Here is an 81,689-nt window from a genome sequence, read left to right on the forward strand (position 1 = left end):
TCACCAACACATTTTCCGATTCCTGAAGAACCCCCAGTAATTAATACGACTTTATTATTCATTGAAAATTATAAGATTAAAAATATTGAAATATTAGTTAGAAGTCAAAAATAAGGTATTCTTTAAAAAACAGAAAGATTAAAAGATTTATTTGAAATAAAAACGAAGAGATTTAAAAAAGTCCTTTCCTTAGGAAAGGATTTAGGATAGGAAAAATTCACCAACACATTTTCCGATTCCTGAAGAACCCCCAGTAATTAATACGACTTTATTATTCATTGAAAATTATAAGATTAAAAATATTGAAATATTAGTTAGAAGTCAAAAATAAGGTATTCTTTAAAAAACAGAAAGATTAAAAGATTTATTTGAAATAAAAACGAAGAGATTTAAAAAAGTCCTTTCCTTAGGAAAGGATTTAGGATAGGAAAAATTCACCAACACATTTTCCGATTCCTGAAGAACCCCCAGTAATTAATACGACTTTATTATTCATTGAAAATTATAAGATTAAAAATATTGAAATATTAGTTAGAAGTCAAAAATAAGGTATTCTTTAAAAAACAGAAAGATTAAAAGATTTATTTGAAATAAAAACGAAGAGATTTAAAAAAGTCCTTTCCTTAGGAAAGGATTTAGGATAGGAAAAATTCACCAACACATTTTCCGATTCCTGAAGAACCCCCAGTAATTAATACGACTTTATTATTCATTGAAAATTATAAGATTAAAAATATTGAAATATTAGTTAGAAGTCAAAAATAAGGTATTCTTTAAAAAACAGAAAGATTAAAAGATTTATTTGAAATAAAAACGAAGAGATTTAAAAAAGTCCTTTCCTTAGGAAAGGATTTAGGATAGGAAAAATTCACCAACACATTTTCCGATTCCTGAAGAACCCCCAGTAATTAATACGACTTTATTATTCATTGAAAATTATAAGATTAAAAATATTGAAATATTAGTTAGAAGTCAAAAATAAGGTATTCTTTAAAAAACAGAAAGATTAAAAGATTAAAAGATTTATTTGAAATAAAAAAGAAGAGATTTAAAAAAGTCCTTTCCTTAGGAAAGGATTTAGGATAGGAAAAATAATAAGATTATAAAGTTAATGGGAAGTAAAAACTTTTAACAGTAATTTTTATAAATTTAATTTTGAAAAAGACTTAACAAAAGAGCATAAAAAAAGGCAAGCTACCTACATCACACCGCTACGACCAATTACCTTTGCTGCGTTCCCGCCCTGGAGGATTCAAAGGGAGCTGGTTGTGTAGGACTTGCCCGCGGCAAATTTACAATCATTTTTAGGAAAAACAACCTTTTTTTTTATAAATTTATGTAACTTTTATAAACCGCTGCTTACTAATAAATTAGTAAAAATTAAAAATTAATCTTAACATTTAACATCGTGTACTAAAAGTGTATTTAGTATATTTGTTACTTTAAAAAACTTAATTATGGAAAATCAACAATCATCATCTAAACAAGTAATGCTTAACTATGGTTTAATTTTAGGTATTATATCTGTTTTAATTACAGTTGCAAATTATGCTTTTGGAAATGTTTATGAGCCTCATTGGGGTGTTTCTGTTGCATCAGGAATTGGTACTGTAGCAGTAATTGTTTTAGGACTTAAAGCAATTAAAACTAATAACGGAGGATTTTTAAGCTTAGGTGAATCTCTTAAAACCGGGTTAGGTATTGCCCTAATTTCTGGTTTGGTTTTTTTGATTTATTTTTATGTATTTGTAAACTTTATTGAAGCAGATTATTTTACAAATATGGCTTCATATCAAGAGGCTAAGATGATTGAAATGTATCCAAATATGTCTGATGAAGATTTAGAAAATGCGATAGAAATGTCTAAAAAATTCTCTGGCTTTGGAATGACTTCAGCAATTATACTAATTATGAGCTTATTCTTTGGTTTTGTGGTTTCATTAATTGCAGGTTTAATTATGAAAAAAACAGAAGAAGTAGATTAATACCAATTTATAAATGAATATATCAGTAGTCATTCCACTACTTAACGAAGACGAATCTTTAAACGAATTATACGATTGGATTGTAAAAGTTATGCAATCCAATCGTTATTCTTATGAAATACTTTTTATTGATGATGGCAGTACCGATAACTCGTGGAAAGTTATTGAAAGTCTTTCAAAAAAAGATTCAAATGTAAAAGGAATTCGGTTTCAACGTAATTATGGAAAATCACAGGCTTTAAATGCTGGATTTAAAAAAGTAAAAGGCGATGTAGTAATTACTATGGATGCCGATTTACAAGACAGTCCCGATGAAATTCCTGAATTGTATAACCTTATTGTAAATGAAGGTTTCGACTTAATTTCGGGCTGGAAAAAAAAGCGATACGATTCTAAAATTCGAAAAAATATTCCATCAAAATTATTCAATGCTGCAGCTCGAAAAACCTCAGGTTTAAAATTACACGATTTTAATTGTGGATTAAAAGCTTATAAAAATGAAGTTGTAAAAAGTGTTGATGTTCGTGGCGAAATGCACAGATATATTCCTGTATTGGCTAAAAATGCAGGTTTTAATAAAATTGATGAAAAAATAGTTGAACACCAAGCCCGTAAATACGGTGTTACCAAATTTGGAATCGATCGTTTTATCAACGGTTTTTTAGATTTAATCACCATTTGGTTTTTATCAAAATTTGGAAAAAGACCAATGCATTTATTTGGCTTATTAGGAACTGTAATGTTTGTAATAGGATTTTTATTTGCCTTTTATTTAGGAATTGATAAGTTATTTTTTAACCCAGCAGGGCGTTTAATAACTGAAAGACCTCATTTTTATATTTCGCTTATAACTATGGTAATTGGAACGCAATTCTTTTTAGCAGGATTTTTAGGCGAAATCATTTTAAGAACAAAATCAAAAGAAAAACGATATTCAATTTCAAAAAAAATAAATTTATAACGTTTTAGTTAAAAGGTTTAATTTTATTCATTAAATAACCGTCAATAATATTATTTTTGTAATTATCAAAATTAAAAAACATGAGTATTTTAGAGAAAGCACAATTATGGTTGTCAGATACATTTGATACTGCAACACAACAAGAAATTCAACATTTAATTGACACAGATACTACCCAACTAACCGATCGTTTTTACCAAGATTTAGAATTTGGAACAGGTGGAATGCGTGGTGTTATGGGTGCAGGAACCAACCGTATCAACAAATATACTTTAGGTAGAGCAACACAAGGTTTGGCTAATTACTTAAATCAAACTTTTCCAAATAAACAATTAAAAGTTGCTATTGCTTTTGACTGTCGCCATAACAGTAAATCATTTGCAAAAATTGTTGCCAATGTGCTTTCAGCAAGTAATATCAAAGTTTATTTATTTGAAGATTTACGTGCTACTCCAGAGCTTTCATTTGCTGTAAAATACTTAGGTTGCGACGCTGGTATTGTTTTAACTGCCTCTCACAATCCACCAGAATATAACGGTTATAAAGTGTATTGGAATGATGGTGGGCAAATTGTACCACCTCAAGATGGCGAAATTATCAACGAAGTTGTAAATTTAGATTTTGCTGATATCAATTTCAATGCAAATGAAGATTTAATTGAAGTTATTGGAGAAAAAGTTGACAATGCATTTATTGATGCTTCTGTAAAAAACGGAACTTTCAATACAACTGGAAAAGACAATTTAAAAATTGTTTTCACTTCATTACACGGTACTTCAATAACTGTTATTCCAGAAACATTAAAAAGAGCTGGTTATAATGATGTTCATATTGTTGAAGAACAACGTGAGCCAAATGGTGATTTTCCAACAGTAAAATCTCCAAATCCTGAAGAACCTGCAGCATTAAAAATGGCTACAGAATTGGCAGATAAAATTGGCGCTGATATTTTAATTGGAACAGATCCTGATTGTGATAGATTAGGTATTGCGGTTAGAGATTTAGATGGCAATATGAAATTGTTAAACGGTAACCAAACTATGTGTTTAATGACCAATTTCTTAATTAAAAAATGGAAAGATGCTGGTAAATTAAACGGAAAACAATTTGTTGGTTCTACCATTGTTTCTACCAATTTGGTAAATGAAATTGCAGCAAGCTATGGCGTTGAAACTAAAGTTGGTTTAACTGGTTTTAAATGGATTGCTAAAATGGTTCGCGAAGCCGAAGGTAAACAAGATTTTATTGGTGGTGGCGAAGAAAGTTTTGGATATATGGTAGGTGATTTTGTACGCGATAAAGATGCTGTAACTGCAACACTTTTAGCTTGTGAAATTGCTGCTGATGCAAAAGCAAAAGGAAGTTCTATGTATCAAGAATTATTACAAATTTATGTAGATAATAGTTTGTATAAAGAACATTTAATTTCTTTGGTTAAAAAAGGTATGGATGGTGCTGAGCAAATCAAACAAATGATGGTTGACTTACGTCAAAATCCTGTAACTAAATTAGATGGTTCTTTAGTTATTTATGTTTATGATTATGATGCTTCAACAAAAACAAATTTAATTACAAAAACTGTTGAAAACATTGATATACCAAAATCAAACGTATTAATTTACGAAACTGTTGATGGTACAAAAGTGGCTGCAAGACCTAGTGGTACAGAGCCAAAAATTAAATTTTACTTTAGTGTTCGTGGTAAATTAGACACTATTGAAAATGCTAAAAAAGCAGAAGCAGCATTAGATTCAAAAATTCAACGTATTATTGAAGAAATGCAATTGAAGTAAAATTAAAACTTCTGTGATTATAAAAAAATATGAAATACTTTAAACAAATTTTAGTATATGCAAAACCGTATAAAGTATACGGTTTTTTTAACATTATTAGTAACATTTTCTATGCCTTATTTGGCACTTTAGCATTTGTTTCATTAATGCCTATGCTAAAAGTACTTTTTAAAAGTGCCGACCCAATTAATACGCCTCCAACTTATAATGGCATTTCAAAATTGGGCGATTATATTGAGAATTCAATCAATTATTTTATTACACAAAAAGTAAATAATGAAGGTGAATTAAAAGCTTTGTTATTTATGATTGTAATTATCATAAGCACTTTTTTATTGAAGAATATTTTTGGCTATTTAGCTATGTATTTCATTACTTTTTTAAGAAATGGTGTTTTAAAAGATGTTAGAAATGATTTGTATGAAAAAACAGTTGATCTACCACTAGCCTACTTTTCAGAAAAAAGAAAAGGTGATATTATTGCCCGTATTTCAACTGATGTTTTAGAAATACAACATTCGTTTTTATCTATTTTAGAATTAATTGTTAGAGAACCTTTAACCATTATTTTTACTGTAGTTGCAATGCTGGCTTTAAGTCCGCAATTGACTTTATTTGTATTTATATTTATTCCTATTGCAGGTTTTGTAATTTCATTGGTTGGGAAATCATTGAAAAAAAAATCAGACAGTGTTCAAAGAGAACAAGGTCAGTTTTTATCAATTGTTGAAGAAACTTTGGGAGGTTTACGTGTTATAAAAGGATTTAATGCTGAAGGGTATTTCAATCAAAAATTTCAAGACTCAACTTCAAGATTTTATCATTTTTCAAACAAATTGCTAAATCGTCAAAATCTTGCTTCACCTTTAAGTGAATTTTTAGGAATTGGTGTTATTGCCATTTTATTATGGTATGGAGGCTCATTGGTATTGGTTGACAAAACATTAGCTCCCGATGCTTTTATTGTTTATATGGGACTGGCATACAATATTTTAACACCTGCAAAAGCAATTTCTAAAGCTGTTTACGGTGTTAAAAAAGGAGATGCTGCAGCAGAACGTGTATTGGAAATTTTAAACACCAAATCACCTTTGGCAGACAAAGCAAATGCAACCGTAAAACAAAATGGTTTTACATCAAGTATTACCTTAGAAAATGTTTCTTTTAAATATGAAGATGAATACGTTCTTAAAAACTTTTCATTGGAAATTCCTAAAGGAAAAACAGTTGCTTTTGTTGGTCAGTCTGGTAGTGGAAAATCTACAATAGCCAATTTATTAACTCGTTTTTATGATGTAAATGAAGGTAGTATCAAAATTGATGGCATTGATATTAGAGACATTACAAAAAAATCTCTAAGAGATTTACAGGGGCTTGTTTCACAAGATTCTATTTTATTTAACGACACTATAAAAAATAATATTTTACTAGGTGTAAATGGTAAAACTGATGATGAAATAATTGCTGCTGCAAAAATTGCAAATGCGCACGAGTTTATCAAAGACTTACCAAAAGGTTACAATACAAATATTGGAGATAGTGGTAATAAATTATCTGGCGGACAAAAACAACGTTTAAGTATTGCGCGTGCTGTACTAAAAAATCCTCCAATTATGATTTTAGATGAAGCAACTTCAGCTTTAGATACAGAATCTGAAAGATTGGTTCAGGATGCTTTGGAAAAAATGATGCAAAACAGAACGTCTGTTGTAATAGCTCACAGACTTTCAACTATTCAAAAAGCAGATTTAATTGTAGTACTTCAAAAAGGTAAAATTATAGAACAAGGAACTCATAATGAACTAATTGAAAACAACGATATGTATAAAAAATTAGTTGAAATGCAAACGATTTAGTTAATTACGAATTATCAATTACAAATTATTAATTACGAATTATTAATTGCGAATTATCAATTACGAATTACGAGTTATCAATTACGAATTATCAATTACGTATTACGAGTTATTAATTTTTTATTACAAATTTCAAATATTCCTTATTAAAAATTCATTTTTAAATATTCATTGTTAAATATTGGCTAATAAAATATCAATTAGTATTTTTACCAAAAATATTAGATCAATATGAGTCAAATTATAACTTTTGGAGAAGTTTTAATGCGTTTATCGCCCGAAGGAAACAAAAAATTTATACAAGCCAATTTATTAGAATTTTATTTTGGAGGTACCGAAGTAAATGTTGGAATATCTATTGCCAATTTTGGTGGAGATGTTAAACATATAAGTTGTATTTCTAACGATTTTGTTGGTGATACAGCAATTTCATATTTACGTAAATTTGGTGTTGATACTTCTGCAATTGTTCGCTCTAGCCGTCCGTTAGGTGTTTATTTTTTAGAAGTTGGAGCGGTAATGCGCCCAAGTACAATATCTTATAATAGATCTCATTCATCATTTTCAGAAATAAAACCTTCAATGGTAGATTGGGAAAAATCTTTAGAAGGTGGAGAATGGTTTCATTGGACAGGAATAACACCTGCGTTATGCAAAGGTGGTTACGAAACCCTAAAAGAAGGCCTTATTTTAGCTCGTAAACAAGGAATGACAGTATCTGCTGATCCAACTTACCGAAAAGGATTGTGGCAATATGGCGAAAATGCCAAAGATGTTTTAAATGATTTACTACAATATTCAACTATTTTTATAGGCGGAATTGATGAAATAAACGAAGCTTTAGGTACTAGTTTTGGTTATTCTAATGAAGAATTTATTGAAGCTTGTAAACAGTTAATGATTGCATTCCCTTCTATAGAAAAAGTATTTGATAAAATTAGAACCGCTGTAAACTCTTCGTGGAACAGAATTAGAGCTAGAATGTGGAATGGTATAGAATTTAGAGAAACAGCCGATTTAGATATTACGCATATTATTGATAGAATTGGAACTGGTGATGCTTTTGCTGCAGGATTGATTTATGGACTACAACATTACGACGATGACTTTAAATCTATGGAATTTGCAAGTGCTTCAAGTGCTTTAAAACACACTTATGAAGGTGATGTTAACTTTTCTAGTGTTAATGAAGTTTTAGGCATTTTAGAAGGAAATACTACTGGACGATTTAATAGGTAACCTATTAAATCAGTCCTTTTTTAATCCTAATTTTTGGGCTCTTTTTAGCATAAAAGCATAGGCTTCATCATAGTCATTTGCAATTTCGCCTTCTAAGATAGCTTCTTTTATGGCATCTTTAATTTGACCAATTTCACGACAAGGTTGTAAATTAAATGTTTCCATAATTAATTCTCCAGAAATTGGTGGTTGAAAATTACGAACGTGGTCACGCTCTTCAACTTCTTTAATTTTTTGACGAACAATTTGAAAATTATGATGATAATTTTTAAACTTTTTAGGGTTTTTGGTCGTAATATCTGCTTCACATAAGGTCATTAAACTCTCAATATCTTCACCTGTATCAAAAATTAAACGCCTAACTGCAGAGTCTGTTACATCTGAAGCCAATACAATTGGTCTTGAACTTAAAAATACCATTTTTTGAACAAACTTCATTTTTTCATTCAAAGGCATTCTCATTCTTTTAAACAATTTGTAAACCATTTTAGAACCTACAAATTCGTGTGCGTGAAAGGTCCAACCAATATTTTTATCAAACTTTTTTGTAGGTGCTTTACCAATATCGTGCAATAATGCAGCCCAACGTAACCACAAATCATCTGTATTTTGGGCAATATTATCAACAACTTCTAAAGTATGGTAAAAGTTATCTTTATGCTTCTGCCCTTCTAACTCTTCAACACCTTGTAAGGCTGTTAATTCTGGTAAAAATCGGGATAATAAATTGGTTTGATGTAATAATAAAAAACCAACCGAAGGCACTGGAGATAACATTATTTTATTCAATTCATCAACAATACGTTCACGAGTAATAATATCTATTCGCGCTGCATTTTTAGTAATTGCGTCAAAAGATTGCTTTTCAATGGTAAAATTTAATTGAGAAGCAAACCTAATGGCGCGCATCATACGCAAAGGATCATCAGAATAAGTAATATCTGGATCTAAAGGCGTTCTAATAATTTTAGCTTCCAAATCTGCTATTCCTTCAAAAGGATCTAGCAAAGCGCCATAATTATGAGTATTTAAACTTAAAGCCAAAGCATTGATGGTAAAATCACGCCTGTTTTGATCGTCTTGTAAAGTTCCGCCTTCAACAATAGGATTGCGACTGGTTTCGTTATACGACTCTTTTCTTGCCCCTACAAACTCAATTTCAATATCTTCAAAACGCAACATTGCAGTACCATAAGTTTTAAAAACCTGAACTTTTGTTTTGTTTGGCAATAATTTAGCAACCTCATTTGCCAAATCTATACCACTTCCAACAGCAACAACATCAATGTCTTTTGAAGTTCCTCTTTTTAAAAAATAATCACGCACATAACCTCCAATTACATAGGTTTCAACCTGTAAATTATTAGCTGCTTGTGAAATATAATTGAATATTGGATGCGTTAAAGCATCTTTGTAAAGTTTGTTTTTTGGCATATTTTAACTGCGAAGCACTATTAATTCTCCATTTTCAGCGACTTTTAAAATAGTAGACGACTTTTCATTTATTGCTTCGCGTTGCAAATTTACAACATAGTCTACGCTATCCAAAATAGCTTGGCTAATTTCTTTAAAACTTTTAGGCGTTTCGTCTCCACTTATATTTGCTGAAGTAGAAACAATGGGTTTTCCAAAAGTTGAAATTAACTGTTTACAAAAGTCGTTTTCAGGAATTCTAATAGCTACTGTATTGTCGTTTGCAACTACATTTTTTGCCAATCCAACCGGATTGTTATAAATAATTGAAGTAGGCTTTGTAGTGTTTTTTAAAATTTCTAAAGCACTTTTTGGAATTTCAGGAATGTATTGTTGCAACATTTCTAAACTGGCTACCAAAATAATAAGACTTTTACTTTCTGATCGCTGTTTAATTTTAAAAACTTTATTTACTGCTGCTTCACAAGTAGCATCACATCCAATACCCCAAACAGTGTCTGTTGGGTATAAAATTACTTTTTGTTGCAGTAAATGTGTTAACGACAAATCAATTTCAGATTTCATTTAAAAAAATATATTAATGTTGAAACTTTTCATTTAACCAGTACAAAATATGTTTTAACTTATCTTTTGGACATTGGTCTAAGCTTTGCAAACATAAAAATAATTTATTTTTATTAGTAGTTGATTTTAAAACTTGCATATACCATGACAATGGCTTTTTATAAGATTGAATGTACACCATTTGATAATCGCTTTTTAAAACACAGGTTTTATTTTTAATTTCAATATGATTTGCCAATCCTTGTGGGGTAAATTGATTTGCACTTCTAAACCTATACTTTAAATTTTCTAATTCAATATTTTTATGTGCACTGAAAAAATTCTCAAACGTAGATTTTCTAAGAGGATAAGGCGTATGATGAAATTTATAATATTTTTTAAAACCAACAATTGATGCCCCTAGTTGCTGCGCAATTTTGTGTCCAGCCTTTTTAACTTCTTTTTTCTTTAGAAATATTTTTTTAATTTTTTTATAAAATAAATCGTCATCAAACTTTAACCATTTGCCTCTTAACACAGGAAACTCATCGATAAAAAAATCGGTAGGATTTGTTTTATTTACTAAAAACATATCGTCGTTAAAATACACAAAATGCTCAGCCAAATCAGGGATTTTATACAATTGTGTTTCAATTGGTCTACAATTAAAAGTAGGTAAAAAAGCTTCATAGCCTTTAAAAATAGTTGAATGATCTACAATAATTACCTTTTTATACAAATGTTTTGTACTATCATTATTTAAAAATGAAGGAGTTTGATTGTCTGTAACAATAAAAATATTTCTTATAAAAGATGCGTTTTTTAAAATAGAATCGACTGTAAATTTTATTTCTTCAACTTGATCAAATCGAGTTCTAAAATTTTTGCAAGTTCCTTCTTCATCTGAAATATATGGCGCCATTTTTTTAATATGATTTTCATCTTCACCATCAACCCAAGAAATTACAGCATCAATAGGTTTTGTTATATTAATATTTTCTACCATTTTTGAAATTAATAAACTGTGATTTCATTTTCATTTTCAGGAATTTTTGGCAATACAATTAAATCTCCAATTGATTTATTGTATTCATTTGGAATAAAATCTTTTCTTCCATCTGAAGGATAAAAAGTCATTTCACCAAAAACAGCTTTCCCATCTATCGAATAAAAATCTACTCTTACAAAAGGAAAAGAACCTGCTAACTTTTCAGACAACACCTTCATCTCATCTAAATTAGATGGCTTTTCAACAACACTATCAATACTTTTTTCTATTGAAACATATCTAAAAGGCAACCTTTCAAAATTTAGATCAAAAAAACCTCTTTTATGGTTATTTGCTCTATCCAAATGAACTTCAATAAAACTAGCTTTACCTTCAAAACAATAAAATTTATAATCTATTAATGAGCCTTGCCCAGCTTCTTTCAAATATTTTTCGGCAATCAATCTTGGTTTTACATCTTTATAAGCCCATTCCTGACCAGTTCTAAAATATTGATTTCTGTTTAGCCATTTTTTAAATAGTTTACGTGCTTTTGTTTCAACCAATTTGGTTTTATCACTAACTATCAAATTATAACTACTTGCATGTGTTGCTTTAATTACAAATTGATTTGGTAACTTATCAAAATCTACTTCATTTTCACTTTCATATACACCATATGCTTCATTTAAATATTGAGCACCAATTTTTTCTTCAACATAAGCCCTAACCGCGTATTTATCAACCAATTGATTTAAAATTTTAGGATGATAATAAACTTTAAGCCACTGTATTTTTTGATTAAACTCTGTCGGATTATTTAAATTTAGTTTTTTACCTGTATAATATTCATATAAATAACCAGCATAATCTTTAGGCGGTAAAAATGTCATTTTTTTTAACCACTTTAATTTAAATTTACGAAGATTTGAAAGCATATACGATTTATTTTGGTCAAAGATAAAAATAGTTTAATGTAATCTTAATTCTATAAATAAAAAAAGCTGATAAAGATTTATCAGCTTTTTCATTAATTTTTTTAAATTTTTAAACAGCTACATTGTTTTCACGTAGCGCATCATTTAACGATGTTTTTTTATCGGTACTTTCTTTACGTTTACCAATAATCATTGCACAAGGAACATAAAATTCTCCTGCCGGAAATACTTTTTTGTAACTACCAGGAATCACAACCGAACGAGACGGAACTACACCTTTATATTCAACAGGTTTATCACCAGTAACATCAATAATTTTAGTACTCATAGTCAATACTACGTTTGCGCCTAAAACCGCTTCTTTTTCAACACGTACACCTTCAACAACAATACAACGTGAACCAACAAAAACATTGTCTTCAATAATTACAGGAGCCGCTTGCAAAGGTTCTAAAACACCACCAATACCTACACCGCCACTTAAATGTACATTTTTACCAATTTGAGCACAACTACCAACAGTTGCCCAAGTGTCTACCATGGTACCTTCATCTACATATGCCCCAATATTTACATAACTTGGCATTAAAATAGTACCTGCAGAAATATATGCTCCGTAACGTGCAACTGCATGTGGCACAACACGAATACCTTTTTCTTTATAACCTGTTTTTAACGGAATTTTATCGTGGTACTCAAAAATACCAACTTCCATTGTTTCCATTTTTTGAATAGGAAAATACATTACAACTGCTTTTTTTACCCATTCGTTTACTTGCCAACCACCTTCAATAGGTTCTGCAACACGTAACTTTCCACTATCTAACATTCCAACTACTTCACGAATGGTTTGTTGCGTATTTTCTTCTTGTAAAAGCGCTCTGTTTTCCCAGGCTTTTTCAATAATTTCTCTAATTGCTTCCATACTCATTTAAAAATTCTTTAATAATGCAAATATAAAACTTAAAACCATAATTCATCTAAAATGCCTAAATTTGCACAACTTTATTAATAATGTTAACAATTTGGCACGCATATTAGCTTTAGATTACGGAACAATTAGAACAGGAATTGCTGTTACAGACGAATTGCAAATTATTGCATCTGGACTAACAACTGTTGAAACTAAAAAGATTTTTTCATTTTTAATGGATTATCTAAAAAATGAAAAAGTTGAATTGTTTGTTATTGGTGAGCCTAAACAAATGAACAATAAAGCAAGTGAAAGTGAGCAATTTATAAAACCTTTTATTGAAAAACTACAACTTACTTTTCCCAAAATACCTGTTGTTAGAGTTGATGAGCGCTTTACGTCTAAAATGGCTTTTCAAAGCATGATTGATAGCGGTTTGAAAAAAAAACAACGACAAAACAAAGCTTTGATTGATGAAATTAGCGCTACTATTATTTTACAATCGTATTTACAGCAGAAATAAATACCCATATTTTAGTTTCCACTAATTATTTTGTACTTTTGCAATCCAAAAAAAATAATATGATTTTACCAATTATAGCATATGGTGATCCTGTTTTAAGAAAAGTAGGTGTTGATATAGATAAACAATACCCAAACCTTGATCAATTAATTGAAAACATGAAAGAAACCATGTTTAATGCACAAGGTGTTGGATTGGCTGCTCCACAAATTGGATTGGCTATTAGACTTTTTATTGTTGATGCATCGCCTTTTGGTGAAGATGATGATTTAGATGATGATGAACGTGCTTTTTTAGGTGGATTTAAAAAAATATTTATCAATCCTAAAATTTTAAAAGAAGAAGGTGAAGAGTGGGCTTTTAGTGAAGGTTGCCTTAGTATACCAGATATTAGAGAAGATGTTTTTAGATCTGAAAAAATTACCATCGAATATTTAGATGAAAACTTTGAAAAACATACTGATGTTTTAGATGGTTTAGCAGCAAGAGTTGTACAACACGAATACGATCATATTGAAGGAATTTTATTTACAGATAAAATCTCTTCATTAAAAAAACGATTAATTAAAAAGAAATTAGAAAATATTTCAAAGGGAATTGTAAAAGCTGATTACAGAATGAAATTTCCTTCATTAAAAAGAAGATAAAAATATGGAATTAAAAGATATTGTAGCAATCAACGGTAAACCAGGATTGTTTGAAATTAAAGCACAATCTAAAGGTGGTATTATTGTAGAATCATTGTTAGATGGAAAAAAAGTGCCTGTTACTGCAACCCATAACATTAGTGCTTTAAACGAAATTGCAATTTATACCTACGAAGAAGAAGTTCCGTTGAGAACTATTTTTAAAACAATTGGTGAAAAAGAAAATGGCGCGGTTGCCATTAGCCCAAAAGAAAGCGAAAAAGTTTTAACTTCTTATTTTCGTGAAATTTTACCAAATTTTGATGAAGAACGTGTTTACACTTCAAACATAAAAAAGGTATTACAATGGTATAACTTATTGGCTTCAAAAAACTTTGATTTTACTGCTATTGTAGAAACAGAAGAAGAAACAGAAGAAGCATAATGAATACTAGAGAACAGCAACTGCAAGCATTTGGTCGATTATTAGACGTTATGGATGAGTTGCGTTCTAAATGTCCGTGGGATCAAAAACAAACGTTTCAATCTCTAAGGCATTTAACCATTGAAGAAACGTATGAATTAGGTGACGCCATTCTTAATAACGATTTTGAAGAAATCAAAAAAGAATTAGGAGACCTACTACTTCATATTGTTTTTTATGCAAAAATTGGTTCTGAAACCAACAGTTTTGACATTGGAGATGTTACCACAGCTATTACTGAAAAATTAATTTACCGTCATCCTCATATTTATGGGGATGTACAGGTAAAAGATGAAGAAGAAGTAAAACAAAACTGGGAAAAACTCAAATTAAAAGAAGGAAAAACATCGGTTTTAGAAGGTGTTCCAAAAGGTTTACCAGCTATGGTAAAAGCCAATAGAATTCAAGATAAAGTTGCTGGCGTAGGTTTTGACTGGGAAAAACCTGAGCAGGTTTGGGAAAAAGTTCAGGAAGAATTAAGTGAGTTAAATACTGAAATTGAAAAAGGAAATACCGCTAAAATAGAAGCCGAATTTGGCGATGTTTTATTTTCTATGATCAATTATGCGCGTTTTATTAAAGTTGATCCCGAAAATGCTTTGGAACGTACCAATAAAAAATTCATCAACCGTTTTCAGTATTTAGAAGCCGAAGCTAATAAAGTTGGAAAATCACTTCAAAATATGTCTTTAGAAGAAATGGATGTATTTTGGAATGCTTCTAAAAAGTTTTACAAATAATCTTTAACTTAGCATAGTGCACAATTACTACAACTATGCAAATAAAAGCAAACACACCAACAGCCTATATTGCTCAAATTTCTGAAGATCGCATTCCTTATTTTGAAAAATTAAGAGCAACTATTTTAACAAATTTACCCAAAGGTTTTGAAGAGCAAATGAGCTATGGAATGATTGGGTATGTAGTTCCTAAAAGCAAGTATCCAAATGGCTACCATTGCAATACCAATTTACCGCTCCCTTTTGTTAACATTGCCTCTCAAAAGAATTTTATTGCACTTTATCATCTAGGAATTTACGCCGACAAAAATTTGTACAATTGGTTTGTAAATGAATACTCCAAACACTGTAAATACAAATTAGACATGGGTAAAAGTTGTATTCGTTTTAAAAAACCTGCAGAAATTCCGTTTGAACTTATAGGAGAATTAATGCAAAAGATTTCAATTGAAGATTGGATTGATTTATATGAAAATACAATTAAAAAATAAAAAGCTTTTATGGAAAAAATTTTAATAATTACAGGAGGAAATAAAGGGTTGGGACTTGGTTTGGCAAACCAATATCATAAAAATGGTTATAGAATAATTTCAATTTCTCGTAGTAAAAAAGAAAAATTATACTCAGAAGAACAGTACCATTGCGATTTAAGCCAATCAGAAACTATTGAAGCTACTTTTACTGAAATTTTTTCTCATTTGGATAAAAACAATACTAAAAACATAACCCTAATTAACAATGCCGGAGATTTAGGCAACGTTAATACTATTGAAAATATAAAACCTGAAGAAATAAATTACACAATTACAGTAAATTTAATTGCTCCTTTAATTTTATCTTCACTTTTTATCAAGTTTACCAAAGACTGGCATTGCAAAAAAAACATCTTCAATATTTCTTCGGGCGCAGCCATCAATCCATATGAAGGTTGGTCTACTTATTGCACTTCAAAATCGGGATTAGATATGATGACTAAGGTTATTTCAAAAGAACAAAAAGAAGAAAAAAATGGTGTGAAAATTGTCTCAATATACCCTGGCATTGTAGATACTGAAATGCAAACAAAAGTTAGAAGTTCGCCTAAAGAAAACTTTAAATCAGTTCAAAAATTTATAGATTTTTACGAACATGGCGAATTGACTTCTCCCAAACAGGTTGCTGAAAAAATTTACCATTTAGATGAAAGTGGTGAATTAAAAAACGGAGTGATTTTAGATGTAAGAAATTTCTAATAATATGATTAAAAACAACCATATTAGCTTTCTTTTATGTAACAATGTAGATAAAAATAAATTTATTGAGACGCTGATTTTAACAAATAAATTAGATCAACTTGATTTAAAAAACCTAAAAGGCATCCTTTTTTCTGATATTACTATCAACAAATTAATTGAAGAAGAAGACAAACACGATACCATAAATGTGCCTACTAAAAACAATAGAAAATTTCGCTCACTTTCTTCAGGAGAACAAAAAAAAGCATTTTTACAATATTGTTTAGCGCAAAATTTCGAATATATTATTTTAGACAATCCTTTCGACCATTTAGATAAAAATTATCGCATTGAACTCTCTCAAATTCTTTCTTCTATTGCTAACTCTGTTTTGTTAATTCAACTAACCAATAGAGAAGACGAAATACTGCCTTTTATTTCTAAAAGATTATTGATAAAAGACAATACTTTAACAATTGAAAAATTAGAAAACACACCTATTAAAAAGCTTCAAACAATTAATTTACCCATACCTAATACTTATCAATTGTTTGATTACAAGTTTAATAACATACTTAAATTTGACAATGTTTCTGTAAGTTATGGAGCTCAACAAATTATAAACAACATATCCTGGACTGTAAAAAAAGGTGATTTTTGGCATCTTACAGGCCCTAATGGCTCTGGTAAATCAACACTACTATCACTTATAAATGGCGATAATCCAAAAGCTTATGGACAAAATATTTATCTTTTTAATAAAAAAAAGGGAAGTGGAGAAAGTGTTTGGGAAATTAAAAAACGTATCGGATATTTTAGTACATCTATGACTGAATTATTTGCTAGAAACCACACTTTAGAACAAATGATTTTAGCTGGTTTTTTTGATTCTATAGGTTTATATCAAAAACCAACTAATTTACAACAAAAAATTGTTGAGCAATGGATTGCAATCATTGATTTGTCTGCATTCAAAAAAACACCTTTTATCAAACTTACAATCAGCCAACAAAGAATTGCACTTATTGTAAGAGCAATTGTAAAAAATCCTTTATTGCTAATTTTAGATGAACCTTTTGAAGGTTTGGATGATGAAAATTTAGCTCTGGTAACAACCATTATAAATGCTGTGATTGCCAAAACTAAAATCACGACCATTTATGTTTCACACAGAACAGATCCCAGAATTACACCAACCGCTATTTTTGAATTAACCCCCAGTAAAACCGGATCTACAGGAAAAATTACAAATATTATTTAAATCAAAAAACCGAACCATTTTAACGTGGTTCGGTTTTGTTTTATAATTTATAAACTGAATTTTTAATCTTACTTTTTAGTTGTTTTAACTTTTTTAGTAAGTGTTAACTTTTTTGCATTTGGCACTTTTTGTTTAGTCAATGCAATGTCAATTACCTCTCTCATTTCAGTCACATAATGAAAAGTTAGTCCTTTTAAATAAGAAGCTTTTATTTCTTCAATATCCTTTTGGTTGTCTTTACAAAGTATAATTTCTTTGATATTGGCACGTTTTGCTGCCAATATTTTTTCTTTAATACCTCCAACTGGTAATACTTTTCCTCTCAAAGTAATTTCTCCAGTCATAGCCAATTTAGATTTAACTTTACGCTGAGTAAATACAGACACTAAAGATGTTAACATGGTAATACCCGCACTTGGACCATCTTTAGGAGTTGCACCTTCTGGAACGTGAATATGCACTTTATATTCATCCAATAATTGTTGATCAATTCCAAAATCATCTGCATTTGCTCTAATATATTCCATAGCAATGGTAGCAGACTCTTTCATTACATTTCCTAAATTTCCAGTAATGGACAACCCTTTTCCTTTAGAAATTATAGATTCTATAAATAAAATATCACCACCAACACTTGTCCAAGCCAAGCCAGTTACAACCCCTGCAACATCATTACTTTCGTACTTATCGCGCTCTAAATGAGATGGTCCTAAAACTTTTTCGATAATCTCATTGGTAATTTTCACTTCATAAGCTTCTTCCATTGCAATAGATTTGGCTGCAAAACGCACCATTTTTGCAATTTGTTTTTCCAAGCCTCTTACACCAGATTCACGCGTATAAGCCTCAACAATTTTTTCTAATTGAGGTTTTCCCATTTCCAAATGCTCTTTGGTTAGTCCGTGTTCTTTTAATTGTTTAGGCAATAAGTGACGTCTAGCTATCTCAACCTTTTCTTCAATAGTGTATCCTGAAACGTTGATAATTTCCATTCTATCTCTTAACGCCCAAGGAATTGTTGATAAACTATTGGCTGTTGCAACAAATAATACTTTAGACAAATCGTAATCTAACTCTAAATAATTGTCGTAAAAAGTAGTGTTTTGTTCAGGATCCAATACTTCCAACATTGCAGATGAAGGATCTCCGTTATGACTAGAAGATGCCAATTTATCAATTTCATCCAATACAAAAACAGGATTAGAAGTACCTGCTTTTTTCATATCCTTTATAATTCTACCTGGCATTGCACCAATATATGTTTTTCTATGTCCGCGAATCTCAGCTTCATCTCTAACACCACCCAAAGACATACGCACATATTTTCTACCCAATGCTTCAGCAATAGATTTTCCTAAAGAAGTTTTACCAACACCTGGAGGACCGTACAAACAAATAATAGGCGATTTCATATCTCCTTTTAATTTTAAAACTGCCAAATGTTCAATAATACGTTCTTTCACTTTTTCCAATCCAAAGTGGTCACGATCTAATATTTTTTGAGCGCGTTTTAAGTCAAATTTATCTTTTGAATATTCATTCCAAGGCAACTCTAACAACAAATCTAAATAGTTACGTTGTACAGAATATTCAGCAACTTGTGGATTCATACGTTGTAAACGCCCCAATTCTTTGTCAAATGTATCTTTAACGTGTTTATCCCACTTTTTAGATTTAGCTTTTTCACGCATTTCATCTAACTCTTCATCATACGAAACACCACCCAATTCTTCCTGAATAGTTTTTAACTGCTGATGCAAATAATATTCGCGTTGTTGCTGATCCATATCAGAACGCGTTTTAGACTGAATTACATTTTTCAATTCTAAACGTTGTAACTCAACGTCCATTTTTTTCAATGTTAATAAAGCGCGATCTTTTAAATTTTCAGTTTCTAACAACTCTTGCTTCTCCTCTACTTTTAAATTCATATTAGAAGAAACAAAATTTATCAAAAACGGTTTGCTTTCAATATTACTAATGGCAAAAGAAGCTTCTGAAGGTAAATTCGGATTTTCCTTAATAATTTTAATTGCCATATCTTTTATTGAATCTATAATCGCTTCAAATTCAGGCTCTTTTTCTTCAGAACGATCTTCAACACGTTTTTTTGTAACAGCTTTAATATAAGGTTCTTCCTCTACAAAACTATCAACTTCAAAAGGTTTTTTACCTTGAATAATTACGGTTGTGTTACCATCGGGCATTTTTAACATACGTAAAATACGCGCCACAGTTCCAACTTTATAAATGTCGTTGATCGTAGGATTTTCTACGCCTTCATTTTTTTGCGCTACAACTCCAATAATTTTATTTCCTTTATTGGCTTCTTTTATTAATTGAATAGATTTATCACGCCCAGCTGTAATAGGAATTACAACCCCTGGAAACAAAACCGTATTTCGCAAAGGAAGTATTGGTAAAACATCCGGAATTTCTTCTTTATTGATTTCTTCTTCATCTTCTGGCGTCATTAAAGGTATTAAATCCGCGTCGTCGTCTAAAATATTTTGTAATGACAGATTGTCCATTTTTAAAAATTTTGTTTTACTCATAGTCTATATAGGGTCATTTTGTCATTTAAAATTACTTCAAAAATAAAATTTTAAATGCAAAAATAGTTTATTAATTTGATTACCAAGTGATTAAAATTAACCTATTAGGTAATATTACTTATAAATTTCAATAGTTATGCCAAAAAAAATAATATAACAGTCTTTTTTTAATTAATTTTAATTAAAACTGTAACAGTTTAAAATTATTCATGTCTTTTTAGTAGAAATCAATTTTTGAAACCCATAGATCAACATACAGACCAACTGATTTATAATTGCAAAAAGGGCGATAAAACAGCGCAATTTACAATTTATAAAAACTATTACAAAGCAATGTTTAACACTGCTTACAGAATTGTGAACGATCGTTTTGAAGCCGAAGATATTATGCAAGAATCATTTTTAGCCGCTTTTACAAAAATAGATTCGTTTATTGGAGATGTAACTTTTGGCTCGTGGTTAAAAAGAATAGTGATTAATAAAAGCTTAACTGCTTTGAAAAAAAACAATAAAATGGATGTGGTTTCTTTGGAAAAAGTAACTGTAAAAGAAGTTGAAGATACGTTTGAAGATTATAGCCAAATAAGTGCTTCTGAGATTTTAAATAAAATAACACAACTTAAAAGCAATTATAAAGTTGCGATAACGCTTCATTTAATTGAAGGATTTGACCACGAAGAAATAGCTCAAATTATGGATATTTCAAATGAAAATAGCAGAACAATGATTTCGAGAGCAAAACAAAAATTAAGACAACTTATTAATGATAAATAATGAAAGATCATTTAGAAAATAAATTTAAAACATTAGAAAATCAGTTTGATATTGAAGAGCCTGATTTTGGTCATTTTGATCGGTTTGAAGCAAAACTAAACAATACAAAACCAAAAACCCGCAACAACATAATCAAATTAATTATCACCATTGCAGTTGCAGCATCAGTTGTATTATTTGTTGGAATATGGATTGGAAAAAATCAAAATTCACAAAAAGGAATGCAATTGGCTAGTGTTTCATCTGAAATGAAAGAAACACAAAGCTATTTTGTTACTGTTATTGAAAAAGAATTATATACAATTGACAATGAACGAAATAAAGATACAGAAAAACTAATTTCAGATGGATTAAATCAATTAACCAAACTTGAAATAGCATACAATAAACTTACTTTAGAACTAAAAGAAAGCACTGAAGATAAACGAATTATTTTTGCAATGATTTCAAATTTTCAACAACGAATTGACGTTTTACAAAGTTTATTATTACAAATTGAAACCGTTAAAAAACTAAAAAATCAACACAATGAAAACCATATTTAAAATAGCAATTATTTTCTTTTTAATTCCGTTAGCAATTTCAGCTACTGAAAGAAAAGGGAAATTCACCAAAAAAAAGGTGATTAAAAAAGAATATACCGTAAACAAAGATGCCACTTTAAATGTGACAAACAAATTTGGAAATATTGAGATTGTTACCAATACATCTAACAAAATTGAAATTATTGTAAATATTACAACCAATGGCGATAATGAAGAAAAAGTACAACAACGTTTAAATGAAATTTCTGTTGCTTTTGAATCAGGCTCAAATACAGTTTCTGCGCAAACCATTATTAAAAAAAGTTCCAACTCGTGGAATATGTGGGGCAATAAAAGCAATGTAAATATGGAAATTAATTACATTATTAAAATGCCAGTTACAAACAATGTGAAACTTGAAAACGACTATGGAGCCATTAATTTGGATAAGATTGAAGGAACCGCAACTATTAACTGCGATTATGGTAGTTTAAATATTGGTGAATTGTTAAATAACGACAATAAAATAAACATTGATTACAACAATAAATCGAATATTGAATATATGAAAAATGGCGCTGTTAATGCAGACTACTCTACCATACACATTGAAAAAACGGGCAATATCTTATTAAATGCCGATTACTCTAATATTTCATTTGGAACAATCAATTCTTTAGATTATAACTGTGATTACGGTGATTTAAAAATTGGAACTATCAATAACATTAGTGCTAATTGTGATTATATGAATACTGCTATTGAAAAGTTGACTGGATCTGGTACTTTTAATATAGATTATGGTTCTTTAAAAATCAATGCCTTTGCACAAAATTTTAAACAACTAACTGTCGAATCTTCTTATACCCAAATTAAATTAGGTATAAATACAACAAATTCTTTTAACATTAAAGCTTCCTTAAGTTATGGAAATTTAAAATCTATTGACAATTTTACTTTTAACAAAGAAATTTCAAAAACAGCTTCAAAATATTATGAAGGCTTTTATAATTCACCCAATGCAAATAGCAAAATGGATTTAAACACAAATTATGGAAACATCACATTTACAAATAATTAAACCAAATTTTATGAAAACAATTTCACAATTAATTATTATTGCAACCTTCATTTTTAGCATTGGTTTAAATGCTCAATATAAAAGTATAAAAGCCAATGGAAATATAATTACACAAACAAGAACAGTTGCTAATTTTAGCAAAATAAGTATTTCGGGGTCTTTTGATGTGACATTGACAAAAGGAAATGAAGGTAACATTTCAATAAATGCAAGTGAAAATTTAATGGATATTATTGAAACCAAAGTTGAAAACGGAATTTTAAAAATTAAATTTAAAAATGGCATAAATGTTAAAAATCATAAAACAATTTTTATAACTGTTTTTTATGATACCGTCAACTCAATTTCATTAGGTGGATCGGGAGACATTCATTCATCTAATACTTTAAATGCTAATGATTTAGAGTTGATTTTGTCTGGTTCTGGTGGATTTAATTTAGCAGTTTCCACTACCAATTTAAATATCAATATTTCTGGTTCTGGAAATATGAATATTGCTGGAAAAACAGCTGTATTAACTTGTGCCGTTTCAGGATCTGGGAATATAAAAACAACCGATTTAACTGCTAATATTGTGCATGCTAAAATATCAGGATCAGGAAATATAAAAGTACATGCTGTAAACGAAATTAACGCAAAATCATCGGGTTCTGGTAACATTATTTATACAGGAAACCCAACAATTATCAAATCAAATTCAAGTGGATCAGGGTCAATTCAAAAAAGAGATTAACCAAATCTATTCTTAAAAAAAACGTCCAAACTAATAATTTGGACGTTTTTTTTATTTAAGCTGATTGATAAATTACTTGCTTTTTGATAAGGGAAATTTGGCTCCAAACACCCACATATTTTCAAAAAAAGTAAAATGTTGTGAGGCTGAATCTGTTTTACTTGCAGTTGTTCTAATATCTTGCATATTGATATAGCCTGCTTTAAAATTATATTGAATAAAGAAATATTTATAAAAAGTCAAATCCAAACCAACGTGTGCTGAAAATCCATATCCAGAAACATGAAATTCGTCATAACGTTCATTGCCCAATAACTTGGTGTTTGTTTTTGGATATAAAGCGCCAATACCAATACCTTCGGTTAAATTGATATCAATATGTTTAACAGGAAATCCAATCCAATTATCAACAGTATCAAACCTATTAACTTCAACAGTTACATAGTTTAAACCATCTGTATGCTCAAAAGTTAAAAAATCTTTATCTAAATAAATAGGATCATTATTATAAATACCATTATAAGTACTACCATCGTTAATATTTCCACTAATATTAACCGTTTGGTCGTTTCTCATCACATATTTCATATGGTCAACACCTAAAGCAACATTGTAATGATCGTGAAAAAAATAACCAACTCTAAAATTGGTTTGCGGAATGGTAATTTCATCCAATTTAAAAAAATAAATACCAAAAGGTTTTGGTTTATCTTCGGCTTTTACATCATATAATGTAAAATAATAATCATCACCTTTAAAGGTAATATCCGATTTAGAATAGTTACCTCTGTTCCATCCCCAAAAAATGTACATTCTGCCTTTATTGTGCTTAACATCGTTAAAATTTCTTTTAACAATAGAATCATTTTTCACAGCATCAACCTGTTGAGCATATAAAGCTCCAGTAATTAGCAATACAAATACTATTAAAAACTTTTTCATTTTAATTTATATGCAATTTTTAATTTCTTCAATAAATCTAAGTGCTAAAGCATCGGCTGTTTCTTGTGAAGTACTTTCTGTATAAATTCTGATAATTGGTTCAGTATTCGATTTTCTTAAATGAATCCATTCTGATGCAAAATTAATTTTTACACCATCAATGGTAATTACATCCTCATTTTTATAATTTGAAGCAATGGTTTCTAAAATTTTATCAACATTGATTTGTGGTGTTAACTCAATTTTATTTTTACTCATAAAATAACTTGGGTAACTATCTCTTAAAGCTTTACAAGACATTTTTGAATGTGCCAAATGAGATAAAAATAAAGCTACACCAACCAATGAATCTCTACCATAATGTGACTCAGGATAAATAATTCCGCCATTTCCTTCACCACCAATTACAGCATTTGAAGCTTTCATTAATTCCACAACATTTACTTCACCTACAGCACTTGCCTCATATTTCCCTTGATGTTTTTCAGTAACATCTCTTAAAGCTCTTGAAGACGATAAATTTGAAACGGTGTTTCCTGGCGTTTTACTCAAAACATAATCTGCACAAGCAACAAGTGTATATTCTTCACCAAACATAGAACCATCTTCACTTACCAATGCCAATCTGTCAACATCTGGATCAACTACAATTCCAAAATCTGCTTTTTCTTTAACTACCAATTCTGAAATATCAGTTAAATGCTCTTTTAAAGGCTCTGGATTGTGCGGAAAATGACCATTTGGCTCACAATATAATTTCACACATTCTACACCCAATTCTTCTAACAAAGCTGGTATTACAATACCACCACTTGAATTAACAGCATCAACAACTACTTTAAATTTTGCTTTTTTAATAGCTTCAACATCAACCAAGTTTAATTTTAAAACTTCGTCAATATGTTTTTGCATATAGTTACTTTTTTTATTGTAAGTACCTAAATTATCAACTTCAGCAAAAATATAACTATCATCTTCAGCAATTTTTAAAACTGCCTCACCCGCTTCACCATTTAAAAACTCACCTTTGTTATTCAATAATTTTAAGGCGTTCCATTGTTTTGGATTGTGACTTGCAGTGATAATAATACCTCCATCGGCAGCGTCAAGCGTTACTGCCAACTCTACAGTTGGTGTTGTTGATAAGCCAATATCTGTAACATTGATACCTAAACCTACCAAAGTATTACAAACTAAACTGCTTACCATTTTACCCGAAATTCGGGCATCGCGACCAACAATAACGGTTAAATTTTGTTTTGTTGAATTATTTTTAAGCCACATACCATAAGCTGCAGCAAATTTAACAGCATCTATTGGAGTTAAATTATTACTAACTTCTCCTCCTATTGTACCTCTTATTCCTGAAATTGATTTTATTAAAGCCATTGTTTTATTTTAGACAACAAATATAAATTTAATCGTTGTATTAGCGAAAAAAAAAGCTGTATCAAATGATACAGCTTTTTAATTATAAAAATTTAGGAGTGATTAGTTACCACCTTCCATTTTTTTCTTCAATGCAGCTAAATCGTCATTTAAGTCTCCAAGAGTAATTTTCTCAGCAGTATCAGCTTTTTTCTGAGCTACTTTGATATTTTTCTCTTCTTGAGCTTTAAATATTGAAGTGTGAGAAGCTACAATTCTTCTAAATTCTTTGTTAAATTCAAGAACTTTGAATTCTGCAGTTTCACCTTTCGCTAATTTAGAACCATCTTCTTTAGTTGTAAATCTACTTGGTACAAAAGCTTCAACATTATCTTCAAAAGTAATGATTAAACCTTTATCGCTTTTATCTTTTACAGTACCTGTATGTACAGAATCAATAGCGTAAGTATCTTCATGAACATCCCAAGGATTGTCATTAGTTTGTTTGTGACCTAAGTTTAATTTACGTCCTTCAACATCTAATTCTAATACTTGAACCTCTAATTTATCACCTACAGATGTAAAGTCAGATGGATGTTTAATTTTCTTAGTCCAAGAAAGATCAGAAATGTAAACCAATCCGTCAATTCCTTCTTCTAATTCAACAAAAACACCAAAGTTAGTATAGTTACGTACAATACCAATGTGAGAAGAACCTACAGGGTATTTTTTAGCAATATCAGTCCAAGGATCTGGATGTAATTGTTTAATACCTAAACTCATTTTTCTTTCTTCTCTATCTAAAGTTAAAACTTGAGCTTCAACTTCATCACCTACAGATACGAAATCTTGTGCAGAACGTAAATGTGTTGACCAAGACATTTCAGAAACGTGGATTAAACCTTCAACACCTTGTGCTACTTCAATAAATGCACCATAATCAGCAAGTACAACTACTTTACCTTTTACAGTATCACCAACAGCAATGTTAGCATCTAAAGCTTCCCATGGGTGAGCGTTTAATTGTTTTAAACCTAATTGGATTCTTGTTTTCTCATCATCAAAATCAAGAATTACAACGTTTAATACTTGGTCTAATTCAACCACTTCACTTGGGTGGTTAATTCTTGACCATGATAAATCTGTAATGTGGATTAATCCATCAACACCACCTAAATCAACAAATACACCATAAGAAGTAATGTTTTTAACAACACCTTCTAATACTTGTCCTTTTTCTAATTTACCAATAATTTCTTTCTTTTGAACCTCAATATCTGCTTCAATAAGCGCTTTGTGAGATACAACAACGTTTTTAAATTCTTGGTTGATTTTAACAACTTTGAATTCCATTGTTTTCTCTACGTATTGATCGTAATCTCTAATTGGTTTAACATCAATTTGAGAACCTGGTAAGAATGCTTCAATTCCAAAAACATCTACAATCATACCACCACGAGTTCTACATTTTACAAAACCGTTTACTACTTCACCTGTTTCGTGTGCATTATTTACACGATCCCAAGCTTTAATAACTCTTGCTTTTTTATGTGATAATACCAATTGACCAGTACTATCTTCTCTTTTATCTACTAAAACTTCAACAATATCACCAACTTTTAAGTTAGGATTGTAACGAAATTCGTTTAATGAAATAACTCCTTCTGATTTAGAATTGATATCAATAATTGCTTCACGGTCAGTTTTTCTTACAACTTTTCCGTCAATTACCTCACGTTCTTTAACCAAACCTAAAGTACCATCTAAGGCAGCTTCAAAAGCTTTTAAGTTTTCTTCGTCAATAGCTTCAATACCTTCTTCGTATTTGTGCCAATCAAAACTTTCTAAAAATTGTTCAGGACTTACTTTTGCAACCTCTACAGCTGCTGTTTTTTGCACTTCAGGAGCATTTACTTGCTCTTCAGTATTTTTTGTTTCTTCAGACATGTTTGCTGATGATTAAAATTTGTATCTTATTGTTATTCAGATTTTTAAACGATAACAACTCCAAGAGATTATTTATATAATTATTTATCTATATTCCTTTTTAAATCTGTACTCGTAAAAAGGAGTGCAAATTTACGTATTTATTTTTAATCTAACAAGAAGAAAATGAATGGTTTGTGTAATTTAATATCAAAATTTAAAATGACGTGTTAAAAAGTGCTCATTTTTTTAAAAAACAACTTAACACACTTAATACTAGAAGTTTGAAGTTTATAAAATTGACCTAACATTCAAGTCTAGCCAATTATTAAAAAATTAAAGCTAAATGTAAGTAATATCAACAAAAAACCTCAAATTTTAAATTGTTTTATATGGGTGTTCCCTATCGGTCGGGCTATTCGCTATATCTTTTTTACATTTCCACTGCGTTGCAATATAAAAAAGGATGCCGCTGCTATCCCTAACACAATGCAATCAAAAAAATAACATATTTTAAATCGCTGTAAACTAAAACGTATAAATTTAAGTCACTATTATTTAAAACATGAAAACTGCTACCAGAAACTACTCAATAAAACATTCATTTTTAAAACCTATCAAATATACTTTTTCTTGTGCTCTTGTAAGCGCTGTATACAACCAACGGTAATATTCAACTCCTTCTCCGTTAGGTAAATATGGTTGTTCTATAAAAACAGTTTTCCATTGCCCTCCTTGTGATTTATGACAAGTAACTGCATAAGCAAATTTAATTTGCAACGCATTAAAGTATTGATTGGCTTTTATACCTAACAACTGTTTGTACTTAGATTTTTCATGAGCAAAATCTTTCCCAACTTCATGATACAATCTATTTGATTCTTCATATGTTAAAGAAGGGGATTCTGATGCCAGTGTATCTAATAACAATACCGTTTCAAAAGGCTTTTGATTTGGATAATCAATCATTCTAATGGTAACTTCCGCAAAACGAAAACCATACAACTCCTTTATATTTTTAATTTCCAAAATTTCACAAATATCTCCGTTGGCAATAAAACCAGCATCACTCGAATCTTTAAGCCAAAAATAATTGTTTTTAACAACCATTACATAATCGCCCGTAGAGATTTCATTTTCCTGACCTCGTATTTTACTTCTTATTTGCTGATTGTATTGATTTGCTCTTTTATTAGATCTAACAATAAATGCAGTATCCTCTACACCTATATTATCATAAGCTGAATGAATAGCGTCTTCAATATCATAACCATCAACCAATCTAATCAAATCTGGAAAACCCAATTGAAATTGAAATGTATTTGACCCAATATTGGCTATTATAAATCTTAAATCGGTCGCATTAATAAGTATCCCCGATGCTTCATGCTGACGCATAACCTCACTTAATTCAATTTCAGTAACTACTTTATCGTAGTTAAGTTCTAACTTTTTAGCATCTAATGCCGGACTAATATCTAATTTTACTGGTGGTAGTTGAGCGGTATCACCAATAAAAATAATTTTACAACCAACACCCGAATATACATAAGACATTAAATCATCTAATAAAGAGTTATTCTCAAATAATTTAACTTTATCAGATCCATCAGGTATCATAGACGCCTCATCAACTATAAAAATGGTATTGTTGTGTTTATTAGGCTGTAAAGTAAAATCTACACCACCTGACTTATTTTTTTTTGGAAAATAAATCTTTTTATGAATTGTAAATGCTTGTTTATTAGCATATCCAGAAATAACCTTTGCAGCTCTTCCGGTTGGAGCCAACAAAACAGCCTTTTTACCAATATGCCATAAATTATTTACAACAGTACTAATAGTCGTTGTTTTTCCTGTACCAGCATAACCTTTAATTAAAAACAAACTGTTCTTATTTTTATCGAAAATAAAATCTGTGAGTTTTGTAAGTAATAAATCTTGAGAAATTGTAGGTTCAAAAGGAAACTTTTGGATTAAAATTTTATAAAATTCAGAGGCCGTTTTAATCATATTTTAAAAAAAAACAAATATACAAATTGATTTATGCTTAAAAGTTTTTCTCATTAAAAAAAATTTGTAGATTTGCGTACACACAAAAAATAACATATATAAAATGATAACATTATTAATTATTGTAGCAGGTATAATAGTTACGGGTTTAATAGCATACGGAGTAGTGAATTTCGTTCCAAAAAAATTACATTGGTTAATCTCAGTTGTACTTATTTGTTTAGCAGGACTTTTAATTTACAAAATCAATTTCGAAATAAGAAAACCTATCTTATTTAACAAAGAAAAAGTAGCTAAATATTCAAAAGTAATTGAGCAATTAAAAATGATTCGTGATGCTGAAGTTGCTCACAAAAAAGTAACAGGAAGTTACAATGCTAACGGTGAAGATTTAATAAAATTTATTGACACTGCTAAATACGCATTAACACAAACAAGAAACGTTCCTCAAACAATAAATGTTGGTGGTGGTATTACTAAAGAAATTGAAATTAGAGTTGTTGACACTATTGGTTATGAAGATGTTAGAGCTCAATTTGCAGGTTTAGACTACAAAAACATGATGAATATTCCTGGTACTAACGAAAAATTTAAAATTGAACTAGGAGAAATTGAAAAAGTTGCTGGTTTAAAAGCGCAAGTTTTTGAAGTAAAAGTAGACAAAGCCTTGATATTAGAAGGAATGGACACTAACCTTGTAAAGCAAGAAAAAGAAGCTATTGGAGGTGAAGAAATTAGAGGTGAATATATTAAAATAGGATCTTTAGGCGAAGTTAGTGAAGACGGTAACTGGCCACCATCATATGATAACAAAGATAAAAAAGAAAACTAATAATCAGATAGATTATAAAAATCTAGAAGAAAATCATTTATCCATCCAATTGAGTTTGGATGGATTTTCTTTTTGTATTTATAACAAAGCTGTAGAAGAATTTGGCGCTATTGCTATTTATAAATTTGAAGGTAACACCTTAAGTCCTTTTCAACATTTAGAAATGGTTGAAGAACTTTTTAAAAAGGAAGAGTTGCTAAAAATCAACTATAAATCTGTCAGCGTTTCACACTTTAACAATCTTGTAAGCCAAGTACCTTTGCCTTTTTTTGAAAAAGAAAATTTAGCAGACTATTTACAGTATAGCGTTAAAGTATTAGAAAATGATTATATAACTTACGATCAACTGTATAATTCGGAAATTGTAAATGTGTACATCCCTTTTGTAAACATTAATAATTTTTTTATAGATTGTTATGGTTCATTTGAGTTTAAACATTCTTCAACCATATTTATTGAAAAATTATTACAAGAATTTAAACATGCTACTAAAGATTGTTGCTTTATAAATGTTACTGGAAATAATTTTGAGATTGCAATTTTCACCAATAAAAAACTACAATTATTTAACTGTTTTACCTTTAAAACAAAAGAAGATTTTATCTATTACATCCTTTTTACAGCCGAACAGTTAAATTTAAACCCTGAGGAACTAAAAGTCGTTTTATTAGGAGATATCGAAGAAAAATCAGATCTGTATGCTATTTTATTTCAATACATTAGAAATATTGAGTTTTACAAGCCACAACATTTCTCTTCATTTTTAAAAGAAACCATTTCAGCGCATTCTAACTTTACGCTGCTAAATCAAATATAATGCGCATCATCTCTGGAAAACACAAAAGCAAACGTATTCAAGCTCCTAAAACGTTACCCGTTAGGCCAACAACTGATATGGCAAAGGAAGCTTTGTTTAATATTTTAAATAACTTATATTTTTTAAACGATGTCTCTGTACTAGATTTATTTTCTGGAACTGGAAATATTAGTTACGAATTTGGATCAAGAGGAACCGAAAAAATAACCGCCGTTGATGCACATTTTGGTTGTGTGAAATTTATAAACACTACAGCACAACAATTAGACCTAAATATCAATGCATACAAAAGCGATGTATTTAAATTTTTAGAAAAATGTACTGGTAAATTTGATGTTATTTTTGCAGATCCACCTTATGAATTTGAGCAGGAATTATTTGAAAAAATAATTGCATTGGTATTTGATAACAACCTACTAAACGAAGATGGGCTTTTAATTGTTGAACATTCTAAACATACAAATTTAGATAAAAACCAACACTTAAGTTATCAAAAAAAATATGGTGGAAATATGTTTAGCTTTTTTGAAAATAAATCAGCAGAATTAGAATAAAGATTCTATAATTTTCTTTTCATTAATACCTTCAGCTTCTGCTTTGTAATTTTTTACAATCCTATGCTTTAAAATAGCATACGCAACCGATTGAACATCTTCAATATCTGGTGAATATTTTCCATTTACAGCTGCATTGGCTTTGGCTGCTAAAATTAAATTTTGAGAAGCTCTTGGTCCTGCACCCCAATCTATGTAGTTATTTACAATTTCAGTAGAATGTACAGAATTTGGACGTGTTTTAGACACCAATTTCACTGCGTATTCTATTACATTATCTGCTACGGGAATTCGTCTTACAAGATGCTGAAAATTTGTAATTTCTTCCGCAGATAATAAAGTGTTAATTTGCTGTTTTAAATCGCTTGTGGTGCTTTTTACAACAGCAACTTCGTCGTCAAAACTTGGATAATCCAACTGAATTGAAAACATAAAACGATCTAATTGTGCTTCTGGTAAAGGATATGTTCCTTCCTGTTCAATTGGGTTTTGCGTTGCCAATACAAAAAAAGGTTTAGCCAAAACGTGATGATGACCCGCAACAGTTACAGTACGCTCTTGCATAGCTTCTAACAAGGCTGCTTGCGTTTTAGGTGGCGTACGGTTTATTTCATCGGCTAAAATTATATTGCTAAAAACAGGCCCTTTGATAAATTTAAAATGATTGGTTTCGTCTAAAATTTCACTTCCTAAAATATCTGAAGGCATCAAATCTGGTGTAAACTGAATTCTTTTAAAATCGAGACCTAAAGTCGATGCTATAGTGTGAACCATCAAGGTTTTAGCCAACCCAGGTACTCCAATCAGCAATGAATGACCACCACTAAAAATTGAAAGTAATATAAGATCTACTGCCTTATGCTGTCCAACAATTACTTTTCCAATTTCTTGTTTTAAAGCATCGTATTTCTCGACCAATAATTTTAAAGCAGTAACATCAGACATTTTTTATTTTTCTTTTTTCCAGTTTTTTTCAAAATCACATTCGGTATGCGGACTATTTATTTTAATATAAGTATCCATCAACTTTTCCTGTGCCCATTTATTTATAGTTTCTTCTTTCTTTTTTTGCAATGCCAATTGTTGAATTTTCTCATAATCATCAGAAAAATTAGCTGTGTGAGCATCGATTTTTCCAACAACTTTTATCATTTTAAACATTTTATCTCCACCTCTCACTTCTTCATAAAATGGTTGTGTTATTTCATCGGGTTTTAAACTACTAACACGGTTATACAATTGTGGATCCATACGTGTAAGATCAAATTTTGTATCATTTGTCTCTGGATTCATAATCAACCCTCCACTTGTTTTGTTTTCTTTATCGTCAGAGTATTGTAATACTGCTTCAGCAAAGGTAATTTCACCATTTAATATTTTATCGCGTATTGATTTCAACTCATCTTCAGCTGCTTTCATTTCGGCTGAACTAATTTTAGGCTGAATTAAAATATGACTAACAACACGTTCTTGACCTTTAATTTTATCTACCAAAATAATATGATAACCAAAACTTGATTTAAATGGATCAGAAACTTGACCTTCGTCTAAACTAAACGCAACTTCTTTAAACTCCTTTATAAACCCACTTTGACGTGTAATTGTATATTGCCCTCCAGATCCAGGTCCTTTACTAGACACCGCAGGATCGTCTGAATTTATAATTGCTTTTAACCTAAAACTAAAACCTTCTTCAACTTCTTTTTTAATTTCATTTAATTTGTCAATCACCCTTTCGGTTTCCTCATCAGTAGGCTTCATTGTTTTTACAATTTGAGCTAAAACAATTTCTGTACTAAATTCAGGTAATTCACCATCAACTTCTAAGTTTTTAAAATAAGTTCTTACTTCTTCAGGAGTAACATCAATATTTTCAGTAATTGAAGCGCTTTCTCTACGAATTAACAATTGCTCTTTTTGAATTTCATACAATTCTTTTCTTAAATCGTCTTCATCATTAAAACCATACATAGCAACAACTTTTTCCATAGAACCTAATTGTTGTTTAAAATAATCGATATTACGGTCTACTTCTTCATTTACTTCGGCTTCAGAAACTGCAACACTATCAATAACTGCCATATGAGCAATTAATTTTTGAGTCATTATTTCTTCTAATATTCCACAATTAGAAATCCCAATATCTCCGCCTTCCATTCTCAATTCTAATTCTTTTTTGAATTTATCTATATCCGAATTTAAAACAATATTATCACCAATAACAACAGCAACTCCATCTATTTTAACCTTTAACGGATTGTTATATCTAGCCTCTGAAATCACTTTTGGTGGCGCTTCAACTGTTACAGTATCTGACTTAAAATCTGGCATTGGGCTTCCAATCCCACCTTTTACATAAGTACTATCTGTTTGTGCATTTAATCCTGCAAAACATAATAAAAAGGTTAAAATTAAAGTGTTTTTAAATTTAATATATTTCAAATTGTTGATTATTTCGTGCATCATCTATTAATGTTTCTTCAATATTTCTTAATAATAATAATTTTCTTTGGTGCAAAATCATTTGCTTAATTGTTGGTGCTATATAACTTTTTGGTGCAACCTCATTTCTATTTAACACTTTTTTTACAGCCACCAAATATAAGCTTAATGAGTCTTCTTTTTGAATAAAATTGTCATTTTTTAATAACTCATCTCGACTTACGGTTTTAAACAGAGGAACCTCATTAATAAAATCGCTATATTTAATCCAAACTGTATCATTTAAATGGTGAGATGTTAAAGATAGCTCTTTGGATTTTAACTTTAATAAATCTTCTTTTTTATTAGAATTAAAAAGTTTTATCAACTCCTTTTTATCGTAAACATCTTTCCCTAACTTAATATATTTCAACTTTAGCAGTTCTTCATTTATCTTAAAATTTTGACCATTTTCTTTGTAAAATTTTTCAATATCTTCATCTGTAATTTCAGTATTTAAATACTCTGCAACAACAGCTTCTTTATAGGAATTTATATACAAATCCTGGCGATATTTTTTTACCAGTTCATCAAATTGATCTGCTTTATTTTCTAAATTTAATTGTGCTTTTGCCAATAATAACTGCTGCTTAACCCAATTATTTATATAGTTATTAGTTATTAAAATACTGTCTTGCTGTGAAGTACCACTAGAAACAATTTTTTTCAAATCAGTTTTATACAAATAGGTGTCATTTACACGTGCAACTGCATCTTTAGACTCTTCCTTTATGGTAAAATAGTCACAAGATTGCAATAAAAACAACAAAAATATGATGTATAAAAAAGAATATCTCATTATTTTAAATTTTCTTTAAAAAGACGTTTTTTCTCCCTCTCTACAAATTCAACTTGGTATTTTTGATGCAATCCTTGAACCCATACTTTTTCTAAATAATTTTGATAATCGGAAATTACAAGTCCTTTATTTGTTTCCAAATCTTTATCTAAATACTTGCTATTTTTATTTGATTCATAAAAATTTTGCAATCCAATACTGTCTTTAGATTTATCCCAAACTTGTTTCTCTAACATTGCAAACAATAACAATCCTTCTTCAAACTCTTTGTATGTTGCTGCAAACTCTTTATTTGTAAATTGTATATTTTCTTTGTAATAATTTAAAACATTTTCTTCTTGAAAAGCCTTAAAAGCTACTTCTAAAGTCTGATTATTTCCACTATTAAGATATTTGATAAATTGATTTTGATAAATATCTAAATCCTGAATTTTAAGTAGTTTTTTGTCAAATTTCTCTGGATTTTGCTTCCAATCATCTGTTTTAAATTGATTCAATGCTTCATTATAAACTTCAACATTGTATTCATTAAACAAACGATTAACTACAGATTTCCCTATCAATTTAGAACGCTCATCACTTTCTACCTGTTGTGTTAATTTTGGTTTTAAAACTTCAAAACTCTCTAAAGGATATTTATTTAATAATTTAACAATATGCCAACCATATGCTGTTTGAAATGGTTTAGAAATAGCTCCAACATTTTGTAAAGAAAATGCCACATCGGCAAAATCCTCAATCATTTGTCCGTAATTGAACTTTTTTAAACGCCCTCCATTTGGGGCACTTGAATTGTCTTCTGAAAATTTTTGAGCTAGCATTTCAAAATCAGCAGGATTTTTTAGCACAAGTTGATAAATTGAGTCTACTTTTTTAGAAATTTCTCCTGATTTATTTTTAAACATAATATGAGCCACTTCTACTTCACCCTGAGATTCTTTAATATCGTTTACTTTTACAATATGATAGCCAAATTTTGTTCTAAATGGCATAGACACCTCACCAACCGCTGTTGAATAAGCTGCATTTTCAAAAGGATAAACCATTTGTAAAACCGAGAAATAACCTAGTTTACCTCCGTTTTGAGCTGCAGATGGATCTTGAGAAAATTGTTTTGCAACGACTTCAAAATCTTGTCCATTTACAATTAAGTTTCTAGCTTCAACCAATTTATTATAAGCCGCCAAAGTGTCTGCAGGTTTTGCATCTTCAGCAACAAAAATTAAAATATGACTTGCATCAATTTGAATTTTCATGCGTTCATAAGCTTCTTTTACCAACTTATCAGTAACCTCTTTATCTGCCAAATAAGGTAAAATCAATGAATTTTTGTATTGCTTTAACTCATCTATATAACTTTTAACGGTATCTAAACCAATCTCTTTAGCATTTTTTACTTTCAACTTATAATCTACAAATAATTGTAGGTAATTTTCTATTGTATTGTCTTTTGAATCTGGAACAACATTTAAGTTTTTATTGTAAACTGCTAAAAATTCACTTGAATAATAAGGTTCATTATCTATTGTAAATAAAATTTTATTTGAATTTTGGGAGTTAGCAATTGCCCCTGCAAAAAAGGCAAAAGCTATAATCAATTTTAATTTCATAAAGTGTTTATTTTGCTTTTTAAAAGCGCTAAATTATTTTTTTAGAAAACGCTGCAATTTATTTTTTATTTTCAGCAAAGGGTGTTAAAACTATCACAAAGAAATAATTCCTTCAATTTTTTCGGCAGCACGGTATTTTTCAATAACAGCATCTGCACTATCCATAATTACCTGTATCGATACACTTGTAAACTTTCCTGTTTTAGATACATTTTTATTGATAACCGCACCTCCAAAATCAAATAAATCTTCAATTTGCTGAATAGCTACTTCGCTAGAAGGAACAATAAATTTGAATAAATATTTTGAAGGAAAAGTAGTATCTTGATTTAAATCTGTTTTTAGTTTGTCGTAAAATGCTTTTTTATCGCTCATTGGTATTTATATTTAGATGCATAGACATCAAATTAAACAATTATTTTGTTAATATCAATTAACAAAATTACAAGAATATTTTTAGTTAAATTTATCCAATACCTTATTTTTGTTAAATGCAAAGAAAAATTGTAATCACTGGAGGCCCTGGAACAGGAAAATCTACGGTAATTGAAGCTTTAATAAAACTTGATTTTACCTGTATGCCCGAAATTTCGAGAACCGTAACTTTAAATGCCCGAGACCAGGGTATTGAACAGTTATTTTTAACAAAACCATTGTTATTTAGCGAATTACTACTAGAAGGTCGTATCAATCAGTATCTTGAATCTGAGAAAAAAAACAGTGAACTCGTTTTTTTTGACCGTGGAATTCCAGATGTACACGCTTATTTAAATTATATTAGTGTTGATTTTCCAGATTCATACATTCAAAAAAGTAATTTGTACCGATATGAATTTGTGTTTTTAATGCCTCCTTGGGAAGAAATTTATATAACCGATAATGAGCGTTATGAAAATTTTGAACAGGCTTTAGCCATTCACAATCATTTAGAGCGAACTTATAAAAAATTAAATTATCCAATTATTGAAGTTCCAAAAGGCACTGTTAAAGAACGAACCGATTTTATTTTATCATTTATAAAAAAATGAAAACGCCTTTAGAAATACTTCAAAAATATTGGAAACACTCACAATTTAGAGAACCACAAGAAGCTATTATAAATAGTGTTTTAAACGGCGAAAATTGTATTGTTTTACTACCAACAAGTGGTGGTAAATCTATTTGTTATCAGGTTCCTGCTTTACTTTTAGAAGGTATTTGTATTGTTATTTCTCCTTTAATTGCTCTTATAAAAGACCAAGTTAACAGCTTACAAGAAAAAAATATCAAAGCCATTGCCTTAACTTCACAATTATCACAAGATGAAATTGTGATTGCTTTTGACAATTTGCAATTTGGCGGTATTAAATTCTTGTATTTATCGCCCGAAAAATTACAATCAAAATTTATTCAAGAAAAAATAAAACAATTAAACGTATCATTAATCGCCATTGATGAAGCCCATTGTATATCTGAATGGGGGCACGATTTTAGACCTTCGTATTTAGAATTAAAATTATTAAAAGAACTTCAGCCTAAAGCTAGTGTTATTGCTCTTACAGCAACGGCTACACAAAAAGTGTTAGATGATATTCAGCAAAATTTAGAAATTGAAAATGCTCAAATTTTTAAAAAATCATTTAAACGAAATAATTTAGCTTTTCATATTATAACTACTGAAGATATTTACGGAAAATTGCGTCAGGTTTTAAGTCGGTTTAATGAATCTACCATTGTTTATACCAACAATAGAAAACAAACAAAAGAAGTTTCTAAATTTTTAAACAGAAACGGTTTTAAAAGTAGCTTTTACCACGGTGGCTTATCAAACGATGAAAAAAACAATGCTTTTAATAGTTGGATGCAAGATGAAACACCCATTATGGTTGCTACCAATGCCTTTGGTATGGGAATAGACAAACCCAATGTTAGAGCTGTAATTCATATAAATACACCAAATAGCTTAGAAAATTTTATACAAGAAGCTGGGAGGGCTGGTAGAGACGGTAAAAATTCATATTCGGTATTATTAACCAATAAAGCAAGCTTATTTGAAACCGAAAACAAATTTGTTTCAAACATAGCAACCGTTAAATTTATAAAAACAATTTATTCACATTTAAACCAGTTTTACAGTGTTTCTATTGGAGAAACACCTGTTGAATCGGTAAATTTTTCGCTGCAAGAATTTTGTGTTAAATATCAGTTGAATTTACTACAAACCTACAATGCTCTTAAAATTTTAGAACGCGAAAGCATTATTTTACTTGACGAAAATTATACGCGAAAATCAACCATTCGATTTACTGTTGGTAACCAACAACTATTTAATTTTATTGAAAATACACCTTCTAAAGAAAGTTTAATTCAATTAATTTTAAGAAGTTATGGTGGTGTTTTTGAACATTTTACCGTTATCAATGAATATGTAATTTCAAAAAAACTAAACCTTCGAAAAAAAGAAGTTATAAACCAGTTAAAAGAATTAAATGATCTTGGAATTTTAAACTATGCTTATGCTGATACAACTTCAAAACTTACTTTTTTAGTTATTAGAGAAGATGATTATACCATAAACCGAATTTCAAAAAGCATCAATCAGCAAAATGAATTGAAATTTGAAAAATTAAAATCAGTAATTCAATTTATAGAAAACAACCAGGTTTGCAGAACAACACAGCTACTCTCCTACTTTAACGAACGTACAACCGAACCTTGCGGTAAATGTGATGTTTGCTTGGCTTCAAAAGCTAAAAAAACACCCATAAAAGATATTGTTTTTCAACTTACAGAAGCTTTAAAAAAAGAGCCAATGTCATCGCAACAACTTTCAAATATTTTAAATTTCCCAGAAAATGAAATTTTAAATACCTTAAAAATATTATTAGAGAAAAATAAAATAACAATAACTTCGCAAAATAAATTTAAACTTAATTTATAATGAGAGATTTGAGAATTGTATTTATGGGAACGCCCGATTTTGCTGTTGCTACTTTAGATGCTTTGTTAAAAGCAAAATTTAATGTAGTTGGCGTAATTACTGCACCCGATAAACCTGCAGGAAGAGGACGAAAATTAAATCAGTCTGCCGTTAAAACATACGCTTTAGAACACCAATTAAATATATTACAACCTACCAATTTAAAAAGTGAAGATTTTATTGCTGAATTAAAAGCTTTAAATGCCAATTTACAAATTGTAGTAGCTTTTAGAATGTTACCCAATGTAGTTTGGCAAATGCCCCAATTTGGAACCTTTAATTTACACGCATCACTTTTACCAGATTATAGAGGTGCTGCTCCTATAAATTGGGCTATTATAAATGGTGATACCAAAACTGGTGTCACAACTTTTTTTATTGATGAAAAAATTGATACCGGAAATATTATTTTACAAGAAGAAGTTTTAATTGGCGAAAATGAAACTTTAGGTGAATTACACGATAAATTAATGAATATTGGTAGTAAATTGGTTGTAAAAACAGTACAAGCCATTAAAGAAGGTACTGTTACAACTACAAAACAACCTGAAATTGAAGAAAAAGCTGCTCCTAAAATATTTACTGATACCTGTAAAATTAACTGGAACGATTCTTTAAACAATATTTACAATTTAATTAGAGGTTTAAACCCTTATCCTGCTGCTTGGACAACTTTGATAAATAATAATGAAGAAATTAAATTGAAGATTTTTGATGTAAAAAAGGAAGAAGCAATCCACCAAAACAAAAATGGTAAAATAATTACTTCAAAAAATGAAATTAAAGTTGCAGTTACAAATGGTTACATTATACTTGAAAGTTTACAACTTTCTGGTAAACGAAAAATGGATAGCAAAAGTTTATTAAATGGTTTTAGTTTTAACGAGCAAGCTATTTTACAATAAACCTATATTTTACTAGGCTTACAGGCTTTTTTACAAAAAAAATACAAACGTTATTAACATTTAACCTCTTTTATTAACAAAAGTAACAAGTTTTATGCTAAAAACTTGCACAAACCCTTATTCCGTCTAACTTTGTTAAGCTATTATTAGCGAAATATGTTTAACCAAAATAAATTAAGATTTAAATTATGAACAAATCAGATTTAATTGATGCTATGGCAGCTGATGCTGGCATTTCAAAAGCAGCAGCAAAGTTAGCTTTAGAATCATTAACAGACAATGTAACAAAAACACTTAAAGATGGTGGTAAAGTTGCACTAGTAGGATGGGGAACTTGGTCTATCTCTAAAAGAGCGGCTAGAAGTGGTAGAAACCCTCAAACAGGAAAAACCATTAATATTGAAGCTAAAAATGTAGTTAAATTTAAAGCAGGTGCTGGATTTAGCGATGCTGTAAACTAATACATAAAAGTTTATCTTATTAAAAAGCTTTCTAAAAAAATTAGAGAGCTTTTTTTTGTTCCATATTTTTATTACATTTAATCAAACGCTTTATTTATGCTAAAAATAAAACCCTCAAAAGGAAGGTTGCTAATTGCTGAACCTTCAATATTAAACGACAAATCATTTAATAGGTCTGTTATATTCTTAACAGAACATAATAATGACGGAACAATTGGTTTTATTCTTAACAAACCTTCAGAATTTACAATTGTAGATTTAATTCCAGATATTGATTGTGATTTTGTAATTTACAATGGCGGTCCAGTAGAACAAGAAAACCTATATTTTATTCATAAAATACCCGAATTAATAACAGATAGTGTGCATATAGCTAACAACATTTATTGGGGTGGTAATTTTGAAAAATTAACAGCGTTATTAAATAACAACAAGATTAAAGCAGATGATATTCGTTTTTTTCTAGGATATTCTGGATGGTCACAAGAACAATTAAATACAGAACTCCTTGAATCTAGCTGGGTTGTTATTGAAAATAAATTTGAGAATTTATTTTCTGTAGAAAGTGATGAATTTTGGAAAAATCAATTGCTTAAATTTGGTGGAGAATACCAAATTTGGGCAAATGCACCTGAAGATCCTGCCTTAAACTAATTTTTTAAAAATTCAACTATACGTCTCCCTTATGTAAAAATTGATGTTTAGCTAATAAAACCTCATCAGTTTCAACATTATCTTCATCAGGTACACAACAATCAACAGGACAAACTGCTGCGCATTGTGGCTCGTTAAAAAAACCTTTACACTCTGTGCATTTATCTGTTACAATAAAATAGTATTCGTCATTTAAAGGTTCCTGCAACTCATCAGCATCAATTTTATTACCATTTGGCAAAACCACACCTCCTTCAAGTGAAGTTCCATCACTGTATTTCCAATCTTCAGACGCTTCATATATAGCATTGTTTGGACATTCTGCTTCACAAGCGCCACAATTTATACATTCATCTGTTATTTTTATTGCCATACTATGTATTTAGATTAATTTTGCAGCAAATATAAAATTTTTACGACAATGAAATTAGAGCAACGAAAAGAAGCTTTTGCAAAACTAGGTGTATTTTTTAAACAATTCTCTAATTCAAAAATTGAAAAAACAGACAATTCAGAATTCAACACGCTATTTTTTGATGCTTTTAAAATGCAAATCGAAAGAGCTCAAGAGTTTAACGGATGGTTTACAAAAAACAATGTGCTTACAGCAATTGAAAGTTGGAGCAATGCTTTGAGCATTGATAATTTGAATAAATGGACTTCAAAATACTCTTTTAATGAAAATACCGAACCAAAAACTGTAGCCATTATTATGGCTGGTAACATTCCTTTGGTGGGTTTTCATGATTTGTTGTGTGTGCTTATTACAGGAAATAAAGCCTTGGTAAAACTTTCATCACATGATAAACATTTTTTACCTTTAATAGTTAAATATTTAGAACATTACAATCCTTCATTTAAAAACAGCGTTACTTTTACACAAGAAAAATTAACCAATTTTGACGCCGTTATTGCAACTGGAAGTAACAATACTGCACGTTATTTTGAGCATTATTTTGGAAAATACCCAAATATTATTCGTAAAAACAGAAATTCGGTTGCCATAATTACAGGAAAAGAAACCAATGAAGAACTTGAAGCCTTGGGTGAAGACATTTTTCTATATTTTGGATTGGGTTGTAGAAGTGTTTCAAAATTATTTGTGCCAAAAAATTACAATTTCGATTTACTATTCAATGCCTTATACAAATATAACGACATTATAAATTACAAAAAATACGAAAACAATTACGACTATAATAAAGCCGTTTATTTAATGAGTATGTTTAAAATATTAGAAAATGGATTTGTAATGTTGAAGGAAGACAGTAGTTATAGCTCGCCTATTGCAACTGTATTTTATGAGCATTATGACGATTTTGAAATCTTGACAAAAAAGCTAAAAGCAGAAAGTGAGCAAATTCAATGTATTGCGAGTAACGAAAACGTTGTAGATTTCGTAAAATTCGGCAAAACTCAACATCCAAAATTATGGAATTATGCCGATAATGTCGATACCATTGAATTTTTAACGAAAAGTAGCGATTTTTTTTAATAAATATTTTACTCTTTTTTATATTTTTTTAACGAAATTTGTCAGAAATTTAATTCATATTTTATAAAAATGAAAAAACATAATTTTAGCGCAGGTCCTTGTATTTTACCTCAAGAAGTTTTAGCAAAATCTGCCGAAGCGATACTTAATTTTGATGGTCTTAATTTATCATTAATAGAAATTTCACACAGAAGCAAAGAGTTTATTGCTGTAATGGATAAAGCAGTAAGTTTAGTAAAAGAATTATTAAACCTACCTGAAGGTTACTCCGTATTATTTTTACAAGGTGGTGCAAGTCTAGAATTTTTGATGACACCTTATAATATTATGAAAGTTGGCGGTAAGGCTGGATATTTAGACACAGGTGCTTGGAGTTCTAAAGCTATCAAAGAGGCTAAATTATTAGGTGATGTTGAAGTGTTTGCTTCATCTAAAGATAAAACTTACAACTACATACCTAAAAATTACACTGTACCAAAAGACGTTGACTATATCCACGTAACTAGTAACAACACTATTTATGGTACTCAAATAAAAGATTTCCCAAAAACTGATGCACCTTTAGTTGCTGATATGAGTTCTGATATCTTTTCTCGTCAGTTAGACTTTAGCAAATTCGATATTATTTATGCTGGAGCACAAAAAAATATGGGACCTGCTGGTGCAACACTTGTTGTTGTTAAAGACGAAATTTTAGGAAAAACTGGACGTCAAATTCCTGCAATGTTAGATTATCAATCTCATATCAAAAACGACAGTATGTTTAATACACCTGCTGTTTTCTCTGTATATGTTTCAATGTTAACATTACAATGGTTAAAAGACTTAGGTGGTATTCCAGCTATCGAAAAAATAAATGAAGAAAAAGCTGCTTTATTGTATGCTGAAATTGATAGAAATCCTCATTTTAAAGGTTTTGCTGAAAAAGAAGATCGCTCATTAATGAACGTTACTTTTAACTTAACTAACGAAGCTGACCAAGAAGCATTTGACAAAATTTGGAATGCAGCTGGTATTAGTGGTATAAAAGGTCACAGATCAGTTGGTGGATATAGAGCTAGTATTTACAATGCAATGCCTATTGAAAGTGTTCAAGTACTTATTGATGCAATGCAACAACTTGAAAAACAAAACTAATAACAAAAATATATTATAATGAAAGTATTAGCAAATGACGGTTTAGCCAAAAGTGGTATAGCAGCTCTTGGATTAAATGGTTTTGAAGTGGATTTAACTACTGTTGCACAAGATCAATTGGTAGATTACATAAACAAAAATGAAATTGTTGTATTACTTGTAAGAAGTGCTACACAAGTTAGAAAAGATATTATAGACAATTGCCCTTCTTTAAAAATTATTGGTCGTGGTGGTGTTGGAATGGACAATATTGATGTTGAATATGCTCGCGAAAAAGGCCTAAAAGTAATTAATACACCTGCAGCATCTTCTCACTCTGTTGCAGAGTTGGTTTTTGCTCATTTATTTGGAATGGTTCGTTTCTTACACGATGCAAACCGTAACATGCCTTTAGAAGGTGAATCAAAATTCAATACATTAAAAAAAGCTTATGCTAAAGGTATTGAGCTAAAAGGTAAAACTTTGGGTGTAATTGGTTTTGGTAGAATTGGTCAAGCAACTGCAAAGGTTGCCTTAGGATTAGGAATGAAAGTTATTGCTTTTGACCCATTTTTAGAAAGTGCAGATTTAGAATTAGAGTTTTTTGATGGTCAAAAAGTTTCATTTAACGTTAAAACAATTGCAAAAGACGAAGTTTTAAAACAAGCTGACTTTTTAACTTTACACGTTCCTGCTCAAAAAGAGTACGCTATTTCAACAAAAGAATTTGAAATAATGAAAGACGGCGCTATTTTAGTTAACGCAGCACGTGGTGGTGTAGTTGATGAAGTTGCATTGGTAAAAGCTATTGAAAGTGGTAAAATTGCAAAAGCTGCTTTAGACGTTTTTGAAAAAGAACCAAAACCTGAAGTTCAATTACTAATGAACCCTAACCTATCTTTAACTCCACATATTGGTGCAGCAACTGCTGAAGCACAAGATAGAATTGGAACAGAATTAGCACAACAAATTGTTGAAATATTAAAATAATTTGTAGTACATATATTTAAAAAAAGGCTGTTATTTAACAGCCTTTTTTAGTTTATAATTGTAACTTTGACACATTAGTTATTATAAAAACACAAAACTTAATATGGCAATAATTAAACCTTTTAAAGGACTTCGTCCACCTCAAAATAAAGTTAAAGAAGTTGCATGTTTACCTTACGACGTAATGAATTCTGAAGAAGCTGCAATTATGGCAAAAGATAAACCCGCATCATTATTACGTATAACACGTGCTGAAATTGAATTTGAAAAAGACATTGATGCACACGATGAAAAAGTTTATTTACATGCACGTAAAAACTTCGAAATTTTTCAAGAAAACGGAACTTTAACACAAGATAGTGAGCCTAAATATTATATTTATGCGCAAACTATGAATGGAAAAACACAATACGGAATTGTAGGTGCCGCTTCTTGCCAAGATTATTTAGATGGAAACATTAAAAAACACGAACTTACAAGACCTGATAAAGAAGAAGATCGTAAAGTGCTTTCTCGTATTTTAGAAGCAAACATTGAACCTGTATTTTTTACTTACAGAGCAGTGCCAGAAATTGATGCAATTGTTTCTAACATTGTAACCACTAAAAACCCTGAGTACGACTTTTTTGCTGAAGAAGATGGTTTTGGACATCATTTTTGGGTAATTGAAGATGCTGATACAAATAAAACTTTAGAGCAACTTTTTAAAGAAAAAGTACCTTGTACTTATGTTGCAGATGGGCATCATAGAACTGCTGCTGCTGCAGGAATGGCCGAAGAATTTAGCAAACAAAATCCAAATCATACTGGAAATGAAGATTACAACTTTTTTATGGCAGTTCATTTTCCAGACAACCAATTACAAATTATAGATTACAACCGTGTTGTAAAAGATTTAAATGGTTTAAGTACTGATGCGTTTATTGCTAAAGTTGAAGAAAATTTTACAATTAACCAAGTTTCCGAAGAAATCGTAAAACCAAGTCAATTACATGATTTTTCTATGTATTTAAATGGAAAATGGTACGGACTTACTGCAAAAGAGGGCACTTTTAACGACAATGATCCTATTGGTAGCCTTGACGTTAGCGTTTTATCTAAATGTATTTTAGAGCCTGTTTTAGATATCAAAGATTTAAGAACTTCAACAAGAATTGATTTTGTTGGTGGTATTCGTGGCTTAGGAGAATTATCTAAAAGAGTAAATAGTGGTGAAATGGCTGTTGCATTTGCTTTATTCCCTGTAAGTATGGATCAATTAATGAACATTGCCGATACTGGAAATATTATGCCTCCAAAAGTAACCTGGTTCGAACCTAAATTACGTTCTGGACTGGTAATTAATAAATTAAAATAGTAGTTTGTGTCTATAAAAAACAACCTACATAGCATTTTACAATCATTTCCTGATAACGTTCAGTTAGTTGCTGTTTCAAAAACAAAACCTGCAAGTGATGTTCTTGAAGCTTACAATGCCGGACAACGCATTTTTGGCGAAAATAAAATTCAGGAAATGGTTGAAAAATACGAGCAACTTCCAAAAGATATCCAATGGCATATGATTGGACATTTACAAAGCAATAAGGTAAAATACATGGCTGGTTTTGTAAATTTAATTCATGGGGTTGATAGTTTTAAAACATTGAAAGAAATTAACAAACAAGGCCTTAAAAACAACCGAATTATCAATTGTTTGTTGCAACTTAAAATTGCAAAAGAAGATACCAAATTTGGCTTTTCATTTACAGAAGTAGATCAACTTTTAGAATCAACAGCATTTGAAAGCTTGAAAAATATTCAAATTCTGGGTTTTATGGGAATGGCTACTTTTACAAATGATGAAAATATAGTACGTGAAGAATTTAGATCATTGAAAAATTATTTTGAAGCTTCAAAAAAATACAGTTCTTTCAATTTCAATCCTACACAACTATCTATGGGTATGAGCGACGATTATAAAATTGCAATTGAAGAAGGAAGTACCATGATTAGAATAGGAAGTGCTATATTTGGAAATAGAAATTATATATAATTGTACGCAATACTTGACATAGAGACTACCGGAGGTAAATTCAACGAAGAAGGAATTACAGAAATCGCCATCTATAAATTTGATGGTCATGAAATTGTAGATCAGTTTATTAGTTTGGTAAATCCCGAAAAAGACATTCAACCTTTTGTTATTAATTTAACTGGTATTAACAATGAAATGGTTAAAAATGCACCAAAATTTCACGAAGTTGCAAAACGAATTGTTGAAATTACAACAGATTGCGTTTTAGTTGCTCACAATGCCGATTTTGACAATCGTATTTTAACAACAGAGTTTAGAAGACTTGGTTACAATTATGATCGCAAAACACTTTGTACTGTTGAATTAAGTAAAACATTGATTCCAGAACTTCCTTCTTATAAATTGGGTAATTTATGTAAATCATTAGGCATCCCAATTTCTAGTCGTCACCGTGCTGATGGTGATGCCATTGCAACAGTACTATTGTTTAAATTATTGTTAGCTAAAGACATTCACAAAAATATTATAAAAGAAGCTGTAATTACAGAAAATCCAAGAAAATTAGCTTCTAAATTATTGACTATTCTTGACGAATTGCCGTCTAAAACAGGATTGTTTTATGTTCATAATTGTACTACACAAATAATGTACATTGGCAAAGGCAAAAACATTAGAAAAGCTGTAAATCAATTGTTTTTACGTGCATCAAAAAAAGCGCAAACAATTCAAAAAAATGTTGTTTCCGTGACTTATGAAGAAACTGGTAATGAGCTAATTGCGCAATTAAAATTTAACGAAGAAATAAAAACAAACAAACCAAAATATAATTTTATTGCCAAAGTTAAAGAGGAACCTATTGAATTTAGCAACGATAATTTATTAATCATTGACAGAGGTAGAACCATAGGTGAAAAATCAGTTATATTAATTGAAAATAACGAATTTAAAGGTTATTGCTACACCGATTTTGGTTACCAATTAAGTCACTTAGAAATACTTAGAAAACTTATCTCTCCAATGGATAATTCTATTTCAAACAGAAATATCATTAAAAAATACCTTCAAAAAAACAACATTGAAAAAATAATAAGGTTTTAATTATTTAAAAGCTTTAACTTAGTATTTCATTTAGTGATTCTTAATTTTGATTGAACAAAAAAATAACAAACAGGTAAATTGGAAATCGAGACTTCATGATATTATTTATGAAGCCGACACCAAAGAGGGTAAATTATTTGATATCATTCTAATTATCACCATTATAATTAGTATTGTATTGGTAATGCTTGAAAGTGTGAGCAGTATTGACCAAAAATACCACAACATTTTAAATATTTCTGAATGGATTATCACCATTTTATTTACTATTGAATACATTGCCCGCATTATTTGTATTAAAAAACCAACCTCCTACATATTTAGTTTTTATGGAATTATTGATTTTTTAGCGACCATTCCAAAATACATTTCATTAATTTTTGTGGGTACACACGCCTTAATTGCACTCCGTGCTTTGCGCTTGTTAAGGGTTTTTCGAATTTTAAAATTAGCACGCTATATGGGTGCTTCTATCAATTTGGTTGCAGCACTTAAAGCCAGCCGAATTAAAATATTTGTCTTTCTATTTGCCATTATAGTACTTACCATTATTTTAGGAACTATTATGTATTTGGTTGAAGGACCACAAAATGGATTTACCAGCATTCCGTACAGTATGTACTGGGCAATTGTAACCTTAACTACGGTTGGTTATGGTGATATTTCTCCGCACACACCATTTGGTCAGTTTATTGCAAGTATTGTAATGGTATTGGGTTATGGAATTATTGCGGTTCCTACGGGTATTGTTACTTCCGAGTTAACTAAAGCAGATACAAAAGTTCCTATAAATACCCAACATTGTACTAATTGTGGTTCAGACAAACATTTAGACAATGCCAAATATTGTAATAATTGTGGCGCAAAATTATAATATGAAAAATTATTTAATCACAGTTGTAGGTGCTACCGCAATAGGTAAAACAGCTTTAAGCATAAAATTGGCAAATCATTTTAATGCTGAAATTATCTCGTGCGATTCTCGTCAGTTTTATAAAGAAATGAGTATTGGAACTGCAGTACCTTCTACTGAAGAATTGGCTGCTGCAAAACATCATTTTATTAAAAACCGTTCTATTTTTGAAGATTACAGTGTTGGACAATTTGAAAAAGATGCACTTGCTAAATTAGATGCTCTTTTTTCAAAAAACAATGTAGCGATAATGGTTGGCGGTAGTGGCTTGTATGCCAATGCCGTATTAAATGGTTTAGACTATTTTCCTGATGTTCCTGCGGAAATAAGAGCAAATTTAAATGAAAAATTAACTTCAGAAGGAATCGAAGTTCTTCAAAATGAATTAAAAGAACTTGATATTGAAAGTTACAACACCATTGAAATTGAAAATCCACATCGTTTAATTAGAGCTTTGGAAATTTGTATTGGTACTGGTAAAACTTATGCTGAATTTAAAAACAAACCCAAAGCTGCAAGAAATTTTATACCAATAAAAATTGGTCTTACTGCTGATCGCGAAACTATGTACAATCGTATCAACAAACGAGTTGATATTATGATTAAAGAAGGTTTGCTAGAAGAAGCCAAAAACTTGTATGAATTTAAAAAACTAAACGCATTACAAACAGTTGGTTACCGAGAATTATTCGAGTTTTTTGATGGAAATTGCACCTTAGAATTTGCAATTAATGAAATTAAAAAAAATACAAGAAGATTTGCAAAACGACAAGTAACCTGGAATAAAAAAGATACAGAAATATTGTGGTTTGATTTTGAAAAAAACTTCAATATCATTTCAACAGAAATTGAAAAAATAATTCAAAAATCATCTTAATTAAATTTTCAATCATCTAATTTAGTAACTTAAGGTATAACAATTGATAGTACTTATATAATAAACCCTTAGTAAATATTTCATTAACCAATTCTAAAAAATGAAATTATGAAAACTGCAATAAGTAACAGGTTTAAGCTTCAATTCAGTATATTAACAATCGTGTTTTTAACTACTCTCCTATTTTCTGGCTGTGAATTATTTTTAAATGAAGCTGTGGATTGTATTGCTAAAGTAAAACCAAAATTACCCGATAACAATTTGGCAGAAGGAAAATTAGGTATTGAGTATTTTGAAACCATAACTGCTTCAGCAACAAACCACGTAAACGATGATGATTTTGCATATTATTTTAATATGATAGGCAGACCTCCACGTGGAATTAACTATGTTTTTGACCACCGAAAAATTTATTTTAGTGGCATTCCAACCGAAAAAGGTACTTTTAGTTTTTCTATTGATTTATCTATAGGTGATGGATTGGTTTTTAATGATGATGGCATTTGCTTTAGCGACGATTCTACTTCAAAAATTTATACCATTATTATAAATTAGTATCTTAAGGTTTTTAAAACATTTATAAATTGATATCATTGAAATTATTACATTTGTTGATAATTAAAAAAACTTTAAACATGAAAAAATTATTTACATTCTTACTATTCTCTGGTTTATTTGTTGGTGTTTCTAATACAGTAATGGCACAAGAAGATTATCAAGCGTTAAATTTGGCTATTTCTTTTGGAAATAACACTAAAATAAAAGCCAATTACGAAATTCCTGTTGCAAAAAATATCACTGTAGCCCCAGCTGTAATCATTCCTCTAGATTTTGATTATATTGGACTTGGTGTAAAAGCAGATTATTATTTTGATAGTTTAATGAATTTACCAAAACCTTGGGATATTTGGGCTGGTGTAGATACCAGTTTTAATGTAGGTCAAGACAACGATATTTTTGATATTAATGCGCATGTAGGTGTTGAATATAAATTTAACAGCACTTGGGGTATTTTAGGCGAATTTGGTGGTGGATCTGCTTCATTTGGAGGAATTGGTGTAGGTATACACTTTTAATAAAAAATATTTTATATTGAGGCGCTTTTATTAAGTTAAAAGCGCCTTTTTATTTTAACACATTTACAAAATAGACCTTGAATAAAACCGAACTCAAAGAATTTTTAGATCAAAAAGTAATTCAATATAACAATCCAAATTTTATTGAAAGTGATCCTATTCAAATACCGCATCAGTTTTCAATAAAAGAAGACATTGAAATCGCTGGTTTTTTAACAGCCACAATTGCTTGGGGAAACAGAAAAATGATTATCAAAAATGCTTCTAAAATGGTTGAATTGATGGGCAATTCTCCTTATGATTTTGTAATGAACCACAAAGAGCATCATTTAGACAATTTTGATAGCTTTGTACACAGAACATTTAATGCTTATGATTTTCAGTATTTTATAAAATCACTTCAACATATTTATAAAAATCATCAAGGACTTGAAAATGTTTTCAGCAAAAACACTACAAAAACTTCTATACAACCTGCTATCCATAATTTTAAACAACTTTTTTTTGAAATACCACATTTACAGCGTACTGAAAAACACATCTCAGACCCGCTAAAAGGTTCGGCTGCAAAAAGAATTAATATGTTTTTAAGGTGGATGATTAGAAACGATAAAACAGGGGTTGATTTTGGTATTTGGAAAAGTATCTCGCCAAGTATTTTATCTTGTCCGTTAGATGTACACTCTGGAAACGTTGCACGAAAATTAGGTTTATTAACCCGAAAACAAAATGATGCTAAAGCGCTAAATGAGTTAGATTTAAACTTAAGAAAAATGGACAAAAACGATCCCGTAAAATATGATTTTGCACTTTTTGGATTGGGTGTTTTTGAACAGTTTTAAAATTTATTTTAACATTTTATTATGATTTCTAACTTCAAATTATTTTCAAATGAATAATAAGATTATATTTGTGTAGTAACGTTACCTAATTTTAAAAAACATTTAAATGAAAAAACTTAAAAAATTTCTATTGATTAGCTTGGTATTAGTGGCTACTACCAATTATGCACAAACAAACAAATACGGTATTCGTGCCGGTGTAGGTATTCCAAATTTAAAAAGTACTGATAACAACATTTACAGTAAAGATTATGAATCTGTTACTGGATTTGATGGTAGCTTATTTGCTGATTTTGGTATTACTGAAGAATTTTCTATAAAAGCTGAATTGGGCTTTTTAAGAAAAGGAGGCGAACGCAATGGTTGGCAACCAATACCTGCTGCTTTATTAGTGGATCCTGCTACTGGTGAGCCTTTACAATTACCTCCAGGAGTAGTTCCTTATGCTACATTTGATAACAAGGCTGTATTTTCTTATATAGAAATCCCTGTATTGGCTAAATACGAATGGAGTTTAGGTGAAACATGGGGTGTTTATGTAAACGCTGGTCCTTATATTGATTTTATGATCAACCCTAAACAAAAAACAAAAGGAGAGAGTTCAATTTTCATATACTCTCCAGAAGCTGGTGATTATATTCCGATAACTCCACCTATGTCATTTGAAGCAACAACTGATATTTCAAAAGACCTTGCTACCATTGATTTTGGTGCTATGTATGGTATTGGAGTTACCGCAGCTATTAGCGAGCACAGTGAATTATTATTTGATGTAAGAGGTTCTTATGGTTTTTTACCTTTACAAAATGACAAAGACACTTATGGTACAGTTCATATGGGTAGTTTATCTTTTGCTTTAGGTTATGCATATACTTTTCCTAGTAAAGTTCAAAAAACACCGGTTAAACAATAATTTAACTACTTTTTAAAATATAAATCCGCTAAGAAATTGCTCTTAGCGGATTTTTTTTATTGAATTACCCTAGTCTAAATAATTAGTTAAAGCATTTTTAAACCATTGAATTGATTTAAATAAACATTGAATAAATCATCAAAAAAAAACCTTTTAGAAACAAATCTAAAAGGCTTTTTAATTTTTTATAATTTAAATATTACATCATTGAAGCTGCAATACGTTTATAAACACCACCTTCTAATTTTTCACGAATTGCAGAAAAAGAAGCAATTGTTATTTTTACATCTTCTAAATTGTGAGCTGCTGTAGGAATTAATCTTAATAAAATCAATCCTTTTGGAATTACAGGATACACAACTATTGAACAGAATATAGAGTAGTTTTCGCGTAAATCATGAACCATAGCCATTGCTTCAGGAATTTCACCTTCTAAGAAAACCGGAGTAACACAAGTATTAGTTTTACCAATATTAAATCCATTTTCTTTCAATCCATTTTGAAGTGCATTTACATTTTCCCAAAGTTTGTCTTTTAACTCAGGCATTGTTCTAAGCATATCCAAACGTTTTAAAGCACCTTTAACCATTGGCATTGGTAAAGATTTTGCAAACATTTGTGAACGCATATTGTACTGTAAATATTGAATAATGTCTTTATCTGCCGCAAAAAATGCACCAAATCCTGCCATTGATTTTGCAAAAGTAGCAAAGTAAACATCAATACCATCTTGAACACCTTGCTCAAAACCAGCACCTCTACCACCTTCTCCTAAAGTACCAAAACCGTGCGCATCATCAACTAAAAATCTAAAATTGTATTTTTCTTTTAATGCAACAATTTCTTTTAATTTTCCTTGTTCTCCACGCATTCCAAATACACCTTCAGAAATCACTAAAATTCCTCCACCTGTTTCTTCTGCAATTTTTGTAGCTCTTTGAAGATTTTTTTCTAAACTTTCAACATCATTGTGTTTGTAAGTAAATCTTTTTCCATGGTGTAATCTAACACCATCAATAATACAAGCGTGAGAATCAACATCATAAACAATTACATCATGTTTTGTAACCAAAGCATCAATAGCTGAAACCATACCTTGGTATCCAAAATTTACCAAATAAGCAGCTTCTTTTTCAACAAACTCAGCACATTCACGCTCTAATTGTTCATGAAAATTTGTATGCCCAGACATCATTCTAGCACCCATAGGATAAGCCATACCATATTCAGCCGCGGCTTCAGCATCTGCTTTTCTTACTTCTGGATGATTTGCCAATCCAAGGTAATCGTTAATACTCCAAGTAATAACTTCCTTACCATTAAATATCATTTTATCAGAAATTTCACCTTCTAATTTTGGAAAAACAAAATAGCCTTCCGCTTGTTTAGCCCATTTTCCTAAAGGACCTTTATCTTTTACTATTCTTTCAAATAAATCTTTCATTATATATTATTTTAAAATATATGTATTTGATAACTACACATACAAGGGTGCAAATTACGTGATTTTTTTTTTGCTATCAAATGTAAATTACACAAAAAAAGAGGTTAAAATAAATTTCAACCTCTTTTTTTTATTTATTATTTTGATAATTATTTGATGTATTCTACAACTTCATGTGCTTGTTTCTGCGAATCAAAAAATCCTTGTTCTTTCATCCAATCATCACAAAATACTTTTTCCATATAACGAGAACCGTGATCTGGCAATACCAACACTACTTTTGAGTTTTCGTTAAAATAACCTTGCTCTGCATATTGCATTGTTGCTTGTACTATTGCACCACTTGTATATCCTGTAAAAAGACCTTCGGTTACAGCTAACTCTCTTGCTCTGTGTGCTGAAGCTTCATCTGTAACTTTTTCAAAAACATCAATCACATTAAAATTGGTTGCAGTAGGAATTAAATTTTTTCCTAAACCTTCAATTCTGTATGGATAAATTTCATTTTGATCAAACTCACCTGTTTCATGAAATTTTTTCAAAATAGATCCAAAAGCATCAACACCTAAAATTTTAATATTGGGATTTTGTTCTTTTAAATATTTACCAATACCTGAAATTGTTCCTCCTGTACCACTTGCAGCAACCAAATGGGTAATTTCACCATTTGTTTGTTTCCATATTTCTGGACCTGTACTATTGTAATGTGCCTGAGCATTTAATTGATTGAAATATTGATTGATGTAAACTGAATTTGCAGTTTCAGCATGCAATCTTTTTGCTACTTCATAATATGATCTAGGATCATCGGCTTTAACGTGTGCAGGGCAAACATAAACTTTTGCCCCCATTGCTTTTAGCATATTAATTTTTCCAGCAGATGCTTTTGAACTTACTGCCAAAATACAATTATAACCTTTAATAATACTTACTAAAGCCAAACTAAAACCTGTATTTCCTGAGGTAGTTTCAATAATTGTACTCCCTTTTTTTAACAATCCAGATTTTTCAGCTTCTTCAATAATATGTAAAGCAATTCTATCTTTCATAGAATGCCCAGGATTAAATCCTTCATATTTTGCATAGAAACTACCAGAAAGATCTTTGGTTATTTTGTTAAGTTTAATTAATGGAGTATTACCTATTAGGTCTAAAATATTGTTACTAATACCAGTATTTTGTATCATTTTTAATAGTTTAATTCAATATCAAATATTTTTAAAAATAATATTTGATTAATTATCTACAACATGCAAATGTAATATTTTTTTTGAAATCACAATGAAACTTCTAAATCAATTAAAAAACTGTAGTCTCTTGCCACTTCTTTTAAGGCCTCAAAACGCCCAGAAGCACCGCCATGACCAGCTTCCATATTAATATGCATAAGTAGTAGATTTGAATCTGTTTTTAACTCTCTTAATTTTGCTACCCATTTTGCAGGTTCAAAATACTGTACTTGAGAATCGTATAAACCTGTTGTAACTAAAATATTAGGATAATTTTGTTGAATTACATTGTCGTATGGAGAATATGATTTCATATACTCATAATATTCCTTTTCATTTGGATTTCCCCATTCATCATATTCACCAGTTGTAAGCGGAATGCTATCGTCTAACATAGTAGTTAAAACATCTACAAAAGGAACAGCTGCTATAATACCATTAAACAAATCTGGTCTTTGATTAATAACGGCACCCATTAATAAACCACCTGCAGAACCTCCATTTGCATACAAATGTTTACTTGAAGTATATTTATTGTCAATTAAAAAATTAGCACAAGCAATAAAATCGGTAAATGTGTTTAATTTTTGAAGTAATTTTCCGTTTTCGTACCATTTTCTCCCTAAATACTCTCCTCCTCTTATGTGCGCTATGGCAAAAATAAAACCTCGGTCTAACAAACTTAAGCGAGTGGTACTAAAACCTGCATCTACAGTAATACCATAAGAACCATAACCATACAATAACAATGCTGTGTTTTCGCTTAACAAAGTGTTTTTATGATAAACAATAGACATTGGAATTTGAGTGCCATCAGTAGCTGTAGCCCATAAACGCTCACTTTTATAATTACATTTATCAAAATTACCACCCAAAACTTCTTGTTCTTTTACAATTGTTTTTAGTTTGGTATCTACATTAAAATCAATTACCGAACTTGGTGTTGTCATAGAATTGTAACCATAACGAACAATATTTGTGTCAAATTCAGGATTGTAATAAACACCTGCCGAATAGGTTTCTTCTCCAAAAGGCAAATAAAAATCTTCCAAACCATCCCAACGTCTAATTCTAATTTGACATAAACCATTTGAACGCTCTTCAACAACTAAAAACTGTTTAAAAATAGAAATATCTTCAATTAAAACATCTTCTCTATGCGAAATCAAATCAATCCAATTTTCTTTAGAAGTATTTGTTTCTGAAGTTTTCATTATTTTGAAATTGGTAGCACCATCTTTATTGGTAAGTATGTAAAAATTATCTTCAAAATGGGCAATTTCATATTCTAAATCGCGCTCTCTTGTTTGAAAAACTTTAAAATCGCCTGTAGGATTATTGGCATCTAAAATTTGATATTCGGTTGAAACCGTGCTACTTGAACCAATTACAATAAATTTACCTGACTTTGTTTTATAAACAAAAGCGTTAAATGTTTCATCTGCTTCGTAAAATACTTCAACATCTGCCTTAGGATCTGTACCTAAAACATGACGAAATATTTTTTCTGAACGTAAAGTAGACACATTATTTTTAGTGTAAAAAATAGTTTTACTGTCACTTGCCCAACAAGAACCTCCTGTGGTATTTATAATTTTTTCAGGATAAATTTCACCTGTTTCCAAATTTTTAAATTGTAAGGTATATTCTCGTCCGCCTGTAGTATCTACTCCAAAAGATGCTATTTTATTGTTTGGACTTATTGATAAACCCGAAAGTTTATAATAATTATATCCTTCGGCCAACTTATTTACATCAAACATTACCTCTTCTTCTGCTTCTAAAGTTTCAAATTTTCGAGCATAAATTGGATATTGATTTCCTTTTTTAAATCGAGTAATGTAGTAATAGTTATTTTTTTTATAAGGTACAGATTCGTCATCTTCCTTAATACGCGCCTTCATTTCTTCAAATAAATCATCCTTAAACTGCTTTGTATGTGCAGTTTTTTCATTGTAATAATCATTCTCAGCATTTAAATAGGCTATTACTTTGGGATTTTCCTTGTCGTTTAACCAGTAATAATTATCTATTCTTACATCACCATGAATTTCTAATTTCTTTGCGATCTTTTCAGCTCTTGGCGCTTTTACTCCACTTACAATCATACATTTATTTTATTGGGCAAAAATAGTATATTTGCCATTGCAACTTGTTAAAATATATTAAAATGTTTGGAGATTTAGCTGGAATGATGGGCAAATTAAAAGAAGCTCAGGCAAAAATTGAAGCCACAAAATTACGTTTAAACAGTATTTTTATTGATGGTGATGCTGGAAACGGAATGGTAAAAGTTACTGTTACTGCCAATAGTAAAGTAACAAATATTTCTATTGATGATAGTTTAACCGATAAGGAAGAAATTGAAGATTACCTTATAATTGCTCTAAATACTGCCTTGGAAAAAGCAAAAAACATCAACGAATTAGAGCTTGCCAATGCTGCCAAAGACGGGATGCCAAATATTCCTGGAATGGATCTGTTTGGGAAATAAATATTTGATATTGATATTAGATATTTGAAGTTTGATATTTGAGGTTTGAGGTTTATAGATTATCATGTCTATTTATTTCGAAATAACACCTTCGAACTTTAGACTTTTGATTTTTGACTTCAGGACTTTTGACTTTTGACTTTAGACTTAAAACTTTTGACATTCAAACCTACTCTATCCAATTTTTAAAGTCTTTTACACGTTCTCGACTAACAATTATTTCGGTTGCTGAAAACGAGTTTAAAATCAACTTTAAACGACTATTACTGTACGATATAATATCTTTTATGGCGTTGATATTTACTAAAAATGTTCTGTTGGCTCTAAAAAACAATGCTGGATCTAGTTTTTCTTCCAATTGTTCTAAAGTTTCTTCGAGCAAATAGCTTCTATTGTCTATTGTATGTATGTTAGTTGCCTTGTTTTCACTATAAAAACATTCAATAGCTTCTACTGAAATCATTTTTAAATGCTGTCCTATTTTTACTGTAAAACGCTTTTTATAGCTTTTTTCAGAAGGCGCAACCAATTTTTTAATCTGTTCTATATTAAAATTAATTTTTGCTGAAGTTTGCAATTTATTGTATTGATCAATGGCATTTTGAAGTTCATCACTATCAATTGGTTTTAACAAATAATCTACACTATTTAACTTAAATGCCTTTAAAGCATATTCGTCATAAGCAGTGGTAAAAATAATGGCACTTTTGACATCAACTTCTTCAAAAATTTCAAAAGACAAACCATCAGATAGTTGAATATCTAAAAATAACAAATCGGGGTGTTCGTTGTTATAAAACCAATTTACCGATTCTTCAACGGAGTGTAACATCGCAATTGGTTCTATACCAAATTCGTTTAACATTCTGCTCAATCTTCGAGCAGCAGGTTTTTCGTCTTCAATAATTACTACTTTCATTTTTAGTATTTAATAGTTGTACTTTTTGACTTTTTACTTTTTACTTTTTACTTTTTACTTTTTGACTAAATATCACTCCCAAAATTCTTTTTTATCTTTGTTCATAATTTCTTTAATTTTACGTTCTTCCCAATCTTTCCCTAATAAAAACTGCATTCCGAATACATTAAACGCATGAAAAACAATTCCTATTCCCCAAAATATTAAGGTATTGTACGATTGCCATTCCCAAAATATTTTCCATCCACCATAAGAAACTGCGCTTGAAATTAACAAAAAAGCATTTACGATAACAAAAACAGTTAAATGAACATAAAAACCTTTGATAGACTTTACCCGTTTTTTGGCTCTGATATATTTTTGCTCTTCTAAACTTGAATTTTCCATCTTCTTAAAATTTACGATTGTTATCTTTTTCCATTATTTCTTTAATTTTTCGTTCCTCCCAATCTTTTCCAAAAATTAAGTTATTTCCAAACACTCCAAAACCGTGAAATACAACACCTATACCCCAACCCATCATTGGCCACCAAGCCCAATAATACCCAGGCGATGTCATATAATTTATAAAAAACAAAAAAGGAATTACCAAGCAATAAGCTGTTAAATTGGCATAAAACCCTTTGATATTTTCTACTCTTTTCTTTGCTCTAAGATATTTTTCTTCTTCTGTATAATTTGTTTTCATTTTTTTTATCGTTTTAGCTACTGGCTTATGCCTTTAGCTGGTTGCTTAATATATTTGTTATAAAATTATCGCTTCGACTTCGCTTAGAAATCAGTATAATTTGACTTTCGGCTTTTGACTTTCAAACTATATTTAATTACTCCCAATATTGTTTTTTATCTTCATTCATATATTCCTGAATTTTGCGTTCTTCCCAATCTCTTCCTAAAAACGGATTGTAAGCAAAGGCCTTAAATGCTCCAAAAACCAATCCAATTCCCCAACCTACAATTGGAAACCAAAACCAACGAAATTGTGGTACGTAGGTTAAATTAATATAAATTAAAAAAGGTATTACAATACAATAGGCTATTAAACTTGAATAAAAACCTTTGATATGTTCTACTTGTTCTACTGCTCTTAAATATTTACTGTTTTCTAAATTTTCTGATGTTTTCATAATCGTTGTTTTTTGAGTTAATAATGGTAATTTCACCATAAAACTATCTGCATTTTTTTCGACTGACACCTTTTTTAAGGTAATTAAATCATATCTGTCTATAATATTTTTCAATCCTACTTTGGTTCCTTGTTCCATAGTAGTTTTAGGGTTGTAATTGTTGGTAATTATTAAATATCCAACTTCTTCAGTTATCACAACTTTTAAAGGATTTTCGGTTGAAACCACATTGTGTTTTACTGTATTTTCTAACAGTAATTGTAACGATAACGGAATTATTTTTAATTCTAAATTGCTCGATTTCTCTGGAATTTCAAAAGTAACAGCATTTTCAAAACGCATTTTAAGCAATTCCATATATGCTTTGGCAAATTGTAATTCTTCATCTAAATCAATCAAATCCTTGTTTTTTTGCTCTAAAACATACCTGTAAACCTTGGCTAATTTGGTTGTAAATACTTCTGCTTGCTTAGGGTTTTCGCCAATTAATGATGTTAAAACATTTAAACTGTTGAATAAAAAATGAGGATCAATCTGACTTTTTAACGACTCGTATTTGGCTGTTTCAGTTTTTGCTACTATTTGTTGTTCTTCTACTTTCTTTTTGGTCATTGCCTTGTAAAAAAAGATCGTATGAAAAATTAAACTAACAATTAAAGTAATTACCAAACCAAACACATAATAATTTGTTGCATAAGGGTCATTAAAAAAATCATCAATTGGCTTATTATAAAGTATCACTATAGTTATAAACCTTAATAGCACCAGGCCTAACATAGTAGCCAAAACAGAACCAATTGCACCAATAATTAAGCGTTTTTTAGCGTGGTCTTTCCAACCCAATTTTTCATTTAAATACTTAAAAAAATAAGCATTAACAACCGTTAAAACAAAAGCATACATAAAATGAATTCCCAATATTTTTACCAATTCTACTGGAGCAATATCAAATCCATTGGTAGTAAGCAATCTCTCTACAATAAATATTGAAAACCCAACTATTATTGAAATTTTTAAAAGGTATTTAAATGCTGTCTTCATTATTTGGAATCTAACTTTTTATCAACTGCAATTTAAAACTTAATTTCGATATCAAGATTTTCATTTTTAACTTCAAATTTTGAAGTTTCAAATTGTGGCGGACCAAAATTCATAACATTATTTGAAGCCCCAAAAGCTTCCTTGGGCATTCCATTCAATTCAAAATCCATTTTACCGTTCTCATTTTCGTCATGAAAACAAACAATCGCATATTCACCTGTTGGTATATTTGTAAATACTACTGTACCTACACCATTTTTAACAGCACTCGACTGCGATTGTAAAGGCTCCATTTTTAAAAAAGAATCTTTGGTATGAATAGAAAATTTAATAGTACCAGCATCAGTTAACGCATTTGGCACAGTTACTTTAATTGTTTGTCCGTTTTCAGTTACTTTTTGTGCTACACTTGTTTGCGCTACCAAATAAGATGTAAATAAAAGTGCAATGGCTATTAGAAATTGTTGCATTTTAAATTGTTTTTAGCGTTTATAATTAATTTTCACACTTCAAAAGTGTAAGAAATTAAACAACTACAAAATTTAAGTTTTCTGAATTGTTGATTTTTTAGGATGAAATGTAATTAGATGATCATTTCCGATTTTCTATTTACATATTTGGTTCACGTTTATCTGATAATCCCTCTAACCTTTTGACTTTGGACTTTGCACTTTTGACTTTTAAACCCAAATAAACTTCAACGCTACGCTGTTACTAAGAATTTTTCAATAAGCTACTTTTCAACCATATAAGTAACCAAAACCTAACATTCGTCATATTTTAATGCTAAATATTTGCTAACTTTATAAGACTTTTTAATATAAACCGCAAATATTATGAAAATATACGATGACAAACACATTAAAAATGTTGCTTTTGTAGGTGCTCACAAAAGTGGAAAAACCACACTTGCAGAAACAATGCTCTTTGAAGCTGGCTTAGTCAGCCGCCGTGGTAGCGTAGAAAACAAAAATACCGTTTCAGACTATCACGAAATTGAACACGAAAGAGAAACTTCCATTTTTGCCACTCCACTTCATACCGAATGGCGCAACTACAAAATAAATATTATAGACACTCCTGGCTTAGACGATTTTATTGGAGAAATCGCCTCAACTATGCGCGTTGCAGACTCAATTGTTACGGTTATTAATGCACAACATGGTGTTGAAATTGGTACAGAAATTATATGGAATTATGTAGATCGTTTTTCAAAACCTACTTTATTTGTAATCAACCAAATCGACAATCCTAATGCCGATTTTGATGAAAGTTTTAAAAGTATTGTTGAATTGGTAGGTAAAAATGCCGTTAAAATTCAATATCCAATTGTAGTAGATGGTGCCCAATGTATTGTTGACGTTTTAAAAATGAAAATGTACAAATTTGGTGCTGAAGGTGGAAAACCTGAAAAATTAGCAATCCCTAAAGATCAAATTGAAATAGCCAACGAACTTCACAATGAATTGGTTGAAAAAGCTGCTGAAAATGATGAAGATTTGATGGAATTGTTTTTTGACAAAGGCACTTTAAATGAAGATGAAATGCGTAAAGGAATTAAAAAAGGGATGTTAAATCACGAATTGTTTCCTGTTTTCTGTATTTCAGCATTAAATGATATGGGAACTGGTAGATTGATGGGCTTTATAGACAATGTTGCGCCTTCTGCTGCCGATTTAAAACCTGAACAAAGTATTGATGGTGAATTGGTTGAATGCAAAATTGATGCACCAACTTCTTTATTTATTTTCAAAACATTGTACGAACCAAATTTAGGTCAGATTAGTTTTTTCAAAGTAAAATCGGGTGAAATTAAGCAAAATGATAAATTAGAAAATTCAAGAAACGACGAAATTGAAATTATCAATCAACTGTATATTATGGATGGTAAAAACCGCCAGCCAGTAGAAAAATTAAGCGCAGGTGATATTGGCGCAACTTTAAAACTAAAATACACCGAAACAAATGACACTTTAAGAACCAAAGGCTCAAATATTACCATTAAGCCAATTGTTTTTCCTGAACCAAGAATAACTAAATGTGTGAATGCTGTTGATAAAAATGATGATGAAAAATTAAACGAAGCACTGAAAAAAATACACAGTCAAGATCCTACGGTAAGCATCAGTTATTCAAAAGAATTAAAACAACAAATTTTAACCTGTCAGGGCGAATTGCATTTAGCAACCATAGACTGGACTCTTGAAAAACTCTACGGTATTAAAGCAACATTTGACCAACCTAAAATTGCATACAGAGAAACCATTCAACGCTCTGCATCAACAAGTTACAAACACAAAAAACAATCAGGTGGTTCTGGTCAGTTTGGAGAGGTACATTTAAAAATTGAACCTTGGTTTGAAGGAATGCCAGAACCTGAAGGCTTTAACATAAGAGGAAAAGAAGAAGTGAATTTAGATTGGGGCGGAAAATTGATTTTTTACAACTGCATAGTTGGTGGTGTTATTGATACTCGCTATTTACCATCAGTATTAAAAGGCTGTTTAGAAGTTATGGAAGAAGGTCCACTAACAGGTTCGTATGCCCGCGACATAAGAGTTATGGTTTACGACGGTAAAATGCACTCTGTAGATTCAAATGATATTTCTTTTAAAATTGCTGCAGCTCACGCTTTTAAAGCTGCATTTTTAGAAGCCAAACCTAAATTATTAGAACCTATTCACGATTTAACTGTTAAAGTTCCTGAAGATTTAATGGGAAATGTAATGACCGATTTACAATCGAGAAGAGCTATAATTTTAGGAATGGATAGCGAAGGAAAATACCAAACAATTAAAGCAAAAGTACCTTTAGCTGAAATGTATAGATACTCAACAAATTTAAGATCTATAACACAAGGTAGAGGTAATTTTAATACCAAATTTGCAAGTTTTGAGTTGGTTCCTAATAACATTCAGGATGAACTAGTAAAAGAAAATAGTTAATTCATAATACTTCAAATTAAAGACTCACCTATTTTTATAAATTTGGTGAGTCTTTTTATTTAACAATTTTTCGTCTTAAATATTTACTTTTTCCAAATTAAATAATGTGCAATCACAAGTTTAATTCTTATATTTGCACTCTTAAATTATTTGTATGAAATTATTGTTAATTACCCTTGTATTGTTAGGAATTGGTGTTGCAGGAATTGCAATAAAACTATGGGCTAAAAAAGGCGGTAAATTTGCAGGTACTTGCGCCAGTCAAAATCCACATTTAAACAAAAATGGAGAGCCTTGTGGCTACTGTGGAAAAACTGCTGACCAATGTGAAAACAGGTAAACTATGCTTGAATATCTATTCATTGCTTTTATAGTAATTTTTTGTATTCAATTTTTTTATAACTTTTTTCTATTCAGTTTTTTTTCTTTTTCAAAACAAAAAACAATTGAAACTTCTTTTACAGAGCCTGTTTCAGTAATTATTTGTGCTAAAAATGAAGCTCAAAATTTAATTGAAAATATACCTTATTTTCTAAAACAAAATTATCCAAATTTTCAACTTGTTTTAATCAACGACAATTCTCACGATGAAACGTTGGATGTTATTGAACAATTTAAACTTGAATTTCCAAATCAAATTAAAATTGTTGATGTAGCTGAAAATGAACAATTTTGGGGAAGTAAAAAATACGCTTTAACCCTAGGAATAAAAGCCGCAAGTTACGAGCATTTACTTTTTACTGACGCCGATTGCAAACCCGTATCTGACAATTGGATTGCTGAAATGGTTTCTCATTTTACTTCAAAAAAACAGTTGATTTTAGGTTATAGTCCTTATAAAAAAATTAAAAAATCTTTACTAAATAAGTTACTTAGGTATGAAACCTTACTAACTGCAATTCAGTATTTTTCGTATGCAAAATTTGGATTACCTTATATGGGAGTAGGTCGCAATATTGCCTATACAAAATCTGAGTTTTTTGCAGCAAAAGGATTTTCAAAACATATGCATGTTAAATCTGGTGACGATGATTTGTTTGTAAACCAAATAGCTACAAAAAAAAATACAAGTTTCTGCACTTCAAAAAACAGTTTTATAGAATCTATTCCAAAATTGACTTTAAAAGATTGGATTGCACAAAAAAGAAGACACATTTCAACAGCAAGCCATTACAAAACAATACATCAATTTTTATTAGGAATGTATTTTGTTTCAAAAGTATCTTTTTGGATAATTGGACTATTGCTTATTTCATTTCAATTTCAATGGCAAATAATAGCAGGTTTATTACTTTTTAAAATCATACTTTTTTATGCTGTTATTTGGTCTTCAGCAAAAAAATTAAATGAAAAAGATTTGATTTTAATTGCACCTTTTTTAGAATTATTTTTGATTTTCATCCAAATGATTATCTTTATAAAAAATCTATTTTCAAAACCCTTACATTGGTAAATAAAGATATTGATATTGCTGATTTAATTGAAAAGGCAAAAAAAAAGGATCAAAAGGCATTTAACACCTTGTTAAATACCTATTGGAGTGATGTTTACAGATTTCAATTTTCAAAAACTGGTGACGAAGATGAAGCTGAAGATATTACCATAAAAACTTTTTCAAAAGCATTTGAAAAAATTAATTTATACAACAACAATTACAATTTCAAAACTTGGTTAATTACAATTTCTAAAAATATATTTTTAGATCATTTAAGAAAACAACGTGCTGAAACTGTTTCAATTAACAAAAAAGAATCTGAAGCTTACAAGATTTTCGACGAATCTCCTTCTGCTGAAGATCAATTAATTATAGATCAAAATTTAGCGCATTTATTACATCATTTAAAAAAATTAAAACCTCAACATCAAGAAATTATCAATCTGCGATATTTTAGAGAAATGAGTTATAAAGAAATGGGCGACTTACTAAATGAACCTATTAGCAATATCAAAGTAAAACTTTTACGCGCTAAAAAATTACTCGCTGAAATTATCAATAAATCTACTGAAAATTGAATGCTACAAAATCAAACTGGTTTAAAAAGTTAGGACCTGGTTTATTGTTTGCCGGTGCTGCAATTGGTGTTTCACATTTAGTACAATCTACTCGTGCGGGTGCCGATTTTGGATTTGGCCTGGTTTGGGCATTGGTTCTTATTCACATTGTTAAATATCCCTTTTTTCAATTTGGACCACGATACGCTACAGCAACTGGCGAAAGTTTATTAGACGGTTACAAAAGGTTAGGAAAAGGAGTACTTATTGCCTACTTTATTTTAAACTTAGCTACTATGTTTACCATTCAGGCAGCGGTAACTATTGTAACTGCTGGTTTGGCTGCTAATTTATTTGGCATAAGCACCAACCCTATTATTTGGAGCGCCATAATTACCTTAATTTGTTTTACTTTACTTTTAATTGGTCGCTATAAATTATTAGACCAGTTAATGAAAATAATCATCATTACACTTACTTTAAGTACTGTTATTGCATTAATTATTTCAGCATTTAGCACTAACAATACTTATAATTTTACGCAAATTTTACCTAAAGGAAGTGTCGAAATTGGCTTTTTAATTGCCTTTTTAGGTTGGATGCCTGCCCCACTCGATGTCTCTATTTGGCAATCGCTTTGGGCAATAGAAAAGCAAAAAGATAAAACAAACCAATACAATACCAAACAAGCTATTTTTGACTTTAATATTGGTTATGCCGGAACCTTGTTTTTAGGAATTTGTTTTGTCGCTCTAGGAGCCATTGTAATGTTTAATTCTGGTGAAACTTTTAGCGGAAGTGCTGTTGTTTTTTCAGAACAATTGATCAATTTATACACTCAAAATTTAGGAACTCAATTTTATATTTTTATTGCAGCTGCTGCTTTTACCACCATGTTTAGCACCACTATTACAACTTTAGATGCATCGCCAAGGTCTATGACCAAAACAGTGGATTTATTAACTAACAAATCTTACAAAAACATGTATTGGTTTTGGCTCACCTTTTTAGCCATAGGAACAATGTTAATTTTAATGTACTTTATGTCTGAAATGGGTGTTTTAATTAAAATAGCAACCATACTTTCATTTTTAACAGCGCCATTTTTTGCAATTATCAATTATGTTTTAATTACAGGAAAACACACACCAAAAAAGTTTCAACCATCTTTAGCACTTAAAATTTTAAGTTGGGTTGGGATATTGTTTCTTATTGGTTTTAGTGCTTGGTTTTTAACTAGTTTATAAATTCTTTGTATTTTTGCAATCAATTTTATAAAAGTTATGTCTGAAGAATCTATTCAATCGCAAGTTAAAGTACAAAAACCTAAGTGGTTACGCGTAAAACTTCCTGTAGGAAAAAAATACACAGAACTAAGAGGTTTAGTAGATAAATACAAATTAAATACCATTTGCACCAGTGGAAGTTGCCCAAATATGGGCGAATGTTGGACAGAAGGTACTGCTACTTTTATGATTTTAGGTAATATTTGTACACGCTCATGCGGATTTTGTGGTGTACAAACAGGAAGACCTGAAAATGTAGATTGGGAAGAACCAGAAAAAGTAGCACGCTCTATCAAGTTAATGAAAATTAAACATGCCGTTATTACATCGGTTGACAGAGATGATATAAAAGATGGTGGTTCAATTATTTGGGTTGAAACCATCAATGCTATACGAAGAGCAAATCCTGAAACAACTTTAGAAACTCTAATTCCAGATTTTCAAGGAAATAAAACAAATATTGACCGAATTTTAGCGGTTGCTCCTGAAGTTATTTCACACAACTTAGAAACTGTTCGCAGATTAACACGCGAAGTTCGTATACAAGCAAAATACGACAGAAGTTTAGAAGTTTTAAAATATATGAAAGACCAAGGACAACGTAGAACCAAATCTGGTATTATGTTAGGTCTTGGTGAAACTGAAGAAGAAGTTTTAGAAACAATGCAAGATTTAGCCAATGCTAAAGTAGATATTTTAACAATTGGACAATATTTACAGCCTAGTAAAAAACACTTACCGGTAAAAGAATTTATTACACCTGAACAGTTTGAAAAATACCGTGAAGCTGGTTTAAAAATGGGATTTAGACATGTTGAAAGTAGCGCTTTGGTTCGTTCTTCATACAAAGCTCAAAAACATTTAGAATAAAAAACCTTTATTAACTTTTAATTAACAAATGTCAATATATTATTGGCATAGCTATTGCATTGTACAATTAGAACAAAGAAGTAGTTAGCTTTGTTTTCATATTAAAAGTTTGGTTAGTTAATAAAAAAGCGCCCCATAAGCGCTTTTTTTTGTGCGACAATGTAAAAAATTTGTTTATTAAAATTCGGCTTTTTTATAAAATACCATTGGTTGTTTGGTTGTAGGATGTATAAATTCTAAGGTATCTGCATGTAAATACAAACGATCCGATTTTTGTCCATACAAATCATCTCCAATAATTGGAATATTTAAGCCTAAAGTATGAGATGAATGAACGCGTAACTGATGTGTTCGTCCAGAAATTGGATAGAAATGTATTTTGGTTTGTCCATTTTTTCGTTCAATAACTTCCCAATTTGTTTCCGCAGGTTTTCCGTGTTCAAAACAAACCAATTGCCTTGGCCTGTCATCTAAATCAACTCGAAGAGGCAAATTAATTGTTCCTTTGTCTTCTTTTACAATGCCATCTAACAAAGCTGTATACCTTTTTTTTACCGTTTTATTGATAAACTGACTTTGTAAATCTTTGTGTGCTTTTTTATTTTTTGCCAAAACCAACAAACCCGAAGTATCCATATCTAACCGATGAATAATAATTGGTCCTGAAATATTTTTAACTTGCTGTTTAATTCGGGTATAAACCGAATCTTGGATATGTATTCCCGGAACCGATAAAAACGCTGCAGGTTTAAAAACCACCATCAATTGTTCATCTTCAAAAATAGTTTCAAGTTCTTTACCAATTGCAGGGTTTTGCAACAAAGGATCGGTATCCATTTCTATTCCAGCCAACATATGCGTTAAAATAGGTTTGCATTTTCCTTGACAAGCTGGATAAAACTGTTGGTGCTTTCTTATTTCTTTATTTGGCGATTGTCCCCACCAAAATTCGGCCATAGCAATGGGCTTTAAATTGTTTAAAAAAGCGTACTGTAAAAGTTTTGGCGCAGCACATTCTCCTGAACCAGCAGGCAAACTTTGCTCAGAACTTTCAATAAATAACTGAGCTAAATTTTTGACTTCTTTTTTTGAATTTAAAAATTGATATTGTTCAAATAAATATTGTTGCAATGCAGCAGATTTTGTTTTACGTTGCTCTTTTAACAATGCTATTTGATTGGTATAAAACAACAATTTTTCTTTGAAGGGCTTTAACATATGCTCCCAATAACGATTTACATTGTTGAAAAAATATTTAGCTTCTAAACTTTCTTTAGCCAAAGAAGCTTCAAAAATAGCGAATGCTTCTGCTGACAATTCAATTTTTGCTTTTTCTCTTCGAAAATTTCTATCTTTTTTAGCTGCTTTTAAAGCTGCTTTTTTCTCCTCAATATCAATTGCTGCTTTCTTTTTCTCCAATTGGTATTGTGCTAATAAAGCTACATAATCCGTATTTTTTTTCAAACACTCTATGTCACTATTGATACTGTTTAAAACAGCTTCCTCTTTTAAAAAATACGAATCTTTTGCAAGCATATCATAAACTGGCGGAACAAACTTTTTATGATTGTTTTTCTCAGCCAACTTACCTGAAACAGCTGCTATATAACCTATTTCATTTTGCTGATTTTGTACCACCAGCACACCAAACATTTTTCCTATAACCAATCCTTTTTTAGAAGAATCTAAGCCAAAATTATGTTCAAAATCGGTTTGTGTTTTTAAATAATTTTGTACTTCACTTGCTGCCAACTTAGACAAAGGATGCGGCTCATAATAAAACGGAAAGGTAAATTTAGCAGGAAGCTCAAACTTGTTTATAGAAGCAGAAAAGTATTGAAAATAGGTTTGCAAAATGATTTGTCTAAAATTATGGGCAAATATACTTTTTTTTGAAATGAAATTTTTGAGATTCAATTCAACAAATTTAGAACGTTTTACATACTTTAATAGCTCAGGGTTTAGGAGCCTTTTTTATTTCTCAAAATTTTGACAATACGGCTATATACAATTTCAGATAAATTCCAGGTGTAACCATCAAAATTAGTTGTATTTACAAATTGAATAACAACGGTATCAATATCTTGATGATATTTAGCAATACTTTGATAACCAGGAATTAAACCTGTATGTTCGTACACATAAATGGAAGAATAGATTTCTTGCTCCCCTTCATTAAATACTGAACCATCATTTAAAGCTCTCAAGAATATACCCACATCTTCAGCAGTTGCTATCATTAAGCCTGAATATTCTGACTTTAAATCATCTTCAATTCCTACGTAATAACCACTCATTACATTGTTTATATCTACTTCATAAAGCGAACCGAATGTATTGTTAAGTTTGAGAGGTCTCAAAATTTCTTCTTTGATATATTGTTGATGACCATAACCAAGTACTTTATCAATAAGATCAGAAATCAATAAATAATTAGTATTTGAATAACCATAATCTTCATCTGGCTTAAAATCGGCAGGTAAATCAAGTGCATATTCAAGTGTTTCTTGTCTGTTTTTAGGTGGATTTTTCCAATAATTAGGATGGTTTACAAAATTTGGAATACCACTACGATGTTGTACCATCATTCGCAAGGTTATTTTGTCTGCATTTTCAATTCGTCCTGATAATTCTGGAAAATAATCAGCGAGTGTTTTATCTAACGATAAACATTTATTATTTACCAATTTAGCAACAGCAACAGCGACATAAAGTTTGGTAATACTGGCAATTTTGAATAGCGATTTTGGATTGGCAGGTATTTTGTTTTTTCGGTCATTCCAACCAGCAGCATAAAACTCAGGTGGGTTGCCTTTTTGATCTACATAAACAATCATTCCATCAAACCCAAGACCAATTGCCTTATTCACTTGTTCTTGAACTGTGTTGGGTAATGGTAAAATCCAAGCTTTTACTAAAATCCAAGGTACAAACGCCAAAGAAGAAATACTTGCAATAATAAATAATATTTTGAGTGTTTTTTTAATTTGCATTTTTGTCATATCATTTCAATAAATAATCAACCAAATTATAAGACAAATCATTCATAATTTTTTCTGCATTAACTTTAAAAATTTGATTCATTTTATTCATTTCTCCGTTTTTATTAAATAGATGTGAAGGGGAAATATTGGCAATAATTTCTCCGTTTTTATCCATAATATCTCCGTTTTCAGCACCCAAATCAAATGTCATTTTAATTTCGCTATCGGTAAAATTAACCGTAAACAAATAAGGTAAATCCGCAATTAGGTCAAAGCCCATAATAGTTCCAAATGTCACATTTTCAGTAAAGTAGTTTATGCCCATATTTTTATCTGGAACATGAGTTATAATAGCTTCATTCTGAATTTGGTAATATGAATTAGCCCAATTAACAGCCTTACTGTAAAGCTCACTTTTACTCAAATTATTGATAGCTACAACAACAGGCTCAATGCCTTTACTTGTAATTTTAAATAAATTTATGGGTGATTTCTCTTCTAATTGAGGTGCACTAATTTTAATAATTTCTCCCGATTTAAATGCTGGTTCAAAATCTACTACAATATTGTTAAAAAATAAACCTTCAATCAATTGTATATCCCGCATATTGATAACTCCCAAAGTTTTTTTTCCTTTCTTTTTGGATGAAATTTTACTGAAATTTTTAATAACCAATTGCTTTCCTGTAAAACTACTGTCTAAATTCTGTTGAGGTAAAGCCTTGGAATCAAAACCTGAATTTTCGGAAAAAAATCCGGCAAGAATATCTTTTGCCAATGGAATATTAGAGTTTTGAGGAGCGTAGATATTTTTAAAATTACCCGTTATTTTGTCGCTACCTTTTCCTAAAAATACAATATCTCCTTGTCTAACAGTAAGCGTATCGAATAAAACGATGGGACCTTCAATTGTTTTTCCAGGAATTTGTCCAAATATAGTACTGCTTAAAATAAACATACCAATTGTCAATATTTTTTTCATATTCTAAATTATTTTAAAAGTACGTTTACAGATTGTTTAAGCATGGCTTTATAGTAAAGTGCTGTAATATAGTAAAAAGAAACAGTGAAGTGATCTATATTTTGGATTTTATAAACTAACTAAAACCAATCTATTGATTTATAACATTTTTGAGCATTGTTATTTTTTATAAACTCAGTAAATATTTTATTTTCAGGAAATTGAATATTATTTTATTTACTGATTTGCGCTAGGGATTGAAGTGGCATCCTTTTTTACAATGCAACGCAGTGGAATTGTAAAAAAGATATAACGGAAAGCCCGACCCTTGGGTAGCGCCCAAATTATTTTAACCCAAAAGTATAAGGAATAATACTAATTATGTTTAACTTTTAATTAACAAGTAACCATATATTAACGGCATAACTATTGCGTTGTACATTTTAGAACAAAGAAGTTGTTAGCTTTGTTTTCATAATAAATGTTTGGTTAGTTAATAAAAAAAGCGCCCAATAAGCGCTTTTTTTTATGATTGTAATTTGAAAGTTTACCAAATACAAGATACCTGATACTAAAAACCTTATTCTACTTTTTCTACGCTAAATAAATAACCGTAAAGCATCCCTACAAAAATAGCTCCACCAACAATGTTACCAAGCGTTGCAGGAATCAAGTTGTTTACAATAAAAGTGTTCCAGGTTATATCTGCACCTTCGAAAATTGCTAAAGGAATAAAATACATATTGGCAATACTGTGCTCAAAACCCATTGCTACAAAGGCCATAACAGGTATCCAAATAGCAAATATTTTACCGGTTGTATCTTTTGCTGCCATACCTTGCCATACTGCCAAACAAACCAACCAGTTGGCTCCTATCCCTTTTAAAAAAGTGACTAAAAAAGTATGACTTGTTTTGCTTGTTGCAATATTTAGAACAGAATTTGAGTAGGGCGCACTGCTAACAATATGCGTTAAATGTGTGATAACATAGGCAACAAAAACGGCTCCTAAAAAATTACCAAAATATACAAGTCCCCAGTTTTTTAGTACGGTATTTAGACTTTGTTTTTTGGTTAAAACATTTGGTATAAAATAAGCATTGTTACCTGTAAAAAGCTCTGCGCCCACTACCACAACCAAAATAAGTCCTAATGGGAAAGCAGCACCAAATAAAAATTTAGCCAAGCCTGGGTTTTCTGCTGCTATGCCAGGAGAACCTCCACCAACAATAATGGCTAATAAACCTCCAAAAGCAATATATGCACCTGCTAAGAAAGCCAATACCAATGTTTTTGATATTTTGTAAGATCCTTTGTTTTGAGCTAGTTTATTTACAATTCCTATAACTTCTGTAGGGGTATTCATGATTTTACTTTTATGTTGCTAATAGCAACATTTTTATGATTAGTTAATTTTTACTTCTTTAAAATATTGCGCTAAAATTTTTGCTGCTTCTTCAATTTCCTCAGGAGTATTTTCACGAGCATCTTTTAGTTGGTATTCCCAACCTAAAGCTTCCCATTTGTGAATTCCTAATTTATGATACGGCTGAATTTCAATTTTTTCGATGGTTTTGTAGTCTTTAAAATGTTCTCCCATTGCGTGTAAAAGTTCTGGCTTATTGGTAATACCAGGAATTAACACGTAACGCAACCACATATTTTTGCCCGATGCTTCTCTATGCGCTGCAAAATTAAAAGTAGTGTCTTTTAAACGCATTCCGGTTAAATATTCATAACCCTCTTCAGTCATATGTTTGATATCTAACATCACCAAATCGGCATAATTATCTAACAATTCTTTCACATGCGAATTTAACATTCGACCGTTTGTATCTACATTGGTATGAATACCTTCTTCTTTTAATCGCTTAAAAAACGGAATCAATTCTTTTGCCTGTAATAAAGGTTCTCCACCAGAAACTGTTACGCCACCATTTTGTCTAAAATAAGGTTTCATGCGAATTGCCATTTTAACCAAATCTTCAATTTCATATTCCATTCCACCCGATGTTTCAATGGTATCTGGATTGTGACAGTATAGGCACTTTAATTTACAACCTTGTAAAAAAATGACCAATCTTATTCCCGGACCATCATGGGTTCCAAAAGATTCAATAGAATGTACACGTAATATGTTTGAAGTAGTTTTGATAAGCGTAGTTTTTAGCATTAAAGTGTCCATAAAAATTAACAAGTTAATTTTTATGGACAGCAATAATACAACTTTAAATTTTATTACATTGATTCGTGGAACGAACGTGTAATTACTTCTATTTGTTGTTCTCTAGTTAAACGTACAAAATTTACAGCATAACCAGAAACACGAATTGTTAATTGAGGATATTCTTCAGGACGTTCCATTGCGTCAATCAATGTTTCTTTATCCAATACATTTACATTTAAGTGATGTGCATTGTTTAAGAAATAACCATCAATAGTTGCTTTTAAGTTATCAATTCTTTCTTGCTCATTAGCGCCCAAAGATTTTGGTACTATTGAGAAAGTATTAGAAATACCATCTTGAGAATCTTCGTAACTAATTTTAGAAACTGAATTTAACGATGCAATTGCTCCGTTTTTATCACGTCCGTGCATTGGATTCGCTCCTGGTGCAAAGGCAATTCCGTGAGCTCTACCATCAGGAGTTGCTCCAGTTTTTTTACCGTAAGAAACATTTGAAGTAATGGTTAATACAGACATTGTTGGTGTTGCATTTTTGTAAACAGGTAGTTTTTTTAACTCATCGTTAAAATCTGCAACTGCCTTTGCTGCAATAGCATCAGCATTGTCGTCATCATTTCCATAACAAGGAAACTCACCTTCAATTTCAAAATCTACTGTTAAACCTTGTTCATTTCTAACTGGTTTTACTTTAGCATATTTAATTGCTGATAATGAATCTGCTACAATTGATAAACCTGCAATACCATAAGCAATATTGATTGTTGGGTTTGTGTCTATTAAAGCCATTTGAGCTTTTTCGTAGTAGTATTTGTCATGCATATAATGAATAATATTCATAGAATCGTTATAAACACGCGCTACTTCTTTCATGGCAATTTTAAAGTTTGCCATTACTTTGTCAAAATCTAAATACTCATCAGTATATTCAGGAACTCCTTTAACAACTTGCGTACCTGTAAATTCACAACGACCACCATTTACAGCTAACAACAACGTTTTAGCCAAATTGGTACGTGCTCCAAAAAACTGAATAGATTTTCCTAATTCTTGGTAAGACACACAACAAGCAATACCGTAATCATCTGATCCACGACTTGCAACCATTAAAGCATCATTTTCAAACTGAATTGATGAAGTATCAATAGCTACTTTTGAACAATATGTTTTAAAATTATCTGGTAAATAATTTGACCATAAAACTGTCATATTAGGTTCTGGAGATGGGCCTAAATTGTACAAAGTATTTAAGAAACGGAAAGAAGTTTTTGTAACTTTTGTTCTTCCATCTTCAAACATACCACCAATAGCTTCTGTTACCCAAGTTGGATCACCTGCAAAAATTTCGTCGTAAGCAGCCATACGTAAATGACGCACCATACGCAATTTCATAACCATTTGATCAATATATTCTTGCGCTTCAACTTCAGTAATAATACCTTTAGCCAAATCTTCTTCAATATAAATATCTAAAAATGTAGAAACATTTCCTAAAGACATTGCAGCACCATCTTGCTCTTTTACTGCAGCTAAATAACCCATATATGTCCACTGAACAGCTTCTTGTGCATTTTCAGCAGGACGAGTTAAATCTAGGTTGTAAATTTTACCTAATTCAACTATTTCTTTTAAAGCTTTTATTTGTTCAGCAACTTCTTCACGTAAACGAATAACAGCATCACTCATTGGACCTGTTATAGCCGCTTTATCAGCTTTTTTAACTTCAATTAATTTATTAACACCGTATAAAGCAATTCTTCTATAATCACCAATTATTCTACCACGTGCATAATTGTCTGGCAATCCTGTTAAAAATCCTAAAGAACGGAATTTTTTTATCTCATCAGTATAAGCATCAAACACACCATCATTATGTGTTTTTACATATTTTGAAAATAAATTTGTTAAATCTTCATTAGGTTGCACCCCATGTTCAGACAAAGCTTTTAAAACAACTTTAAAACCGCCATAAGGTTTCATAGTTCTTTTCAACAATTCATTGGTTTGTAAACCAACAATTACTTCATTTTCCTGATCAATATAACCAGCTTCAAAAGCACTTATTGTTGAAATTGTTTCTGTATCAACAGATCTTACGCCATTTCGTTCTCTTTCTTCTTTAGTAGCTGCTTTACAAATGTTCCATAATTTGTTTGTTTTTTCACTTGGACCTACTAAAAAATCATGATTCCCATGATAAGGAGTTATATTGTTAAATACAAAATCCCTTACATTAATTGTATCTTGCCACACTCCTTTTTTAAAACTTACTTCACTCATATAATTCTATTTTTAATAGTAAATATTTCAATAATTTTAGACCACAAAAATACGACTTAAAAGTGCGAAAACCCTACAAATAAAGACAAAATAGACCTTTATTTTTTGGAATTTTACTAAAACGTTTGAATTGTATGGCTAAGGGGTAGAAAATGTAATTAACCACTTTGAATTAACATAGGTAATATCAAATAAGCATAATTTTCGGTTAATTTTAATCATAAATATTTTGCGTATCATTCAAGAAAAGATCTTAAAAACGACAGAATTTATACTATTTTAAAAAAAACTGATACTATTTAATCAAAATGATAAAAAAGACCTCAAACATACCATCAAAAATTATATTGTTGTTAACAATTAGATACTTGTAAAATCATTTTATATTTTATACTTTGCATTACCGCTTAAATAAAACTTAATGACAAAAGAAATCACAAGATTATTCGACTTTGCTTATTATCAGCTTGAAAATTATAATTTACCAAAAGCTTTTAATACAAAATATCAAGGCAAATGGGTTGCTACTTCAACTAAAGAATTTGTTGATAAAGCCAATGCTATAAGTCGCGGATTGTTAAAACTAGGTGTTAAACCTGGCGATAAAATTGCCGTAATTTCAACTACCAATAGAACGGAGTGGAATATTTTAGATGTTGGTGTTTTGCAAATTGGTGCAATTAATATACCTATTTATCCAACTATTAATGAAGATGATTTTGAATACATTTTTAATCACGCAGAAGTTACACACTGTTTCTTATCGGATAAAGATCTTTTCAAAAAAATAAATTCAATAAAAAATAAAGTACCGACTTTACAAAATATTTACTCCTTTGATATTGTTAAAGGCTGTGAAAACTGGGAAGAAGTTGTTACTTTAGGAGAAGATAAAAGTATACAACCTGAAGTTGAAAAATTAAAAGACAGTGTAAAAACCGATGATTTAGCGACTATTATTTACACATCTGGTACTACTGGTACACCAAAAGGTGTTATGCTTTCGCATAAAAATGTTGTTACAAATGTAATAGACTGTATGCCAAGACTTCCTTTAGAACTTGGAAAAATAACCGCTTTGAGTTTTTTACCTGTATGTCATATTTTTGAACGTATGCTACATTATTTATACCAATTCTCTGGAACTTCACTTTATTTTGCTGAAGGAATGGATAAAATTGGAGAAAATATAAAAGAAGTAAAACCACAGTTTATGTCGGTTGTACCTCGATTGTTAGAAAAAGTGTATGAAGGTATTATTGCCAAAGGCGCTCAACTAACAGGTATTAAACGACTTTTATTTTATTGGGCTTTGGATTTGGGTTTAAAATACGAACCATTTGGTGCTAATGGCTGGTGGTACGAGTTTAAACTCAAAATAGCTAACAAATTAATTTTTAGCAAATGGCGAGAAGCTTTGGGTGGAAATTTAGAAATTATGGTTTCTGGCAGCGCTGCTTTACAACCTAGATTGGCGCGCGTTTTTACTGCTGCTAAAATGACTATTTTAGAAGGTTATGGTCTTACTGAAACCTCTCCTGTAATTTCAGTAAATATGATTAAAAAAGGCATGTTCAAAATTGGAACTATTGGAAAAACAATAGACAATGTTGAAGTGAAAATAGCTGAAGATGGAGAAATTTTAGTTAAAGGACCCAACATTATGCTAGGTTATTATAAAGATGCTGAAAGAACAGCAAGTGTCATGTCTGGCGAATATTTTCATACGGGTGATAAAGGTGAATTTGATGCTGATGGTTTTTTATTAATTACAGGTCGTAAAAAAGAAATTTTCAAAACTTCTGGCGGAAAATATATTTCTCCTGCTTTGCTTGAAAATGAAATGAAACAATCTCGTTTTATTGAACAAATTTTAGTAATTGGTGATGGTCAAAAAATGCCTGCAGCATTGATTCAACCTAATTTTCAATTTTTAAGAGAATGGTCTAAACGCAAACACGAACCCGTTTTAGAAAGCAATGAAGATTTAATTAAAAATCCAATTATATTAAAACGAATTCAAAAAGAAATTGATAAAGGAAATAAAAGTTTTGGTAAATGGGAAACAATCAAAGTTTTTGAATTAACTCCAGATATTTGGAGTGTAGACAACGGACTACTAACACCTACAATGAAACCTAAACGAAAAGAAATTATTGCAAAATACCAACATTTGTATAATAAGATATATGAATTGTAGCCTATTGGTTGTTGATTGTTAGTGAATCAGCCTATAGTTGATTATGGCTTCAGCTACGCTCAGCCAGCATTATAACTTTGAAACTTTTTAAACTTTTAAACTTTTAAACTTAATTATGGCTTCGGCTACGCTCAGCCACCATTACCCTTTGAATATTAACAAAACAAAAAAACTGTCTAAAAAATAGACAGTTTTTTTATGCTCAATACATTCATCTTTCACAAATGTTTTTCTATTTTTGCAATACACGCTAATTTTACTCTATGGAACAATTTATAGTATCGGCCCGCAAATATAGACCTCAAACTTTTGAGGAAGTTATTGGGCAACAAGCAATTACTAACACGCTTGAAAATGCTATAAAAAACAACCATTTGGCACAAGCCTTATTATTTACAGGGCCTCGTGGTGTTGGTAAAACTACTTGTGCGCGAATTTTAGCCAAACAAATCAATCAAACTGCTTCAACAAAACCCGATGAAGATTTTGCTTTTAATATTTTTGAATTAGATGCCGCTTCAAATAACTCGGTTGATGATATTAGAAGTTTAACCGAGCAGGTTCGTATTCCACCGCAAACAGGTAAATACAAAGTATATATTATTGATGAGGTTCACATGCTATCTCAATCGGCTTTCAATGCTTTTTTAAAAACATTGGAAGAACCACCTGCACACGCCATTTTTATTTTAGCAACTACCGAAAAACATAAAATCATTCCAACCATTTTATCGCGTTGTCAAATATTTGATTTTAAACGTATTGGTGTTTTAGATGCTAAAAACTATTTAAAAAAAATAGCTCAAGACGAAAATGTTGAGGCTGAGGATGATGCATTGCATATTATAGCACAAAAAGCTGACGGCGCTATGCGTGACGCCTTGTCTATTTTTGACCGAGTTGTGAGTTTTTCGGGAAATAAATTAACACGTAAAGATGTTACCGAAAATCTAAACGTACTTGATTACGACGAGTATTTTAACACCACCGATTTATTGCTTCAAAATAAAATTCCTGAAGTTTTAATACTTTTCAATACCATTTTAGCAAAAGGATTTGAAGGCCATCATTATATAAGTGGATTGGCATCACATTTTAGAGATTTACTGGTTGCAAAAGATAAAATTACTATTGAATTGTTAGAAGTTGGAGACAACGCAAAAAAGAAATATCTAGTTCAGGCTGAAAAATGCGAACTTTCATTTTTAATGCAAGGTATTGAAATTGCCAACGACTGCGATTTAAAATACAAAACCAGTAAAAATCAGCGATTGCTTGTTGAACTTGCCTTAATGCAAATTGCCTCTATCACATTTGATAGAGAAAAAAAAAATAACAAACCTTACATAATTGCCGCTCTTCACTTTAGAAGTGCTGTTAAAAAAGCAATTAAAAAAACACCTGCTCCAGAACTAAAAAAGGCAGCTATTAAAAAAGAAATTGCTTCAAAAAGTATAGAAACAATTTCAAAACCTGAAGTTAAAATTCCTACATTAAATACGCTTAGCAGACGACCTTCTGGGCTTTCAATTAAAAGTATTGAGCGTAAAAAAGAATTGGAAAATACCGAGGTTGAATTTGAACAAGTCGACGGTTTACCTTCAGATAAATTCACAGAAGCTCAAGCTGTTGAATTATGGGAAAAATATATTGAAAAGTTAATAAATGAAGGTAAAAAAAGTGTAGCATCTATTATGAATGCCAACAGACCAACTGTTAAAGGCCATGAAATTCATTTTGACTTGCCAAACACTTTAATGAAAGACCAGTTGCAAAGGGCAAAAACAAACTTGCTAAAATATTTACGTGAAACTCTTAACAACTTTAAAATTGATATTATTATTGAAGTTAACGAAGAGGAAACGGTTAAATATGCTTATACACCTGAAGAAAAATATCAAAAATTAAAAGAAAAAAATAGCGCTATAGAATTGTTTAAGAGAACTTTTGATTTAGATTTGTAAAAGTCTGTTTATAAAACAGTTTTGTGGATCTAAAAAACCACTTTTAAAAGAGCTTAATTTTAAATTTATCACTAACATGTTAGGATTAAAACTACCAACCGATCCGCGTTGGGTAAATATCGCAGAAAAAAATATTGATGAAATTTTAATAGACCACGCCCATTGCGAATTAAAAGCAGCATCAACAGCCAATTCGCTGATAATGAGCTTTCCAGAATATCCAGATTTGGTTACTGAAATGGTTTCAATTGTAAAAGAAGAAATGAGTCATTTTAAATTGGTTCACGAACGTTTGCTAAAACGAAATGTAACTTTAGGACGCGACAGAAAAGATTTATACGTACACGATTTATTGCGTTTTTTCCCAAAAGGAGGCAGCAGAACAACACAATTAATTCACAGATTGCTATATGCTGCTTTAATTGAAGCACGCAGTTGCGAACGATTTAGATTGCTTTCTGAAAATATTCAGGATCAAGATTTGGCAAAATTTTATAGAGACTTAATGGTTTCAGAAGCAAATCATTATACCTTATTTTTAAACTTTGCACGCAAATTTGGAGATAGAAAAGAAGTCGACGAAAAATGGCATGAATTATTGGTTTATGAAGCTGAATTAATGAAAAACTTAGGCACATCAGAATCTATTCACGGATAGTTTTGATAATTAATAATTAAAAATTGATAATTGACAATTGATAATTGATAATTCGTAATTCATAATTGATAATTCGTAATTGATTATTGAAAACTAGTCGCTGAGCGCAGCCGAAGCGATAATTCGTAATTAAAAATTGACAATTGATAATTGATAATTGATAATTGATAATTGATAATTGATAATTCGTAATTCGTAATTCGTAATTCGTAATTAAAAATTGACAATTGATTATTCGTAATTCATAATTGATTATTGAAAACTGGTCGCTGAGCGTAGCCGAAGCGATAA

At 30.3% G+C, this 81,689-nt stretch carries 76 protein-coding genes and 1 other RNA gene; 46 read left to right on the plus strand and 31 right to left on the minus strand.

Features of this window, described 5'->3' with window-relative positions; all coding sequences use genetic code 11:
- Positions 1-1,184: 1,184 nt before the first annotated feature.
- An RNA gene (gene ffs, locus EC396_RS06455) (signal recognition particle sRNA small type) lies at positions 1,185-1,283 on the minus strand.
- Between the two features lie 174 nt (positions 1,284-1,457).
- On the opposite strand from ffs, the gene EC396_RS06460 reads away from it, so the two are divergent.
- From EC396_RS06460 to EC396_RS06480, 5 genes are all read left to right on the plus strand, one after another.
- On the plus strand, positions 1,458-1,985 hold the full coding sequence (locus tag EC396_RS06460) for a DUF4199 domain-containing protein (protein ID WP_129365889.1): 528 nt from the start codon (positions 1,458-1,460) through the stop codon (positions 1,983-1,985).
- Positions 1,986-1,998: 13 nt separating this feature from the next.
- Positions 1,999-2,946, plus strand: coding sequence for a glycosyltransferase family 2 protein (locus EC396_RS06465; RefSeq protein WP_129365890.1), 948 nt, complete (start codon positions 1,999-2,001; stop codon positions 2,944-2,946).
- 80 nt (positions 2,947-3,026) lie between these two features.
- Positions 3,027-4,739: a phospho-sugar mutase gene (locus EC396_RS06470; protein WP_129365891.1), complete on the plus strand. Its 1,713-nt coding sequence runs from the start codon at positions 3,027-3,029 to the stop codon at positions 4,737-4,739.
- 29 nt (positions 4,740-4,768) lie between these two features.
- On the plus strand, positions 4,769-6,595 hold the full coding sequence (locus tag EC396_RS06475; protein WP_129365892.1) for an ABC transporter ATP-binding protein: 1,827 nt from the start codon (positions 4,769-4,771) through the stop codon (positions 6,593-6,595).
- Positions 6,596-6,826: 231 nt separating this feature from the next.
- Positions 6,827-7,834 (plus strand): sugar kinase, encoded by a 1,008-nt coding sequence (locus EC396_RS06480; RefSeq protein ID WP_129365893.1) that lies wholly within the window; start codon positions 6,827-6,829, stop codon positions 7,832-7,834.
- Between the two features lie 9 nt (positions 7,835-7,843).
- Here EC396_RS06480 and EC396_RS06485 read toward each other — a convergent pair whose 3' ends face one another.
- From EC396_RS06485 to EC396_RS06505, 5 genes are all read right to left on the minus strand, one after another.
- The gene (locus tag EC396_RS06485) at positions 7,844-9,268 is read right to left on the minus strand and encodes a CCA tRNA nucleotidyltransferase (RefSeq protein ID WP_129365894.1); all 1,425 of its coding nucleotides are present in this window, start codon (positions 9,266-9,268) and stop codon (positions 7,844-7,846) included.
- Between the two features lie 3 nt (positions 9,269-9,271).
- A complete protein-coding gene (locus EC396_RS06490) occupies positions 9,272-9,832 on the minus strand; it encodes an L-threonylcarbamoyladenylate synthase (RefSeq protein WP_129365895.1) in 561 nt (186 codons plus the stop codon).
- Between the two features lie 13 nt (positions 9,833-9,845).
- Positions 9,846-10,817, minus strand: coding sequence for a Stealth CR1 domain-containing protein (locus tag EC396_RS06495; RefSeq protein WP_129365896.1), 972 nt, complete (start codon positions 10,815-10,817; stop codon positions 9,846-9,848).
- A gap of 8 nt (positions 10,818-10,825) precedes the next feature.
- Positions 10,826-11,692 carry an ATP-grasp fold amidoligase family protein gene (locus EC396_RS06500; protein WP_129365897.1) on the minus strand — a complete coding sequence of 289 codons (867 nt, stop codon included), beginning with the start codon at positions 11,690-11,692 and terminating at the stop codon, positions 10,826-10,828.
- Between the two features lie 154 nt (positions 11,693-11,846).
- The gene (locus EC396_RS06505) at positions 11,847-12,662 is read right to left on the minus strand and encodes a 2,3,4,5-tetrahydropyridine-2,6-dicarboxylate N-succinyltransferase (protein WP_129365960.1); all 816 of its coding nucleotides are present in this window, start codon (positions 12,660-12,662) and stop codon (positions 11,847-11,849) included.
- 100 nt (positions 12,663-12,762) lie between these two features.
- On the opposite strand from EC396_RS06505, the gene ruvX reads away from it, so the two are divergent.
- From ruvX to EC396_RS06540, 7 genes are read left to right on the plus strand one after another with little or no spacing between them, the layout of a single operon-like run.
- On the plus strand, positions 12,763-13,173 hold the full coding sequence (gene ruvX / locus EC396_RS06510; RefSeq protein WP_129365898.1) for a Holliday junction resolvase RuvX: 411 nt from the start codon (positions 12,763-12,765) through the stop codon (positions 13,171-13,173).
- 59 nt (positions 13,174-13,232) lie between these two features.
- Complete coding sequence (def, locus tag EC396_RS06515) at positions 13,233-13,820, plus strand: peptide deformylase (protein ID WP_129365899.1); 588 nt, start codon at positions 13,233-13,235, stop codon at positions 13,818-13,820.
- 4 nt (positions 13,821-13,824) lie between these two features.
- Entirely contained in the window at positions 13,825-14,244 is a 420-nt protein-coding gene (locus EC396_RS06520; RefSeq protein ID WP_129365900.1) for a DUF5606 domain-containing protein, read from the plus strand.
- Entirely contained in the window at positions 14,244-15,023 is a 780-nt protein-coding gene (mazG, locus tag EC396_RS06525; RefSeq protein WP_129365901.1) for a nucleoside triphosphate pyrophosphohydrolase, read from the plus strand. Before EC396_RS06520 ends, mazG begins: the two co-directional genes overlap by 1 nt.
- Before the next feature lie 35 nt (positions 15,024-15,058).
- A complete protein-coding gene (locus EC396_RS06530; RefSeq protein WP_129365902.1) occupies positions 15,059-15,514 on the plus strand; it encodes a DUF1801 domain-containing protein in 456 nt (151 codons plus the stop codon).
- Positions 15,515-15,523: 9 nt separating this feature from the next.
- A complete protein-coding gene (locus EC396_RS06535) occupies positions 15,524-16,255 on the plus strand; it encodes a (S)-benzoin forming benzil reductase (protein ID WP_129365903.1) in 732 nt (243 codons plus the stop codon).
- A 4-nt stretch (positions 16,256-16,259) separates the two neighbouring features.
- Complete coding sequence (locus EC396_RS06540) at positions 16,260-17,498, plus strand: ATP-binding cassette domain-containing protein (RefSeq protein WP_129365904.1); 1,239 nt, start codon at positions 16,260-16,262, stop codon at positions 17,496-17,498.
- 68 nt (positions 17,499-17,566) lie between these two features.
- Here the strand turns inward: EC396_RS06540 and lon are convergent, their stop codons facing one another.
- Entirely contained in the window at positions 17,567-20,053 is a 2,487-nt protein-coding gene (lon, locus tag EC396_RS06545; protein WP_129365905.1) for an endopeptidase La, read from the minus strand.
- Positions 20,054-20,287: 234 nt separating this feature from the next.
- Here lon and EC396_RS06550 point away from each other — a divergent pair, with 234 nt between their 5' ends.
- Genes EC396_RS06550 through EC396_RS06565 form a run of 4 tightly spaced genes read left to right on the plus strand, consistent with a single transcriptional unit; the run spans position 20,288 to position 23,165 of the window.
- Positions 20,288-20,827 (plus strand): RNA polymerase sigma factor, encoded by a 540-nt coding sequence (locus tag EC396_RS06550; protein ID WP_129365906.1) that lies wholly within the window; start codon positions 20,288-20,290, stop codon positions 20,825-20,827.
- Entirely contained in the window at positions 20,827-21,372 is a 546-nt protein-coding gene (locus tag EC396_RS06555; RefSeq protein ID WP_129365907.1) for a hypothetical protein, read from the plus strand. Before EC396_RS06550 ends, EC396_RS06555 begins: the two co-directional genes overlap by 1 nt.
- Complete coding sequence (locus EC396_RS06560) at positions 21,356-22,432, plus strand: hypothetical protein (protein ID WP_129365908.1); 1,077 nt, start codon at positions 21,356-21,358, stop codon at positions 22,430-22,432. Before EC396_RS06555 ends, EC396_RS06560 begins: the two co-directional genes overlap by 17 nt.
- 10 nt (positions 22,433-22,442) lie before the next feature.
- Positions 22,443-23,165, plus strand: a complete 723-nt coding sequence (locus EC396_RS06565) for a head GIN domain-containing protein (protein WP_164975215.1) — start codon at positions 22,443-22,445, stop codon at positions 23,163-23,165.
- A 72-nt stretch (positions 23,166-23,237) separates the two neighbouring features.
- Here EC396_RS06565 and EC396_RS06570 read toward each other — a convergent pair whose 3' ends face one another.
- The 4 genes from EC396_RS06570 to EC396_RS06585 all read right to left on the minus strand — a co-directional run bounded on the left by EC396_RS06570 (position 23,238) and on the right by EC396_RS06585 (position 29,414).
- Positions 23,238-24,107, minus strand: coding sequence for a hypothetical protein (locus tag EC396_RS06570; RefSeq protein WP_129365910.1), 870 nt, complete (start codon positions 24,105-24,107; stop codon positions 23,238-23,240).
- 6 nt (positions 24,108-24,113) lie between these two features.
- Positions 24,114-25,496 (minus strand): phosphoglucosamine mutase, encoded by a 1,383-nt coding sequence (gene glmM, locus EC396_RS06575; protein ID WP_129365911.1) that lies wholly within the window; start codon positions 25,494-25,496, stop codon positions 24,114-24,116.
- A 102-nt stretch (positions 25,497-25,598) separates the two neighbouring features.
- Complete coding sequence (rpsA, locus tag EC396_RS06580; protein ID WP_129365912.1) at positions 25,599-27,422, minus strand: 30S ribosomal protein S1; 1,824 nt, start codon at positions 27,420-27,422, stop codon at positions 25,599-25,601.
- Positions 27,423-27,986: 564 nt separating this feature from the next.
- The gene (locus EC396_RS06585; protein ID WP_129365913.1) at positions 27,987-29,414 is read right to left on the minus strand and encodes an ATP-dependent RecD-like DNA helicase; all 1,428 of its coding nucleotides are present in this window, start codon (positions 29,412-29,414) and stop codon (positions 27,987-27,989) included.
- Positions 29,415-29,517: 103 nt separating this feature from the next.
- Between EC396_RS06585 and EC396_RS06590 the strand changes: the two genes are divergently transcribed.
- The 3 genes from EC396_RS06590 to rsmD are packed head-to-tail and all read left to right on the plus strand — an operon-like array spanning position 29,518 to position 31,617.
- Entirely contained in the window at positions 29,518-30,246 is a 729-nt protein-coding gene (locus EC396_RS06590) for a hypothetical protein (protein WP_129365914.1), read from the plus strand.
- Complete coding sequence (locus EC396_RS06595) at positions 30,218-31,063, plus strand: DUF3822 family protein (RefSeq protein ID WP_129365915.1); 846 nt, start codon at positions 30,218-30,220, stop codon at positions 31,061-31,063. The genes EC396_RS06590 and EC396_RS06595 overlap by 29 nt, the downstream gene beginning before the upstream one ends.
- Positions 31,063-31,617, plus strand: a complete 555-nt coding sequence (gene rsmD, locus EC396_RS06600; protein ID WP_129365916.1) for a 16S rRNA (guanine(966)-N(2))-methyltransferase RsmD — start codon at positions 31,063-31,065, stop codon at positions 31,615-31,617. Before EC396_RS06595 ends, rsmD begins: the two co-directional genes overlap by 1 nt.
- Here rsmD and EC396_RS06605 read toward each other — a convergent pair.
- The 5 genes from EC396_RS06605 to EC396_RS06625 form a co-directional block, all read right to left on the minus strand.
- Positions 31,609-32,562 (minus strand): MoxR family ATPase, encoded by a 954-nt coding sequence (locus tag EC396_RS06605; protein WP_129365917.1) that lies wholly within the window; start codon positions 32,560-32,562, stop codon positions 31,609-31,611. The genes rsmD and EC396_RS06605 overlap by 9 nt on opposite strands.
- Before the next feature lie 3 nt (positions 32,563-32,565).
- The gene (locus EC396_RS06610) at positions 32,566-34,083 is read right to left on the minus strand and encodes a peptidylprolyl isomerase (protein WP_129365918.1); all 1,518 of its coding nucleotides are present in this window, start codon (positions 34,081-34,083) and stop codon (positions 32,566-32,568) included.
- The gene (locus EC396_RS06615; protein ID WP_129365919.1) at positions 34,046-34,897 is read right to left on the minus strand and encodes a peptidyl-prolyl cis-trans isomerase; all 852 of its coding nucleotides are present in this window, start codon (positions 34,895-34,897) and stop codon (positions 34,046-34,048) included. Before EC396_RS06615 ends, EC396_RS06610 begins: the two co-directional genes overlap by 38 nt.
- Entirely contained in the window at positions 34,897-36,507 is a 1,611-nt protein-coding gene (locus EC396_RS06620; RefSeq protein WP_129365920.1) for a peptidylprolyl isomerase, read from the minus strand. The genes EC396_RS06615 and EC396_RS06620 overlap by 1 nt, the downstream gene beginning before the upstream one ends.
- Before the next feature lie 93 nt (positions 36,508-36,600).
- A complete protein-coding gene (locus tag EC396_RS06625; RefSeq protein ID WP_129365921.1) occupies positions 36,601-36,882 on the minus strand; it encodes a DUF493 family protein in 282 nt (93 codons plus the stop codon).
- A 116-nt stretch (positions 36,883-36,998) separates the two neighbouring features.
- On the opposite strand from EC396_RS06625, the gene EC396_RS06630 reads away from it, so the two are divergent.
- The 5 genes from EC396_RS06630 to EC396_RS06650 all read left to right on the plus strand — a co-directional run bounded on the left by EC396_RS06630 (position 36,999) and on the right by EC396_RS06650 (position 41,486).
- Positions 36,999-37,535: an AAA family ATPase gene (locus tag EC396_RS06630; RefSeq protein ID WP_129365922.1), complete on the plus strand. Its 537-nt coding sequence runs from the start codon at positions 36,999-37,001 to the stop codon at positions 37,533-37,535.
- The gene (locus tag EC396_RS06635) at positions 37,532-39,427 is read left to right on the plus strand and encodes an ATP-dependent DNA helicase RecQ (RefSeq protein WP_129365923.1); all 1,896 of its coding nucleotides are present in this window, start codon (positions 37,532-37,534) and stop codon (positions 39,425-39,427) included. The genes EC396_RS06630 and EC396_RS06635 overlap by 4 nt, the downstream gene beginning before the upstream one ends.
- Positions 39,427-40,371: a methionyl-tRNA formyltransferase gene (fmt, locus tag EC396_RS06640; protein ID WP_205757921.1), complete on the plus strand. Its 945-nt coding sequence runs from the start codon at positions 39,427-39,429 to the stop codon at positions 40,369-40,371. The genes EC396_RS06635 and fmt overlap by 1 nt, the downstream gene beginning before the upstream one ends.
- 188 nt (positions 40,372-40,559) lie before the next feature.
- Positions 40,560-40,832 (plus strand): HU family DNA-binding protein, encoded by a 273-nt coding sequence (locus tag EC396_RS06645; RefSeq protein WP_129365924.1) that lies wholly within the window; start codon positions 40,560-40,562, stop codon positions 40,830-40,832.
- A gap of 96 nt (positions 40,833-40,928) precedes the next feature.
- On the plus strand, positions 40,929-41,486 hold the full coding sequence (locus EC396_RS06650) for a YqgE/AlgH family protein (protein ID WP_129365925.1): 558 nt from the start codon (positions 40,929-40,931) through the stop codon (positions 41,484-41,486).
- A gap of 16 nt (positions 41,487-41,502) precedes the next feature.
- Here the strand turns inward: EC396_RS06650 and EC396_RS06655 are convergent, their stop codons facing one another.
- On the minus strand, positions 41,503-41,859 hold the full coding sequence (locus tag EC396_RS06655) for a 4Fe-4S dicluster domain-containing protein (protein WP_129365926.1): 357 nt from the start codon (positions 41,857-41,859) through the stop codon (positions 41,503-41,505).
- Positions 41,860-41,907: 48 nt separating this feature from the next.
- Here EC396_RS06655 and EC396_RS06660 point away from each other — a divergent pair, with 48 nt between their 5' ends.
- The 12 genes from EC396_RS06660 to EC396_RS06715 all read left to right on the plus strand — a co-directional run bounded on the left by EC396_RS06660 (position 41,908) and on the right by EC396_RS06715 (position 52,820).
- Positions 41,908-42,981, plus strand: a complete 1,074-nt coding sequence (locus EC396_RS06660; RefSeq protein WP_129365927.1) for an acyl-CoA reductase — start codon at positions 41,908-41,910, stop codon at positions 42,979-42,981.
- Between the two features lie 69 nt (positions 42,982-43,050).
- Positions 43,051-44,118, plus strand: coding sequence for a 3-phosphoserine/phosphohydroxythreonine transaminase (gene serC / locus EC396_RS06665; protein WP_129365928.1), 1,068 nt, complete (start codon positions 43,051-43,053; stop codon positions 44,116-44,118).
- An 18-nt stretch (positions 44,119-44,136) separates the two neighbouring features.
- Positions 44,137-45,087 carry a D-2-hydroxyacid dehydrogenase gene (locus tag EC396_RS06670; RefSeq protein ID WP_129365929.1) on the plus strand — a complete coding sequence of 317 codons (951 nt, stop codon included), beginning with the start codon at positions 44,137-44,139 and terminating at the stop codon, positions 45,085-45,087.
- A gap of 103 nt (positions 45,088-45,190) precedes the next feature.
- Entirely contained in the window at positions 45,191-46,444 is a 1,254-nt protein-coding gene (locus EC396_RS06675) for a DUF1015 domain-containing protein (RefSeq protein ID WP_129365930.1), read from the plus strand.
- Positions 46,445-46,450: 6 nt separating this feature from the next.
- Positions 46,451-47,119 (plus strand): YggS family pyridoxal phosphate-dependent enzyme, encoded by a 669-nt coding sequence (locus tag EC396_RS06680; protein ID WP_129365931.1) that lies wholly within the window; start codon positions 46,451-46,453, stop codon positions 47,117-47,119.
- Positions 47,120-48,199, plus strand: a complete 1,080-nt coding sequence (locus tag EC396_RS06685) for an exonuclease domain-containing protein (RefSeq protein WP_129365932.1) — start codon at positions 47,120-47,122, stop codon at positions 48,197-48,199.
- Positions 48,200-48,248: 49 nt separating this feature from the next.
- Entirely contained in the window at positions 48,249-49,073 is an 825-nt protein-coding gene (locus EC396_RS06690; protein ID WP_205757922.1) for an ion transporter, read from the plus strand.
- Positions 49,036-49,989, plus strand: coding sequence for a tRNA (adenosine(37)-N6)-dimethylallyltransferase MiaA (gene miaA / locus EC396_RS06695; protein WP_240665649.1), 954 nt, complete (start codon positions 49,036-49,038; stop codon positions 49,987-49,989). Before EC396_RS06690 ends, miaA begins: the two co-directional genes overlap by 38 nt.
- 108 nt (positions 49,990-50,097) lie before the next feature.
- Complete coding sequence (locus EC396_RS06700; protein ID WP_129365934.1) at positions 50,098-50,544, plus strand: hypothetical protein; 447 nt, start codon at positions 50,098-50,100, stop codon at positions 50,542-50,544.
- A gap of 80 nt (positions 50,545-50,624) precedes the next feature.
- A complete protein-coding gene (locus EC396_RS06705) occupies positions 50,625-51,065 on the plus strand; it encodes a hypothetical protein (protein WP_129365935.1) in 441 nt (146 codons plus the stop codon).
- A gap of 77 nt (positions 51,066-51,142) precedes the next feature.
- A complete protein-coding gene (locus EC396_RS06710; protein WP_129365936.1) occupies positions 51,143-51,907 on the plus strand; it encodes a TIGR02757 family protein in 765 nt (254 codons plus the stop codon).
- 106 nt (positions 51,908-52,013) lie between these two features.
- The gene (locus EC396_RS06715) at positions 52,014-52,820 is read left to right on the plus strand and encodes a porin family protein (protein WP_129365937.1); all 807 of its coding nucleotides are present in this window, start codon (positions 52,014-52,016) and stop codon (positions 52,818-52,820) included.
- Between the two features lie 199 nt (positions 52,821-53,019).
- On the opposite strand, the gene EC396_RS06720 is transcribed toward EC396_RS06715, so the two are convergent.
- The 3 genes from EC396_RS06720 to EC396_RS06730 all read right to left on the minus strand — a co-directional run bounded on the left by EC396_RS06720 (position 53,020) and on the right by EC396_RS06730 (position 57,601).
- Complete coding sequence (locus EC396_RS06720; RefSeq protein WP_129365938.1) at positions 53,020-54,264, minus strand: aminotransferase class I/II-fold pyridoxal phosphate-dependent enzyme; 1,245 nt, start codon at positions 54,262-54,264, stop codon at positions 53,020-53,022.
- Positions 54,265-54,413: 149 nt separating this feature from the next.
- Positions 54,414-55,451, minus strand: a complete 1,038-nt coding sequence (locus EC396_RS06725) for a PLP-dependent cysteine synthase family protein (protein WP_129365939.1) — start codon at positions 55,449-55,451, stop codon at positions 54,414-54,416.
- Positions 55,452-55,540: 89 nt separating this feature from the next.
- Positions 55,541-57,601, minus strand: coding sequence for a S9 family peptidase (locus EC396_RS06730; RefSeq protein WP_129365940.1), 2,061 nt, complete (start codon positions 57,599-57,601; stop codon positions 55,541-55,543).
- A gap of 62 nt (positions 57,602-57,663) precedes the next feature.
- Here EC396_RS06730 and EC396_RS06735 point away from each other — a divergent pair, with 62 nt between their 5' ends.
- The gene (locus EC396_RS06735; RefSeq protein WP_129365941.1) at positions 57,664-57,987 is read left to right on the plus strand and encodes a YbaB/EbfC family nucleoid-associated protein; all 324 of its coding nucleotides are present in this window, start codon (positions 57,664-57,666) and stop codon (positions 57,985-57,987) included.
- Between the two features lie 169 nt (positions 57,988-58,156).
- Here the strand turns inward: EC396_RS06735 and EC396_RS06740 are convergent, their stop codons facing one another.
- The 5 genes from EC396_RS06740 to EC396_RS06760 form a co-directional block, all read right to left on the minus strand.
- Positions 58,157-58,906: a LytTR family DNA-binding domain-containing protein gene (locus EC396_RS06740; protein WP_129365942.1), complete on the minus strand. Its 750-nt coding sequence runs from the start codon at positions 58,904-58,906 to the stop codon at positions 58,157-58,159.
- A 72-nt stretch (positions 58,907-58,978) separates the two neighbouring features.
- On the minus strand, positions 58,979-59,293 hold the full coding sequence (locus tag EC396_RS06745) for a 2TM domain-containing protein (protein WP_129365943.1): 315 nt from the start codon (positions 59,291-59,293) through the stop codon (positions 58,979-58,981).
- A gap of 4 nt (positions 59,294-59,297) precedes the next feature.
- Positions 59,298-59,594, minus strand: a complete 297-nt coding sequence (locus EC396_RS06750; RefSeq protein WP_129365944.1) for a 2TM domain-containing protein — start codon at positions 59,592-59,594, stop codon at positions 59,298-59,300.
- A 136-nt stretch (positions 59,595-59,730) separates the two neighbouring features.
- Positions 59,731-61,074, minus strand: a complete 1,344-nt coding sequence (locus tag EC396_RS06755; RefSeq protein WP_129365945.1) for a 2TM domain-containing protein — start codon at positions 61,072-61,074, stop codon at positions 59,731-59,733.
- A gap of 32 nt (positions 61,075-61,106) precedes the next feature.
- On the minus strand, positions 61,107-61,544 hold the full coding sequence (locus EC396_RS06760; protein ID WP_129365946.1) for a DUF2141 domain-containing protein: 438 nt from the start codon (positions 61,542-61,544) through the stop codon (positions 61,107-61,109).
- A gap of 366 nt (positions 61,545-61,910) precedes the next feature.
- Here EC396_RS06760 and EC396_RS06765 point away from each other — a divergent pair, with 366 nt between their 5' ends.
- From EC396_RS06765 to lipA, 6 genes are all read left to right on the plus strand, one after another.
- Positions 61,911-64,019 (plus strand): translation factor GTPase family protein, encoded by a 2,109-nt coding sequence (locus tag EC396_RS06765; RefSeq protein WP_129365947.1) that lies wholly within the window; start codon positions 61,911-61,913, stop codon positions 64,017-64,019.
- 154 nt (positions 64,020-64,173) lie between these two features.
- Positions 64,174-64,359 (plus strand): membrane or secreted protein, encoded by a 186-nt coding sequence (locus tag EC396_RS06770; protein ID WP_129365948.1) that lies wholly within the window; start codon positions 64,174-64,176, stop codon positions 64,357-64,359.
- A gap of 3 nt (positions 64,360-64,362) precedes the next feature.
- Positions 64,363-65,472, plus strand: a complete 1,110-nt coding sequence (locus EC396_RS06775; RefSeq protein ID WP_129365949.1) for a glycosyltransferase — start codon at positions 64,363-64,365, stop codon at positions 65,470-65,472.
- Positions 65,466-66,032, plus strand: a complete 567-nt coding sequence (locus tag EC396_RS06780) for an RNA polymerase sigma factor (protein WP_240665650.1) — start codon at positions 65,466-65,468, stop codon at positions 66,030-66,032. Before EC396_RS06775 ends, EC396_RS06780 begins: the two co-directional genes overlap by 7 nt.
- A complete protein-coding gene (locus EC396_RS06785; protein ID WP_129365950.1) occupies positions 66,029-67,258 on the plus strand; it encodes an Nramp family divalent metal transporter in 1,230 nt (409 codons plus the stop codon). Before EC396_RS06780 ends, EC396_RS06785 begins: the two co-directional genes overlap by 4 nt.
- Before the next feature lie 36 nt (positions 67,259-67,294).
- Positions 67,295-68,167, plus strand: a complete 873-nt coding sequence (lipA, locus tag EC396_RS06790; protein ID WP_129365951.1) for a lipoyl synthase — start codon at positions 67,295-67,297, stop codon at positions 68,165-68,167.
- Between the two features lie 177 nt (positions 68,168-68,344).
- Here the strand turns inward: lipA and EC396_RS06795 are convergent, their stop codons facing one another.
- The 6 genes from EC396_RS06795 to pflB all read right to left on the minus strand — a co-directional run bounded on the left by EC396_RS06795 (position 68,345) and on the right by pflB (position 76,576).
- Positions 68,345-70,021 (minus strand): RluA family pseudouridine synthase, encoded by a 1,677-nt coding sequence (locus tag EC396_RS06795; protein ID WP_129365952.1) that lies wholly within the window; start codon positions 70,019-70,021, stop codon positions 68,345-68,347.
- Positions 70,022-70,128: 107 nt separating this feature from the next.
- Positions 70,129-71,169, minus strand: coding sequence for a serine hydrolase (locus EC396_RS06800; RefSeq protein ID WP_129365953.1), 1,041 nt, complete (start codon positions 71,167-71,169; stop codon positions 70,129-70,131).
- A gap of 1 nt (position 71,170) precedes the next feature.
- A complete protein-coding gene (locus EC396_RS06805) occupies positions 71,171-72,133 on the minus strand; it encodes a DUF4468 domain-containing protein (RefSeq protein ID WP_129365954.1) in 963 nt (320 codons plus the stop codon).
- Positions 72,134-72,692: 559 nt separating this feature from the next.
- The gene (locus EC396_RS06810; RefSeq protein WP_129365955.1) at positions 72,693-73,478 is read right to left on the minus strand and encodes a formate/nitrite transporter family protein; all 786 of its coding nucleotides are present in this window, start codon (positions 73,476-73,478) and stop codon (positions 72,693-72,695) included.
- A gap of 39 nt (positions 73,479-73,517) precedes the next feature.
- Positions 73,518-74,297, minus strand: a complete 780-nt coding sequence (gene pflA / locus EC396_RS06815; RefSeq protein ID WP_240665651.1) for a pyruvate formate-lyase-activating protein — start codon at positions 74,295-74,297, stop codon at positions 73,518-73,520.
- Positions 74,298-74,350: 53 nt separating this feature from the next.
- Positions 74,351-76,576 carry a formate C-acetyltransferase gene (gene pflB, locus EC396_RS06820; protein WP_129365956.1) on the minus strand — a complete coding sequence of 742 codons (2,226 nt, stop codon included), beginning with the start codon at positions 76,574-76,576 and terminating at the stop codon, positions 74,351-74,353.
- A 421-nt stretch (positions 76,577-76,997) separates the two neighbouring features.
- On the opposite strand from pflB, the gene EC396_RS06825 reads away from it, so the two are divergent.
- The 3 genes from EC396_RS06825 (at position 76,998) to EC396_RS06835 (ending at position 81,398) form a co-directional block, all read left to right on the plus strand.
- The gene (locus EC396_RS06825) at positions 76,998-78,776 is read left to right on the plus strand and encodes a long-chain fatty acid--CoA ligase (RefSeq protein WP_129365957.1); all 1,779 of its coding nucleotides are present in this window, start codon (positions 76,998-77,000) and stop codon (positions 78,774-78,776) included.
- 263 nt (positions 78,777-79,039) lie between these two features.
- Positions 79,040-80,740, plus strand: a complete 1,701-nt coding sequence (gene dnaX, locus EC396_RS06830; protein ID WP_129365958.1) for a DNA polymerase III subunit gamma/tau — start codon at positions 79,040-79,042, stop codon at positions 80,738-80,740.
- 76 nt (positions 80,741-80,816) lie between these two features.
- Positions 80,817-81,398: a tRNA-(ms[2]io[6]A)-hydroxylase gene (locus EC396_RS06835; protein ID WP_129365959.1), complete on the plus strand. Its 582-nt coding sequence runs from the start codon at positions 80,817-80,819 to the stop codon at positions 81,396-81,398.
- Positions 81,399-81,689 lie beyond the last annotated feature (291 nt).

This window comes from Lutibacter sp. HS1-25, from assembly GCF_004121075.1.
Lineage (GTDB): Bacteria > Bacteroidota > Bacteroidia > Flavobacteriales > Flavobacteriaceae > Lutibacter.

Excerpts from the sequence above, each read along its gene's own strand:
- EC396_RS06460 (WP_129365889.1), top strand. The coding sequence starts at position 1,458 with ATGGAAAATCAACAATCATCATCTAAACAAGTAATGCTTAACTATGGT.
- EC396_RS06465 (WP_129365890.1), top strand. The coding sequence starts at position 1,999 with ATGAATATATCAGTAGTCATTCCACTACTTAACGAAGACGAATCTTTA.
- EC396_RS06470 (WP_129365891.1), top strand. The coding sequence starts at position 3,027 with ATGAGTATTTTAGAGAAAGCACAATTATGGTTGTCAGATACATTTGAT.
- EC396_RS06475 (WP_129365892.1), top strand. The coding sequence starts at position 4,769 with ATGAAATACTTTAAACAAATTTTAGTATATGCAAAACCGTATAAAGTA.
- EC396_RS06480 (WP_129365893.1), top strand. The coding sequence starts at position 6,827 with ATGAGTCAAATTATAACTTTTGGAGAAGTTTTAATGCGTTTATCGCCC.
- EC396_RS06485 (WP_129365894.1), bottom strand. The coding sequence starts at position 9,268 with ATGCCAAAAAACAAACTTTACAAAGATGCTTTAACGCATCCAATATTC.
- EC396_RS06490 (WP_129365895.1), bottom strand. The coding sequence starts at position 9,832 with ATGAAATCTGAAATTGATTTGTCGTTAACACATTTACTGCAACAAAAA.
- EC396_RS06495 (WP_129365896.1), bottom strand. The coding sequence starts at position 10,817 with ATGGTAGAAAATATTAATATAACAAAACCTATTGATGCTGTAATTTCT.
- EC396_RS06500 (WP_129365897.1), bottom strand. The coding sequence starts at position 11,692 with ATGACATTTTTACCGCCTAAAGATTATGCTGGTTATTTATATGAATAT.
- EC396_RS06505 (WP_129365960.1), bottom strand. The coding sequence starts at position 12,662 with ATGGAAGCAATTAGAGAAATTATTGAAAAAGCCTGGGAAAACAGAGCG.
- def (WP_129365899.1), top strand. The coding sequence starts at position 13,233 with ATGATTTTACCAATTATAGCATATGGTGATCCTGTTTTAAGAAAAGTA.
- EC396_RS06520 (WP_129365900.1), top strand. The coding sequence starts at position 13,825 with ATGGAATTAAAAGATATTGTAGCAATCAACGGTAAACCAGGATTGTTT.
- mazG (WP_129365901.1), top strand. The coding sequence starts at position 14,244 with ATGAATACTAGAGAACAGCAACTGCAAGCATTTGGTCGATTATTAGAC.
- EC396_RS06530 (WP_129365902.1), top strand. The coding sequence starts at position 15,059 with ATGCAAATAAAAGCAAACACACCAACAGCCTATATTGCTCAAATTTCT.
- EC396_RS06535 (WP_129365903.1), top strand. The coding sequence starts at position 15,524 with ATGGAAAAAATTTTAATAATTACAGGAGGAAATAAAGGGTTGGGACTT.
- EC396_RS06540 (WP_129365904.1), top strand. The coding sequence starts at position 16,260 with ATGATTAAAAACAACCATATTAGCTTTCTTTTATGTAACAATGTAGAT.
- lon (WP_129365905.1), bottom strand. The coding sequence starts at position 20,053 with ATGAGTAAAACAAAATTTTTAAAAATGGACAATCTGTCATTACAAAAT.
- EC396_RS06555 (WP_129365907.1), top strand. The coding sequence starts at position 20,827 with ATGAAAGATCATTTAGAAAATAAATTTAAAACATTAGAAAATCAGTTT.
- EC396_RS06560 (WP_129365908.1), top strand. The coding sequence starts at position 21,356 with ATGAAAACCATATTTAAAATAGCAATTATTTTCTTTTTAATTCCGTTA.
- EC396_RS06565 (WP_164975215.1), top strand. The coding sequence starts at position 22,443 with ATGAAAACAATTTCACAATTAATTATTATTGCAACCTTCATTTTTAGC.
- EC396_RS06570 (WP_129365910.1), bottom strand. The coding sequence starts at position 24,107 with ATGAAAAAGTTTTTAATAGTATTTGTATTGCTAATTACTGGAGCTTTA.
- glmM (WP_129365911.1), bottom strand. The coding sequence starts at position 25,496 with ATGGCTTTAATAAAATCAATTTCAGGAATAAGAGGTACAATAGGAGGA.
- rpsA (WP_129365912.1), bottom strand. The coding sequence starts at position 27,422 with ATGTCTGAAGAAACAAAAAATACTGAAGAGCAAGTAAATGCTCCTGAA.
- EC396_RS06585 (WP_129365913.1), bottom strand. The coding sequence starts at position 29,414 with ATGATTAAAACGGCCTCTGAATTTTATAAAATTTTAATCCAAAAGTTT.
- EC396_RS06590 (WP_129365914.1), top strand. The coding sequence starts at position 29,518 with ATGATAACATTATTAATTATTGTAGCAGGTATAATAGTTACGGGTTTA.
- EC396_RS06595 (WP_129365915.1), top strand. The coding sequence starts at position 30,218 with ATGATAACAAAGATAAAAAAGAAAACTAATAATCAGATAGATTATAAA.
- rsmD (WP_129365916.1), top strand. The coding sequence starts at position 31,063 with ATGCGCATCATCTCTGGAAAACACAAAAGCAAACGTATTCAAGCTCCT.
- EC396_RS06605 (WP_129365917.1), bottom strand. The coding sequence starts at position 32,562 with ATGTCTGATGTTACTGCTTTAAAATTATTGGTCGAGAAATACGATGCT.
- EC396_RS06610 (WP_129365918.1), bottom strand. The coding sequence starts at position 34,083 with ATGATGCACGAAATAATCAACAATTTGAAATATATTAAATTTAAAAAC.
- EC396_RS06615 (WP_129365919.1), bottom strand. The coding sequence starts at position 34,897 with ATGAGATATTCTTTTTTATACATCATATTTTTGTTGTTTTTATTGCAA.
- EC396_RS06620 (WP_129365920.1), bottom strand. The coding sequence starts at position 36,507 with ATGAAATTAAAATTGATTATAGCTTTTGCCTTTTTTGCAGGGGCAATT.
- EC396_RS06625 (WP_129365921.1), bottom strand. The coding sequence starts at position 36,882 with ATGAGCGATAAAAAAGCATTTTACGACAAACTAAAAACAGATTTAAAT.
- EC396_RS06630 (WP_129365922.1), top strand. The coding sequence starts at position 36,999 with ATGCAAAGAAAAATTGTAATCACTGGAGGCCCTGGAACAGGAAAATCT.
- EC396_RS06635 (WP_129365923.1), top strand. The coding sequence starts at position 37,532 with ATGAAAACGCCTTTAGAAATACTTCAAAAATATTGGAAACACTCACAA.
- fmt (WP_205757921.1), top strand. The coding sequence starts at position 39,427 with ATGAGAGATTTGAGAATTGTATTTATGGGAACGCCCGATTTTGCTGTT.
- EC396_RS06645 (WP_129365924.1), top strand. The coding sequence starts at position 40,560 with ATGAACAAATCAGATTTAATTGATGCTATGGCAGCTGATGCTGGCATT.
- EC396_RS06650 (WP_129365925.1), top strand. The coding sequence starts at position 40,929 with ATGCTAAAAATAAAACCCTCAAAAGGAAGGTTGCTAATTGCTGAACCT.
- EC396_RS06655 (WP_129365926.1), bottom strand. The coding sequence starts at position 41,859 with ATGGCAATAAAAATAACAGATGAATGTATAAATTGTGGCGCTTGTGAA.
- EC396_RS06660 (WP_129365927.1), top strand. The coding sequence starts at position 41,908 with ATGAAATTAGAGCAACGAAAAGAAGCTTTTGCAAAACTAGGTGTATTT.
- serC (WP_129365928.1), top strand. The coding sequence starts at position 43,051 with ATGAAAAAACATAATTTTAGCGCAGGTCCTTGTATTTTACCTCAAGAA.
- EC396_RS06670 (WP_129365929.1), top strand. The coding sequence starts at position 44,137 with ATGAAAGTATTAGCAAATGACGGTTTAGCCAAAAGTGGTATAGCAGCT.
- EC396_RS06675 (WP_129365930.1), top strand. The coding sequence starts at position 45,191 with ATGGCAATAATTAAACCTTTTAAAGGACTTCGTCCACCTCAAAATAAA.
- miaA (WP_240665649.1), top strand. The coding sequence starts at position 49,036 with ATGCCAAATATTGTAATAATTGTGGCGCAAAATTATAATATGAAAAAT.
- EC396_RS06700 (WP_129365934.1), top strand. The coding sequence starts at position 50,098 with ATGAAAACTGCAATAAGTAACAGGTTTAAGCTTCAATTCAGTATATTA.
- EC396_RS06705 (WP_129365935.1), top strand. The coding sequence starts at position 50,625 with ATGAAAAAATTATTTACATTCTTACTATTCTCTGGTTTATTTGTTGGT.
- EC396_RS06715 (WP_129365937.1), top strand. The coding sequence starts at position 52,014 with ATGAAAAAACTTAAAAAATTTCTATTGATTAGCTTGGTATTAGTGGCT.
- EC396_RS06720 (WP_129365938.1), bottom strand. The coding sequence starts at position 54,264 with ATGAAAGATTTATTTGAAAGAATAGTAAAAGATAAAGGTCCTTTAGGA.
- EC396_RS06725 (WP_129365939.1), bottom strand. The coding sequence starts at position 55,451 with ATGATACAAAATACTGGTATTAGTAACAATATTTTAGACCTAATAGGT.
- EC396_RS06730 (WP_129365940.1), bottom strand. The coding sequence starts at position 57,601 with ATGATTGTAAGTGGAGTAAAAGCGCCAAGAGCTGAAAAGATCGCAAAG.
- EC396_RS06735 (WP_129365941.1), top strand. The coding sequence starts at position 57,664 with ATGTTTGGAGATTTAGCTGGAATGATGGGCAAATTAAAAGAAGCTCAG.
- EC396_RS06740 (WP_129365942.1), bottom strand. The coding sequence starts at position 58,906 with ATGAAAGTAGTAATTATTGAAGACGAAAAACCTGCTGCTCGAAGATTG.
- EC396_RS06745 (WP_129365943.1), bottom strand. The coding sequence starts at position 59,293 with ATGGAAAATTCAAGTTTAGAAGAGCAAAAATATATCAGAGCCAAAAAA.
- EC396_RS06750 (WP_129365944.1), bottom strand. The coding sequence starts at position 59,594 with ATGAAAACAAATTATACAGAAGAAGAAAAATATCTTAGAGCAAAGAAA.
- EC396_RS06755 (WP_129365945.1), bottom strand. The coding sequence starts at position 61,074 with ATGAAGACAGCATTTAAATACCTTTTAAAAATTTCAATAATAGTTGGG.
- EC396_RS06760 (WP_129365946.1), bottom strand. The coding sequence starts at position 61,544 with ATGCAACAATTTCTAATAGCCATTGCACTTTTATTTACATCTTATTTG.
- EC396_RS06765 (WP_129365947.1), top strand. The coding sequence starts at position 61,911 with ATGAAAATATACGATGACAAACACATTAAAAATGTTGCTTTTGTAGGT.
- EC396_RS06770 (WP_129365948.1), top strand. The coding sequence starts at position 64,174 with ATGAAATTATTGTTAATTACCCTTGTATTGTTAGGAATTGGTGTTGCA.
- EC396_RS06775 (WP_129365949.1), top strand. The coding sequence starts at position 64,363 with ATGCTTGAATATCTATTCATTGCTTTTATAGTAATTTTTTGTATTCAA.
- lipA (WP_129365951.1), top strand. The coding sequence starts at position 67,295 with ATGTCTGAAGAATCTATTCAATCGCAAGTTAAAGTACAAAAACCTAAG.
- EC396_RS06800 (WP_129365953.1), bottom strand. The coding sequence starts at position 71,169 with ATGACAAAAATGCAAATTAAAAAAACACTCAAAATATTATTTATTATT.
- EC396_RS06805 (WP_129365954.1), bottom strand. The coding sequence starts at position 72,133 with ATGAAAAAAATATTGACAATTGGTATGTTTATTTTAAGCAGTACTATA.
- EC396_RS06810 (WP_129365955.1), bottom strand. The coding sequence starts at position 73,478 with ATGAATACCCCTACAGAAGTTATAGGAATTGTAAATAAACTAGCTCAA.
- pflA (WP_240665651.1), bottom strand. The coding sequence starts at position 74,297 with ATGGACACTTTAATGCTAAAAACTACGCTTATCAAAACTACTTCAAAC.
- pflB (WP_129365956.1), bottom strand. The coding sequence starts at position 76,576 with ATGAGTGAAGTAAGTTTTAAAAAAGGAGTGTGGCAAGATACAATTAAT.
- EC396_RS06825 (WP_129365957.1), top strand. The coding sequence starts at position 76,998 with ATGACAAAAGAAATCACAAGATTATTCGACTTTGCTTATTATCAGCTT.
- dnaX (WP_129365958.1), top strand. The coding sequence starts at position 79,040 with ATGGAACAATTTATAGTATCGGCCCGCAAATATAGACCTCAAACTTTT.
- EC396_RS06835 (WP_129365959.1), top strand. The coding sequence starts at position 80,817 with ATGTTAGGATTAAAACTACCAACCGATCCGCGTTGGGTAAATATCGCA.